Origin of the sequence: Microbacterium sp. NPDC056234, from assembly GCF_042267585.1 — a bacterium.
Classification (GTDB): Bacteria; Actinomycetota; Actinomycetes; order Actinomycetales; family Microbacteriaceae; genus Microbacterium.
This window is the reverse complement of the sequence record NZ_JBHJTE010000002.1, coordinates 448,485-563,827: the sequence shown is the minus strand read 5'-3', so window position 1 is coordinate 563,827 and position 115,343 is coordinate 448,485. Positions and strand designations below refer to the sequence as shown.

Annotated in this window: 106 protein-coding genes, 4 tRNA genes and 1 pseudogene (1 of these 111 only partly in view); 25 read left to right on the top strand and 86 right to left on the bottom strand. The window is 68.4% G+C overall.

What is annotated here, in order from left to right; all coding sequences use genetic code 11:
• The 48 genes from ACFCYE_RS08585 to ACFCYE_RS08350 all read right to left on the bottom strand — a co-directional run.
• On the bottom strand, positions 1–593 hold the 5' portion of the coding sequence (locus ACFCYE_RS08585; RefSeq protein ID WP_376177913.1) for an esterase/lipase family protein. Its footprint begins 73 nt before the window's first position; only the first 593 of its 666 coding nucleotides appear in the window; its start codon is at positions 591–593; the stop codon falls past the left edge of the window.
• 58 nt (positions 594–651) lie between these two features.
• On the bottom strand, positions 652–2,103 hold the full coding sequence (pyk, locus tag ACFCYE_RS08580; protein ID WP_376177911.1) for a pyruvate kinase: 1,452 nt from the start codon (positions 2,101–2,103) through the stop codon (positions 652–654).
• Between the two features lie 54 nt (positions 2,104–2,157).
• Positions 2,158–3,624, bottom strand: coding sequence for a glutamate synthase subunit beta (locus ACFCYE_RS08575; RefSeq protein WP_376177909.1), 1,467 nt, complete (start codon positions 3,622–3,624; stop codon positions 2,158–2,160).
• Entirely contained in the window at positions 3,617–8,137 is a 4,521-nt protein-coding gene (gene gltB, locus ACFCYE_RS08570) for a glutamate synthase large subunit (RefSeq protein ID WP_376178166.1), read from the bottom strand. The genes ACFCYE_RS08575 and gltB overlap by 8 nt, the downstream gene beginning before the upstream one ends.
• Positions 8,138–8,278: 141 nt before the next feature.
• The gene (gene lgt / locus ACFCYE_RS08565; RefSeq protein ID WP_376177907.1) at positions 8,279–9,304 is read right to left on the bottom strand and encodes a prolipoprotein diacylglyceryl transferase; all 1,026 of its coding nucleotides are present in this window, start codon (positions 9,302–9,304) and stop codon (positions 8,279–8,281) included.
• A gap of 10 nt (positions 9,305–9,314) precedes the next feature.
• On the bottom strand, positions 9,315–10,121 hold the full coding sequence (gene trpA, locus ACFCYE_RS08560; protein WP_376177906.1) for a tryptophan synthase subunit alpha: 807 nt from the start codon (positions 10,119–10,121) through the stop codon (positions 9,315–9,317).
• Positions 10,118–11,326, bottom strand: a complete 1,209-nt coding sequence (gene trpB / locus ACFCYE_RS08555) for a tryptophan synthase subunit beta (protein ID WP_376177904.1) — start codon at positions 11,324–11,326, stop codon at positions 10,118–10,120. The genes trpA and trpB overlap by 4 nt, the downstream gene beginning before the upstream one ends.
• Complete coding sequence (gene trpC, locus ACFCYE_RS08550; RefSeq protein WP_376178165.1) at positions 11,327–12,100, bottom strand: indole-3-glycerol phosphate synthase TrpC; 774 nt, start codon at positions 12,098–12,100, stop codon at positions 11,327–11,329.
• A 2-nt stretch (positions 12,101–12,102) separates the two neighbouring features.
• Complete coding sequence (locus tag ACFCYE_RS08545; protein ID WP_376177903.1) at positions 12,103–12,333, bottom strand: HGxxPAAW family protein; 231 nt, start codon at positions 12,331–12,333, stop codon at positions 12,103–12,105.
• A gap of 45 nt (positions 12,334–12,378) precedes the next feature.
• Complete coding sequence (locus tag ACFCYE_RS08540) at positions 12,379–12,966, bottom strand: Trp biosynthesis-associated membrane protein (protein WP_376177901.1); 588 nt, start codon at positions 12,964–12,966, stop codon at positions 12,379–12,381.
• Positions 12,963–13,319: a phosphoribosyl-AMP cyclohydrolase gene (hisI, locus tag ACFCYE_RS08535; protein WP_376177900.1), complete on the bottom strand. Its 357-nt coding sequence runs from the start codon at positions 13,317–13,319 to the stop codon at positions 12,963–12,965. Before hisI ends, ACFCYE_RS08540 begins: the two co-directional genes overlap by 4 nt.
• Positions 13,316–14,077 carry an imidazole glycerol phosphate synthase subunit HisF gene (hisF, locus tag ACFCYE_RS08530; protein ID WP_376177898.1) on the bottom strand — a complete coding sequence of 254 codons (762 nt, stop codon included), beginning with the start codon at positions 14,075–14,077 and terminating at the stop codon, positions 13,316–13,318. The genes hisI and hisF overlap by 4 nt, the downstream gene beginning before the upstream one ends.
• Positions 14,077–14,916 (bottom strand): ATP phosphoribosyltransferase, encoded by an 840-nt coding sequence (gene hisG, locus ACFCYE_RS08525; protein WP_376177897.1) that lies wholly within the window; start codon positions 14,914–14,916, stop codon positions 14,077–14,079. The genes hisF and hisG overlap by 1 nt, the downstream gene beginning before the upstream one ends.
• Before the next feature lie 40 nt (positions 14,917–14,956).
• A complete protein-coding gene (locus tag ACFCYE_RS08520; RefSeq protein WP_376177896.1) occupies positions 14,957–15,220 on the bottom strand; it encodes a phosphoribosyl-ATP diphosphatase in 264 nt (87 codons plus the stop codon).
• Positions 15,217–15,894 carry a ribulose-phosphate 3-epimerase gene (rpe, locus tag ACFCYE_RS08515; RefSeq protein ID WP_376178163.1) on the bottom strand — a complete coding sequence of 226 codons (678 nt, stop codon included), beginning with the start codon at positions 15,892–15,894 and terminating at the stop codon, positions 15,217–15,219. The genes ACFCYE_RS08520 and rpe overlap by 4 nt, the downstream gene beginning before the upstream one ends.
• A gap of 2 nt (positions 15,895–15,896) precedes the next feature.
• Positions 15,897–17,324 carry an RsmB/NOP family class I SAM-dependent RNA methyltransferase gene (locus tag ACFCYE_RS08510; RefSeq protein ID WP_376177894.1) on the bottom strand — a complete coding sequence of 476 codons (1,428 nt, stop codon included), beginning with the start codon at positions 17,322–17,324 and terminating at the stop codon, positions 15,897–15,899.
• Entirely contained in the window at positions 17,321–18,241 is a 921-nt protein-coding gene (fmt, locus tag ACFCYE_RS08505; RefSeq protein ID WP_376177893.1) for a methionyl-tRNA formyltransferase, read from the bottom strand. Before fmt ends, ACFCYE_RS08510 begins: the two co-directional genes overlap by 4 nt.
• Positions 18,242–18,259: 18 nt before the next feature.
• Complete coding sequence (locus ACFCYE_RS08500; protein WP_376177892.1) at positions 18,260–20,209, bottom strand: primosomal protein N'; 1,950 nt, start codon at positions 20,207–20,209, stop codon at positions 18,260–18,262.
• A complete protein-coding gene (metK, locus tag ACFCYE_RS08495) occupies positions 20,209–21,405 on the bottom strand; it encodes a methionine adenosyltransferase (protein WP_376177890.1) in 1,197 nt (398 codons plus the stop codon). Before metK ends, ACFCYE_RS08500 begins: the two co-directional genes overlap by 1 nt.
• 16 nt (positions 21,406–21,421) lie before the next feature.
• Positions 21,422–21,679, bottom strand: a complete 258-nt coding sequence (gene rpoZ / locus ACFCYE_RS08490) for a DNA-directed RNA polymerase subunit omega (RefSeq protein ID WP_120228631.1) — start codon at positions 21,677–21,679, stop codon at positions 21,422–21,424.
• 65 nt (positions 21,680–21,744) lie between these two features.
• A complete protein-coding gene (gmk, locus tag ACFCYE_RS08485; protein ID WP_376177888.1) occupies positions 21,745–22,653 on the bottom strand; it encodes a guanylate kinase in 909 nt (302 codons plus the stop codon).
• Positions 22,646–23,491, bottom strand: coding sequence for an orotidine-5'-phosphate decarboxylase (pyrF, locus tag ACFCYE_RS08480; RefSeq protein WP_376177887.1), 846 nt, complete (start codon positions 23,489–23,491; stop codon positions 22,646–22,648). The genes gmk and pyrF overlap by 8 nt, the downstream gene beginning before the upstream one ends.
• Entirely contained in the window at positions 23,488–26,775 is a 3,288-nt protein-coding gene (carB, locus tag ACFCYE_RS08475) for a carbamoyl-phosphate synthase large subunit (RefSeq protein ID WP_376177885.1), read from the bottom strand. Before carB ends, pyrF begins: the two co-directional genes overlap by 4 nt.
• Positions 26,775–27,917: a glutamine-hydrolyzing carbamoyl-phosphate synthase small subunit gene (carA, locus tag ACFCYE_RS08470; protein WP_376177883.1), complete on the bottom strand. Its 1,143-nt coding sequence runs from the start codon at positions 27,915–27,917 to the stop codon at positions 26,775–26,777. Before carA ends, carB begins: the two co-directional genes overlap by 1 nt.
• Positions 27,914–28,420: a hypothetical protein gene (locus ACFCYE_RS08465; protein ID WP_376177881.1), complete on the bottom strand. Its 507-nt coding sequence runs from the start codon at positions 28,418–28,420 to the stop codon at positions 27,914–27,916. The genes carA and ACFCYE_RS08465 overlap by 4 nt, the downstream gene beginning before the upstream one ends.
• A complete protein-coding gene (locus ACFCYE_RS08460) occupies positions 28,417–29,700 on the bottom strand; it encodes a dihydroorotase (protein WP_376178162.1) in 1,284 nt (427 codons plus the stop codon). Before ACFCYE_RS08460 ends, ACFCYE_RS08465 begins: the two co-directional genes overlap by 4 nt.
• A gap of 14 nt (positions 29,701–29,714) precedes the next feature.
• Entirely contained in the window at positions 29,715–30,680 is a 966-nt protein-coding gene (locus ACFCYE_RS08455) for an aspartate carbamoyltransferase catalytic subunit (RefSeq protein ID WP_376177880.1), read from the bottom strand.
• Positions 30,677–31,207: a bifunctional pyr operon transcriptional regulator/uracil phosphoribosyltransferase PyrR gene (gene pyrR, locus ACFCYE_RS08450; protein ID WP_376177879.1), complete on the bottom strand. Its 531-nt coding sequence runs from the start codon at positions 31,205–31,207 to the stop codon at positions 30,677–30,679. Before pyrR ends, ACFCYE_RS08455 begins: the two co-directional genes overlap by 4 nt.
• Before the next feature lie 107 nt (positions 31,208–31,314).
• Complete coding sequence (locus tag ACFCYE_RS08445; protein ID WP_376177877.1) at positions 31,315–32,892, bottom strand: Rieske 2Fe-2S domain-containing protein; 1,578 nt, start codon at positions 32,890–32,892, stop codon at positions 31,315–31,317.
• Positions 32,893–32,975: 83 nt separating this feature from the next.
• On the bottom strand, positions 32,976–35,066 hold the full coding sequence (locus tag ACFCYE_RS08440; RefSeq protein ID WP_376177876.1) for a molybdopterin oxidoreductase family protein: 2,091 nt from the start codon (positions 35,064–35,066) through the stop codon (positions 32,976–32,978).
• On the bottom strand, positions 35,063–36,667 hold the full coding sequence (locus ACFCYE_RS08435) for an FAD-dependent oxidoreductase (RefSeq protein WP_376177874.1): 1,605 nt from the start codon (positions 36,665–36,667) through the stop codon (positions 35,063–35,065). The genes ACFCYE_RS08440 and ACFCYE_RS08435 overlap by 4 nt, the downstream gene beginning before the upstream one ends.
• A gap of 1 nt (position 36,668) precedes the next feature.
• Positions 36,669–38,057 (bottom strand): MFS transporter, encoded by a 1,389-nt coding sequence (locus ACFCYE_RS08430; RefSeq protein ID WP_376177872.1) that lies wholly within the window; start codon positions 38,055–38,057, stop codon positions 36,669–36,671.
• 137 nt (positions 38,058–38,194) lie between these two features.
• On the bottom strand, positions 38,195–41,455 hold the full coding sequence (locus ACFCYE_RS08425; protein WP_376177871.1) for an SNF2-related protein: 3,261 nt from the start codon (positions 41,453–41,455) through the stop codon (positions 38,195–38,197).
• A gap of 59 nt (positions 41,456–41,514) precedes the next feature.
• The gene (gene nusB / locus ACFCYE_RS08420; RefSeq protein ID WP_376177869.1) at positions 41,515–41,925 is read right to left on the bottom strand and encodes a transcription antitermination factor NusB; all 411 of its coding nucleotides are present in this window, start codon (positions 41,923–41,925) and stop codon (positions 41,515–41,517) included.
• A gap of 3 nt (positions 41,926–41,928) precedes the next feature.
• Positions 41,929–42,489 (bottom strand): elongation factor P, encoded by a 561-nt coding sequence (efp, locus tag ACFCYE_RS08415; RefSeq protein WP_264157830.1) that lies wholly within the window; start codon positions 42,487–42,489, stop codon positions 41,929–41,931.
• A gap of 64 nt (positions 42,490–42,553) precedes the next feature.
• Entirely contained in the window at positions 42,554–42,997 is a 444-nt protein-coding gene (locus tag ACFCYE_RS08410) for a type II 3-dehydroquinate dehydratase (RefSeq protein WP_376178160.1), read from the bottom strand.
• A complete protein-coding gene (locus ACFCYE_RS08405; RefSeq protein ID WP_376177868.1) occupies positions 42,991–43,539 on the bottom strand; it encodes a GNAT family N-acetyltransferase in 549 nt (182 codons plus the stop codon). Before ACFCYE_RS08405 ends, ACFCYE_RS08410 begins: the two co-directional genes overlap by 7 nt.
• Positions 43,536–44,624: a 3-dehydroquinate synthase gene (gene aroB / locus ACFCYE_RS08400; protein ID WP_376177867.1), complete on the bottom strand. Its 1,089-nt coding sequence runs from the start codon at positions 44,622–44,624 to the stop codon at positions 43,536–43,538. Before aroB ends, ACFCYE_RS08405 begins: the two co-directional genes overlap by 4 nt.
• The gene (locus ACFCYE_RS08395; protein ID WP_376177866.1) at positions 44,621–45,124 is read right to left on the bottom strand and encodes a shikimate kinase; all 504 of its coding nucleotides are present in this window, start codon (positions 45,122–45,124) and stop codon (positions 44,621–44,623) included. The genes aroB and ACFCYE_RS08395 overlap by 4 nt, the downstream gene beginning before the upstream one ends.
• 10 nt (positions 45,125–45,134) lie before the next feature.
• Positions 45,135–46,358 (bottom strand): chorismate synthase, encoded by a 1,224-nt coding sequence (aroC, locus tag ACFCYE_RS08390; RefSeq protein WP_376177865.1) that lies wholly within the window; start codon positions 46,356–46,358, stop codon positions 45,135–45,137.
• A 35-nt stretch (positions 46,359–46,393) separates the two neighbouring features.
• Entirely contained in the window at positions 46,394–47,230 is an 837-nt protein-coding gene (locus ACFCYE_RS08385) for a shikimate dehydrogenase (RefSeq protein WP_376177863.1), read from the bottom strand.
• Positions 47,221–48,645, bottom strand: a complete 1,425-nt coding sequence (gene mltG / locus ACFCYE_RS08380) for an endolytic transglycosylase MltG (RefSeq protein WP_376177862.1) — start codon at positions 48,643–48,645, stop codon at positions 47,221–47,223. The genes ACFCYE_RS08385 and mltG overlap by 10 nt, the downstream gene beginning before the upstream one ends.
• 1 nt (position 48,646) lies before the next feature.
• The gene (gene ruvX, locus ACFCYE_RS08375) at positions 48,647–49,120 is read right to left on the bottom strand and encodes a Holliday junction resolvase RuvX (RefSeq protein WP_376177860.1); all 474 of its coding nucleotides are present in this window, start codon (positions 49,118–49,120) and stop codon (positions 48,647–48,649) included.
• Positions 49,117–51,777, bottom strand: a complete 2,661-nt coding sequence (alaS, locus tag ACFCYE_RS08370) for an alanine--tRNA ligase (RefSeq protein WP_376177858.1) — start codon at positions 51,775–51,777, stop codon at positions 49,117–49,119. The genes ruvX and alaS overlap by 4 nt, the downstream gene beginning before the upstream one ends.
• A gap of 64 nt (positions 51,778–51,841) precedes the next feature.
• Positions 51,842–52,030, bottom strand: coding sequence for a hypothetical protein (locus ACFCYE_RS08365; protein ID WP_376177856.1), 189 nt, complete (start codon positions 52,028–52,030; stop codon positions 51,842–51,844).
• A gap of 114 nt (positions 52,031–52,144) precedes the next feature.
• A complete protein-coding gene (gene rpsD / locus ACFCYE_RS08360) occupies positions 52,145–52,774 on the bottom strand; it encodes a 30S ribosomal protein S4 (protein WP_376177854.1) in 630 nt (209 codons plus the stop codon).
• Between the two features lie 169 nt (positions 52,775–52,943).
• Entirely contained in the window at positions 52,944–53,594 is a 651-nt protein-coding gene (locus ACFCYE_RS08355; protein ID WP_376177853.1) for a hypothetical protein, read from the bottom strand.
• Between the two features lie 31 nt (positions 53,595–53,625).
• Positions 53,626–54,969, bottom strand: coding sequence for a replication-associated recombination protein A (locus ACFCYE_RS08350; RefSeq protein WP_376177852.1), 1,344 nt, complete (start codon positions 54,967–54,969; stop codon positions 53,626–53,628).
• Positions 54,970–55,076: 107 nt separating this feature from the next.
• On the opposite strand from ACFCYE_RS08350, the gene ACFCYE_RS08345 reads away from it, so the two are divergent.
• Positions 55,077–55,367 (top strand): hypothetical protein, encoded by a 291-nt coding sequence (locus ACFCYE_RS08345; protein ID WP_376177851.1) that lies wholly within the window; start codon positions 55,077–55,079, stop codon positions 55,365–55,367.
• Between the two features lie 133 nt (positions 55,368–55,500).
• Complete coding sequence (locus ACFCYE_RS08340; RefSeq protein WP_376177850.1) at positions 55,501–56,427, top strand: formate/nitrite transporter family protein; 927 nt, start codon at positions 55,501–55,503, stop codon at positions 56,425–56,427.
• A gap of 54 nt (positions 56,428–56,481) precedes the next feature.
• Here ACFCYE_RS08340 and ACFCYE_RS08335 read toward each other — a convergent pair whose 3' ends face one another.
• The 5 genes from ACFCYE_RS08335 to nirB are packed head-to-tail and all read right to left on the bottom strand — an operon-like array spanning position 56,482 to position 62,457.
• Positions 56,482–57,159: a sirohydrochlorin chelatase gene (locus tag ACFCYE_RS08335; RefSeq protein WP_376177849.1), complete on the bottom strand. Its 678-nt coding sequence runs from the start codon at positions 57,157–57,159 to the stop codon at positions 56,482–56,484.
• 3 nt (positions 57,160–57,162) lie between these two features.
• Positions 57,163–58,290, bottom strand: coding sequence for a uroporphyrinogen-III synthase (locus ACFCYE_RS08330; protein ID WP_376177848.1), 1,128 nt, complete (start codon positions 58,288–58,290; stop codon positions 57,163–57,165).
• Positions 58,287–59,522: a uroporphyrinogen-III C-methyltransferase gene (gene cobA, locus ACFCYE_RS08325; RefSeq protein ID WP_376177847.1), complete on the bottom strand. Its 1,236-nt coding sequence runs from the start codon at positions 59,520–59,522 to the stop codon at positions 58,287–58,289. Before cobA ends, ACFCYE_RS08330 begins: the two co-directional genes overlap by 4 nt.
• On the bottom strand, positions 59,519–59,881 hold the full coding sequence (gene nirD, locus ACFCYE_RS08320; RefSeq protein WP_376177845.1) for a nitrite reductase small subunit NirD: 363 nt from the start codon (positions 59,879–59,881) through the stop codon (positions 59,519–59,521). Before nirD ends, cobA begins: the two co-directional genes overlap by 4 nt.
• Positions 59,878–62,457, bottom strand: a complete 2,580-nt coding sequence (gene nirB / locus ACFCYE_RS08315; RefSeq protein WP_376177844.1) for a nitrite reductase large subunit NirB — start codon at positions 62,455–62,457, stop codon at positions 59,878–59,880. The genes nirD and nirB overlap by 4 nt, the downstream gene beginning before the upstream one ends.
• Positions 62,458–62,671: 214 nt before the next feature.
• On the opposite strand from nirB, the gene ACFCYE_RS08310 reads away from it, so the two are divergent.
• Together ACFCYE_RS08310 and ACFCYE_RS08305 are read left to right on the top strand one after the other, a co-directional pair.
• Positions 62,672–64,012 carry a DUF349 domain-containing protein gene (locus ACFCYE_RS08310; RefSeq protein WP_376177843.1) on the top strand — a complete coding sequence of 447 codons (1,341 nt, stop codon included), beginning with the start codon at positions 62,672–62,674 and terminating at the stop codon, positions 64,010–64,012.
• A 69-nt stretch (positions 64,013–64,081) separates the two neighbouring features.
• On the top strand, positions 64,082–64,642 hold the full coding sequence (locus ACFCYE_RS08305) for a hypothetical protein (protein ID WP_376177841.1): 561 nt from the start codon (positions 64,082–64,084) through the stop codon (positions 64,640–64,642).
• Here ACFCYE_RS08305 and ACFCYE_RS08300 read toward each other — a convergent pair.
• From ACFCYE_RS08300 to ACFCYE_RS08255, 10 genes are all read right to left on the bottom strand, one after another.
• The gene (locus ACFCYE_RS08300) at positions 64,612–66,858 is read right to left on the bottom strand and encodes a RelA/SpoT family protein (protein WP_376177840.1); all 2,247 of its coding nucleotides are present in this window, start codon (positions 66,856–66,858) and stop codon (positions 64,612–64,614) included. The two genes, ACFCYE_RS08305 and ACFCYE_RS08300, sit on opposite strands and share 31 nt — an antisense overlap.
• Before the next feature lie 65 nt (positions 66,859–66,923).
• Positions 66,924–67,913 carry a protein translocase subunit SecF gene (gene secF / locus ACFCYE_RS08295; RefSeq protein ID WP_376177838.1) on the bottom strand — a complete coding sequence of 330 codons (990 nt, stop codon included), beginning with the start codon at positions 67,911–67,913 and terminating at the stop codon, positions 66,924–66,926.
• Positions 67,913–69,646, bottom strand: coding sequence for a protein translocase subunit SecD (gene secD / locus ACFCYE_RS08290; protein WP_376177836.1), 1,734 nt, complete (start codon positions 69,644–69,646; stop codon positions 67,913–67,915). Before secD ends, secF begins: the two co-directional genes overlap by 1 nt.
• Positions 69,647–69,701: 55 nt before the next feature.
• Positions 69,702–70,136: a preprotein translocase subunit YajC gene (gene yajC / locus ACFCYE_RS08285; RefSeq protein WP_376177835.1), complete on the bottom strand. Its 435-nt coding sequence runs from the start codon at positions 70,134–70,136 to the stop codon at positions 69,702–69,704.
• A 69-nt stretch (positions 70,137–70,205) separates the two neighbouring features.
• Positions 70,206–71,234: a Holliday junction branch migration DNA helicase RuvB gene (gene ruvB, locus ACFCYE_RS08280; protein WP_376177833.1), complete on the bottom strand. Its 1,029-nt coding sequence runs from the start codon at positions 71,232–71,234 to the stop codon at positions 70,206–70,208.
• Complete coding sequence (ruvA, locus tag ACFCYE_RS08275) at positions 71,227–71,841, bottom strand: Holliday junction branch migration protein RuvA (protein ID WP_376177831.1); 615 nt, start codon at positions 71,839–71,841, stop codon at positions 71,227–71,229. The genes ruvB and ruvA overlap by 8 nt, the downstream gene beginning before the upstream one ends.
• 27 nt (positions 71,842–71,868) lie before the next feature.
• Positions 71,869–72,435: a crossover junction endodeoxyribonuclease RuvC gene (gene ruvC, locus ACFCYE_RS08270; protein ID WP_376177829.1), complete on the bottom strand. Its 567-nt coding sequence runs from the start codon at positions 72,433–72,435 to the stop codon at positions 71,869–71,871.
• Between the two features lie 58 nt (positions 72,436–72,493).
• Entirely contained in the window at positions 72,494–73,090 is a 597-nt protein-coding gene (locus ACFCYE_RS08265) for a GrpB family protein (RefSeq protein ID WP_376177828.1), read from the bottom strand.
• A gap of 9 nt (positions 73,091–73,099) precedes the next feature.
• Positions 73,100–73,864 carry a YebC/PmpR family DNA-binding transcriptional regulator gene (locus ACFCYE_RS08260; RefSeq protein WP_376177826.1) on the bottom strand — a complete coding sequence of 255 codons (765 nt, stop codon included), beginning with the start codon at positions 73,862–73,864 and terminating at the stop codon, positions 73,100–73,102.
• Between the two features lie 99 nt (positions 73,865–73,963).
• Positions 73,964–74,836, bottom strand: coding sequence for a DUF402 domain-containing protein (locus ACFCYE_RS08255; protein ID WP_376177824.1), 873 nt, complete (start codon positions 74,834–74,836; stop codon positions 73,964–73,966).
• 190 nt (positions 74,837–75,026) lie between these two features.
• Here ACFCYE_RS08255 and ACFCYE_RS08250 point away from each other — a divergent pair, with 190 nt between their 5' ends.
• Entirely contained in the window at positions 75,027–75,890 is an 864-nt protein-coding gene (locus ACFCYE_RS08250) for a phosphotransferase family protein (RefSeq protein ID WP_376177823.1), read from the top strand.
• A 22-nt stretch (positions 75,891–75,912) separates the two neighbouring features.
• Here ACFCYE_RS08250 and pdxT read toward each other — a convergent pair whose 3' ends face one another.
• On the bottom strand, positions 75,913–76,503 hold the full coding sequence (gene pdxT, locus ACFCYE_RS08245) for a pyridoxal 5'-phosphate synthase glutaminase subunit PdxT (protein ID WP_376177821.1): 591 nt from the start codon (positions 76,501–76,503) through the stop codon (positions 75,913–75,915).
• A complete protein-coding gene (gene pdxS, locus ACFCYE_RS08240) occupies positions 76,493–77,386 on the bottom strand; it encodes a pyridoxal 5'-phosphate synthase lyase subunit PdxS (protein WP_376177819.1) in 894 nt (297 codons plus the stop codon). The genes pdxT and pdxS overlap by 11 nt, the downstream gene beginning before the upstream one ends.
• Positions 77,387–77,472: 86 nt before the next feature.
• Between pdxS and ACFCYE_RS08235 the strand changes: the two genes are divergently transcribed.
• Positions 77,473–78,789: an aminotransferase class I/II-fold pyridoxal phosphate-dependent enzyme gene (locus ACFCYE_RS08235; protein WP_376177817.1), complete on the top strand. Its 1,317-nt coding sequence runs from the start codon at positions 77,473–77,475 to the stop codon at positions 78,787–78,789.
• A 29-nt stretch (positions 78,790–78,818) separates the two neighbouring features.
• The gene (gene pdxY / locus ACFCYE_RS08230; RefSeq protein ID WP_376177816.1) at positions 78,819–79,670 is read left to right on the top strand and encodes a pyridoxal kinase PdxY; all 852 of its coding nucleotides are present in this window, start codon (positions 78,819–78,821) and stop codon (positions 79,668–79,670) included.
• 2 nt (positions 79,671–79,672) lie between these two features.
• Here pdxY and ACFCYE_RS08225 read toward each other — a convergent pair whose 3' ends face one another.
• The 3 genes from ACFCYE_RS08225 to thrS are packed head-to-tail and all read right to left on the bottom strand — an operon-like array spanning position 79,673 to position 82,616.
• Positions 79,673–80,080 (bottom strand): hypothetical protein, encoded by a 408-nt coding sequence (locus ACFCYE_RS08225; protein ID WP_376177815.1) that lies wholly within the window; start codon positions 80,078–80,080, stop codon positions 79,673–79,675.
• A gap of 35 nt (positions 80,081–80,115) precedes the next feature.
• Positions 80,116–80,682 (bottom strand): HIT domain-containing protein, encoded by a 567-nt coding sequence (locus tag ACFCYE_RS08220; protein ID WP_376177814.1) that lies wholly within the window; start codon positions 80,680–80,682, stop codon positions 80,116–80,118.
• Complete coding sequence (gene thrS, locus ACFCYE_RS08215; RefSeq protein ID WP_376178158.1) at positions 80,679–82,616, bottom strand: threonine--tRNA ligase; 1,938 nt, start codon at positions 82,614–82,616, stop codon at positions 80,679–80,681. The genes ACFCYE_RS08220 and thrS overlap by 4 nt, the downstream gene beginning before the upstream one ends.
• Before the next feature lie 151 nt (positions 82,617–82,767).
• Between thrS and ACFCYE_RS08210 the strand changes: the two genes are divergently transcribed.
• The 4 genes and pseudogenes from ACFCYE_RS08210 (at position 82,768) to ACFCYE_RS08195 (ending at position 85,168) form a co-directional block, all read left to right on the top strand.
• On the top strand, positions 82,768–83,160 hold the full coding sequence (locus tag ACFCYE_RS08210) for a hypothetical protein (protein ID WP_376177813.1): 393 nt from the start codon (positions 82,768–82,770) through the stop codon (positions 83,158–83,160).
• Positions 83,161–83,203: 43 nt separating this feature from the next.
• A complete protein-coding gene (locus tag ACFCYE_RS08205) occupies positions 83,204–84,556 on the top strand; it encodes a cryptochrome/photolyase family protein (protein ID WP_376177812.1) in 1,353 nt (450 codons plus the stop codon).
• Positions 84,456–84,725: pseudogene (locus tag ACFCYE_RS08200) on the top strand (AAC(3) family N-acetyltransferase); the annotation flags it as partial. The gene ACFCYE_RS08205 and the pseudogene ACFCYE_RS08200, both read left to right, overlap by 101 nt.
• Positions 84,620–85,168, top strand: a complete 549-nt coding sequence (locus ACFCYE_RS08195) for an AAC(3) family N-acetyltransferase (protein ID WP_376177810.1) — start codon at positions 84,620–84,622, stop codon at positions 85,166–85,168. The pseudogene ACFCYE_RS08200 and the gene ACFCYE_RS08195, both read left to right, overlap by 106 nt.
• Here ACFCYE_RS08195 and ACFCYE_RS08190 read toward each other — a convergent pair.
• The 5 genes from ACFCYE_RS08190 to ACFCYE_RS08170 form a co-directional block, all read right to left on the bottom strand.
• Entirely contained in the window at positions 85,086–85,367 is a 282-nt protein-coding gene (locus ACFCYE_RS08190) for a hypothetical protein (RefSeq protein ID WP_376178181.1), read from the bottom strand. The genes ACFCYE_RS08195 and ACFCYE_RS08190 overlap by 83 nt on opposite strands.
• Positions 85,364–85,492 carry a hypothetical protein gene (locus ACFCYE_RS08185; protein ID WP_376177809.1) on the bottom strand — a complete coding sequence of 43 codons (129 nt, stop codon included), beginning with the start codon at positions 85,490–85,492 and terminating at the stop codon, positions 85,364–85,366. The genes ACFCYE_RS08190 and ACFCYE_RS08185 overlap by 4 nt, the downstream gene beginning before the upstream one ends.
• A gap of 214 nt (positions 85,493–85,706) precedes the next feature.
• Positions 85,707–85,778: transfer RNA gene (locus ACFCYE_RS08180), tRNA-Val, on the bottom strand.
• 27 nt (positions 85,779–85,805) lie between these two features.
• Positions 85,806–85,876: transfer RNA gene (locus tag ACFCYE_RS08175), tRNA-Cys, on the bottom strand.
• 54 nt (positions 85,877–85,930) lie between these two features.
• A tRNA-Gly gene (locus ACFCYE_RS08170) sits at positions 85,931–86,003 on the bottom strand.
• Positions 86,004–86,152: 149 nt separating this feature from the next.
• Between ACFCYE_RS08170 and ACFCYE_RS08165 the strand changes: the two genes are divergently transcribed.
• The 4 genes from ACFCYE_RS08165 (at position 86,153) to ACFCYE_RS08150 (ending at position 89,962) form a co-directional block, all read left to right on the top strand.
• Positions 86,153–86,225: transfer RNA gene (locus ACFCYE_RS08165), tRNA-Val, on the top strand.
• 106 nt (positions 86,226–86,331) lie between these two features.
• Complete coding sequence (locus tag ACFCYE_RS08160; RefSeq protein ID WP_376177807.1) at positions 86,332–88,032, top strand: long-chain-fatty-acid--CoA ligase; 1,701 nt, start codon at positions 86,332–86,334, stop codon at positions 88,030–88,032.
• A 77-nt stretch (positions 88,033–88,109) separates the two neighbouring features.
• Positions 88,110–88,595: a DUF1269 domain-containing protein gene (locus ACFCYE_RS08155; protein WP_376177805.1), complete on the top strand. Its 486-nt coding sequence runs from the start codon at positions 88,110–88,112 to the stop codon at positions 88,593–88,595.
• Positions 88,596–88,666: 71 nt separating this feature from the next.
• Positions 88,667–89,962, top strand: a complete 1,296-nt coding sequence (locus tag ACFCYE_RS08150; protein ID WP_376177803.1) for a cytochrome P450 — start codon at positions 88,667–88,669, stop codon at positions 89,960–89,962.
• Position 89,963: 1 nt separating this feature from the next.
• Here ACFCYE_RS08150 and ACFCYE_RS08145 read toward each other — a convergent pair whose 3' ends face one another.
• A complete protein-coding gene (locus tag ACFCYE_RS08145; protein WP_376178157.1) occupies positions 89,964–91,232 on the bottom strand; it encodes an APC family permease in 1,269 nt (422 codons plus the stop codon).
• Between the two features lie 94 nt (positions 91,233–91,326).
• Complete coding sequence (locus ACFCYE_RS08140; RefSeq protein WP_376177801.1) at positions 91,327–92,052, bottom strand: SRPBCC family protein; 726 nt, start codon at positions 92,050–92,052, stop codon at positions 91,327–91,329.
• A gap of 245 nt (positions 92,053–92,297) precedes the next feature.
• Between ACFCYE_RS08140 and ACFCYE_RS08135 the strand changes: the two genes are divergently transcribed.
• Complete coding sequence (locus tag ACFCYE_RS08135; protein ID WP_376177800.1) at positions 92,298–93,455, top strand: DUF1611 domain-containing protein; 1,158 nt, start codon at positions 92,298–92,300, stop codon at positions 93,453–93,455.
• Between the two features lie 9 nt (positions 93,456–93,464).
• Here ACFCYE_RS08135 and ACFCYE_RS08130 read toward each other — a convergent pair whose 3' ends face one another.
• The 3 genes from ACFCYE_RS08130 to zapE form a co-directional block, all read right to left on the bottom strand.
• A complete protein-coding gene (locus tag ACFCYE_RS08130) occupies positions 93,465–93,971 on the bottom strand; it encodes a type II toxin-antitoxin system PemK/MazF family toxin (protein WP_376178156.1) in 507 nt (168 codons plus the stop codon).
• A gap of 59 nt (positions 93,972–94,030) precedes the next feature.
• Positions 94,031–95,269, bottom strand: coding sequence for an ammonium transporter (locus ACFCYE_RS08125; protein ID WP_376177798.1), 1,239 nt, complete (start codon positions 95,267–95,269; stop codon positions 94,031–94,033).
• A gap of 134 nt (positions 95,270–95,403) precedes the next feature.
• Positions 95,404–96,441, bottom strand: a complete 1,038-nt coding sequence (gene zapE, locus ACFCYE_RS08120; RefSeq protein WP_376177797.1) for a cell division protein ZapE — start codon at positions 96,439–96,441, stop codon at positions 95,404–95,406.
• A 130-nt stretch (positions 96,442–96,571) separates the two neighbouring features.
• Between zapE and ACFCYE_RS08115 the strand changes: the two genes are divergently transcribed.
• Both ACFCYE_RS08115 and ACFCYE_RS08110 read left to right on the top strand, forming a co-directional pair.
• Positions 96,572–97,465: a sulfurtransferase gene (locus ACFCYE_RS08115; RefSeq protein ID WP_376177795.1), complete on the top strand. Its 894-nt coding sequence runs from the start codon at positions 96,572–96,574 to the stop codon at positions 97,463–97,465.
• A gap of 19 nt (positions 97,466–97,484) precedes the next feature.
• On the top strand, positions 97,485–97,916 hold the full coding sequence (locus tag ACFCYE_RS08110; protein WP_376177794.1) for a SufE family protein: 432 nt from the start codon (positions 97,485–97,487) through the stop codon (positions 97,914–97,916).
• Here ACFCYE_RS08110 and ACFCYE_RS08105 read toward each other — a convergent pair.
• Positions 97,900–99,069, bottom strand: a complete 1,170-nt coding sequence (locus ACFCYE_RS08105; protein ID WP_376177792.1) for an alpha/beta hydrolase family protein — start codon at positions 99,067–99,069, stop codon at positions 97,900–97,902. The two genes, ACFCYE_RS08110 and ACFCYE_RS08105, sit on opposite strands and share 17 nt — an antisense overlap.
• 25 nt (positions 99,070–99,094) lie before the next feature.
• Here ACFCYE_RS08105 and ACFCYE_RS08100 point away from each other — a divergent pair, with 25 nt between their 5' ends.
• The 5 genes from ACFCYE_RS08100 to ACFCYE_RS08080 all read left to right on the top strand — a co-directional run bounded on the left by ACFCYE_RS08100 (position 99,095) and on the right by ACFCYE_RS08080 (position 105,148).
• Positions 99,095–99,676 carry a DUF3000 domain-containing protein gene (locus ACFCYE_RS08100; RefSeq protein ID WP_376177791.1) on the top strand — a complete coding sequence of 194 codons (582 nt, stop codon included), beginning with the start codon at positions 99,095–99,097 and terminating at the stop codon, positions 99,674–99,676.
• Positions 99,669–100,865 carry a ribonuclease D gene (locus ACFCYE_RS08095; RefSeq protein WP_376177790.1) on the top strand — a complete coding sequence of 399 codons (1,197 nt, stop codon included), beginning with the start codon at positions 99,669–99,671 and terminating at the stop codon, positions 100,863–100,865. The genes ACFCYE_RS08100 and ACFCYE_RS08095 overlap by 8 nt, the downstream gene beginning before the upstream one ends.
• A 72-nt stretch (positions 100,866–100,937) precedes the next feature.
• The gene (locus ACFCYE_RS08090; RefSeq protein ID WP_376177788.1) at positions 100,938–102,143 is read left to right on the top strand and encodes a thiolase family protein; all 1,206 of its coding nucleotides are present in this window, start codon (positions 100,938–100,940) and stop codon (positions 102,141–102,143) included.
• 8 nt (positions 102,144–102,151) lie between these two features.
• Positions 102,152–104,299, top strand: a complete 2,148-nt coding sequence (locus ACFCYE_RS08085) for a 3-hydroxyacyl-CoA dehydrogenase NAD-binding domain-containing protein (protein WP_376178155.1) — start codon at positions 102,152–102,154, stop codon at positions 104,297–104,299.
• A gap of 165 nt (positions 104,300–104,464) precedes the next feature.
• Positions 104,465–105,148 carry an SPFH domain-containing protein gene (locus ACFCYE_RS08080; protein ID WP_376177786.1) on the top strand — a complete coding sequence of 228 codons (684 nt, stop codon included), beginning with the start codon at positions 104,465–104,467 and terminating at the stop codon, positions 105,146–105,148.
• A 44-nt stretch (positions 105,149–105,192) separates the two neighbouring features.
• Here the strand turns inward: ACFCYE_RS08080 and dxs are convergent, their stop codons facing one another.
• The 5 genes from dxs to dut form a co-directional block, all read right to left on the bottom strand.
• Positions 105,193–107,133 carry a 1-deoxy-D-xylulose-5-phosphate synthase gene (gene dxs, locus ACFCYE_RS08075; protein WP_376178153.1) on the bottom strand — a complete coding sequence of 647 codons (1,941 nt, stop codon included), beginning with the start codon at positions 107,131–107,133 and terminating at the stop codon, positions 105,193–105,195.
• 149 nt (positions 107,134–107,282) lie between these two features.
• Positions 107,283–110,117: an aconitate hydratase gene (locus ACFCYE_RS08070; protein ID WP_376177784.1), complete on the bottom strand. Its 2,835-nt coding sequence runs from the start codon at positions 110,115–110,117 to the stop codon at positions 107,283–107,285.
• A gap of 153 nt (positions 110,118–110,270) precedes the next feature.
• Complete coding sequence (locus ACFCYE_RS08065; protein ID WP_376177782.1) at positions 110,271–111,023, bottom strand: DUF3159 domain-containing protein; 753 nt, start codon at positions 111,021–111,023, stop codon at positions 110,271–110,273.
• Complete coding sequence (locus ACFCYE_RS08060) at positions 111,020–111,607, bottom strand: DUF3710 domain-containing protein (RefSeq protein ID WP_376177781.1); 588 nt, start codon at positions 111,605–111,607, stop codon at positions 111,020–111,022. Before ACFCYE_RS08060 ends, ACFCYE_RS08065 begins: the two co-directional genes overlap by 4 nt.
• Complete coding sequence (dut, locus tag ACFCYE_RS08055; RefSeq protein ID WP_376177780.1) at positions 111,604–112,080, bottom strand: dUTP diphosphatase; 477 nt, start codon at positions 112,078–112,080, stop codon at positions 111,604–111,606. Before dut ends, ACFCYE_RS08060 begins: the two co-directional genes overlap by 4 nt.
• Positions 112,081–112,092: 12 nt before the next feature.
• Between dut and ACFCYE_RS08050 the strand changes: the two genes are divergently transcribed.
• Positions 112,093–112,557 carry a DUF3093 domain-containing protein gene (locus ACFCYE_RS08050; RefSeq protein ID WP_376177779.1) on the top strand — a complete coding sequence of 155 codons (465 nt, stop codon included), beginning with the start codon at positions 112,093–112,095 and terminating at the stop codon, positions 112,555–112,557.
• Positions 112,558–112,624: 67 nt separating this feature from the next.
• Here the strand turns inward: ACFCYE_RS08050 and ACFCYE_RS08045 are convergent, their stop codons facing one another.
• Positions 112,625–112,918 (bottom strand): DUF4193 domain-containing protein, encoded by a 294-nt coding sequence (locus ACFCYE_RS08045; RefSeq protein WP_376178151.1) that lies wholly within the window; start codon positions 112,916–112,918, stop codon positions 112,625–112,627.
• 198 nt (positions 112,919–113,116) lie between these two features.
• Between ACFCYE_RS08045 and sepH the strand changes: the two genes are divergently transcribed.
• Positions 113,117–114,157 carry a septation protein SepH gene (gene sepH / locus ACFCYE_RS08040; RefSeq protein ID WP_376177777.1) on the top strand — a complete coding sequence of 347 codons (1,041 nt, stop codon included), beginning with the start codon at positions 113,117–113,119 and terminating at the stop codon, positions 114,155–114,157.
• Between the two features lie 36 nt (positions 114,158–114,193).
• Here the strand turns inward: sepH and ACFCYE_RS08035 are convergent, their stop codons facing one another.
• Positions 114,194–115,315: an alkaline phosphatase family protein gene (locus ACFCYE_RS08035; protein ID WP_376177775.1), complete on the bottom strand. Its 1,122-nt coding sequence runs from the start codon at positions 115,313–115,315 to the stop codon at positions 114,194–114,196.
• Positions 115,316–115,343 lie beyond the last annotated feature (28 nt).

Here is a 115,343-nt window from a genome sequence, read left to right as displayed (position 1 = left end):
AGCGCCACGTTCTTCGCCCCCGGCAGTTCACTGCCCTCGGGGATATGCGGGTCGAAGCGCGGGTAGATCGACACGATCCTCGTGTTCGCCTCCTGCTGGCGAGCGAGCTCGACGATGCCCGGATCGAACGGTGAGAATGCACGCAACGTGCGCCAGGGCATGAGCCGCGCATAGCGTGAGCCCCCGAAGGGCGTGGCGATCGCCAGCATCGAGCGCACCCGCTCCCCCGCAGGACCTGTCATCGCGAGCTTGCCGGCGAGACCGCCCTTGCTATGGGCGACGATGATCACGTCGCGCAGATCGGCATCCTCGAGAAATCCGGTGACGTCCTGCGCGAGCTCGACGATCGGCCGGCGATTGCGATGCAGCGCTGTGACGATGTGCACCGGATGCCCCTGCTGGTGCATCGCCGTGACCAGCGGGCGCATGAACTGCCACGTCTCGTAGACGCCGGGAAGCACGATGATCGGCACGCGCGTTCCCACGGCGAACGACTCCGGATCGGTGTGATCGACGGCGGCTCTCGCCTGCCACGCGATCGCGTACGCGTAGTCGCGGATCCACCATCCCGCCCTGCGCAGAAGGTGATTCATGGGCGGGAGACCGAAGGGAGCGGGATCGAGACGAACCCGCTCCCTTCGGCGACGTGCATCAGGCCCCTGCGGCCTTGTAGATCGGAGCAGCTCCGCCGACGGCATCCCCGACCTTGTGGACGCGGATGTCGTTCGTGGAACCGACGATCCCGGGAGGGGAACCGGAGATCACGACGACCTTGTCGCCCTCGGCGGCGAGGCCGTTCTTGAGCAGATAGTCGTCGACCTGCAGGAACATCATGTCCGTGTGCTCCACGACATCCACCAGATTCGAGCTGATGCCCCAGGTGAGTGCCATACGGCGCCGGATGTCCGGCTCGGGCGTGAACGCGATCATCGGGATGCGCGAGCGCAGCCGCGAAAGTCGCCGGGCGGAGTCGCCCGACTGCGTGAAGACGCACAGGTACTTCGCCTCGACGAACTCGGCGACCTCGAGAGCGGCGAGCGTGATCGCGCCACCCTGGGTCTTCGGCTTGGCAGTGAGCGGCGCGATGCGCTCGAGACCGTGCTCCTCGGTGGAGGCGACGATGCGCGCCATCGTCTCCACGACGACGATCGGGTACTCGCCCACACTCGTCTCGCCGGACAGCATGACCGCGTCAGCACCGTCCAGGACGGCGTTGGCGACGTCGCTCGTCTCGGCGCGAGTCGGCACGGGGCTGGAGATCATCGATTCAAGCATCTGCGTCGCCACGATGACCGGCTTCGCATTGCGGCGAGCCAGCTCGACCGCGCGCTTCTGCACGATCGGAACGGCCTCCAGGGGCAGTTCGACGCCGAGGTCACCGCGGGCGACCATGATGCCGTCGAACGCATCGACGATCTCCTCGAGCGCGTCGACCGCCTGCGGCTTCTCGATCTTGGCGATGACGGGGACGCGCACGCCCTCCTCCGCCATGATCTCGTGAACGCGTACGACATCAGAGGCGTTGCGGACGAACGACAGTGCGATGAGGTCGGCACCGATCTTCAGGCCCCAGCGCAGGTCGGCCTCGTCCTTCTCGCTCAGTGCGGGAACGTTGACCGCGACGCCGGGGAGGTTAATGCCCTTGTTGTTCGACACGGCACCCGCGACGATGACCTTCGTCGTGACGACGGTGCCGTCGGTCTCCACGACCTCGACGCGCACCTTGCCGTCATCGATGAGAAGGAAGTCGCCGGGCTTGACGTCCTGCGGCAGTCCCTTGAACGTCGTACCGCAGATCTCACGGTTTCCGATGATGTCCTCGGTGGTGATCTTGAAGATGTCACCGACCTCGAGCTCGTAGGGGCCCGCCTCGAACTTGCCGAGACGGATCTTCGGGCCCTGCAGATCGACGAGCACGGCCACTGCCTTGCCCGCGTCATCGGCTGCGCGACGGACGTTGGCGTAGTTCGCGTCGTGGACGGAGTAGTCGCCGTGGCTGAGGTTCAGTCGGGCGACGTCCACTCCGGCTTCGATGATGGCCCGCACGTTCTCATAGGAACTCGTGGCGGGGCCGAGGGTGGCGACGATTTTCGCGCGTCTCAAAGAAGTCTCCAGGGTAGAAGAGGAAATAGAACTGGCGACGGTGCCGCAGTCAGCCTACGCGGGCAGCAGGCCGAGCGCGACATCCGTCGGACGCACCGGTGCAGGCAGCACGGTCTCGCCCATCAGGAAGCGGTCCACGCTCGCCGCTGCGGCGCGTCCTTCGGCGATCGCCCACACGATGAGCGACTGCCCGCGACCGGCGTCGCCGGCCACGAACACGCCGGGGATCGTGGATTCGTAGGAATCGTCGCGCCGGAATGCGCCGCGCTCGGTGACCTGCGGGCGAGTCTCCTCGGTGTATCCGTCCTGCTCCGGGCCGGTGAAGCCCATTGCGATCAGGACCAGGTCCGCAGGGATCTCCCGCTCGGTGCCGCTCTTGGGCACTCGACGACCATCGACGTACTCGGTCTCTGCGACCCGCAGTGCGCGCACCTCGCCGGCGTCGTTGGAGAGGAACTCGACGGTCGAGGCGAGGTACACCCGCTCGCCGCCCTCCTCGTGCGCGGACGACACCTCGAAGATCGTCGGCATCATCGGCCAGGGCTGGTGATCCGGGCGCGCATCGCCCGGCTGCTTGCCGATCGCGAGGTTCGTGACGCTGAGCGCGCCCTGGCGGTGTGCCGTTCCGATGCAGTCGGCGCCCGTGTCGCCGCCGCCGATCACGATGACGTGCTTGCCCTCTGCCGTGATCTGGTTCGGGACCTTGTCTCCGGCGACCGCGTGGTTGGACTCGACGAGGTACTCCATCGCGAAGTGCACGCCGTCCAGGTCGCGACCGGGAATCGCCAGGTCACGCGGCACTGTGGCACCTGTTGCGATGACCACCGCGTCGTAGCGGGCACGCAGGTCCGCCCAGCTGATGTCCTTGCCGATCTCGACGCCGGCGCGGAAGCGGGTGCCCTCCTCCTGCATCTGACGAAGACGTGCCTCGACGTGGCTCTTCTCCATCTTGAAATCGGGGATGCCGTAGCGCAGGAGTCCTCCGATGCGGTCGTCCCGCTCGAACACCGCAACCGTGTGACCGGCACGCGTCAGCTGCTGAGCGGCGGCGAGCCCCGCGGGACCCGAGCCGACGACGGCCACGGTCTTGCCGGTCAGACGCTCCGGCGGTTCGGCCTCGACCCAGCCGTGCGAGAACGCCTCATCCACGATCGAGACCTCGATCTGCTTGATCGTGACGGCCGGCTGGTTGATACCGAGCACGCAGGAGCTCTCGCAGGGCGCAGGGCACAGCCGACCGGTGAACTCGGGGAAGTTGTTGGTCGCATGCAGGCGCTCGATCGCCGAGCGGCCCTCGCCGCGCCAGGTGAGGTCGTTCCACTCCGGGATCAGGTTGCCCAGCGGGCATCCGGAATGGCAGAACGGCACGCCGCAATCCATGCAGCGCCCCGCCTGTCGGCGCAGCACCGCCTGATCGCCGGGCTCATAGACCTCTTTCCAGTCCATGATCCGCACCGGGACGGGGCGGCGAGCAGGCAGCTCGCGCTCCGTCACCTTCAGAAAGCCCTTGGGGTCAGCCACCTGTCACCTCCAGGATCCGGTTCCAGATGACGTCGCCGTCCGGGTCGAGCCCGGCCTGCTCCGCCTCCTGGCGCATGTTCTGAACCGCGGCGAAATCGCGCGGCAGCACCTTGACGAATTCGGTCGCCACGGTGTCGAAATCGGCGAGCATCTCCGCCGCCAACGGGGATGCCGTGCGTTCGACGTGCTCGGTGAGAAGGCTCCGCAGCACTTCGAGGTCGGCGCGATCGAGCTGCTCCAGGCGCAGTTCGCCGCTGTCCAGGGACTGCGCGTTGACCTTGTCGGTGCGCAGCGCGTGGATGTAAGCGATGCCGCCGGACATCCCGGCACCCAGGTTGCGCCCTGTCGTGCCGAGGATCACGGCGAGACCGCCCGTCATGTACTCCAGCGCATGGTCACCCACGCCTTCGACGACCGCGGTGGCACCGGAGTTGCGCACCAGGAACCGTTCGCCGACGACGCCGGAGATGAAGATCGTCCCGCTCGTGGCGCCGTAGCCGATGACGTTTCCGGCGATCACGTTCTCCTGCGGCACGATCGTCGCGCCGCGCGGTGGACGGATGGCGATGTCTCCACCCGACAGCCCCTTGCCGACGTAGTCGTTCGCATCCCCCTCGAGACGCAGCGCGATGCCGGCGGGCATGAACGCGCCCAGCGACTGCCCCGCGGTTCCGGTCAGGGTGACATCGATCGTCTCGCGTGCCAGGCCCGCGGCCCCGTAGCGCGACGTGACCTCGTGGCCGAGCATCGTTCCGACGGCGCGTTCCGTGTTGCGGATCGGCAGCTCGATGAGCACGGGAGATCCGTCTTCGAGCGCCTCCTGAGCCATCTCGATGAGCTGGACGTCGAAGTGCTCGTCCAGTTCGTGGTCCTGCTCGCGTCCGCTGCGCCGAGGCTCGGATGCCGGGAACAGCGGCCCTTCGAGGATCGGCGACAGGTCCAGCCCATCGGCCTTCCAATGCTCGATCGCGGCGTTCGCCTCGATGAGGTCGCTGCGTCCGATGATCTCGTCGAGCGACCGGTAGCCGAGTTCGGCGAGGATCTCGCGCACCTCTTCGGCGATGAACTCCATGAAGTTCACAACGAACTCGGGCTTGCCCGTGAAGCGCTCCCGGAGGACAGGATTCTGCGTCGCGACGCCCACAGGGCACGTGTCGAGGTGGCACACGCGCATCATGATGCATCCGCTCACGACCAGCGGTGCCGTGGCGAAGCCGAACTCCTCGGCACCGAGCAGCGCGCCGATGACGACGTCGCGACCCGTCTTGAGCTGACCGTCCACCTGCACCACGACGCGGTCGCGCATGCCGTTGAGCATGAGCGTCTGCTGCGTCTCGGCGAGACCCAGCTCCCAGGGGGTTCCCGCGTGCTTGAGCGAGTTCAGCGGGCTCGCACCCGTGCCGCCGTCGTGTCCGGAGACGAGGATGACGTCGCTGAGCGCCTTGGCGACACCCGCCGACACCGCGCCGATGCCGGACTGGCTGACGAGCTTGGTGTGGATGCGAGCGTCCGGATTGGCGCGCTTGAGGTCGAAGATCAACTGCTTGAGATCCTCGATCGAGTAGATGTCGTGGTGCGGCGGAGGCGAGATGAGTCCCACTCCGGCGGTCGCGTGCCGGGTGCGCGCGACCCACGGGTACACCTTGCCGGGGGGAAGCTGACCGCCCTCACCGGGCTTGGCGCCCTGGGCGAGCTTGATCTGGATGTCATCCGCCTCGGTGAGGTACTGGCTCGTGACTCCGAACCGCCCTGAGGCGACCTGCTTGATCGAGCTCCGACGCTCAGGGTCGACCAGACGATCCGGTTCCTCGCCGCCCTCGCCCGTGTTCGACTTGCCACCGATGCGGTTCATCGCGATGGCCAGCGTCTCGTGCGCCTCGCGGGAGATCGAGCCGTAGCTCATGGCCCCCGTCGAGAACCGCTTGACGATCTCGCTCACCGGCTCGACCTCGTCGAGCGGGACCGGCGTGCGGTGCCCTGTGCGCAGCGAGAAAAGTCCTCGCAGGGTCTTGAGCTCGGCGGCCTGGTCGTCGACGAGCTTGGTGTACTCGCGGAAGATGTCGTACCGGCGGGTGCGGGTCGAGTGCTGCAGCCGGAAGACGGTCTCCGGGTTGAACAGGTGCGGCGAACCGTCGCGGCGCCACTGGTACTCGCCTCCGGTCCACAGCCGTTCGTGCGCACGGGCGGCGGCGTCCTCGGGGTAGGCGTAGTCGTGACGGGCCTGATTCTCGGTGTAGACCTCGTCGATGCCGATGCCGCCGAGCTTGGACTCGGTGCCGGTGAAGTACGCGTCGATGAACTCCTGGCTGAGGCCCACGGCCTCGAACACCTGGGCGCCCGCATAGGAGGAAACCGTGGAGATGCCCATCTTCGACATGATCTTCAGCACGCCTTTGCCGAGCGCGTAGATCAGGTTGCGGACGGCCTTCTCCGGCGAGACGCCGGTGATGAAGCCCGTGCGGACGAGATGCTCGACGGTCTCCATCGCGAGGTACGGATTGACCGCGGACGCGCCGTAGCCGATCAGTGTCGCGACATGGTGCACCTCGCGGACATCGCCGGCTTCGACGATCAGCCCCACCTTCATGCGGTTCTCACGCCGGATGAGGTGGTGATGGATGGCCGAGACCATCAGGAGCGACGGGATCGGGACGAGGTCCTTGTTGGAATCGCGATCCGAGAGGATCACGAACTCGGCACCCTCCTCGATCGCGGCGTCCACCTCGGCGCACATCTCCTCGATGCGGTCGGGGAGCGACTGCGGGCCCGCGTCGAAGTGATACAGGCCGCGGATCGTCGCGGACCGGCGGTCGTTCATGGCCTTGTCGATGTGGCGGATCTTCGCCAGCTCGTCGTTGTCGATGACCGGGAAGTCGAGCGTCACCGTGTGGGCGTGCGCCGGACCCCAGTCGAGCAGGTTGCGCTCCGGCCCGAGCCCGAGCTTCAGGCTGGTGACGACCTCTTCACGGATCGAGTCCAGCGGCGGGTTCGTCACCTGCGCGAACTGCTGCGTGAAGTAGTCGAACAGCAGCCGTGGGCGCTCGCTCAGGACGGCGATCGGCGTGTCGGAGCCCATCGCACCGAGCGGCTCGACACCGTTCTGCCCCATGGGGGTCAGGAGGATGCGCACCTCCTCCTCGGTGTAGCCGAAGGTTCGCTGGCGGCGGGTGATCGATGCCGGCGGGTGCACGATGTGCTCGCGCTCGGGAAGGTCGGCCAGACGCACCGACCCCTCGTCGAGCCATTCCTGCCACGGGTGCAGGGTGGCCAACTGCTGCTTGATCTCGGCGTCCTCGACGATGCGGCCGGCGGCCGTGTCGACGACGAACATCTTCCCCGGCTGCAGACGACCGCGGCGCTTGATGCGCTCCGGTTCGAACTCGAGCACCCCGGTCTCCGAGCCGATGACGACCAGACCGTCGGTGGTCTCGGTCCAGCGTCCAGGACGCAGGCCGTTGCGATCGAGCGTTGCACCGACCAGGGTGCCGTCGGTGAAGATCAGAGCGGCCGGGCCGTCCCACGGCTCCATCTGGTTCGAGTGGTACTCGTAGAACGCGCGCAGGTCCGGCGAGATGTCGGTCTGCTTCTCGTACGCCTCCGGAACCATCATCAGGATGGCGTGCGGGAGGCTGCGCCCCGTGAGAGTGAGCAGTTCGAGGACCTCATCGAAGGAGGCCGAGTCACTGGCGCCGTCGGTGCAGATCGGAAGCAGCGGCCGGATGTCGCCGAGGAGCTCTGACTCGAGCTGCGACTGACGGGCGCGCATCCAGTTGCGGTTCCCGCCGACGGTGTTGATCTCGCCGTTGTGGGCGAGCATCCGCAGCGGCTGCGCGAGCGGCCATGACGGGAAGGTGTTGGTGGAGTAGCGGGAGTGCACGACCGCGAGCTCACTCGCGAAGCGCTCGTCCTGCAGATCGGGATAGAACGGCTCGAGCTGCAGGGTCGTCACCATGCCTTTGTAGCCGAGCGTGCGGCTGGAGAGCGAGACGAAGTAGGCGCCGAGTTCATGTCCGGCGCGCTTGCGCAGACGGTACGCGACACGATCCAGTTCGATGTCGGACAGCGCGGGAGCATCGCCCTTGGCCGGTCGGGCGACGAAGAGCTGCTCGAAGGCGGGGCGCGCCTCGTCGGCCAGCTTGCCGAGGTGCTCGTTGGCGGTCGGGACGACGCGCCAGCCGAGAACGGTGAGGCCCTCTTCGCGGGCGATCTTCTCGACGCCGGCCTTCTGCGTGCGTCGTTCTCCCGCCTGCAGCGGGAGGAAGGCGAGTCCGACGGCGTACTCGCCGACCGGGGGAAGTTCGAACCCCGTCACAGCGCGGAGGAACTCGTCGGGCATCTGGGTCAGGATGCCTGCGCCATCTCCGGTGCCGGCATCTGAGCCGATCGCGCCGCGGTGCTCCAGGTTTCGCAGGGCTTCGAGCGCCTGCTGGATGATGTCATGACCTGGCGTGCCGCGGAGCGTGGCGACCATGGCAAGGCCACAGGCGTCCTTCTCGAACGCCGCGTTGTACATGCCCTGCTTCGGGGGGTAGGCGCCGGAGGCGCCGTAGGGAGGCTGGAAGTACACCAGTTACCGTCCTCAGTTATTCAAGTGACACCGGGGACGACGTCGGCCCGCTCGTTCAGTGCAATGGATCTCCCGCCACGAGGCGGCTTATCGGGCGCCGGCCTCGTTCGTGGGAGCGGTGCTTGTGGCGGTGGCTCCTGCGGTGACCTCTTCGGCCGGAGGCTCGCTCACGTCCACGAAGTCAGAGGGATTGTCTTGCGATTGTACATCAGCGTCGACGTCCTTCCGGCTGTACCCGGGCTGGTACACGGAGGGCTCGCGGCCGGGGTGACGGCGCGTCTGGACGATGAGGATCACGATGCCGACGATGACCCCGATGATGGCCGCCCAGACGTTGCTGCGCAGGCCGAGGATGATCTCGCTCGGGTCGATCCGGATGGATTCCCAGAGGATGCGCCCTGCGCTGTACCAGATCAGGTAGACCGCGAACAGACGACCCCACTGGAAGTACAGGTTGCGTCCGAGCCACAGCAGCACGAGGACGCCGAGCCCGTTCCAGATCACTTCGTACAGGAACGTCGGGTGGAACAGGGTGCCGTCGGCGAGTCCAGGGGGGAAGGCCGGGTTGTCGGACTCGATCTCCAGGCCCCACGGCACGTCCGTCGGGAGGCCGTACAGCTCGTGGTTGAACCAGTTGCCGAACCGGCCGAGGGCCTGCGCCAGCAGCAGGCCGGGTGCCAGCGCATCGGCGAAGCTCCAGAACCGGATCTTGGCCCAGCGGCAGCCGAGCCACGCGCCGATGGCACCGCCGATGAGCGCGCCGTAGATGGCGATCCCGCCCTCCCAGATCGCCCAGATCGAGCCGGGCTGGAAGGGGTTCCACGTGTTGATGCCCTCGCCGAAGTAGTCGTTCGGGTGCGTGAAGACGTGGTAGAACCGGGCGGCGATGATCGCCAACGGCACCGCGATGATGACGATGTCGATCACGATCCACGGCTCCGCGCCGCGCTTGGTGAGGCGGTGATTGGTCATCAGCGTGGCGGCGATGATGCCCGCGATGATGCAGAGCGCGTAGTAGTAGATCGTCACCGGACCGATCGAGAACGTGTTCTCGGGAGGGCTCGGGATGCTGGTGAGCACGCCGGTCAGTGTGCTGGAGAGCGCGAGGGACATGAGTGCGATTCTAGTTTCTCTGGTCGGAGCGAGTGGACAGCGGCGTTCCGGCTGCCAGTGCGCGTGTCGTGGCGGCGAGCCCGCCCAGGCCGCCGTCGCGGAGAGCGCGGACGAGTGCGGTGCCCACGATCGCGCCATCGGCGTACTCGAGGACGCTCGCGATCTGGTCCGCCGTGGAGATCCCGATGCCGACGCAGGCACGATTGTCACCGTGCTCACGCAGGCGCGCGACGAGCGTCCGCGCGGCCTTGTCGAGCTCCGCACGCTCCCCCGTGATCCCCATGGTGGACACCGTGTAGATGAAGCCCGTCGAGGAGTCGGCCACGAGGTCCAGACGCTCATCGGTCGATGTCGGCGCCGCGAGGAAGATGCGGTCCAGGCCCGTGCGCTTGCTCGCGGCGATCCAGTCGGCGGCGGCATCCGGCGTGATGTCCGGGGTGATGAGTCCTGACGCGCCGGCCGCCAGCAGGTCGTCCGCGTAACGGTCGACGCCGTATTGCGCGACCGGGTTCCAGTACGTCATCACGACCACGGGGACGTCGGTGGCAGCCGTGATCGTCCGCAGCGCCGTGAAGAGGTCCTTCGTGCGGTACCCGGCGGCGAGGGCGGCCTGCGTGGCCTCCTGGATCAGGGGGCCGTCCATCACCGGGTCGCTGTACGGCGGGCCGAGTTCGATGACGTCGACGCCGTTCTCAGCGAGTGTGATGGCGGCGCGGATGCTGGTGTCGAGGTCGGGATATCCGACCGGAAGGTAGCCGACGAAGGCACCGCGACCGTCGTCGTTGGCGCGCCGGATGGCGTCTTCGACGCGGCTCATGCGTCAGGCTCCTCGTCGTACAGGTCGAAGTAGCGTGCGGCGGTGTCCATGTCCTTGTCGCCTCGGCCGGACAGGCACACCGCGATCAGGCCGTCCGGCCCCAGCTCGCGGCCGAGACGGATCGCACCGGCCAGGGCGTGCGCGGACTCGATGGCGGGGATGATGCCCTCGGTGCGGCTCAGCAGTCGCAGAGCCTGCATCGCCTCGTCGTCGGTGGCCGGGATGTACTCGGCACGGCCGATGTCCGCGAGCCAGGAGTGCTCTGGCCCCACACCGGGGTAGTCCAGCCCGGCCGAGATGGAGTGCGATTCGATCGTCTGTCCGTCCTCGTCCTGCAGGACGTAGGTGCGGGCCCCGTGCAGGACGCCGGGCCGGCCCCGCTCGATGGACGCCGCGTGCTTGGGCGTGTCCACCCCGTCACCGGCGGCCTCGACGCCGTACAGCTTGACCGCTTCATCGTCCAGGAACGCATCGAACATGCCGATGGCGTTGGATCCGCCGCCGACGCAGGCCACCACGGCATCCGGCAGTCGACCAGCCGTCTCGAGCAGCTGCTCGCGGGCCTCTTCGCCGATGATCTTCTGGAAGTCGCGCACCATGGCGGGGAACGGATGCGGGCCCGCAGCGGTGCCGAAGATGTAGTTGGTGGTCTCCACCGTCGCGACCCAGTCTCGGTACGCGTCGTTGATCGCGTCCTTGAGCGTGCGCGATCCGGTCTTCACCGGGACGACCTCGGCGCCGAGCAGCCGCATACGGGCGACGTTGAGCGCCTGGCGCTCGGTGTCGACCTCGCCCATGTAGATCGTGCAGTCCAGGCCGAACAAGGCGGCGGCGGTCGCCGTCGCGACGCCGTGCTGGCCGGCGCCCGTCTCGGCGATCACGCGGGTCTTGCCGAGCCTGCGGGTGAGCAGAGCCTGCCCGAGGACGTTGTTGATCTTGTGGCTGCCGGTGTGATTCAGGTCTTCGCGCTTGAGGAAGATGCGCGCTCCCCCGGCGTGCTCGGCGAAGCGTGTCACCTCGGTGAGCGCCGACGGGCGACCGGCGTAGCTGCTGAGCAGGTGCGCCAGCTCGGCGCGGAAGTCCGGGTCGGCGATCGCCTGCTCGTAGGCGACGGTGAGTTCGTCGATCGCGGCGATGAGGGACTCGGGCATGTAACGGCCGCCGAAGTCGCCGAAGAACGGTCCTGGCTGATCGCGCAGACTCACTTATCCGACCTCCAGAAAACGGTGCAGCGTGGCGACGGGGTCTCCCGTGACGAGAGCCTCGCCGATGAGCACGACGTCCGCTCCGGCGCCGCGGTAGTGCGCGACATCGTCCGGGGACAGCACGGCGGACTCCGCGATCTTCGTCGTCCCGTCGGGGATCAGGTGCCCGATGCGGCTGAACAGGTCGCGGTCGAGCTCGAGCGTCTTCAGGTCACGCGCGTTCACGCCGATCAGCGGTGCGCCGAGTTCGGCTGCGACGGCGATCTCGTCGGCGGAATGCGTCTCGACGAGAGGTGTCATGCCCAGCTCGGTGATCAGGTCGAACAGCTCGGAGAGCACACGCTGCTCGAGTCCTGCGACGATCAGCAGCGCCAGGTCGGCGCCGGCGGCTCGCGCCTCGAAGACCTGGTACGGCGTCGCGATGAAGTCCTTGCGCAGCACCGGAACGGAGACGCGCTCTGTGACCGCCTCCAGATCCGCCAGGCTGCCGCCGAAACGGCGCTCCTCCGTCAGCACGCTGATCGCGGACGCACCACCCGTCTCGTACAGGGACGCCTGGTGGGCCGGATCAGGAATCTCCGCGAGCGCGCCGCGTGACGGGCTCGCGCGCTTGACCTCGGCGATGATCTTGACGCGGGATGCCGGGGCGAGCGCCTGGCGAGCATCCTTCGCGGACGGGCGAGCCAGGGCGGCCTTCTCGACGTCCGCGAGCGGGCGCGTCAGCGCTCGACGCTCGGCGTCTTCGACAGCGCCGGCCGTGAGGTCGGCGAGCACCATTAGTGCGCCTTCGGCGAGTACTTGGGGCCCTTGACGCCGTATCCGGCCTTCGCGAGGATCCACCCCAGCAGCGCGCCGATGGCGATGACGCCGACCGAGATCCAGACGAACAGCGGCTGCTCGAAGCAGAACGCGACCGTGCCGGCCGCGACGCCGAACAGCATGACCACCACAGCGGTCCAGGCGGCAGGCGAGTGTCCGTGGCCGGGGTCTGCGATGGGGTTGCTCATGGGGATTCCTCCGGGTCGATGGCGGGCGACGTCAGTCTATCGGTCTCAGCGCGTCGGGTCGGTTCCGCGGGACAGCTCGTCCCAGGAATCGATCGCGTCGACGGGACCGGATGCGGCGCGCTCATCCGTGTCGGTGCGGAAGCGTCGGCCGCCGGTCTTCCAGCCGCGCGCCGTCAGGATGACGAAAACCGCGGATGCGGCCAGGATCACCCAGCCGGCCAGCGCGATCGCCGGCCAGGCCGTCGGCTCGACGGCGTCGACGAGGTCGGCGATCGCCGCATCGCCAGCCAGGCCCGTCACCTCGGTGACGGTCGAGGCGACCGATCCGAGCGGATGGCTGAGCAGCACGCCGAGCGTCGACCACGCCAGGAGGACGCCGATGACCGCGCCGAGAGCGGCGAGCACATATCGCAGAATCGGCCCGACGATCGCGAGCACGGCCGCCAGTGCCAGCACGGCGAGACTGAGCGGCGTGAGCAGCGGAAGCGCCTGCGCGCCGGTCACCAGGATCGGCTCGGCGGCATCATGCCGGGCAGCGACCAGCCATGTCTGCGTCGAGGAGAGCACTCCCAGACCGCCTGCGACGAGGAAGCCGAGGACAGCGACGGAGCGTCCACGTCTGGCGAGACTCATGCGTCCTCCGCTGCAACGGGCTCCAGGTCCGTCGTATCGAAGCAGGTGCGTGTTCCGGTGTGGCAGGCTGGGCCGTTCTGGTGCACCTGCAGGAGGATCGCGTCGCCGTCGCAGTCCAGGCGTGCGGCGTGGACCAGCTGGGTGTTCCCGGACGTGTCGCCCTTGCGCCAGTACTCCTGTCGTGAGCGCGACCAATAGGTCGCGCGGCCGCCCGTGAGCGTGCGGCGCAACGCCTCGGCATCCACCCAGGCGAGCATGAGCACCTCGAGGGTGTCCCACTGCTGAACGATCACCGGCGCGAGGCCATCCGCGTTCCAGGCGATCTTCGCGATCCGCGCTTCGATATCGCTCACCGGACCAGCACTCCTTCTGCGCGCAGCGCATCCTTGACGTCGCCGACCGTGAGCGCGCCGGTGTGGAACACGCTCGCGGCGAGGACGGCATCCGCTCCGGCTTTGATGGCCGGTGCGAAATCGGATGCCGTGCCGGCGCCGCCCGAGGCGATCACCGGCACGGAGGCGACTTCGCGCATGAGGCGGACGAGTTCGAGGTCGAAGCCGTCTCGGGTTCCGTCGGCGTCGATCGAGTTGACCAGCAGCTCACCGGCGCCGCGCTCCGTGGCTTCTCGCGCCCACTCGAGCGCGTCCAGCGTCGTCTCTGTACGGCCGCCGTGCGTCGTCACGACGAAACCGGACTCCGTGGCGGGCGAGCGCTTGACATCGAGCGAGAGCACCAGCACCTGGGCGCCGAAGCGGTCGGCGATCTCGCCGAGGAGTTCGGGGCGGGCGATCGCCGCTGAGTTCACACCGATCTTGTCCGCGCCGACGGAGAGCAGTCGGGCCACGTCCTCGACGCTGCGCACTCCCCCGCCGACCGTCAACGGGACGAACACCTGCTCGGCCGTGCGCTGGACCACGTCGTAGGTCGTGGCACGGGCGTCGACCGTGGCGGTGACATCGAGGAATGTGATCTCATCCGCGCCCTGTGCCGCGTAATGCGCCGCCAGCTCGACGGGGTCGCCCATATCGCGCAGGTTCTCGAAGTTCACACCCTTGACGACGCGGCCGGCGGCGACGTCGAGACACGGGATCACGCGACTCGCGAGAGCCATCAGAGCCTCGCGGCGTGGATCGCGGTGACCAGCAGCGCGCGTGCGCCGAGCGCGTAGAGAGCGTCCATCACCTGGTTGACGCCCTTACGAGGGATCATCACCCGCACCGCGACCCAGGTCGGGTCCTTGAGCGGCGAGATGGTCGGTGATTCGCGTCCGGGCGTGATGGCAACCGCCTGATCGACGAGGTCGGCGGGCAGGTCGTAGTCCAGCAGCACGTAACGGCGGGCGACGATGACGCCGCGTAGACGACGGAGCAGCGTCTCAGTGCCCTCGGCATCCCCCGGCCGACTGATCAGCACGGCCTCTGACTCGATGATCACGGGGCCGAAGATCTCCAGGCCCGCCTGGCGGAGGGTCGTGCCCGTCTCCACGACGTCGGCGATCGCGTCGGCGACTCCGAGACGGACCGCGGATTCGACGGCGCCGTCCAGAGGGACCAGCTCGGCCTCGACGCCGTGCTCGCGCAGGAACGCGTCCACGAGCCCGGGGTACGCGGAGGCGACGCGCACGCCCGCGAGGTCCTCGATACCGGCGAACGCCCCGGGGGGCGCCGCGAAACGGAACGTCGAGTGCGCGAAGCCCAGGGCCTGGACCTCACGCGCCTGCTGCGGGACGTCCTTGAGCAGGTCGCGTCCGGTGATGCCGACATCCAGCGCGCCTGAGGCGACGTAGGTGGCGATGTCACGCGGGCGGAGGAAGAAGAACTCGACGTCGTTCTCGGCGTCGACGACGTGCAGGGTCTTGGAGTCGCGTCGGCCGGCGTATCCGGCCTCGGCGAGCATCTCGGCTGCCGTCTCGGACAGCGAGCCCTTGTTGGGAACAGCGATGCGCAGCATGGGGGTCTTTCGGTTCAGGAGATCGGCAGGGCGGAGCGCATCAGAGATGTCGGTAGACGTCTTCGAGGCTCAGGCCCTTCGCGATCATCATGACCTGGACGTGGTAGAGCAGCTGCGAGATCTCCTCCGCAGCGGCGTCGTCGGACTCGTACTCCGAGGCCATCCAGACCTCGGCGGCCTCCTCGACGATCTTCTTGCCGATCGTGTGCACGCCGCCGTCGAGCTCGGCGACCGTGCCCGAACCCTCCGGTCGGGTCTCTGCCTTGAACCGGAGCTCGGCGAACAGCTCGTCGAAAGTCTTCACGAGTCCAGGCTAGCGGCTCGCGCGAGGTCCCTGAGCCCGGTGATGGCGGCCTCGACGTTCTCCGCGCCGTAGACCGCCGAACCGGCGACGAACGTGTCGGCGCCGGCCGCTGCGGCCTGATCGATCGTCGCGGCGGAGATGCCGCCGTCCACCTGGAACCACACGTTCGAGCCTCGGCGCCGTGCTTCGTCCACGAGTGCGCGCAGCTTCGGCATGGTCTCGGGCATGAAGCCCTGGCCTCCGAAACCGGGTTCGACGGTCATGACCAGGACCTGGTCGAACTCGTCGAGGATGTCGTAGAGCCGTTCTCCGGCGGTTCCCGGCTTGATGGCGATGCCGGCCCTGGCTCCGATGCTGCGCAGGCGGCGCGCCAGCGCGATCGGGTCGTGCGCCGCCTCGAGATGGAACGTCACGCTGGCGGCTCCCAGTTCGGCGTACCCCGGTGCCCAGAGATCCGGGTCGCTGATCATCAGGTGCACGTCGAGCGGAACCGGGCTGGTCGCCTGGATGCGTTCGACCATCTGGGGACCGAACGTGAGGTTGGGCACGAAGTGGTTGTCCATCACGTCGACGTGGACGAAGTCGGCTGCAGCGATGCGGGCCAGCTCCGCCTGCATGTTGACGAAGTCGGCCGCCAGGATGCTGGGGTTGATGCGCGGGGCGTCCGGGAGCATGGTCATCGGGATCCCTTCTCGGTGCGCTGCAGCAGCGCGAGGAACATGGCGTCGGTGCCGTGGCGGTGCGGCCACAGTTGGACGCGGCCGGAGCCGTCGGATGCGAGATCGATGGGCGACCGGCTGAGGCCGGCGAGCACCGATCGTGCGTCGAGCTCGACGAGGTCGTCGCGCGCGCGCAGCACCTCCGAGACCACCCCCGTCGTCTCGGCGAGATGCGGCGAGCACGTGACGTACGCGACGACGCCACCGGGGCGCAGAGCATCGGCCGCCGCGATCAGCAGCTCGGTCTGCAGCCCCGTGAGCTCGGCGACGTCGGCAGGCGTCTTGCGCCACCGCGCCTCAGGGCGTCGGCGCAGCGCGCCGAGTCCTGTGCAGGGCGCGTCGACGAGGATCCGGTCGAACTCGCTCGATCGCGAGGAAGCGAGTGCGCGTCCGTCCTGCACGTGCACGGGCACCTCGCCGGGGATCGGCCGAAGTGCGTTGCGGACCAGACCGGCCCTCGCCGGGACGACCTCGTTCGCCTCCAGGTGCGCGCCATGGGCGTTCGCGATCGCGGCGAGCAACGCGGTCTTGCCACCGGGTCCCGCGCAGAGGTCGAGCCAGCGCTCGTCCTCATCGATCGGCGTCGCCGCGGTCAGTGCGAGCGCGACGAGCTGCGAGCCCTCGTCCTGCACCCGGACCGCGCCGGCGGCGTCGCCCAGGTACGCGTGCGGGTCGCCGCCCGGAGCACCGAAAGCGGTCGGTGCGTAGGGGCGCCGTGGCTCAGCGGGCTCCGCGAGACCGGGCAGTGCGGCGAGCGTCACCTCGGGTGAGACGTTGTCGGCCTCCAGCAGCGCCTCGAGCTCATCCGCACGGTCCTCCGCGGCAAGGGCGCGGCGCAGCGCTCGGATCACCCAGACCGGATGCGCGGTGCGCAGCCCCAGCCGCTCGTCGTCCGAGCGAGCCTGCGCGGTGATCCGCTCATCCCACTCCCCCGGCGTGTCGCGTGCGATCCGCCGCAGCACCGCGTTGGCGAACCCGGCGGCGCCGCGGCTGTGCGCGGCGGCGAGGTTCACCGACTCGTTGACGGCGGCGTGCGAGGCGACGCGTGTGGCGAGCAATTGATGCGTGCCGAGGCGGAGCGCGTCGAGTACCGGGGAGTCGATGTCCGCGGCGTCTCGGCCCGCGGCAGAAGAGATGATCGCGTCGTACGTGCCCCGGCGTCGAAGTGTGCCGTAGGTGAGCTCGGTGGCGAGAGCGGCATCCTGCGGAGAGAGTCCTGCCTCGGTGATCGCGCCCGGCAGCAGCAGATTCGCGTAGGCATCCGACTCGGACACCGCGCGGATCACGTCGTACGCGACGCGTCGTGCGCCTTGAACGCTCCGATCAGGGCGGGCGTGTCCACCGGGCCGGGACGGACGTCGCGATGAACGCTGCGGACCGCTCATGAGCCGACCACCGTGCTCTCGCCTTCTCGTCGACCTCGCCACCAATCGGCGGCAGCCATAGCCGGCTTGCCCGCGGGCTGCACTCTGGTCACGGACAACGGGACCGTCGCCGTCCCGATCAGCACGGAGTTCTTCGTGCCGGCGATGGCACCCGGTGCGAGCGGTTCGACGTCATCGGCGGGGCTGGCCTCCAGGATCTTCAACCGCGCACCATCGATGCTCGTGTGGGCGCCCGGCTCGCCGGTGACCCCGCGGAAGCGTGCGTAGACCTCCTCCAGCGGACGGGTGAACTCGAGCAGACCGTCCTCGAGACTCAGCTTCGGAGCGAGGGTGACCGCGCCGACCTGCGGCTGCGCATGCGCCGTGCCGCCGGCGATCGTGTCGACGACCTCGGCGGTGAGCGGAGCACCTGCCGCAGCCAGCGCCTCCAGCGCCGCATCGGCGGTGGCATCCGCCGGGACGTCGAACGCACGGGACGCGTAGACGTCTCCGGCATCCAGCTCCTCGACGAGCTGGAACACGCTGGCGCCCAGCTCCGCGTCGCCGGCGATCAGCGCCCGCTGCACGGGGGCGGCACCGCGCCAGGCCGGAAGCAACGAGAAGTGCAGATTGATCCAGCCGCGTTCCGGCGTCGAGAGCAGCGGTTCCCTGACCAGCCCGCCGTAGGCGACGATGACGCCCAGTTCGGGCTCGAGGGCGGCGATGCGCTCTGTCGCCTCGGCGTCGAGACGGGCCGCCTTGATGATGTTCAGGCCGAGCTCTGCGGCAACGGCGGCGACCGGAGACGGGGTGAGCACCCGCTTGCGTCCCAGGGGCGCATCAGGACGCGTCACGACCGCGACGATCTCGTGACGGTCTGCGAGCAGCCGCAGAGTGGGGACGGCGACGGCGGGTGTGCCGGCGAAGACGAGGCGCATGAAGGTTCTCCGGTGGGATCAGATCTCAGGTTCGAGGATATCGAGCCGCAGTGCGAGTGACGCCCTGGTGGGTCGGCCCCTGCCGCGTCTGCGCTGCACGCCGTCGGCGATCACCTGGGCCCGCAGCGCCGTGGCGACGGCCGCTCCGGCCGCATACTCGAAGCGGATGAGCGCCCGCACGCGGCCGTCATCGTCGGAGAGCGGCACAGGGCCGAGTACGGCCTCCGACGGCAGCCCGAGGACGCGGACGGCCTCGATCGCGGCCCGCACCGACGCCGAAGTGCCCTCGAGCTGCGCGACGCGGACGGTCGGCGGCATATGCAGCGGTGCTCGAGCCTCCAGCTCGCTGCGGGCGTATCCGGAGTGGTTCCACGTCGCCAGGGATATCGCGACGGGTCCCTGGATGCCGACGAGGTGCACAGGTGCGCCCGGCGCCGCCAGCGCGGCGGCATTCGACCACCAGCGCAGGCAGGACTCGCCGATGCGCAGATCCGGTGCCTGCAGCATCCGTGGCCCGTCCAGCAGGACGACGGCTCGATAGCCGCCGTCCGCGAGCGGCTCCGCGCCGCGGGTCGCGACGACGAGGCTGGGCTTGTCGTCGACGCGTTCGATGGGATGCGTGCCGTCCGCGATGATGACACGGATGCCAGGGAACGCTCGGCCGAGCTCGTCGGCGGTCCGCTCGCTCCCCGAGGACGCGAGACGCAGCTTGGTCGACGAGCATTCGGGGCAGGTCCAGGTGCGCGCTGAGCGACCGCACCACCCGCACACGGGCACCGCGCCGCGGGTACGTGCGCCGAGCGGTCCGGCGCATTGCGGACAGCGCGCAGGTCTGCGGCAGTCGGCGCACACCAGCGAAGGCGAGAACCCCGGTCGGGCGACCTGGATCAGGACGGGCCCGTCCGCTGCGGCATCCCTGGCGGAGCGGAACGCACTCGACGGCATGCGCCCGCTCCCCTGCTCGAGCTCCTGGGGCGTGCTCAGCTGCACGCGTGGCAGCACGCGTCTGGCGGCGCGCACGTCCCGCAGCCACCCGAGTTGGACCAGCCGTTCGACATCGCTGGTTCGTGTGTGCCCGGCGAACAGCAGCGCGCTGCCTTCCTGCTCCTGACGCAGCAGCGCGGCGTCCCGCGCGTGCACGTAGGGAGCCAGAGGCTCGGACAGCAGCGGGTCTCCGTCGTCCCAGACGATCACGAGTCCGGCCCGCACCGGTGCATACACGGCCGAGCGGTTGCCGATGACGACGCACGGCGCGTCCTCGAGGGTCCTCAGGAACGCGCGATAGCGATCGGGGTTGGTCTGGCGGGCGTCGTGCCGGACGACAGCATCGGCGGGCAGCAGCGCGTGCAGCGCGGTGAGCGCGCGGTCGAGATCACGGTGATCGGGCACGACGATGATCGTCGAGCGCCCTGCCGCCAGAGTGCGCGCGGCCGCAGCGGCCAGGAGACGCGTCCAACCGGGAACGCCCTCATCGAGAACCGGGATCGCCTCGACAGCGGCACGACCGGAGTCGTCGAGGACGTCCTGCAGCTCCGCGTACCGGTCGATCACGGCCTGCGCTTTCTCCAGCGCCTCCGCGGAGGGCACTGGTGCCGCGGCGTCCGCGGTCCAGGCCTTCTCGACCCGCACCTGGCGCTTCGGGATGACCAGCCGCAGGATGTCGGATGCCGAACCGGCCGCACGGTCGGCCGTGCGTCGGGCCAGCCGATACAGCGCGTCGGTGAGGACGGGAACCGGCGACACGATGCCGTCCACTTCCGAGAGCGGACGGTCGGCGTCGCTCTCGGCGTCGAGCTCCACGATGTAGCCCTCGACGACGCGGCCGGCGGTGCGCAACGGCACTTTCACGCGGACGCCGGGTGCGACCTCACCCAGCTCCTCCGGCAGGGCGTAGTCGAACAGCCGGTCCAGCTGCGGAAGCGGCGACTCCAGGAGCACGCGCGCGATGCGCCGGCTCTCCGCGGCCATCAGAGTCCGGCGGCGCGGCGCAGCTCTTCAGCGCGGTCTGTCCGCTCCCAGGTGAAGCTCGGGAGCTCGCGACCGAAGTGGCCGTATGCGGCGGTCTGCGCATAGATCGGTCGCAACAGGTCGAGCTCTTCGATGATCGCCTGCGGACGCAGATCGAACACGTCCGTGATCGCCTGCGTGATCGCCTCATCGGCGATCCTTCCGGTGCCGAACGTCTCGACGTACAGGCCCACTGGGCGCGCGACGCCGATGGCGTACGCCACCTGCACCTCGATGCGATCCGCGAGGCCAGCGGCGACCGCGTTCTTCGCCACCCAGCGCATCGCATAGGCACCCGAGCGATCGACCTTGGACGGATCCTTGCCGCTGAACGCGCCGCCGCCGTGACGAGCAGCGCCGCCGTAGGTGTCGATGATGATCTTGCGACCGGTGAGTCCGGCATCCCCCTTCGGACCGCCCGTGACGAACGGGCCGGCGGGGTTGATGTAGTACGTGAGATCCGACGGGATGTCGAGGCCGGTCGAGGCGAGCACCGGGTCGATCACATGCTCGCGGACCTGCGCCTGCAGCTCCTCCTGCGAGATGTCGGGGTGGTGCTGGGTCGAGACGACCACCGCGTCCACGGTTTTCGGGGTGAAGCCGTCGTATCCGAGCGTCACCTGCGTCTTGCCGTCAGGGCGCAGGTACGGCAGCAGACCGGAGCGACGCACCTCGGTGAGGCGCTCCGCGATCCGGTGAGCCGTCCACCCTGCCATCGGCATGAGCTGAGGGGTCTCGTTGGTCGCGAAACCGAACATGATGCCCTGATCGCCGGCGCCGAGCGCGTCGCGTTTCTCGGTGGAGCTGCCGTCGCGGTGCTCCTGCGCCTTGTCGACGCCGTGCGCGATGTCGCCGGACTGCTCCCCCACCGACACGCTCACGCCGCACGACGAGCCGTCGAAGCCGGTGTCGCTGGACGTGTAGCCGATGCCGTTGACGACATCCCGCACGATCGTGGGGATGTCGACGTAGGCTTCGGTGCGGATCTCGCCGGCGACATGCACGAGGCCTGTCGTCACGAGAGTCTCCACGGCGACGCGAGAGCCGGGATCCTTGGCGATCAGGCCGTCGAGGATGCTGTCGGAGATCTGATCGCAGATCTTGTCCGGATGTCCCTCGGTGACGGATTCGGACGTGAACAGGCGCAGTGCGGTCATGAAGGCTGTCGCGCTCTTACTCGGCGTGACGGATGCGCAGCTTGTCCTCGTTGATCTCGTGGAGCGCGATCGTGAGCGGCTTGTCCTCGACGGAGGAGTCCACGAGCGGACCCACGTTGTCGAAGAGGTTTCCCTCGTGCAGATCGGAGTAGTAGTCGTTGATCTGGCGCGCACGCTTGGACGCGTAGATGACCAGCTCGTACTTCGACTCGACACGGTCGAGCAGGTTGTCGATGGGCGGGTCGATGATTCCGTTGGTGTGGTGTCCGGCCATGGTGGGACCTCCAGATCAGGCGACGGGATCGTCGCGAAGTCGAAACGGCGGGCGTGCGAGGATGCTCAGCGCGCAGTCGCCTCAGACAATTCTACGACCTCGCGGGCCGCCGAGGAGACATCCTCGTTCACAATCAGGTAATCGAACTCGCTCTGGGCTGCCAGCTCGACTTTCGCGGTGCGCAATCGGCGGGCCCGCTCCTCCTCGTTCTCGGTGCCTCGGCCGACGAGCCGGTGCACGAGTTCATCCCAGGACGGCGGCAGCAGGAAGATCAGCGTCGCGGACGGTTCGGCCGCGCGCACCTGCCGCGCACCCTGCAGATCGATCTCGAGCAGGACGGTCTTGCCCGCCTCGAGGGCGGCGTCGATCGGGGCACGGGGTGTGCCGTATCGGCTCTTGTTGTGCACGACGGCGTACTCGAGGAGCTCGCCGTCCGCGATGAGCCGGTCGAACTCGGCCTCGTCGACGAAGTAGTAGTGCACGCCGTCGATCTCGCCGGGGCGCGGAGCGCGCGTGGTCGCAGACACCGAGAGATGGATCTCGGGGTTCGCTTCACGGATGTGCGCGGCGACGGTGCCCTTCCCGACCGCCGTCGGTCCTGCGAGCACGAGCAGACGGCTGCGACCGCTCCGCGGACGGTGCACGGGGAAGCGCTCGTCGAGCCAGGCCGCGAGAGCCTCGCGTTGCCGGATGCCGAGACCGCCGAGCCGCTTCACCGGCGAGATGTGCAGCTCCTCGAGGATGCGGTCCTTCTTGCCGACCCCGATCGCCGGCAGCGCCAGCAGGAAGTCGGTGACGCGGAAGGAACCGGCCACGGAATCCGGATCGGCCACGGCATCGGCGAGCACCTTCTGCGGGGCGGTGACCCGCGTGGTCAGGTCGCGCTTGAGCGCAGCCCTGGCCCGACGACGCTCCACGGCGCGATGCGCGGCTGCGACGCGGTCGACGTCTGGAACGGCACGCTTCTCACTCACCGAGCACCTCCCGATACCCCTCTGCCGCGCGATCGATGGCCTCGGCGAGTCCGGCAGGACCCGCGGAGAGGATGCTGCGGCTCTCGCTCGCCAGCACCTGGCGCGCCGCAGAGCCGTACCGCGCACGCAGATCGGCGGGGCCTGCACCCTGCGCACCGAAGCCCGGGCCCAGGATGGGCGCCGGCGGTGCGAACGGCTCGAGCCCTGCTTCGGCCCAGTCGACCGTCGCGCCGATGACGAAGCCGTTGCCGCCCCACTCGCCCGCCGGCGCGTCTGCGGCGTTTCGCTGCGACACGGCGGCCACGATCGCTGCGGACACGGTGCGTCCCTCGGCATCCTTCGACCGCTGCACGTCCGCGGCATCCGGATTGCTCGTCGCGGCGAGCACGAACGTGCCCTTGCCATGGCGGGCGGCGAGGGCGAACGTGCCGTCGAGTGCACCGACTCCGAGATACGGGCTGACGGTGAGCGCATCAGCCTCGAGCGGCGATCCTGGCGTGAGCCAGGCCGCGGCATAGGCATCCATGGTCGTGCCGATGTCGCCTCGCTTGGCGTCGGCGATCACGAGCAGACCAGCGGCACGTGCTGCGGAGAGGACGTCCTCGAGAGCGGCGAAACCGGCGGAGCCGAAGCGCTCGAAGAACGACACCTGCGGCTTCACGACACCGGCACGACCGGCCGCCGCCGCCACGGTGCGCAGGCCGAACTCGCGAACGCCCTGTCCGCTCTGCGGCAGTCCCCAGGCATCCAGCAGGGCGGCGTGCGGGTCGATGCCGACGCACAGCGGCCCGTACTGCGCCAGTGCGGCCCTGACGCGCTCCCCGAAGCCGGTGGTCACAGGGCGTTCTTCCGATCGATCGCGTACTCCTGGAGGCTGCGCACCTGGAAGCCCTCGTCGGCGGCATCCATTCCGCTCACGGCCGCGCCGAGCACTGCCATGGTCGTGAACAGCGCCTTGTCCGCGGCGACAGCAGCGGCCCGGATCTCGTAGCCGTCGGCGCGCGCTGCTCCTCCGGACGGAGTGTTCACGACGATGTCGATCTCTCCGTCGTTGATGAGGTCGACGATGTTGCGCTCACCGCTGTCCTGCGTCTCGCTGTACTTCGCCACCACGGTCACCGGGATGCCGTTGCGCGACAGGATCTCCGCGGTTCCCTCGGTCGCGACCAGCGTGAAGCCGAGCTGGCGCAGCCGGTGCGCGGGGAGGATCACGGCGCGCTTGTCAGCGTCGGCGACCGAGATGAACACGGTTCCCGACGTCGGCAGTCCACCGTACGCAGCGGCCTGGCTCTTCGCGAACGCGGTCGGGAAGTCCTTGTCGATGCCCATGACCTCACCGGTCGAGCGCATCTCAGGACCGAGGACCGAGTCGACGGTCTTCCCATCGCGGGTGCGGAACCGCTTGAAGGGAAGCACAGCCTCCTTGACGGCGACGGGTGCATCCAGCGGAACCTGAGAGCCGTCCTGGATCGGCAGCATCCCCTCGCTCTTCAGCTCGGCGATCGTCGCACCGACCATGATCCGGCTCGCGGCCTTCGCCAGCGGGATCCCGAGGGCCTTCGAGACGAACGGCACCGTGCGGCTGGCGCGCGGGTTGGCCTCGATGACGTAAAGCACGCCGGCGCTGATCGCGAACTGCACGTTGAGCAGGCCGCGGACGCCGACGCCCTCGGCGATCGCCAGCGTCGCCTTGCGGACGCGGTCGATGTCGCTGCGCCCGAGCGAGACGGGCGGCAGGGTGCAGCTGGAGTCGCCGGAGTGGATGCCGGCTTCTTCGAGGTGCTCCATGACACCGCCGATGTACAGCTCGTGCCCGTCGTACAGGGCATCCACGTCCAGTTCGATCGCGTCGTCCAGGAAGCGGTCGACCAGCAGGGGCTTGCCCTGTTCGATGACGACCTCGCCGGCGGTGCGCACGAAGTAGTCGCGCAGGCTCGCCGTGTCGTAGACGATCTCCATGCCGCGTCCGCCGAGCACGAAGCTCGGCCGAACCAGCACCGGGTATCCGATCTCCTCGGCGATCGCGACGGCGCCGTCCACGTCGATGGCCGTGCCGTGCCGCGGCGCGACGAGCTCGGCGTTGTCGAGCAGCTGCGAGAACAGTTCGCGCTCCTCGGCGATGTCGATCGCCGCGGGGCTCGTGCCGAGCACGTTGTATCCGGCTGCCTCGATGCCCTTCGCGAGCCCGAGTGGAGTCTGCCCGCCGAGCTGGCACACCACGCCGAGGATCGTCCCGCTGGCGGCCTCGGCATCCAGGACCTCGAGGACGTCCTCGAGGGTGAGCGGCTCGAAGTACAGCCGATCGCTGGTGTCGTAGTCCGTGGAGACGGTCTCCGGGTTGCAGTTGACCATGACGGTCTCGTACCCGGCATCCGAGAGGGCGAACGATGCGTGCACGCACGAGTAGTCGAACTCGACGCCCTGGCCGATGCGGTTCGGGCCGGACCCGATGATGACGACCTTGGTCCGCTCCGACGGCGCGACCTCGGTCTCGAAGTCGTAGCTCGAGTAGTGGTACGGCGTCAGCGCAGGGAACTCGCCCGCGCAGGTGTCGACCGTCTTGTAGACCGGACGGATGCCGAGGCCGTGACGCATGCCTCGGACCTCGGTCTCGGTGATGCCGCGGATCTCGGCGAGCTGTGCGTCCGAGAAGCCGTGCTCCTTGGCGTACCGCAGGGTGTCGGCGTCCAGTTCGGCAGCGGCGCGGACGGTCTCCGCGACCTCGTTGATCAGGACGATCTGGTCGAGGAACCACGGGTCGATCGCGGTCGCGTCGAAGGCCTGCTCGATCGTCGCGCCCTTGCGCAGCGCCTGCTGCAGCGTGACGATGCGGCCGTCCGTCGGCGTCTTCGAGATCTCCAGGAGCTCTTCGACGCTGCGGTCCTCGACGCCCCAGTGGAAGCTGGATCCGCGCTTCTCGAGTGAGCGGAGCGCCTTCTGCAGCGCGGTGGCGTAGTTGCGGCCGATGGCCATCGCCTCGCCCACCGACTTCATCGTGGTCGTCAGCGTCGGGTCGGCGGCTGGGAACTTCTCGAACGCGAACCGAGGGACCTTCACCACGACGTAGTCCAGCGTCGGCTCGAAGCTGGCCGGCGTCACGCCTGTGATGTCGTTGGGGATCTCGTCGAGACGGTAGCCGAGTGCGAGCTTGGCGGCGAGCTTGGCGATCGGGAAGCCGGTCGCCTTCGAGGCCAGGGCGCTGGAGCGCGAGACACGCGGGTTCATCTCGATGACGATGATGCGCCCGTCTTCCGGGTTGACGGCGAACTGGATGTTGCAGCCGCCGGTGTCCACGCCGACGGCGCGGATGATGTCGATGCCGATGTCACGCAGCTTCTGGTACTCGCGGTCGGTCAGCGTGAGCGCCGGTGCGACCGTGATCGAGTCGCCGGTGTGCACGCCGACCGGGTCGACGTTCTCGATCGAGCAGACGACGACCGTGTTGTCGGCCGTGTCGCGCATGAGCTCGAGCTCGTACTCCTTCCAGCCGAGGATCGACTCCTCGAGGAGCACCTCGTTGGTGGGCGAGTCGTGCAGGCCTGCGCCTCCGATGCGGCGCAGGTCCGCCTCGTCGTACGCGAAGCCAGAACCGAGTCCGCCCATCGTGAAGCTCGGGCGGACCACGAGCGGGTAGCCGAGCTTCTCGGCGCCGGCGATGAGCTCGTCCATCGTGTGGCAGATGACGGATGCCGCCACATCGGCGCCCGCCTCGATCACGAGCTCCTTGAAGATCTGGCGGTCCTCGCCCTTCTTGATGGCCTCGACCTTGGCACCGATCAGCTCGACGTCGTACTTCGCGAGGATGCCGCGCTCGTCGAGCGCCATGGCCGCGTTCAGCGCGGTCTGGCCGCCCAGGGTCGGCAGGATCGCATCGGGACGCTCCTTCGCGATGATCGTCTCGATCACCTCGGGGGTGATCGGCTCGATGTAGGTCGCGTCGGCGAAATCGGGGTCGGTCATGATCGTGGCCGGGTTCGAGTTGACGAGGATGACGCGGATGCCCTCTTCGCGCAGCACGCGGCAGGCCTGGGTGCCGGAGTAGTCGAACTCGCAGGCCTGACCGATGACGATCGGACCTGAGCCGATGACGAGTACGGAGTTGATGTCGTCGCGCTTGGGCATTACTTGGCGTCCTTGTTCTCGCGGACGAGGTCCGCGAACCGATCGAAGAGGTAGTTGGCGTCGTGCGGGCCGGCGGCCGCCTCGGGGTGGTACTGCACCGAGAAGGCCGGGATGTCGAGGGCGCGCAGCCCCTCGACGACGTTGTCGTTCAGTCCGACGTGGCTGACCTCGACACGGCCGTAGCCGGCCGGGCTGTCGAACACGCCCTCGATGGGTGCGTCGACGGCGAAGCCATGGTTGTGCGCGGTGATCTCGACACGACCGGTGGTCTTGTCGCGCACCGGCTGGTTGATGCCGCGGTGGCCGAACGGCAGCTTGTAGGTGCCCAGCCCCAGCGCGCGACCGAGCAGCTGGTTGCCGAAGCAGATGCCGAAGAACGGCAGCTTCTCGTCCAGCACGGACCGGAGCAGATCGACGTGACCGTCGGAGGCGGCGGGGTCGCCTGGGCCGTTCGAGTAGAAGACCGCGACCGGATCGATCGAGCGGATCTCCTCGATCGTGGCGGTCTGCGGCAGCACGTGCACCTCGAAGCCGCGGGCGGCGAGGTTGTCGACGGTCGCCTGCTTGACACCGAGGTCGAGCACGGCGAGGTTGCCGATCTTCTCCCCCACGGCCTCCGTCACCGTCGCGGCGTCGACCGACACCTCGGCGGACAGGTTCTGGCCGGCCATCTGAGGCGCCTCCTGCACGATGCGCAGCTGCTCATCGGCATCCAGTGCCGCGGCATCACCCGAGAAGATCCCCCCGCGCATGGAACCGGCGGATCGGATGTGGCGGGTGATCGAACGGGTGTCGATGCCGCTGATGCCGACGATGCCGTCCTTCTCGAGGGTGGCGTCGAGCGAGGTGTCGGCACGCCAGTTGGATACGACGCGCGAAGGGTCGCGGACGATGTACCCGGCCACCCAGATCCGGCGGGACTCCGGATCCTCGTCGTTCATTCCGGTGTTGCCGATGTGCGGCGCGGTCTGCAGGACGATCTGCCCGGCGTAGGACGGGTCGGTCAGCGTCTCCTGGTAGCCGGACATGCCGGTGGCGAAGACGACCTCGCCGAGGGTCGTGCCGCGTGCGCCGTAGGCGCGACCGCGGTGGCGTGTGCCGTCCTCGAGCACGAGGACAGCTTGTTCGGGAAGATGAGTCATGACGTGGCTCCCGTCTTGGGGGCCGCGATGAGCGGCCGCAGTTCGGAGATGAGGTGTGCGGGGTCACCGGTGGTGACCCGGAGGTAGGAGTCGACCGGATGGGCGTCTGCGACGTCCCAGACGATCTTGACGAGACCGTCCGGTTCGACGACCCGGTCGATCGTGACCGTCGCGCGGTCGACGGCCTGCAGCCGGTCCGTGCTGAGGAACACGGTGGGTGCGCCATCAAGACAGAGGGCCACACCGCGGTCGGTCACGGCGATCTCGCCGCGGGCGCGGTACGTGAGCGGCGAGATCGCGAGGCGCTCGAGCGGCTCGTCGTGCTTGGTCGTGGAGACGTACAGCACTTCGTGGCGCGCACGCACCTCGGCGTGCTCCGGTACGCCGAGCGGGGCCGTCAGGCCCGCGTCGCGTCGGAGCCGGCGACGCCAGGCGAAGAACATCGTCAGCAGGATGCCGACGGCGATGAGCCCGGTGAGGAGGAACACGAGTTCCCGGGTCACGCGGTCAGCTCCTCGACCAGTACGCCATCGGCGACGGTCGTCATGCCGCGGTGGATGGTCCACTGCACTCTGCCCGGCAGGTCACGCCCGAGATACGGCGAGTTGACGCTGCGGCCGTGCAGGTCGGCCTCGGTGAACACGCCGGGGATCGACGGGTCGTACAGCGTCACGTTCGCCGGCGCTCCGACCTCGAGCGCACCGAAGCCGTCCAGACGGCCGATCCGGGCCGGGGTCGTGCTCAGGACGCGAGCGACATCCGCCCAGTCGAGCAGTCCTGTTTCGACCATCGACTGGTGCACGACGCGCAGGGCGCTCTCCAGTCCGACCATGCCGTTGGCCGCGGCCTGCCATTCGCAGGCCTTGTTCTCGCTCGGGTGCGGAGCGTGATCGGTCGCGACGATGTCGATCGTGCCGTCGGCCAGTCCTTCACGGACGGCGAGGACGTCCTCCTCGCGGCGCAGCGGCGGGTTGACCTTGTAGCGCGCGTCGTAGCCGCGGACGAGTTCGTCGGTCAGCAGCAGGTGGTGCGGCGTGGCCTCGGCGGTCACGGCGATGCCGCGCTTCTTGGCCCAGCGGATGATGTCGACCGAACCAGCGGTCGAAAGGTGGCAGACGTGCAGACGCGAGCCGACGTGCTCGGCGAGCAGGACGTCGCGGGCGATGATCGACTCCTCGGCGACCGCGGGCCAGCCGGCGAGACCGAGCTCTGCCGACACGGTGCCCTCGTTCATCTGGGCGCCCTCGGTCAGGCGCGGGTCCTGCGCATGCTGCGCGATCACCCCGTCGAAGCTCTTCACGTATTCCAGGGCGCGGCGCATGATCAGCGAGTCCCAGACGCAGAAGCCGTCATCGCTGAACACGCGGACCTTCGCGCGTGACGACGCCATCGCACCGAGCTCGGCGAGTCGCTCGCCCTTCTGGCCGACCGTCACCGCGCCGATCGGCTGGACCGTGGCGTAGCGGGCGGCCTCGCCGAGGGCGAGCTCCTGCTCGACGACACCCGCCGAGTCGGCCACCGGTGACGTGTTGGGCATCGCGAACACCGCGGTGAAGCCGCCGGCCGCGGCGGCGCGCGTGCCGGTCAGCACCGTCTCGGACGCCTCGTGGCCTGGCTCGCGCAGATGCGTGTGCAGGTCGACGAGTCCCGGGAGCGCGACCAGGCCAGCGGCCTGGATCGTCTGCGCCCCTGCGCGGCTGAGCCCGGAGCCGATCTCGGCGATGACACCGTTCTCGATCACGATGTCGGCGCTGTCGCGCCCGAGCAGCTGGACGCCTTCGATGACGAGGGTCTGGCTCACTTCACTTCCCCTCGTTCGTCTTCGCGCTCCCCCGCCAGCAGCAGGTAGAGCACGGCCATTCGTACCGAGACCCCGTTCGTGACCTGTTCCAGCACCGTGGAACGGGCGGAATCGGCGGCCTCGGAAGAGATCTCCAGGCCCCGGTTCATGGGGCCAGGATGCATCACAATGCTACCGTCCGGCAGCCCGGCTGCACGCACGGCGTCGAGCCCCCAGCGACGGGAATACTCCCGCTCACTGGGGAAATACGCCGCGTTCATCCGCTCCAGCTGGATGCGCAGCATCATCACGGCATCCGGACCGTCGGCGAGGGCCTCATCGAGGTCGTATCGGACGCGCACGGGCCAGAGCGAGACGTTCTGCGGAATCAGCGTCGGCGGGGTCACGAGAGTGACCTCGGCGCCGAGCGTCGTGAGCAGCCAGACGTTGGATCGGGCGACGCGCGAATGCAGCACGTCGCCCACGATCACGACCCGGATGCCGGACAGATCGCGGCCGCGGCTGTCGGCGCCGTAGCGGCGCTTGCGGATCGTGAACGCGTCGAGCAGCGCCTGCGTCGGGTGCTCGTGCGTCCCGTCGCCGGCATTGACGACCCCGGCCGTGATCCAGCCGCTCGTCGCCAGCGTCCGCGGAGCACCGGAGGCGCCGTGGCGGATGACGACGGCATCCGCTCCCATCGCCTGCAGGGTCTGGGCGGTGTCCTTCAGGCTCTCGCCCTTGGAGACACTCGAGCCCTTCGCGGCGAAGTTGATGACGTCGGCGGACAGACGCTTGGCCGCGGCCTCGAATGAGATGCGCGTGCGGGTGGAGTCCTCGAAGAAGAGGTTCACGACGGTCTTGCCGCGGAGCGTCGGGAGCTTCTTGACCTCGCGCGACTGCGTGTCGGACATGTCCTCGGCGACGTCGAGGATGCGCAGCGCGGTCGCGCGATCAAGCGTCTGGGTGTCGAGCAGGTGCCTCATGCTTCGATCGTCACCTCTTCGGCGCCGTCGTACTCGAACAGGCGCACGTTGACGCGCTCCTGGCGTGAGGACGGGATGTTCTTGCCGACGAAGTCCGGGCGGATCGGGAGCTCACGGTGCCCGCGGTCGACCAGGATCGCGAGCCGCACGACCGCGGGGCGGCCGATCGACTGAATCGCATCGAGCGCCGCACGGATGCTGCGTCCGGAGAAGAGCACGTCGTCGACGAGGACCACGGTCCTGCCGTCGATGCCACCGGCCGGGATCTCGGTCGGCCGGGGCGAACGGGTCGGGTGCTTGGCGAGGTCGTCCCGGAACAGGGTGACATCGAGCGCGCCGACCGGGACCCGCTGCTGGGCGATGTCGCTGATCAGAGCGCCGAGTCGTTCGGCGAGTGCGACGCCACGAGTGGGAATCCCCAGGAGGACCAGATCGGTCGCCCCGCGATTGGATTCGAGGATCTCGTGCGCGATGCGGGTCAGTGCCCGCGAGATATCGGCTTGCTGCAGCACGGTGCGCGTGCTCATCCGCCGCTCCCTTCTCCGCCTCACAGGACGGTGTTAAAGGTTGCTCGTGATCCCAGTGTATCGGAGCCGGTCATGGCCCGATGACGAGGGCGGGCGCGATGCGGGTTTCAGCCGTCGAGGCGCAGCGCCGCGTCGGTCACGTCATCGATCTTCTGAGCGCGGATCTCGTGACCGGCCGTGGAAAGGCACCGACCGGTCTTCAGATCCCACTTCCAGTCATGCATGCTGCACGTCAGGACGCCGTCCTCGTCGATCTTCCCTGTGCGGGTGAGGTCGGCACGCAGGTGCGGGCACCGGCGCTGCACGACCCAGTCGCCGATCTCGGCATCCTCGGTCTGGTCGGTCTGCTCCTGGTACCAGTTCTCCACGTACTCGATCCGATCGACCGACAGGCATTTGAGGAACGTCGTGAGGAACTCGTTGAACTTGCCGCTGCGTCCGACGGAGAACTGCATCGACAGGAAGATCGAGTTGGACCAGTCGATCTCGTGGTCGCGGAGGTTCGTCGACACCAGGTCGGCGGGGATCGTGTACCAGTAGATGCACTCCTCCCCCGCGTACTCTCGGACCTTCGCCTTCGGGAAGTCCACCACCATGTCCAGTTCGCCGATGCGGAACCGGACGCAGCCGCCGACACCGAGGCGGATCGTGCGGGACTTCTTCAGCAGCGGCTCCCACCACTCCTTGATCGCCTGGAGCATCTCGGCCGGCGGAATGACCTCGGCGCGGGAGGCCTCCTCGTCGCGGATCTCCTGCTGACGCGTGGCACGCTGCGACTCGAGGTAGTCCCACTTCTCATCGAAGATGTGCGCGATCTCGGCATCCGAGTACAGGGTCTGCTCGCTCGAGACCTCGCCACCAGCCACGGTGACCACGGTGCCGGGGACGAACAGCTGCCCGTCGTACTGCGGCGCCAACTCCTTCATGTGCGCGAGGAACTGCTTCTGATCCGTGAAGATCGACTCGCCGTTGCGGCCGAGGCCGTTGAAGTCGAACAGATCATCGCGGAGGAACATCGGCGGCCCCGCCATCGGGAACACGTGCGGTGCGTCGACCTTCTCGATGTAATACATCGCGCGCTTGTTCTGCGCGTCGCGCTTGAGCTGCGCGAAGTTCTGCTTTGCCTCCAGCGGCAGGTCGTAGACCATCGGCCACCAGATCGCCCCGGAGACCTGGGTGAAGTAGGCGTCCGGCTTGCCGAAGTCGAGCAGCTTCTCCAGATCCAGCGGGTGCGAGTCGTTCTGGTTCAGCACCGACCCCGTGCCGTCGTCGACGCTCAGCGACGAATCGCCGATCGGGCCGTCGCTGGGCGCGCGAAGGGGCGTGATCATGATCTTCAGCTCGCCCCGCCGGATGACCTCGCCGGCCGGCGCGTACGTGATGTTCGTGTAGCCGAGAGCGCGGATGTCCTGCTCGAGTTCGTCGGTCGGATACTCCGGGAGCAGGACCTCGATGTCCTTGCGGATGTAGCGCTCGAGCAGCCGAGGGTCGAAGTGATCGCGGTGCCGGTGCGAGATGTAGAGGAAATCGGCCTCACGGCCGAACCTCTCCCAGTCGAGCCCGCGGTTGTCGGGGAAGGGGAACCAGGATCCGAAGAAGGAGGGACCGAGGACGGGGTCGCAGATGATGTTCCCGCCGACCGTCTCGATGAACATCCCGGCATGGCCGAGTCCCGTGATCCGCATACTGATTCCTCCCGAACTGGACCGACCGAGTCTACCCGGCAGGTGCTGGAAGGCGCCCGAGGCCAGGCCGGGGATAACCGGCGTCAGCGGGCAGGACGCACACGCACCACCGACCTCTTGAACTCCGGCATGGCCGAGATCGGATCGGTCGCGGCGACCGTGAGCAGGTTCGCGGAGTGCTCGCCCGGATAGTGGAAGGGCAGGAACACCGTGTCCGGTCGGATGCCGCTGTCGGTGACGACCTGGGCGGTGACCGCTCCCCGCGCATTCGTCAGCACGATCGTGTCGCCGTCGTACATGCCACGATCGGCTGCCGTCGCCGGATGCAGGGTCGCCTCGAGGGCAGGTCGAGCCGCCACCAGCTCCGCAACGCGTCTGGTCTGCGCGCCGGACTGGTAGTGCTCGAGAAGCCTTCCCGTGATCAGCGTCAGTTCGTCCCCCGCAGCCGGACCCTCCGGCAGCGGACGCACCGCAACCGGCACGATGCGTGCCCGTCCGTCGGGATGCTGATACCCCGCGAGCAACGGCCGCGGCGTACCGCTGCTGCCGACCGGATACGGCCAGAAGGCGTCGATGTCGGCATCCAGCATCGCGTGGCTGAGACCCGAATAGTCGGCGATTCCGCCTGCGGAGGCGAGGGCGAGTTCGTCGAACACGAGCGCAGGGTCGAGATCGAAGCGGCCGGGGGCATCCAACCGGCGTGCGAGCTCGGACAGGATCCACAGTTCGCTGCGCACCCCCTCCGGTGCAGGAAGCGCCTGACGGCGTCGGATGACGCGACCCTCCAGGTTCGTCATCGTGCCCTCCTCCTCCGCCCACTGCGTGACGGGCAGCACCACGTCGGCCATCGCCGCCGTCTCGCTCAGGAAGAAGTCGCACACCACGAGCAGATCGAGCTCGCCGAGCCGGTCGCGCACGGCACCTGCATCGGGGGCGGAGATGACGGGGTTCGACCCGTGCACGAGCAGCGCACGGATGCCGTGGTCCTCGCCGATCGACTCGAGCAGCTGGACGGCGGGCAGACCGGGGCCGGGGATCGTCGCCGGATCGACGCCCCAGACCGCGGCGACGTGGGCTCTGGCATCCGGATCGGTGATCTTGCGGTACCCAGGGAGCTGATCGCACTTCTGCCCGTGCTCTCGTCCGCCCTGACCGTTCCCCTGCCCGGTGAGCGTCCCGTAGCCGCTGCCTGCACGCGTCGGCAGACCGAGGATCACGGCGAGGTTGATCGCCGCGGTAGCAGTGTCGGTCCCGTTGGCGTGCTGCTCCACCCCGCGCCCCGTGAGGATGAAGGTGTTGGCGCCGGAAGCCAGGCGACGCGCCACGCGACGCAGAGTCTCCACCGGCACCCCCGTGATCTGCTGCACTCTCGCCGGCCACCACGCCGCGACGCTCCGGCGGAGCGCGTCGAATCCCTGCGTCCAGCGTTCGACGGCCGCGGCGTCGTGCAGCCTCTCGGAGATGACGATGTGCGTGAGTCCGAGCAGCAGCTCCAGATCGGTGCCGGGCGCCGGGGCGAGGTGCAGGCCTTGTCCGTCATCGGTCAGTCGCGCCGTCGAACTCCGTCGCGGGTCGACCACGATGAGCCCTCCGGCGTCGCGGACCGCCGCCAGGTGCGACAGGAACGGCGGCATCGTGTCGGCGACGTTCGAGCCCAGCATCAGCACGGTGCGGGCCTCGTCGAGATCGGTCAGCGGGAAGGGCAGTCCCCTGTCGATGCCGAACGCACGGTTGGCCGCCGCGGCCGCCGATGACATGCAGAACCGGCCGTTGTAGTCGATCCGCGACGTCCGCAGCGCGATGCGGGCGAACTTGCCGAGCTGGTACGCCTTCTCGTTCGTCAGTCCACCCCCGCCGAAGACACCGATGCAATCGCGCCCCGATGCGGTCTGAAGGCGAACGATGCGTCCCGCGATCAGATCCAGTGCGTCGGCCCAGGATGCTTCGGTCAGAGCCCCGTCATCACCCCTGACGAGTGGCTGGGTGAGCCGATCGGGAGAGTCGAGGAGGGTGGATGAGGTCCAGCCCTTCTTGCACAGTCCCCCGCGATTGGTCGGGAACTCCCGCCCCGAGACGGTCATCGACGGATCGGACGCGGCGGCATCCGCTCCGCGCGGGGTGAGGGTCATCGCGCACTGGAGTGCGCAGTACGGACAGTGGGTGCTGGTGCTCATGCGCGTGCGACCTCCGTGAGGGCGAATCGTTCGATCAGCTCCGCCAGCCGTGGTTTGCATCCGCCGCATCCGGTGCCTGCCCTGGTGTCGCGACCGAGGCATGCCACGGTGTCGTTGCCGTCGGCGATCGAATCGGTGACGCGCTGAACGTTCACCCCGTTGCACGAGCAGACCGTGGAGGTCGGGGCGAACGCATCCGCTGCTGCGCCGACCGCATCCGCGCCGTCCAATCGCAGCAGCAGCGACCGGTCCGAGGGCAGCTCGCCCTGCCGGTCGTACAGCAGCGTCAGCTCGGCGGCCGTGCGAGGCATCCCGATGCAGGCGAACGCGTCCAGCACGCCGTCGACGGTCACGATCTTGACGTACCGGCCGTGCTGCGGATCCGCCCACTGCGCGACGTGGCGATGCGGCTGCGATTCCGCCACAGGCGCGTCCCAGATGTCGATGTCGACCTCGCCGACGGCCACCACGTCGATGTCCTCGTCCTTCAGCATGACCACGGCGTCCTTCTCGCTCGGCGCCGGTTCGGTGTGCACCGCACCAGTCGCATCCGCGCGGAGACGACCTGCCAGCCACGCCGCTTGGCGCCAGCCCGGCCCGATGAGCCCCGTCGGCGCTCCGGGCAGACGAGCGAGAGCTTCGTTCTCCGGCGTTCGCGCGACGACATGCGCGCAGTCGCCGATCGCGTACACGTCGTCGTCGGACCAGGAGCGCAGTTGTTCGTCGACGATGATGCCGGCTGCCGTGCGGATCCCGGCGAGAGTCGCCAGTTCCGTGCGAGCGCCGACACCGCACGAGAGCACGAGCAGATCTCCTCGGACGTAGTTGCCGTCTGCGGTGACGACGGCATCGAACGCGCGCGTGCCTTCGTCGGCCGTGTGGAACGCGACCGCCTCGGCGCGGCTGTGCGCGAACACCGTGATGCCCCTGGCCTTCAACGCCCTGGCCAGCACCGTGCCGGCACCCCGGTCGAGGCTGCGGGGCATCGGTGTGGGTCCGTGATGCAGCACGCTCACCTCGGCACCCGCGTCGGCGGCCAGCAGCGCGAACTCGAGGCCGAGCACGCCGGCGCCGAGTACGATGATCCGCGCCTTCGCCTCGACCGCCCGTCGCACGCGTTCGGCATCGGCGAGGTCGCGCAGCACCGTGACGCCGGACGGGAGTCCAGGGTCCGTTCCGACCGCTGCGGTCCCGGCACGCACCACCGAGTCCGCGTCGTAGCGCGGCCGCTCCAGTCCCGCAAGGGTCGGCACGTTCGCTCTGGCCCCGGTGGCGAGCACCAGCCGGTCGTAGCCGATCTGTTCGCCGGTCTCCAGCTCGACCACCTTGGCGTCGCGGTCCACTCCGATCACGCGCGTCCCCAGTGCGATGCGCGCGCCGGCGGCCACGCTGTCATCAGGGTCGTGCAGGACGATGCCGTCGAGATCGGCCCGTGCCGCAGCCAGTTCCGCGATCAGGACCCGGTTGTACGGGGCGTGCTGCTCCGCCCCGACGACCGTCAGGTCGATGGCCCCGTCGCGGACAGCCGGAAGGAGGTCCTCGCACAGCCGTGCGCCGACGGGACCGAATCCGATCACGACGACGCGCAACGGGTTCGGCACGTCAGATCCGCCGTCCGTCGAGCGCGGCGCGCGGCAGGCCGTAGACGAGCAGCGTGATGACCAGCAGCCCGAGGTACACGATGCCGAAACCGATGAAGGCCGACTCGTATCCGCCGGAGGCGAGCTGGGATGCGTTGAGAACCTGCGGGACCATGAATCCGCCGTACGCGCCGATACCCGAGATGATGCCGAGCGCTGCGGCGGCGCGGCGCTGCACGGCCGCGGCGTCCCCCTCCTTGCGAGCGACCGCGCGTGCGGTGAAGACGATCGGGATCATCCGATAGGTCGATCCGTTGCCGACGCCCGTCGCGGCGAACAGCAGCAGGAAGCCCAGCAGGAACAGCCAGAACTGCCCGAGCGCCAGGACGCCGAGGATGCCGAAGGCGCCCATCGCCATGACGGCGAACGCGGCGATCGTGATCCGTGCGCCGCCGAACCGGTCCGCGAGGCGCCCGCCGAGCGGGCGGAAGAGCGACCCGACGAGCGCGCCCAGGAAGGCCAGTGAGACGCCGGCCGCGCCGATGTGCAGGGCGGAGAACTCCGGGAACTGATCGGCGATGAGCTTCGGAAAGACGCTGGCGAAGCCGATGAACGACCCGAACGTACCGATGTAGAGCACGGCCAGCAGCCACATGTGTCCCTCGCGCAGCGCCGCGGCGGAACCCGCGAAATCGGCCTTCGCGGACGACAGGTTGTCCATGTACCGCCATGCGCCCCACGCCGCGACGAGGATGAACGGCACCCACATCCACCCGGCCAACGGCAGACCGAGACCGATGCCGGCGGTCAGCGACACGACGATCGGGACGAGGAACTGCGCGACGGAAGTGCCGAGGTTGCCGCCTGCGGCGTTCAGCCCGAGCGCCCAGCCCTTCTCGCGCTGCGGGAAGAAGTAGGTGATGTTCGCCATCGAACTGGCGAAGTTCCCGCCGCCGAAGCCGGCCAGCCCCGCGATCACCAGCATCATCCAGAACGGGGTCTCCGGGTTGCCGACCGCGACCCCGAGCAGGACCGCCGGGATGAGCAGCAGCAGCGCGGATACGATCGTCCAGTTGCGGCCGCCGAAGCGCGGCACCATGAAGGTGTACGGGAAGCGGAGCGTCGCACCGACGAGACTCGGCAACGAGATCAACCAGAAGGTCTCGGCGCTCGTGAAGGCGAATCCGGCGGCCGGCAGCAGCACCACGACGATGCTCCACAACTGCCAGACGATGAATCCGAGGAATTCGGCGTAGATCGACCAGCCCAGGTTGCGACGGGCGACGCGTCGCCCGTCGGCCTGCCAGAATTCGGTGTTCTCGGGATCGAAACCGTCGATCCATCGGCCAGGTCGGTGGGTGAGGACGACAGTCGTGTCGGACTGTGACGATGCGACGGCTGGTGTGCTCATGCCACCGAACATAGAAGCGCGGTGTTTCGACCGAACACGTCGCGCATTACCGCATGGTCACTTCTGCGTCACGCCCATGCGTCCGTGCGGTGAGGATGCCGTCACACGACGGAAACATCCGCAAAGGGGGCGCCCGCTCAGTCCTCGAACAGCCCGCGGATGTCGTCGGCCGTGAGCGTCTGGGCGAACAGCTGCTCGTCGTCCATCACGGCCGTGAACAGCCGCGCCTTGCGCTGCTGGAGGGCGAGGACCTTCTCTTCGACGGTCCCGGTCGCGATCATCCGATAGACGAAGACCTGCTCGGTCTGGCCGATCCGGTGCGTGCGGTCGACGGCCTGCGCCTCGGCTGCCGGGTTCCACCACGGATCCAGCAGGAAGACGTAGTCGGCCTCGGTGAGGGTCAGACCGAACCCGCCCGCTTTCAGGCTGATGAGGAACACGGGCTGCTCGCCGGCGCGGAAGCCGTCGATCACCGCGCGACGATTGCGTGTCGACCCGTCCAGGTATGCGTATGGGACGCCTGCCTCATCCAACCGTTCGGCGGCGAGCGAGAGGAACGAGGTGAACTGGCTGAAGACCAGTGCCCGGTGCCCCTCGGCCTGCAGCTCCTGCACGCGTTCCAGCAGCACATCGAGTTTGGCTGCGCCGATCCTGGCGTCCTCGCCGTCGATGAGCGCCGGCGCCAGGCTCAGCATCCGCAGCATCGTCAGCGAGCGGAACACGATGAAGCGGTTCCGGTCGAGATCCTGCAGCAGCCCGAGCACCTTCTGCCGCTCGCGCTGGAGGACGGTGTCGTACAGCGCCCTGTGGGCAGGCAGGAGATCGACGTGGAGCAGCTGCTCCTGTTTGGGCGGCAGGTCGGCCGCGACGAGATCCTTGGTGCGGCGGAGCATGAGCGGTCGGATGCGGCGCCGCAGACGTTCCAGGCGTCTCTGTCGGTACGGCCCGCCCTCCTCGTTCTCCGGGACCTTGCCCTGCTCGATCGGCTGGATGTACTCCTGGCGGAACTTCCGTGCCGACGGGAACAGACCGGGCGCGGCCAGTCGCAGCAGAGCCCAGAGCTCCCGGAGGCTGTTCTCCATCGGCGTGCCGGTGACGGCGAACGTGACATCCGCACGGAGCGCGGCGATCGCGCGATGCTGCAGCGTCGCCGGGTTCTTGACGAACTGCGCCTCGTCCAGGATCAGCGCCGCCCACTCGACGGCGTGGAACTCGTCCTGGTCGAGCCGCGCGACCGTGTACGAGGTCACGATCAGATCCGCCTCGGCCGCGACGTCCACCACGCTGCGGCCGTGCTTGGCACTCGTGCCGTCGATGATGCGCACGTCGAGCCGCGGAGCGAAGTGAGCAGCCTCATCCTGCCAGGTGGCGAGCACCGACGTCGGAGCGACGACCAGCAGCGGCCGATGCTCCCCAGATTCTCGGATGTGGAGGATCAGGGTGAGCAGCTGGATGGTCTTGCCCAGCCCCATGTCATCGGCGAGGATGCCGCCGAGCCGGTGGCGCCACAGGAATGCGAGCCAGTCGAAGCCGGCCTTCTGATACGGGCGCAGCTGCGCGCGAAGAGCGGCAGGAACGTCCGTGGGCGGGACGTGCTCCGCGTTGCGCAGGCCCTCTACGGTGGCACGCCAGCTGACCGCTGGCTGCGCCTCGTCGGCGAGGTCTTCGAATTCCTCCCACAGCGCGACCTGATGGCGGCTGATCTTCGGACCGGCTTCCCACTCCGCGAGCTCAGCCGCTTCGTCCAGCAGATCGCGCAACCGCTGCAGCGCGGGGTGCGCGAGCGAGAAGTAGCTGCCGTCGACCAGCAGCAGCTTGTTGCGCCTCATCGCAAGGGCCGTGAACAACGGCTGGAACGGAATGGTGCGCCCGTCGATGGTGACCAGGATGCCGAGATCGAACCAGTCGGTCGACGTGGTCTCGACCGTCGACACCGTGATCAGCGGGTCGCCCGTGAGCTCGCGATAGGCCTGCGGCGTGCCGCTGGTCTCGATGACGACGCCGATGGCTTCCCATCGGCCGACGACGCCGGAGATGAACTCCGCCGCATCCGTGTCGCGCAGGGTGCCGTGCGGTGCGAACGCGACCTCGAGGATCTGCTCCCAGACTTCGCGCATCGCGCGCAGGATCTCGCCCTCCCGCGCCGGGTCGCGCACCGCAGCGGCACTCGGTTCGACGCCATAGCTGCCGAAGCCCGGATACTCCCAGTGCAGCGTGTACTCGACGACGTGGCCGGCTCGGTGCACGACGGCGACGGTGGCCTGCGGTTCACCGGGCTCCGGCAGCGCGAGGCCAGGAGCGGCCCGTGCGCCGGCCTGCCGGACCAGCTGGGGGTACGCCTCGGCGAGGAACGCATCGCGTTCGGCGGCCGGGATCGCGAACTCGGCGGGCCCTGCCAGCAGCGCGTGCGCGATCGGCGCAAGAGCGACGGGAGCAAGCGTCACCTGGATGCGTGCGCCCTGCACCTCCCACGAATAGACGCCTGAGCGCCCGAGCGGACGCACGGCAGTCGCCGGATACGGGCTGGCATCGATCTCGACGTGCGGTGTCAGGGTCAGTCCGTCGTCCTCCGCCGCACTGATCGTGGCGCTCACCTCGGCGTGCTCCGCGAAGCGGATGTCGGTGTGCTTCTGCATCGGCACGACGGCGATCCCGATCGCGCGGGCAGAACTCAGGTGGTCCCACAGCAGACGCGAGACCACGAGATCGAGCAGGATCCATTCGCCGGCGGTGCCTGACAGCAGGGATTCGCGCGCGATGCTGAGCAGGTCTCCGAACCAGCGCACCTGGTCGGGGGCGAAACGGCCGGAGGAGCGTCGGATCGCATCCCAGCCGATGTCGCCCTGGATCCAGTTGCCGGTGGAGTCGCTGCGCATGAGCGGACGGACGGCGAGCAGCACGTCGTCGTCCGGGTGCTGGGCGAGATCGCGCGGATGCGCGGTCGTGACCGGGCGCGGAGCCCATTGATGCGCGCCCTGCGCGGCGCGTCGTCGTACCTCCACCCCGAGCGCGAGCCGGGTCGGATCGGCCGTCTCAGCGGTCGCAGCCAGCAGAGACCGCCACGCGGGTGCCTGAGAACGCCCGGCCGACGACCGCGCCGCCGTCCGCGGACCGTGCTTCTCGTTGCTCGCGAGAAGCACCGCCACGACGTGCTTGCACTTCGATCGCACCGGGCACGCGCAACGGCTCGTGATGATCGAGTCGTCCTCGGCGAACTCGATCGCGCAGCTGTACGGACGGCCCCCGGACCCCGAGACCTGCCCGTTGACGCGCCGGCGTTCGGTGTTCCAGATCGCGTACAGCACTTTGCCGTCGCGAGCGTAGCCGAATCCGCGCTCGAAACTGCCGCGGTCGGTGTGCGCGAGGATGTCCTCTTCGGGGACGTACGGCGCGGTCATGTCCGTCATCCTCTCCCCGGCATCGGACACCGGCCGGGTTCGTGCGGATTCCGCGTGCGTCAGCTCGCGCGCGCCACCCTGGCGAGGACTCCGTGGACAAAGGCGCCGGAGTCATCCGTGGAGAACTCCTTGGCGAGCTCCACGGCCTCGTCGATCGCGACGGCCGTCGGCACCTGATCGTTGTACAGGATCTCCCATACGGCGATGCGCAGCAGAGCGCGGTCGACAGCGGGCATCCGCTCGATCTTCCAGTCCCGACTGTGCGTCGTGATCTGCTCGTCGATCTCGTCCTGGTGATCGACAATGCCGTCAGCGATCTCGCGCGCGTACAGCCAGCTGGCCTCGCGGGCGGGCTCGCTCGCCGCGCGCTTGGCCTCGGCCGCGAGCGTCACACCGATCGCGTCGCCGCGGACATCGGAAGAGAACAGGATGTCGAGTGCGCGCTTGCGCGCCTTCGTACGTGCGCCCACGCCTTACTTCTCGCGGCCCAGGTACTCACCCGTGCGGGTGTCTACCTTGATCTTGGTACCGGTCTCGACGAACAGCGGGACCTGCATCTCGTAGCCGGTCTCGACAGTGGCGGGCTTGGTGCCGGCCGACGAGCGGTCGCCCTGCAGACCCGGCTCGGTGTAGGTGACTTCGAGCGTGACGGATGCCGGCAGGTCGATGTACAGCGGGTTGCCGTTGTTCGTGGCGATCGTGACCTGCTGGTTCTCCAGCAGGAAGTTCTTCGCGTCGCCCACGGTCGCCGCTCCGACCGTGATCTGGTCGTAGTCCGCCACATCCATGAAGACGAAGCCGTCACCGTCGGTGTAGAGGTAGGTGAAGTCGCGGCGATCGACGTTCTCGAGCTCGATCTTGGTGCCGGCGTTGTAGGTCTTGTCGACGACCTTTCCGGTCATCACATTCTTCAGCTTGGTGCGCACGAACGCGCCGCCCTTGCCCGGCTTGACGTGCTGGAACTCGACCACGCTCCAGAGCTGGCCATCGATGTTGATGACGACGCCGTTCTTGATGTCTGCGGTGGATGCCATGAGGAGCGGGTTCCGTTTCGTGTCGAGGTGTGCGCGGCCGCGCGGACGCGGCCGACAGTCGATTCTACGGGATCAGGGCCGTCAGCCGCCGCACGGCGGTCGCATAGCCCTGGACGCCCTCGCCGATGACCCGGACGGCCGCCACGTCCTCGAGGTACGAGAAGTGCCGGAACTCCTCCCGCGCATGGACGTCGGAGATGTGCACCTCCGCGAACGGCAGGGACACTCCCGTCAGCGCGTCACGCAGAGACACCGAGGTGTGAGTCAGCCCACCCGGGTTGATCACGACGCCGACGCAGTCCTCGCGGGCAGCATGGATCGCGTCGATGAGCACGCCCTCGTGGTTGCTCTGGATCGCCCGAACGTCGAACCCGACGGATGCCGCGGCCTCCACCGCGATGCGCTCCGCGTCCGCGAGAGTCGCCGTCCCGTACACCTCCGGCTCGCGCGTTCCGAGCAGATTCAGATTCGGGCCGTTGACGAGCAGCAGGCGGCGCTTGGTCACGATCGAACCCTACCGGTGTCTTCGAGCGAGCGCGCCATCTCGACCTCCTGGCCGATCGGACCGGTGAACCGGAAGCCGGTCAGCGCGAAGCCCGCGCGGAGGTACGCGTTCTGAGCGCGGTCGTTATCGGCATGCACGTCGAGCGTGAGGGCGGCATCGCCGAGCGCGCTCGCCCAGTCCGATGCCGCGACGAGCAGGCTGTCGATGACGCCCTGCCCTCGGTGCGACGGTCGCACGTACACGCCGACGACATCGCTGCGCGGCTGCTCCAGCGGTCGTCCATGGTGGTCCGTGTCCCCCACGGCGCGACGGATCACCGACACCGACCCCACCCAGTCCTGTCCATCGATGGCCACGAACTGCGCGCTGTCCCGCGTATCGGCGGCGCGGGTCGTGCGTTCCTGCCAGAAGCCATCCGGACGAGCGGTGGCGTTCTCGAGCGTGTCCAGAAAGGCGATCGGCGCCGCGGCATCCGTCAGCGCCTGCAGACGGAGCGCACGCACCTCGCGCCACTCGTCCGCGCGGACGCGTCGGACCAATGTCACTCGCCGACCTCCTGGTATGCCGCGAACAGCAGCGACTCGTCCGGCGCCTGCAGCACCGTCGGCTTCGCGATGTCGTCCAGGACGATGAATCGCAGCATCCCGCCCCGCGACTTCTTGTCGCGCTGCATCGACGCGAGCAGCTGCGGCCATGCACCCGCTCGATAGCTCGTCGGCAGCCCGAGGGACTCCAGGATCGCGCGGTGGCGTTCTGCCGCGGCATCCGGCAGGCGTCCGGCGAGCCGGGACAGTTCGGCGGCGAAGAGCATGCCGACCGAGATCGCCGCGCCGTGGCGCCAGCGGTACCGCTCGGCGTGCTCGATCGCGTGGCCCAGGGTGTGGCCGTAATTGAGGATCTCGCGCTGCCCTGCCTCGCGGAAGTCCTCCGATACGACGCGCGCCTTCATGTCGATCGCCAGTTCGATGGTCCGGCGGAACTCGTCGGTCGTCGTGTCGACCGCGCGGGCCGGGTCCGCCTCGACGATGTCGAGGATCTCGGGAGCCCAGATGAACCCGGCCTTGACGACCTCGGCATAGCCTGCCGTCGCCTCGTGCGCGCTGAGGCTGCTGAGTTCATCGAGGTCACCGATCACGGCACGCGGTGCCCAGAACGCGCCCACGAGGTTCTTGCCCTCCGCTGTGTTGACACCTGTCTTGCCGCCCACTGACGCGTCGACGAGTCCGAGCACCGTCGTCGGGACCTGAACGACCTGGATGCCGCGCAGCCAGGTCGCGGCGACGAAGCCTGCGACGTCGGTGACCGCTCCCCCGCCGTATCCGATGACCGCGTCGGTCCGGGTGAAGTCGGCCTGGCCCATGATCTGCCAGCAGAAGGCGGCGACCTCGATGCGCTTGCCCTGCTCGGCATCCGGGATCTCCGCGAGCAGCACTTCCCGGGGGCCGTCTGCCGTATCGGCGAGCAGACGATCGCGAAGCTCCGCCGCGCGGGCGCCGAGCGTGGGCGGATGCACGATCAGGACCTTGCGCACGGCCGGATCGAGGGCCGACGACACCCGGTCGACGATTCCGCGGCCGACGGTGATGTCGTACCCGCTCTGTCCCGTGACGTTGATGGTCGTGATGCTCATGACAGTCCTCTCCGCCAGTCGGCGATCTCTCGCGCGATGCGCGTCATCGGTCGGCGCGACGTGTCGAACACGATCGTCGCCACCTGTTCGTACAGCTCGCGCCGCTGCTCCAGGATGCGCTCCCACCGATCCAGCGGATCCTCGTCGGTGCCCACGAGCAGCGGACGGGATGACCCGTGGATCCGCTCCGCGACGGCCTCGCGGTTCACCGTGAGGAACACGACCGGATCGTCCAGGAGGAGCGCCCTGGTCCCGGCATCCGTCACTGCACCGCCGCCGAGGGAGACGACGCCGCCGTCGAGGATCGCGTCGGCGACAGCCGCGCGCTCCAGCTCTCGGAAGTGCGCCTCGCCGTGCTCGGCGAAGAGGTCGGTGATGGGGCCGTGGGCGGCCGTGATGCGCTTGTCGGTGTCGCTGAACGGCACCCCGAGGTGCTTCGCCACGCGGCGACCGACGCTCGTCTTGCCCGCGCCCATCGGACCGACGAGGACGAGCGTCATCGGTCGGTCCTCAGACATCGCCGACAGCGAGGCCCGCTTCCGAGGCCGCTGCGGTGCGCAGGTCGGCGGGGATGGCATCCAGGTAGCCCTGCAGGTTACGACGCGTCTCGCCGACGCTGTCGCCGCCGAACTTCTCCAGCACCGCGCCGGCCAGCTCGATCGCGACCATGGCCTCGGCCACGACGCCGGCGGCCGGCACGGCGCAGACGTCGGAGCGCTGGTGGTGCGCTGTGGCCTCCTCGCCGGTGGCGACATCGATCGTGCGCAGCGCACGCGGGACCGTCGCGATCGGCTTCATGCCGGCGCGGACGCGCAGCACGGTGCCGGTCGACATCCCGCCCTCGGTGCCGCCTGCCTTGTCCGAAGAGCGGGTGATGCCGGCATCCGCGGCGAAGAGCTCGTCGTGCGCGGCCGAGCCGCGGCGGCGCGTCGTCTCGAAGCCGTCGCCGACCTCGACGCCCTTGATCGCCTGGATGCTCATCAGCGCCTGCGCGAGCCGTGCGTCCAGGCGACGGTCCCACTGCACGTGCGAGCCGAGCCCCGGGGGCAGGCCGTATGCGAGCACCTCGACGATGCCGCCGAGCGTGTCGCCCTCCTTCTTGGCGTCGTCGACCTCGGCGACCATGCGCGCGGAGGTGGCCGGGTGGAAGCAGCGCAGCGGATCGGCATCCAGCGCGTCCACGTCGTCCGCGGTCGGCAGTGCGGCGTCGGCCGGCACCTGGACCGGCCCGATGGACAATGTGTGGCTGACGAGACGGATGCCGAGCTCGCCGAGGAATGCACGGGCCACAGCTCCCAGAGCGACGCGAGCCGCTGTCTCGCGGGCGCTGGCCCGTTCGAGGATCGGGCGCGCCTCGTCGAAGTCGTACTTCTGCATGCCGACGAGATCGGCGTGGCCGGGGCGCGGACGCGTGAGCGGGGCGCCGCGACCACGGGATTTGTCCGTGAGCTCGACGGGCTCGGGGCTCATCACCTCAGTCCACTTCGGCCACTCGGTGTTGCCGATGCGCAGTGCGATCGGGCTGCCCAGCGTCTTGCCGTGGCGGATGCCGGAGGACAGCGTCAGCTCGTCCTGCTCGAACTTCATCCGCGAGCCGCGGCCGTAGCCGAGCTTGCGCCGCGCGAGATCCGCCTGGATCTGGTCGGGCGAGATGGGGACACCGGAGGGCAGTCCCTCCATGACGGCGATGAGTTCGGGACCGTGCGATTCGCCGGCCGTGAGCACGCGGAGCATTGCTCCAGTCTCCCATGGCCGAGGACCGTGTGACGTCAGGCGTCGAGGGCGGCCCGCATCGCGGCGATGACGGCATCCTCGTCGTCCAGCGGCTGCGACGGGTCACCGTCGCGGAAGATCCGGATCTGCCGGACTGCCTGGTGCAGCAGCATCCCGAGGCCGGAGATGGTCGGGGCACCGGACCAGCTCGCGGCGAGGGCCGACGGCCATGGCGCGTAGGCGGCGTCGAAGAGGACCCCACCGTGTTCGGCCAGCGGCGCCGAGATCGTCGGGTCCAGCACGGTCCCGCTCGGCAACGTGGCGACCGTGAGATCGACGGGCGCCGCAGCGGCGTCGAACGGGTGCACGTCGACGTGGACGCCGAGCTCGGCGCCGAGCTCGACCACGGGCCGCGCGCGCTCCGGCCGACGCGCGCGCACGTCGGCCCGGCGCGCGCCGAGATCACTCGCCGCGACCAGAGCGGATGCCGCGGTCGCTCCGCCGCCCAGCAACCGCACGGTGCCGACGTCACGGACACCGTTCTCGGCGAGAGCGTCGACGATACCGCCGACATCGGTGTTGTACCCGCGCGGTTCGTCGCCCAGCAGCAGCGTGTTGACGGCACCCGTCATCGCGGCGTGACGATCATGGACCGATGCCGCGCGGAATGCCGCCTCTTTCAGAGGCATGGTCAGCGACAGACCGCGCCAGGAACGATCCAGCGACTGCAGCGCATCAGTGAACCGAGCCGCGTCGACCTGCCGTCTGCCGTACTCCCAATCAAGGTTCAGCGCCCGATACGCGGCCGCGTGCAGAGCCGGCGACTTGGAGTGCGCGATCGGGTCACCCCAGACGGCGAGGCGTGAACCACGGGGCATGGCGTTCAGTAGCATCCGCCGTCCGGGTTGGCCTCGCACCACTGCTGGTACTGCCGCTCCGCCTGCTGCTGCTCCTCGTATGTCGCCGAGAACACGGTCTCGCCGGTGTCCAGGTTGACCGTGACGAAGTAGAACCACGGACCGTCGGCCGGGTGCATCGCCGCGTCGATGGCGGCCGCGCTCGGCGCCGAGATAGGTCCCGCCGGAAGTCCGGCGTGCTGGTAGGTGTTCCAGGGGTTCTGATCGCCGACGACGTCCTTCCACGGCCACTCGGAAACGGGACCGTCGTGCGTCAGACCGTACCCGTACTGCGCGGTCGAATCCATCTGAAGCAGTCCGTGCGTCTCCTGGTTGCCCTCGTCCAGACGGTTCTCGATGACCCGAGAGACCTTGGCGAAATCAGCCGTGCGGCCCTCGCGCTGGATGATCGACGCGACGGTGAGGATGCGCTGCGCTTCGGCGTCGGGAACTCCGGCCGCCACCAGGGAGTCGCGTGTCCGATCGACCATCTTCTGGATGACGTCGGTGGCTGTGACCCCCGGATCGAACGTGTAGACGGCGGGAAACAGCCACCCTTCCAGCGTGTTGGCGGCGACACCGTACGCCGCGGGGTCCGCCACGGCAGCCTGAACATCCTCCAGCGGCAGCTGGAGGGTTTCGGCGATCGTCGGCACGATCACCTTGAGCGTTGCACCCTCTGCGAACCCGACGGAGTTCTCCATGCGGTTCTCGGGGTTCTCGATCGCATCGAGCGCCGCTGCCGCGGTCATGCGCTCCTGCAGCCGGTAGACGCCGGGCTGGAAGTTCGGGTTCAGCCCATCCTCGATGAGCATGTCGTAGAAGACGTCCTCGGTCTTGGTGACACCGCCCTCGTACAGCGCCTGGGAGATCGGCTGGCCGGTGAAGCCCTCTTCGATCGTGACGAGGACCTCACCGGTGGCCTCGCCCTCCGCGTAGTCCTTGGGCTCGCCCCAGCCCATGGCGTCGCTGATCCTGTCGCCGTAGGTGTTCCACACCCACACTCCCCCTGCGGTGGCGGCACCGAGCAGGACGAGCACGATGATCAGTGCGACGAGGCAGCCGGTGCGACGCTTGCCCTTCGGCTTCGCGTGGTGGTCATCGTCGTTCGGCGCGAACAGGTCCTCGAGGGTTCCTCCGCCCGCCGCCGCGCTGCGGGAAGACTCCGATCCCTCTGCGGGGGCCGCGGGTGCCGATGTCTCGGTCGCCGGCGTCTGGTCGCTCGCGGCCGGTGCTGCGACGGGGCGCGCTTCAGCGGGCGTCGTCGACACGCCGACGGCTCCGGTGTCGCCGGTGCGCTGCGCCGCCTCGCGGGCGGCTCTGCGGGATCCGGGCGGTGGTGCCGCCTGGTCGAGCGTCGGATGCTCGGTCGACGGATCCGGGAGGTTGTCGAACAGATCTCCCTGGGGCATGTCAGTGGGTCTCCTCATCGAGATCGACGGATGCTCCTGCGGGGGTTCCGGAGCTCTTCTCCATGTCGATCGCCTGCTGCAGCAGGACCACTGCCGCAACCTGATCCACAATGCTACGAGAGTTCTTCTGGGATCTGCCCGAAGCGCGCAGCGCGTGGTGAGCGGACACCGTGCTCAGGCGTTCGTCGATGAGCCGCACCGGAATGCCGGTGCGGCGCGCGATCGCGGTCGCGAACTCACGCGCATCCGTCGTCGAGGCGGTGTCGCCCCCGCGCATGTTGACGGGAAGGCCGACGACGAATTCGAGCGGCGTGTACTCCTCCGCGAGCTCGGCGAGCCGCTCGATCGAAGCGTCGTCGCGCTTCACCGTCTCCACGGGAACGGCGAGCAGGCCGTCGGGGTCGCAGCGAGCGACCCCGACCCTGGCCTTGCCGACGTCGATGCCGAGCCGGATGCCGCGACGGAAACCGCTCACGCGCCGCGCAGCTCCGCGACGATGCCGTCGAGGGCAGCCGGCAGCGCCGAGGCATCCGCTCCGCCGCCCTGGGCGACGTCATCGCGACCGCCACCGCCACCGCCGAGAGCGCCTGCGGCGATCTTGGCCAGCGCACCGGCCTTGGCACCGGCGGAACGGGCGGCATCATTCGTGGCGACCACGACGATCGGCCGGCCGGCCACCACGCCGCCGAGGGCGACGACCGCGGCATCCGCACCGAGGCGGTCGCGCACGCTGAGTGCGACACCGCGGATGTCGTCGGCGGATCCCACCTCGCCCAGCGACTGGGCTGCGATGCGGTAGGCGCCGACGCGCTCGGCGGACTCCGCGATCGCCGGGACGCGTCCCTCGCGCTCCTTGGCCTCGAACTGCGCGATGCGCTTCTCGGCGACCTTGAGGTTCGCCGCGATCTCGGCGATGCGCTCGGCGAGCTGATCGCGGGGCGTCTTCAGCGTCGACGTCAGCTGCGAGACCAACGTGCGCTCGGCGGCGAGCTCGCGGAACGCATCCTGCCCGACCAATGCCTCGATGCGACGGTTGGACGCGCCGACCGACGACTCGCCGGTGATGCTGACCAGACCGATCTCGGCGCTCGTGGACACATGCGTTCCGGCGCAGAGCTCACGCGACCAGGGGCCGCCGATGTCGACCATGCGCACGACATCGCCGTACTTCTCGCCGAACAGCGCCATGGCGCCGGCCGCTTTGGCTTCATCGAGCGTCAGCACGCGCGTGGTGACCTCGAGAGCGTCGTGGACGGCGCGGTTCGTGATCTCCTCGATCTCCGAGCGGGTGTCCGCCGAGAGCGCCTGATTCCAGGAGAAGTCGAAGCGAAGGTACCCGGCTCGGTTGAGCGACCCGGCCTGGGTCGCGTCCTGGCCCAGCGTGTCGCGCAGCGCGGCGTGCACCAGGTGCGTCGCGGAGTGAGCCTGGCGCGCGGCACGGCGGTTGGCCGCGTCGACGACGGTCGTTGCGCGATCGTCGACTGCGACAGTGCCCGTGGTGACCTCGACCGTGTGACTGATGAGGCCGGGAACCGGCTTCTGCACGTCAAGGACCTCGAGCGAGAACCCCGGGCCGGTGATGGTGCCCTTGTCGGCGACCTGACCACCGGACTCGGCGTACAGCGTCGTCTCGGCGAGGATCACTTCGGCGACCTGGCCTTCGGTCGCGCTCGTCACGGGCGCACCGTCGACGAGGATGCCGAGGACGGTCGATTCGGTCTCGAGTTCGGAGTAGCCGTCGAATCCGGTCTCACCGAGTCCGCGCAGCTCGCGGTACACCGAGACGTCGGCGAGTTGACGCTTGCGGCTCTTGGCATCCGCCTTCGCGCGGGTCCGCTGCTCGCGCATGAGCTCGTCGAAGGCGTTGCGGTCGACGTCGAGGCCGGCTTCCTCGGCGACCTCGAGCGTGAGGTCGATCGGGAAGCCGTAGGTGTCGTGCAGCAGGAACGCCTCGGAACCGGCGAGAGTCGCGCCCCCGGACTTCTTCGTCTCGTTCAGTGCGAGATCGAGGATCGTCGAACCCGAAGCGAGCGTGCGCAGGAACGTCTCCTCCTCCGCGATGGCTGCGGCGGAGAGACGGTCCCATTCGGTCTCGAGCACCGGGTAGGAACTCTTCATGGCGTCGCGTGACGCGGCGAAGAGCTCCAGGAAGGTGGGGGCATCCACGCCGAGAAGGCGCATCGAACGGACGGTCCTGCGCATCAGGCGCCGCAGGATGTAGCCGCGACCCTCGTTCGACGGGCGCACGCCGTCGGAGAGCAGCATCAGAGAGGAGCGCACGTGGTCCGCGATGACCCGGAACCGCACGTCGTCCTCGTGCACCTTGCCGTACGGACGGCCGGAGATCTCGACGGCGCGGTCAAGCACGGGACGCACCTGGTCCGTCTCGTACATGTTCTCGACGCCCTGCTTGAGGAAGGCGACGCGCTCGAGGCCCATACCGGTGTCGATGTTCCGCTGCGGCAACGCGCCGGCGATATCGAAATCGACTTTCGATCGAACGCTGCTGAGGAGATCCTGCATGAACACGAGGTTCCAGATCTCCAAGAAGCGGGAATCGTCGACGGCAGGTCCGCCGTCCTTCCCATAACGGGGTCCACGGTCGAAGAAGATCTCCGAGTCCGGTCCTCCGGGTCCGGGCTGACCGGTGTGCCAGTAGTTGTCCGCGGCTCCGAGGCGCTGAATGCGCTCGGGCTTCAGACCGATGATGTCCCGCCAGATCGACTCTGCCTCGTCATCGGTCTCGTAGACCGTGACCCACAGATCCTTCTCTTCGAACCCGAGGCCGCCGTCTGCTTCGGACGAGGTCAGCAGCTCCCACGCATAACGGATCGCGCCTTCTTTGAAGTAGTCGCCGAATGACCAGTTGCCCATCATCTGGAAGAAGGTGCCGTGTCGCGCCGTGCGGCCGACCTCCTCGATGTCGTTGGTGCGGATGCACTTCTGCACATCGGCGATGCGCGGGTGCGGAGCCGGAACGACACCGGTGAGGTAGGGAATGAACGGAACCATGCCGGCGACTGTGAACAGCAGCGTCGGGTCGTCGGAGACGAGCGACGCGGACGGGACGATGGTGTGGTCGTTCTTCTCGAAGAAGGAGAGATAGCGCTGCGCGATGTCCGCAGTGTTCATAGGAGTACGGCTGTCCTCGTGTGGGATGGGAAACGACACCGCAGGCGCGGCGTCGATGCGGAGATCAGTTCTCGTCGGACTGGGCGAGACGCGCCTCCTCGGCGCGGTAGGCATCGCCGAGGATCGCGGTGAACCCGGTGATGCGGGCATCCACCTCGGCGAGCATGTCCTGACCTCGCGGGTCCTTGCTCATGAAGTGTGCAGCGATGAATCCGCTGATCACTCCGATCAGAAACCACAGCAGCTTCTTCATGTCGATGTCCTTGCCCTCAGTCCGCCCAGGCGCGGTTGTTCCATCGTATGCGGAAACGACGAGAGGCGTCGGGAATCCCCGACGCCTCTCTGTGCTGTTTCGCGGTGACGCGGATCAGCGAGCTGCGTAGTACTCGACGACGAGCTGCACTTCACAGGTCACGGGGACCTCGGCGCGCTTCGGACGACGGACCAGGCGTGCCTGCAGCTTGTCGAGCTCGACCTCGAGGTAGCCCGGAACCGGGGGGAGCACCTCGGCGTGACCGCCGGCTGCTGCCACCTGGAAGGGCTCGGTGCCCTCGCTCTTGGCCTTGACGTGGATGAGCTGGCCCGGCTTCACACGGAACGACGGGCGGTCGACGAGCTGGCCGTCGACGAGGATGTGACGGTGCACGACGAGCTGGCGGGCCTGCGCGGTCGTACGGGCGAAGCCCGAACGCAGCACGAGGGCGTCCAGACGCATCTCGAGCAGCTCGACCAGGTTCTCACCGGTCAGGCCGTCGTGACGACGTGCCTCGTTGAACGTGTTGCGCATCTGCTTCTCGCGGATGCCGTACTGCTCGCGCAGACGCTGCTTCTCACGCAGACGGACGGCGTAGTCGCTGTCGGCCTTGCGCTTGGTGCGGCCGTGCTCACCCGGAGCGTAGGGACGCTTCTCGAGGTAGCGGGCGGCCTTCGGGGTGAGTGCCACGCCGAGGGCGCGGGACAGACGGACCTTGCGGCGGTCCTGGGACTTCGTGACCACGAAGTTCTTCCTTCCGATGACGTGGACGTGTCTTTCACGTCTCACGGGCGTATCTCCTGTGCTCTGCCTTCGCGCGCACGCCGGGGCGCGGAGAAGGTGCGAGTGAACACGGGGATGCCCGAAAACACGGTTTCGAGCCGGTCAAGTCTAACAGACCGGCCGTGACACCTCAGCCCACCGGCTCCAGCGACGAAAGTAAGCGGACGATACCCGGTCCGTGCTTCTCGTCCATCTCCGACTGCAGGGTACCGTCCTCGTCGAAGACCACCTGCATGGTGACCTCGCCAGCCATCGGGTCGACGACCCAGACCAGGACATCGTCGCGGACGGCCGACTCGGCCTCGTGGATCGCCTGCAGCTCGGACTCGTCGACGGCGTTCAGATCCGCGGGTGCCGGGACAGGCGCTGTTTCGTCAGCGACCGGTTCGACGGATCGCACCGGGCCAGGGACGATCTCGGTCGCTGTGAAGGTGTTCGTCTCCGCGTCATACGTGCCGGTGACGGCGAACTCGCCCCAGCGCGCGCCGGACAGCTCTTCGTGATGACCCGACCAATCCGACCACTCCCAGTTCTCCACGCGCGGTCCGTCACACGCCGGCGGCAACGGCTGCATCACGAATCCGAGACAGAGCTCTGCACCGGAGCCGTCGTCGATGACGGTGACGGGATGGCCCGTGGTCAGAACGGTCGCGTCCTCGGCGGCGGGCTCGGCTCTCTTCGTCGACGCCGTCTCGGCAGTGCATCCGGCCGCGAACGCGGCGGCCACACAGAGCATCGCGAGAGGAGCCATGCGTACCGGCGCGAACCATGACGTGGTCATGCCTCTCAGCGTAGCCTCCGGCTGCGGCGTCTCAGCGATCGCCGAGGATGCGTCGGATGCGCTCCAGGCGCGCTGCGATGTCGCGTTCGGCCCCGAGCGTCTTCGGGCTGTAGTAACGACGCCCCTCGAGCTCATCGGGAAGGTACTGCTGAGGCACGATTCCGTACTCGTTGTCGTGCGGGTAGCGATAGCCCTTGCCGTGGCCGAGTCGCTTGGCGCCCGGATAATGCGCGTCACGCAGGTGCAGCGGCACGCGCCCGAACCCGCCGGCACGGACATCGGCGATCGCGGCATCGATTCCTGCGTACGCGGCATTCGACTTCGCTGTCGTCGCGAGATAGACGGTGGCCTCGGCGAGCGGGATGCGCCCCTCCGGCATCCCGATGAAGGCCACCGCGTCGGCCGCGGCCGTCGCGATCACGAGGCCCTGCGGATCGGCCAGGCCGATGTCCTCGGCCGCCGAGATCACCAGGCGCCGTGCGATGAAGCGCGGGTCCTCCCCCGCCTCGATCATGCGAGCGAGATAGTGCAGGGCCGCATCCGGGTCCGATCCGCGGATCGACTTGATGAACGCGCTGATGACGTCGTAGTGCTCGTCGCCCTGGCGGTCGTAGCGCAGCAGGGCGCGGTCGACGGCCTGGGCGACGTCGTCATCGCTGACCGTCGGGATGCCGTCGTCGCCGTCCTCGTCCGATTCGCCCGAGAGGGCGACAGCTGCCGCGGCTTCAAGGCCCGTGAGCGCCCTTCTGGCGTCACCGGAGGCGAGCCGGATCAGTGCGGCACGGGCAGGACCGCTCAGCGCGACCGCGCCGTGCAGACCACGCGCGTCGCCGATCGCCCGATCGACGAGTTCGCCGATGTCGTCGTCGGTGAGCGGCTGCAGCGTCAGCAGCAGAGACCGCGACAGCAGCGGTGAGATGACCGAGAACGATGGATTCTCGGTCGTCGCCGCGATGAGGATGACCCAGCCGTTCTCGACTCCGGGAAGCAGCGCGTCCTGCTGCGCCTTGGTGAAGCGGTGGATCTCGTCCAGGAACAGGATCGTCGTCTGCCCGTAGAGATCGCGCTGCGTCACCGCCTCCTGCATGACCTCTCTCACGTCCTTCACACCGGCCGTGATGGCGGACAATTCGACGAACCGACGGCCCGATGAGCGCGCGATGGCCTGTGCGAGGGTCGTCTTGCCTGTTCCGGGCGGCCCCCACAGGATGATCGATACGGCGCCGGGCGACGTCGCGTCAGGGTCGGCCAGGGCAAGGATCGGCGAGCCGGCGCGCAGCAGATGCTTCTGCCCCGCGACTTCATCGAGCGAGACCGGACGCATCCGCACCGCAAGCGGGGTCTGCCCCGACATCAGGGGCGCGGACGAGTTCATGTGTCCAGGCTAATGCGGGCGGCGGACACGCGCCGCCCGCGCGACGCGGCACTGCCACTCCCGGCGGTAGGCTCGCAGATGCTGCCACGACGAAGAAGGGGACACCGATGCCCGGACGCAAGAGCGCCCAGCGCGCCGAGCAGGAGCGCGCCAGGCTGTATGCCGCCCGCACCGCCTGGCACGAAGGACAGATCCGCCGCCGCGTGCGCGACAACACGATCGTCGGCATCGCCGGAGCGCTGATCGTCGTCGGCGCCATGGTGAGCCAGTTCGCACACGCGCAGGTGACGGCTCCCGAGCCCACGCCGACGCCCGGCCCGACCGAGACGACCGCGCCGCCGCTGGACCCCCTGCTGCCCGACACGACTCCGACCCCCACCGCACCGCCTGCCGAATGAGCCTCACCGCCGGCATCCGACGATGTGAGAAGTTCGCTCCACAGTCGTAACCTTTCCGGTCGGCCGCCGAAACGCGCCTCCGTCACGCTGGATCCAGCCTCACCAGAGTGCTCCCGTCCCCCGTGGAGGTCCCGTGTCGTACATCAAACCTGCCGAGCTCGTCACCCGCATGGTGGACGCCGGCGCCTACAAGATGCAGCTGTCCACACGCGACACGCTGATCCGCGCCTTCATGGGCGCGGCGTTCCTGACCATGGGCGCGGCGTTCGCCGTGACCGTCTCCACGAACACCGGTCAGCCCCTGCTCGGCGCCCTGCTCTTCCCGATCGGATTCGTCATCCTCTATCTGTTCGGCTACGACCTGCTGACCGGGGTGTTCACGCTCGGTCCGCTGGCCGTCATCGACAGACGCCCCGGCGCCACGATCGGAGCGATGCTGCGCAACTGGGGACTCGTCTTCCTGGGGAACTTCGGCGGCGCATTCATGGTCGCGATCCTCATGGCCGTCTACTTCACCTACGGATTCTCGACCGAACCGAGCGCTGTGGGCCAGGCGATCAGCGACATCGGTCACGGCCGAACCGTCGGCTACGCCGACCATGGCGCCGCCGGAATGCTGACCCTGTTCATCCGTGGGGTCCTGTGCAACTGGCTCGTCTCCACCGGCGTCGTGCTTTCGATGGTCTCGGACAACGTCATCGGCAAGATCGTCGCGATGTGGTTGCCGATCTCGCTGTTCTTCTACATGGGCTTCGAGCACTCGATCGTGAACATGTTCCTGTTCCCGTCGGGTCTGCTGCTGGGGGCCGACTTCACGCTGTGGGACTACCTCATCTGGAACGAGATCCCGACCGTGTTCGGCAACCTCGTCGGCGGCCTGGTCTTCGTCGGTCTTCCGCTGTACTTCACGCACGGCCGGCCGAAGGCGCGCAGGACGCGTACGGCCAAGCGCCGGGCACGAGTCGCCGTGTCCGCTCCGGCATCACCGGGCTCGCCCTTGGCATCGGATGAGGACTCCCTGACATCCGAGCTCGAACGGGAGCCGGCACGGGTCTCCTGACCCGACGCATGCGGAAGGGCGAGGCGATCAGATCGCCTCGCCTTTCCGCGCGTGTCAGGCCGCGTGGAATCGATCGATGATGACGTCGGCCATCCGAGGGTCGACGCCCAACGGCGCCGAGACGACATCCGCGCCGGCCGCCTGCACGAGACCGGCGAAGTACCCGGGGGCGAGTACGTGGCTCGCGGCGATGACGCGGCGAGCCCCGGAATCCCGTGCGGTCTGCACGGCCTGAGGGATGCGCGGCTCGATCGCCGACGCGTACCCGATCGTCACGGGTGCGGGGATCAGCGCGGCCAGCTGCGCTGCCGCGGTTTCGACGTCGGCCACGGCGGCCGGGTTGCTGGAACCGGCCGCGGCCAGCACGACGGCATCGCCCTCGAGCCAGGTGCCGCCGATCGATGCCCGCAGTCGCGTGGCGAGGACCTGTGCGACGAGGGGGTGCGTCCCGAGCGGGTCGGCCTGGCGGACTCCCGGATGCCGACGCACCGCCTTCGCGATGTCGACCGCGGTGTGGAAACCGACCGACAGCAGCAGCGGCACGACGACGACCTCGTCCGCCAGGATCTCCTGATCCACGACCGTGGTGATGTCCGGCTCCTGCACATCGACGAAGGCCTGAACGACTCTCGTCTGCGGCAGGCGGTCCCGGACGAGGGCGACCAGCTCTTCGATGGTGCGGCGACCGTCGGCGGAGTCCGTGCCGTGAGAGCAGGCGATCAGAGTACCCATGCGTCAATCCTCCAGGACGGCGAGGCGATAACCGCGCTTGATGACCGTCTTCACGGCATCCGGGCAGCCGAGGGCCTCCCGCAGCCGTGCGATCGCCATCTCGACCGCGTGCGCGTTCTCGCCGCCGCGCGGCAGCACATGGCCCAGTTCCTCACGGGACAGCACGCGTCCACCGGCGTCGAACAGCGCACCGAGCACGTTGGCCGACGCGCGCGACAGTGGGATGAACCGACCGTCGACCAGCGCCCCACCGCTTCGCACTTCGATGGTCCCGGCCATCGTCTCCCGGCGCGGCGAGAGGCCGCTCGCGTAGTGATCCACGACGCATCGCACGAGCGATCCGAGACGTCCGCGGACGGCGAGCGTCGTGCGCAGGTCGGCCGCGTCGAGCGGCGTCGCGGTGACCGGCCCGACAGAGGCCAGCAGGAGCCGCCCCGATGCGGCCCGCTCGCGGATCGCGTCGAGGCGCCGCCCGCGCTCCGCGGCCCTGATCCACTCCGCTGCCCCTGGAGCCGACGTGAACAGAACCGCATCCACCTCGCCCGTCGCCGCCTGCATCGCGGAACGGCTCACGATCTTGGGGTCCGGCGGCGGCCCCCAGCGGTACACCGTGATGTTCACGACATCGGCTCCGTGTGCGGTCATGAGCTCGTCGAGGCCGTCCGAACCCGCGCCGTGATGCTGGATCGCGACCCGTCTGCCCGCGACACCGTTCCGGGTGAGGTACTCCCCCACCTCTGCCGCGGTCTCGCTCTCGGCGACCCAGTCGGCTGCGAAGCCCGCCTGCTGGATCGCTCCGTGGGCCTTCGGTCCTCTGGCGACGAACTGAGTGACGCGGAACGCCTCCGTGAGATCGTCGGCGAGACCGTTCTCGTGCGCGGCATCCATCCACCCGCGGAACCCGACGCCGGTCGTGACGATCACGATGTCGGGAGGATGGGCGATGAGCTCACGGGTGCGTCGGAGCAGCAGCTCGTCGTCGGCGTTGGGCAGGATCGTGAGTGCGGGCGCGCGATAGACCTGAGCTCCGCGGCGCTCGAGGGCCGTGGCGAGGTCGCCGGCTCGCCGATCGGCGGCGATCACCATCGTGCAGCCGGTCAGCACCGCGTCCAGCGGGGGTCGTTCGGTCACGCCGGGGTTGCCCCGATCCGCTCCGGCGTCGGCATGAGCAGATTCGCCCTGGCGACATCGCCGATCACGATGACAGCCGGGTTGCGCAGACCGATCGACGCCGCGTCCTGAAGCGCACGGCCGAGGGTCGTGCGTGTGGTCCGCTGCTGCGGCGTGTGCCCGCTCTCGACGAAGGCCACAGGGCGATCCGCCGGGATGCCGTGGCGCAGCGCCGCGTCGACGATCCCGCCGAGGGCCGCGACGCCCATCAGCACGACCGTTGTCACCGAGTCATCCGCCATCGCCTCCAGCGTACTGGCCATGATGGCGCCCTGACCGTTCACCACGTGGAAGGCCGAAGCGGTGCCGCGGTGGGTGACCGGGATCCCGGCTGCCTGCGGGACGGCGATCGCGCTGGAGGGTGCGGGAACGACGTCGACGGCGATGCCTGCGGCGAGACACGCCTGCATCTCCTCCCCGCCTCGGCCGAACACGAACGGATCGCCGCCCTTGAGCCGCACGACCCGCCGGCCCGCCGCCGCGTGCTCGACGATGAGGCGACTGATCTCTTCCTGCGGCACGGGGTGGCTGCCTGGCCGCTTGCCCACGTCGATCACCTGGACGTCGGGGTCGAGACCCTGCAGGACCTCCGCCGTCGGGCCCAGTCGGTCCGCGACGATGACATCCGCCTCCGCGATCAGGCGCCGTGCGCGCACCGTCATGAGATCCGCGGGACCAGGGCCGCCGCCGACGAGATCGACACGACCGGCGCCGCCGTGCCGACGACGTCTCATCGGCAGTCGTCCGTTCGCGAGCAGATCGCCGATCGCGTCGCGCACGGTCGCGGAGCGTCGTGGATCGGCACCCACCGCGCTCGTGACGGCGACGGTGATGTCACCGGCATCGACCTGCGCGGTGAGGCGGGCCGAGCCGTGCCCGCCGTCGCCGGCGTTGATGCACAGCACACGGCGGCGGTCGCAACGCGCCGCGATCTCGCGGTCGACGCGCTGGTCGCCGGTGGCGGCATGGACGAGCCAGGCGCCGCGCAGATCCGCCGGCCGGAATCGTCCCTGCCGCCACGGGACGCCATGGGCATCGACGAGCGCAGCGGTCTCCGGTGCGAGCTGCGAGGCGACGACGCGCACGAGTGCACCCTCGGCGACGAACCGCCGCAGGCGACGCGCGGTGACGGCGCCGCCGCCGACGAGCAGGACGTCGCGGCCGGTGAGGGTGATGCCGAGCAGGAGCGTCATCGCAGCTCCTCGGCATCGATGAGGACAGCGCCGTCGGCGACGATGACGGGCCAGACGCGGAGCGGGATCGCCTCTTTGCCCTGCGCATCAAGGCAATCGCCGGTGCGCAGATCGAACACCTGCTTGTGCATCGGCGACGCGACGGTCGGCGCATCGCCGCGGGTTCCGACGATCCCACGGGACATGACGTTCGCCCCGCTGTACGGGTCCAGGTTGGCGACCGCGTGCACCGTGCCGTCCGCGAGCAGGAACAGGGCGATCTGCGTCGTCCCGAACAGTGCGGCTCTGCCGCGTTCGACCTCGAGGTCGTCGATCCCGCAGACGCGGATCACGGTCTGCTGATCTGCTGCGATGGTCATCGGCGCACCTCCAGAGTGGTTCCTGCGATCAGCACGCCGCCTTCGGCGCGCTCCTGCGCCGTCGCCGGGCGCACCTGGCCGCGTTCGGGGACGTAGGCGAGCGACGGGTCCGGCGTGTCCGATGCGTTCACGAAGGATTCGAATCGGCGCAGCTTCTCCGGGTCGCGCAGCGTCGCCGCCCACTCGTCCTCGTAGCGATCGACGTGCGCCGCCATCGCGGCATCCAGATCAGCGCAGATGCCGAGACTGTCGTCGAAGATGACCTGCTTGAGCCCGTCCAGGCCGCCCTCGAGCTCCTCGCACCATCCGGCCGTGCGCTGCAGCCGATCGGCGGTGCGGATGTAGTACATGAAGAACCGGTCGATGGCGCGGATGAGACCCTCGTCGTCGAGATCGGACGCCAGAAGCTCCGCATGACGGGGAGAGAATCCGCCGTTGCCTCCGACGTACATGTTCCAGCCGGTCTCGGTGGCGATGACGCCGACGTCCTTGCCCCGCGCTTCGGCGCACTCGCGGGCGCAGCCGGAGACGCCGACCTTGAGCTTGTGCGGCGAACGCAGGCCGCGGTAGCGGAGCTCGAGACGCACGGCCATGCCGACGGAGTCCAGCACGCCGTACCGACACCAGGTGGAGCCGACGCACGACTTCACGGTGCGCAGCGCCTTGCCGTACGCCTGACCGGACTCGAACCCGGAATCCACCAGGCGCTGCCAGATCTCGGGGAGCTGCTCGAGTCGAGCACCGAACATGTCGATGCGCTGGCCACCGGTGATCTTGGTGTAGAGGCCGTAGTCGTCTGCGATCCGCCCGATGGCGATCAGGCCCTGCGGCGTCACCTCACCACCCGGCATCCTCGGGACGACCGAGTAGGTGCCGTCCTTCTGCATGTTGGCCATGACGTGGTCGTTGGTGTCCTGCAGCGCGGCGTTCTCGCCGGCGAGCACGTGATCTCCCACGAGCACCGCGAGGATGCTGGCGAGAGCCGGCTTGCAGACGTCGCAGCCGCGGCCGCGACCGAATCGGGCGATGACCGTGCTGAAGGTCGTGAGTCCCGAGACCCGCACGGCATCGAAGAGCTGTCGGCGCGACATGTCGAAGTGCTCGCACAGCGCGTTGGATGCCGTCTGGCCGAGCTTGGCCAGCTCCTGCCCGACGAGCTTCTTGACCGTGAAGATGCACGAGCCGCACGTGGCCCCGGCCTTGGTGCAGGCCTTGACCGCACCGGCATCCGTACATCCCTCCTCGTGCACGGCCTGCCGGATGCGCCCGGCCGACACGTTGGAGCACGAGCACACGACCGCGGTGTCGGGAAGTTCACCGGTCGGGGCCTCGACCCCGCCCTCCGGCATCAGGTACGCGGCGGGGTCGGCGCCCAGCGGCGCGCCGACGAGAGGTCGGAGCGAGCCGTAGGCGGAGGCGTCTCCGACGAGGATGCCCCCGAGCAGCGTCTTCGCGTCGTCGGAGAGCACGAGCTTCTTGTAGACGCCGGCGACCGGGTCCGCGTAGACCACATCGAGCGCGTTCGGTGTGGTGGCCATGGCATCGCCGAAACTGGCGACATCGACACCGGAGAGCTTGAGCTTGGCGGATTCGTCATAGCCGGGGAAGGTCGCGTCACCGCCCAGCAGCCGGGTCGCGGCGACCTCGGCCATCGCGTAGCCGGGAGCGACGAGCCCGACCGAGCGGCCCTCGTAGTTCGCGACCTCGCCGATCGCGAGGATGTTCTCATCGGCCGTGCGGCAGCGATCGTCGATCAGGACGCCGCCGGTGGGATGGACGGCGAGCTGAGCGAGACGCGCGAGTTCATCCCGCGGTCGCACGCCGACCGTGAAGACGACGATGTCGGCCGCATGCATGCTGCCGTCCTGGAACTGCAGCTGCGTGACCGACCCTGACGCGTCCGGGTCCAGGCGGGTGGTGCGGCTCTGGGTGCGGACGGCGATGCCGCGCGCTTCGATCAGCCGTCGCAGCATCGTCCCGCCGGCGAGGTCGAGCTGCGCGGACATCAGTCGGTCGGACGACTGCACGACCGTGCAGTCGACGTCGAGCCCCTGCAACGCACCAGCGGCCTCCAGTCCCAGCAGCCCGCCGCCGATCACAGCGCCGCGCAGGGGGCGGCCGAGTTCGGTGGTGCGCCGCTCGACGAAAGCGCGCATCTGCGCGACGTCGTCGAGGGTGCGATAGACGAAGCATCCGGACAGGTCCGAGCCATCGACGGCCACGCGTGCGGCGTACGAGCCGGTCGCGAGGACCAGGGTCCCGTAGGCGTAATCGAGACCTGAGCGCGTCCTGACCGTGCGCTTTCGACGATCGATGCCGGTGACGCGATCCCCGCCGATGAAGTGCACCCGCTCGTCGTCGAGCACCTGCGGGTCGAGTGCGAGGTCCTCCGGCGTGGCCCCCGAGAAGAACGACGTCAGACCGACCCGGTCGTACGGTGCTCGTCCCTCATCGCCGATGACGGTGACGCGCACCTTCTCCTCGGTGCGCGTGAGCAGGCTCTCCACGAAGCGGTGCGCCACCATGCCTGCGCCCACCACGAGCACATCGGACGATGCTGCCAGTCGGTCTCTCACGGTGCCTCCTCTGTTCGGTGCTCCCGAAGGTAGATCGGCGGTGTTTCACGCAACGTCCGACCCCCGTTACGCGCATCGAACGATCCGCTCACAAATCGGTAACGAACATGTGAGCAGGACCGGGCTCGCCGGAAGCTGAGCGGTGGCGCCGCGCATACTAGGCTGATCACCGTCCCTTCCACCTCCCGCGGGATGACCGCGCAAGGAGCACATCGTGTCTGCCACCGAATCGCCGAAGCCGACTCCGCCCGTCCCCGCCCCGCCGCGGGTGCCGGGGCCGCCGCGCGTCCCCGTCGCCCCCGCCGCTCCAGTGGCGCCGACGGTCGCCGGCGCCGCCGACTGGGGCCGCGTCACGGAAGACGGCACCGTCGAGGTTCGCGAAGGCGATGCCTGGCGCGTCGTCGGCCAGTATCCGGATGCCTCGGGCGACGAGGCGATCGCCTACTTCGTCCGCAAGTTCGAAGACCTCGCTTTCAAGGTGACGACGCTCGAGCAGCGTCTTGCCGCCGGCGGTGCCGCTGCCGGTGAGCTGACCGCCCAGGCTTCGCACCTGATGGCCGAAGTGACGGATGCCGCGGCCGTCGGTGATCTCGCCGGCCTGCGCGAGCGTCTGGACGCGCTGACCGCATCTCTCGCGGAGGCCAGCGCTCAGGAGGCCGAGCAGGCCAAGGAGCTGCTGGACCAGGCGATCGCCGAGCGCAGCGTGCTCGTCGAACGCATCGAGACCATCGCCGCCGGAGACCTGTCGAAGGCGCATTGGAAGCAGGTCACCGCCGAGGTCACCGAGCTGTTCGACGCATGGCAGGCGCAGCAGCAGAACGGTCCACGTCTGCCCAAGTCCGTCTCGCAGCAGCTGTGGAAGCGATTCCGCGATGCTCGCGCGACGATCGATCGTCAGCGCCGCGCGTTCTACGCCGATCTCGACGAGACCCACAAGGCTGCACGCGACGTCAAGACCCGCCTCGTGGAGCGCGCTGAAGCACTCGCTCCGCGCGGTGTCGACGGCATCCCGTCCTATCGCGCGCTGCTGGACGAGTGGAAGGCCGCCGGTCGCGCCGGCCGCAAGGTCGACGACGCCCTGTGGGCGCGCTTCAAGGCTGCCGGCGACGCACTGTACGCGGCGCGTGCCGAGCAGAGCGCCGCGGAAGAGGCCGACTCGGCTCCGAAGATCGAGGCGCGCACAGCGCTTCTCGATCAGGCCAAGGCCGTCGCCGACGAGCCGAACATCAAGCGTGCTCGTGCGCTGCTGACCAACATCCAGCGGCAGTGGGACGACGTGGGACGCATCTTCCCGCGTGACAAGGAACGTGCACTCGACGACAAGCTGCGCGTCATCGAGCAGGCGCTGAAGGCTCGCGAGGACGTGGACTGGAAGAAGAACAACCCCGAGACGAAGGCTCGAGCCAACGACATGAGCCAGCAGCTGCTGGACGCGATCGAGAAGCTCGAGACCGAGAAGGCCGCCGCAGAGAAGTCGGGCGACAAGAAGGCAGCTGCTGAAGCCGCGGCCGCGCTCGAGGCGCGGCGCGCCTGGCTCAACGCGCTCGGCGGCTGAGCCCGCCCGTTATCCACAGAAGCCGTCCTCCTGTCCATCCGGAGGGCGGCTTCCGTGCACACTGGGCGCATGCATCCCGAGCTGCTGTATCGACCAGGCCTGTCTCTCTCGGCGGCCGAGTTGCAGGCGATGCGCCTGGACGGGCTGGTGTTCGAGGTGGGCGACGCATTCCTCCCGGCTGACATCCCCGAGACTGCGGACGCGCGGATGCTTTCGCTCGCGCCCCACGTGCGCGCTGAGCACGTCGTCTCCGGCACGACCGCGGCCTGGATCCATGGTGCCGGCGACGGACGGCCGGCCCGATGCCATGTCCGCCCGCATGTGCAGCGCCGGCTGCGTGCACCGTCGGACCCGGACGTCGTGCTCCACGACGGGGTGGTGCCGCCGACAGAGATCCAGGTCTTCGCCGGCATGCGGGTGCTCACCGTACCGGCGACGCTCGTGGATCTTGCCAGATCCGATCGGGAGGCCGACGCGCGCACGTGGCTGCTCGCGCTTCTCGCGCTTCAGCCGACGCAGGTCTCCCCCGCCATCGACCTGCTGCGCGCACGCGAACGCCTGCCCGGTAAACGGCGGGCCATCGCGATGCTCGAGTCCTGCTACGACGAAGTGACTCGATACACGTCGTAGACGGCGTCGATGCGGCGCACGGCGTTGAGGACCCGATCGAGGTGCACGGCGTCGCCCATCTCGAAGACGAACCGGCTGAGGGCGAGGCGTTCGTCCGTGGTCGTGACCGTGGCCGACAGGATGTTCACGTGATGCTCGCTGAGCACGCGCGTGACATCCGAGAGCAGACCCGACCGGTCGAGCGCCTCGACCTGGATCTGGACGCGGAACACGCTCTTCGACGTCGGCCCCCATTCGACGTCGACGAAACGCTGTTCGTCGGCGCTGAGCGCCCTGACGTTCACGCAGTCCGTGCGGTGCACCGATACCCCGCTGCCACGGGTCACGAAGCCGACGATCGCGTCGCCGGGGACGGGGGTGCAGCACTTCGCGAGTTTGACGAGGATGTCCGATGCGCCGCGCACGAGCACCCCGGAGTCACCGGCACGCGGTTCGCGGGATGGGACCACCGGAATCGTGATGGCTCCGGTGCTGGTCTCCTCGGCGGCGACGAGGGCAGTGACCTTCTCGATCACCGACTGCGTGGAGACGTGCCCTTCGCCCACGGCTGCGTACAGAGCCGACACATCCTCGTAGTGCAGCTGACGAGCCAGCTCCGAGAACGACTCCTGGCTCATCAGGCGCTGCAGCGGAAGATTCTGTCGGCGCATCGCGCGGGCGATGGCCTCCTTGCCCTGCTCGATCGCCTCCTCGCGACGCTCCTTCGTGAACCAACCACGGATCTTGTTGCGGGCGCGAGTGCTCTTGACGAATCCGAGCCAGTCCTGGCTGGGACCTGCATCAGGGTTCTTGGAGGTGAAGACCTCGACGACGTCGCCGCTGGTGAGCACGGACTCCAGCGGGACAAGTCGCCCGTTCACCTTCGCGCCCATCGTGCGATGGCCGATCTCGGTATGAACGGCGTAGGCGAAGTCCACGGGCGTCGCGCCGGCCGGCAACCCGATCACGCGCCCCTTCGGTGTGAAGACGTAGACCTCTTTGGCGCCGATCTCGAAACGCAGCGAATCCAGGAACTCACCCGGATCGGCCGTCTCGGCCTGCCAGTCGGAGATGTGCGCGAGCCAGGCCATATCGGTGTCGGAGGCGCGGAGTTCGGCCTTGCCGCCGTTCATCCGCTCTTTGTACATCCAGTGGGCCGCGACGCCGAACTCGGCCTGCTGGTGCATCTCATGCGTGCGGATCTGGATCTCGACCGTGCGACCGCTCGGCCCGATCACCGTCGTGTGCAGCGACTGGTAGAGGTTGAACTTGGGCGTCGCGATGTAGTCCTTGAAGCGGCCGGGCAGGGGTGTCCATCGCGCGTGGATCGCGCCGAGCACCGCGTAGCAGTCGCGTACGGAGCCCACCAGGACGCGGATGCCGATCAGGTCGTAGATGTCGTCGAACTCGCGGCCCCGGATGACCATCTTCTGGTACACCGAGTACAGCTGTTTGGGCCGGCCGACGACCTTTCCGCGGATGCGGAGGTCGCGCAGGTCCTCATCGATCGCCTCGATGACCTGGCCGAGGTATTTCTCGCGCTGCGGGGTGCGCTGCGCGATCAGGCTGTTGATCTCGGCGTAGATCTTGGGGTGCAGCACGGCGAAGGAGAGATCCTCGAGCTCGCTCTTGATCGCCTGGATACCGAGGCGATGCGCCAGCGGCGCGTAGATCTCGAGCGTCTCCTTGGCCTTCTTCGCCGCCTTCTCCGGCGGGACGAAGCCCCACGTGCGCGCATTGTGGAGGCGGTCGGCGAGCTTGATGAGCAGCACGCGGATGTCCTTCGACATCGCCACGATCATCTTGCGGACGGTCTCGGCCTGCGCGCTTTCGCCGTACTTGACCTTGTCGAGCTTCGTGACGCCGTCGACGAGCATCGCGACCTCGTCGCCGAACTCGGCGGTCAGCTCGCTCAGGGCATAGCCGGTGTCTTCGACCGTGTCGTGCAGCAGCGCGGCGGCGATGGCACGGGGACCGAGCCCGAGCTCGGCGAGGATCTGAGCGACGGCGAGCGGGTGCGTGATGTACGGCTCACCGCTCTGGCGCTTCTGCCCGGTGTGCTTCTCCTTGGCGACCGCGTATGCGCGATCGATGATCGCGAGATCGCCCTTGGGGTGGTTCGCCCGGACGGTGCGGTTGAGCATGTCCAGGTCGTCGACGCGGGGCGCGCGCGAGAAGATGCGGGGTACGAGTCGTCTGAGACTTGATCCCTGCGTCTGCGTGTTCGCCTCCGCCATCGTCTTACCTCCCGGGCTCTGCAATCTTACGCGCCTGAGCGGGGCCCCAGCCCCATCGAGGCGCGTCAGACACTTGCGGCGGCGCGTTCACGCGTCTCGCGGATGCGCGCATCGCGCTCGGTGATCGCGGGCTCCTTCTCGCGGAACAGCGAGTACAGGGGCGCTGCGACGAACAGCGTCGAGTACGTCGCCACCAGGATGCCGATGAAGATCGACAGCGAGATGTCCGTGAGCGTCTCGGCGCCGAGCCAGAAAGCACCGATGAACAGGATCGCTCCGACCGGCAGCGCCGCGACGATGGACGTGTTGATCGATCGCACCAGCGTCTGGTTCACCGCGAGGTTGACGGACTCCCCGAACAGCCGGGCGGACTTCTCGCCGTCCTCGGTCGTGTTCTCTCTGATCTTGTCGAACACGACGGTGGTGTCGTACAGCGAATACGCGAGGATCGTCAGGAAGCCGATCACAGCCGCGGGCGAGATCTCGAAGCCGGCCACGGAGTAGATGCCGACCGTGATGATGAGCACGTCGACGAGACCGAGGATGGCGGCGGCGGACATCTTCCAGGTGCGGAAGTAGATCGCGAGGATCAGGAAGGTCAGCGCCAGGAAGATCACGAGCCCCCACAGCGATTGGCGGGTGACGTTCTCGCCCCAGGCCGGGCCGATGAACGAGGACGTGACCTCGCTTCGTTCGACCTCGTAGGCATCGGCGAGTGCGGCGGCGACCTGCTGCGTCTCGGTGGCGCTCATCTGCGACGTCTGGACCCGAACGTCGGTCTCACCGATGACGGCCACCTTCGTCGTCGCATCGGGTACGACCTCGTGCACGGCATCGGTTGCGAGACCCTGGTCGGTCGACGATGGCGCCGCCACGGTGAACTGCGAGCCGCCGGTGAACTCGATGGAGAACTGGGGCGGGCGGATGAACAGCACGAGGATCGAGCCGACCACCAGCGCGATGGCGATCCAGAACCACAGGCGGCGCTTCGCCACGAAGGGGAACGAGGTCCTGCCCGTGTAGAGGTTGTTGCCGAACTCATTCATGGAGAACATCAGTGCTCGCCCTCGTTTCCGGTCGTGCTGGTCGATTCGGAGGATGCCAGCGCCTCGGCGCGCTTGCGTTCCGCGATCGTCTGACGACGGTCGGCTTCGGCCCGCGAACGCGCGTTCTTGGCTCCGCGGCCGGCGCTGGCGGTCTCGACCTCCCGGTACTGGGTGCGGGTGTGGTAGACCGCGCCCAGGCTCTCCGGGTCGAGTCCGGACAGCTTGTGCCCTTCCCCGAAGAACTTGGTGCGGACGAGCAGCTGCATCACCGGGTGCGTGAAGATCACGAAGATGAACACGTCGATGAGGGTCGTGAGACCGAGGGTGAAGGCGAAGCCCTTCACGGTGGCATCCGCGAGGATGTAGAGCACGACGGCGGCGAGGACGTTGATCGACTTCGAGATGTAGATGGTGCGCTTGGCGCGACCCCAGCCGTCCTCGACAGCGGACGTGACGGACTTGCCGTCGCGGAGCTCGTCTCGGATGCGCTCGAAGTAGACGATGAACGAGTCGGCCGTGAACCCGATCGACACGATCAGGCCGGCGACGCCGGCGAGCGACAGCCGGTAGCCGATGCGCCACGCGAGGATGCAGATGATGATGTACGTCAGCACGGCCATGACCGCGATCGATGCGATGATCACCCAGCCGAGAGCGCGATAGCTGAACAGCGAGTACAGCGCGACCAGTGCCAGTCCGATGAGACCCGCGATCAGGCCGATCTGCAGCTGCTGCGTACCGAGGGTCGCGGAGACCGTGTCGGTGCTCTCGACCGTGAAGCTCAACGGCAGCGCACCGTACTTGAGCTGGTCGGCGAGGACCTGGGCGGTGTCCTGTGTGAAGCTGCCCGAGATGCTCGGATTGCCGTCCAGGATGACGCCGTTCATCTGAGGAGCCGAGATGACCTTGCCGTCGAGAACGAACGCGAACTGGTCACGCGGGCTCAGCCCGTCGATCTTGTTCTGATAGAGGCGCTGGCTGATGTCACCGAACACACCGGCGCCGTCGTCGTCGAGATCGAGCTGGACGATCCACGCTCCGGAGCGGGGATCGCGACCGCTGGTCGCATCGTCGATGGACGTGCCGTCGAGCTCCTGCGGGCCGAGGATGTATTTCGTCGTCCCGAGGTCGTCGCACGTGATGAGCGGCTGATCGGATGGCGCGTTGGACGGGTTGTTCTGCGGGTTGGTGCAGTCGTAAGCCAGGAACTCCTGCTGCAGCTTCTCGGTCACCCACGACAGGTCGCTGGAATCCGTCGGCTCGGTGCTGGGCACCGCGTTGGCCGATGGGTCGGGGGTCGGGTACGGCGTGGTGTTGCCGTCATCACCTGTGAACTCGGTGGCCGCGCCCGTCGTGTAGATGACGGGACGCAGTTCGAGCTGCGCCGCGGCACGGATGCGCTCGAGGGTCTCCTCATCCGCCTCGCCAGGGATCTGGACCACGATGTTGCGGCCGCCCTCGGTGGTGATGTCCGCCTCGGCGACACCGGAGGCATCCACGCGCTGGCGGATGATGTCCGATGCCTGCGCGAGCTGCTCCTGCGTCGGATCGGATCCGTCCTCCGTCACGGCACTGAGGATGATCTGGGTGCCGCCCTGGAGGTCGAGCGCCAGCTCCGGCGTCCACGAGCTCTGCTTGAAGCCGTAGACGCCGAGCGCATTGATGCCGAACAGGGCGGCCGTCACCAGGAGCAGGCCGAGAAGGACCCGCCATGCATGACGGGTCGGAGTGGAGGATGCCACGTGGTCGCGCTTTCTGAGAAGTCAGACGGGGATGATGAGCGTACTCGCTGCGATGCTACTTGGCGTCGGTGTCGCCCTCGAGACGCGCACGCGTCTGCTCGGGGGTCTCGACACCGTAGGACGCGTCATCGACGATTGCGGCATCCGCCGAGTCGCGCGTGTCGACGTCGACGACGTCAGCGGCATCCTCGTCGGCCTCGAGCTCGTCGTCGACGTCCTCCGTGGGCTCCACGATGCGCAGGATCGCCTGGCTGTGCACCTCGACGACGGCGCCGGGGGCGAGTTCGATCTGAGCGGGCTGGTCGAGGTTCTCGGGATCGAACGAGACGACGGTGCCGTAAAGACCGCCCTGCAGGAGCACCTTGGCTCCGGGGATCGTCTTCTCAGCCTTCTCCGCCTGCTCGGCCTTCATCTGCTTGTTGCGCTTGCGAGTGTTGATCACCATGAAGATGAGGAGAACCGCAAGAAGACCGAACAGCATGATTTCCATCAGGAGGAACCTTTCCAGGGCGCACGCGCCAGAGCGTGCAAAAGAGGGGTCGGGGGAAGCCTTCAGCGATTATAGGTCATCGAACAATGCGGCCCCGTCCGGATGGACGACGCCGAGATGCTCGTAGGCCTCCGGCATCGCGACACGACCGCGCGGCGTCCGCCCGAGGAAGCCGATCCGCACGAGATACGGTTCGACCACGCTCTCAACGGTTTCGGCTTCTTCGCCCACGGCGACCGCGAGCGTGCTGAGTCCGACGGGTCCTCCACGGAACCGCCTGACCAGCGTGTCCAGCACGGCGCGGTCGAGTCGGTCGAGGCCGATCGGGTCGACGTCGTAGAGCTCGAGAGCTGCTCGGACGTCGGCGACCGAAGCGGTATTCCCGGCGCCGTGGACCAGCGCATAGTCGCGCACGCGGCGCAGCAGCCGGTTAGCGATACGGGGTGTCCCGCGAGACCGACGGGCGATCTCGGCGCGGGCATCCTGGGGGAGCTTCACATCCAGGACGAGCGCAGAGCGCGCGATGACCCGCTCGAGGTCGGATTCGTCGTAGAACTCGAGATGGCCGGTGAAGCCGAAGCGGTCACGCAGCGGATTGGGCAGAAGCCCGGATCGGGTGGTCGCGCCGACGAGCGTGAAGGGGGCCAGATCCAGCGGGATGCTGGTGGCACCTGCGCCCTTTCCGACCATGATGTCGATGCGGAAGTCCTCCATCGCGAGGTACAGCATCTCCTCGGCCGACCGTGCCATCCGATGGATCTCGTCGATGAAGAGCACCTCCCCGGGGACGAGACTGGAGAGCAGCGCCGCGAGGTCACCCGCATGCTGGATCGCCGGCCCGCTGCTGAGCCGCAGCGGTCGCTGGCTCTCGTGCGCGACGATCATCGCGAGCGTCGTCTTGCCGAGTCCTGGCGGGCCGGCGAGAAGGATGTGGTCGGCCGGCCGCTGCTGGATCCGAGCGGCCTCGAGCAGCAGTTGCAGCTGCCCCCGGACCTTGGGCTGGCCGACGAATTCGTCGAGGCTGGCCGGACGCAACGCACCCTCGATCGCGAGCTCGACCTCGTCCTGGGGCTCTGCTGCGTCGCGGGCGTCAGCCACGGCTTCCTCCCTGCGCCGGTCCGAGCAGGGCGAGCGTGCGTCGCAGCAGCGCCGACACCGACGAGCGTTCTGCCTCGCTCGCCTGCTCGAGCGTCTGCGCGGCGGCCTCGACCGCCACCTTCTCCGACCAGCCGAGTCCGACCAGCGCAGCCGTCACCTGATCGGCGACATCGGGCGCGACGGAACCGACTCGTGCGGCCGGAGCCGGCGCGTGCACCTTGCCGGCGAGCTGCAGGACGATGAGCTTCGCCGTCTTCGGCCCGACGCCCGACACGCGTCGGAAGGGGGCGTCATCCTCTGCCGTCACCGCCTCGGCGATCTGATCGACCGTGAGGTGCGACAGCACGCCGAGCGCGGATTTCGGACCGACGCCGGTCACGCCCAGCAGCAGGCCGAAGATCTCGAGCTCGTCGCGCTCGGCGAAACCGAACAGGCTCAGGGCGTCCTCGCGCACGATGAGACTCGTGTGCAGCTGGAGCCGCTCCCCCACGCGTGCCGTGTGCGCGACGTCCGCAGGCACGGCGACGGAGAAGCCGACTCCTCCGACCTCGATGACGACCTGATCGGACGTGGCGTGCAGGACGACGCCGTGCAGAGAGGAGATCATCTGTCCAGCCTAGAAGACGGATCGTAGTTATGTTCGAGCGACACGCTCGGCCTCTGCCCAGGCACGCTGCGCGGGCGTCAGGCTGCCGCCGACGCGGCCGACGCCGGCGTCGCGACGCCACGCATGGCAGAGGGCGATCGCCAGGGCATCCGCCGCGTCGGCAGGCTGCGGCGGCGCGTCCAGGCGGAGGATGCGCGCGATCATCGATTGGACCTGCCTCTTGTCCGCCGAGCCGTACCCGGTCACGGCAGCCTTGACCTCGCTCGGCGTGTGCGTCTCCGCGGGCAGTCCGGCCTCAGCGGCGACGAGCAGAGCGACCCCGCTGGCCTGAGCCGTTCCCATGACCGAGTGGCTGTTGTGCTGCGCGAACACACGCTCGACGGCCACGGCATCCGGGCCGTATGCCGCCACGACCTCGCGGATTCCCGCAGCGACGGCTGCCAGTCGCTCACCGACCGGTGCATCCACAGGCGTGCGCACGACACCGACGTGCACGAGGCTCGCTCGCCGCGATCGACCGACGTCGACCACACCGATGCCGCAGCGGGTGAGGCCGGGGTCGATCCCGAGCACGCGAATCGTCGAGGTCGTCACTCCTCCAGGCTAGGCGTGGCAGGGTGCGCCGCGTCGGCGGCGCGCCCGGCCGACCGCCTCAGCGCCCGTTCCACCCCATCGCCGACTGCGCGCGATCCATGAAGGCGGACTTCGCTCGGGTGTAGTCGTCGTAGTCGGGCGCGTCCGCGAAACCCGCGGCCAGGTCGCGCTTGGTCGCCTCGTAGCTCGCGCGCGCATCCGGATCGGTGCGCAGCCAGTCGCGGAAAGACCTCACGAAGTCCGCGAACGGCGAGTCCTCTCGCCGCACGTGCAGGATGACGCCGTCGATCGAATCGGAGCCGGCGGACGTATCAGCGAACAGGAGCAACTTCTCGTGACCGTCGCTCGTGCAACCCGGTCGGGGGATGTCGGCGTGGACGCCGGGCGAGTCGGGACGGGAGCCGACCGCACGAACGAATCCGGCGCTCTTCAGGGCCGTCTCGAGTCGAGTCGGATCCGGAAGCTGCGTCACGAGCAGTTGAAGATCGAGGAACGGCTTCGCCGCGAGGCCCGGGACCGCGGTCGAGCCGATGTGATCGATTCGAGCGTCCATCGGCACCTCGGTCGCAACGAGGCCGGCGCGCACGCGCGACGTCCAGTCGGCGGCGAGGCTCGGCCAGTCCTCGTCGTACGGGACGATCAGCGGCGCCGCCACGTCCGGCGCCTACTCCTCGTCGTCGTTCTCGAGTTCGGCCTGGACCTCGGCGGTCAGGTCGAAATTGCTGAAGACGTTCTGCACGTCTTCGCTGTCCTCGAGCGCGTCGATCAGGCGGAAGACCTTGCGCGCGGTGTCCGCGTCGATCTCGACCTTGAGGTTCGGCACGAACTCGACGTCGGCGGACTCGTACTCGATGCCGGCATCGACCAGCGCGGAGCGCACGCTGACCAGGTCTGTGGCCTCCGTGACGATCTCGAAGCCCTCGGCATGCGGCTCGATCTCCTCGGCGCCCGCTTCGAGCGCGGCCATCATGACGTCATCCTCGGTCGTGCCCTCGGACTTCACGACGATGACGCCCTTGCGGCTGAAGTTGTAGGCGACGCTGCCGGGGTCGGCGAGGGTGCCCCCATTGCGCGTGAGAGCCGTGCGCACCTCGGCGGCCGCGCGGTTCTTGTTGTCCGTCAGACACTCGATCATGAGGGCGACGCCGTTGGGTCCGTAGCCTTCGTACATGATCGAGGTGTACTCGACGGCTTCGCCGCCGATGCCCGCGCCGCGCTTGATCGCGCGGTCGATGTTGTCCTTCGGGACGGAGGTCTTCTTCGCCTTGAGCACCGCGTCGAACAGGGTCGGGTTGCCCTGGAGGTCAGCACCGCCCAGCTTGGCGGCGACCTCGATGTTCTTGATGAGCTTGGCCCACGACTTCGCGCGCTTCGCGTCGATCGCAGCCTTCTTGTGCTTCGTGGTGGCCCACTTGGAATGCCCGGACATATGACTCCCGCTCGTCTCTCGCGCCCTCGTCTGCAACCGTTCGGGGCGAGGGCGCCGTTTATTCTACGCGGTTCCGCAGCGCGGTCCCGTGACCACGGATCAGCCGTGGATGCTGGTGGCCCCGGATCTCTGCCGTGCTTCGCGGATCGCCGCCGTGTCTGGCAGCTCGACGGGCTCATCCATGGCGGCATCGGGTGCCCATCGCTCCCATCCCTCATCCAACGGCCAGGAACCGTCTTCGATGAACTGCCGGCAGGCGTGGTCGGCCAGCGCACGAACGGCGTCCGCCTGCTCAGCGGTGAATCGCCCCTGCTCCACGGCCGCATCGAGCTCGTCGGCATCCTTCAGCCAGATGTCCTCCGACCCTGGGTGGGTGGCATCCACCCACACGTCCAGCACGAGATCGCGCGTGATGATCGACGGCGGCTCCCCCGCCGTGCGCCGATGCGGCAGTTCCAGATTCACGTAGGCCCCACTGGGGGTGCCGTCGGCGTCGCGGAAGAACCAGACCGACCACGGCTGCCCGGTCGGCGCGACGCGGACGATGCCCTGGCCGCGCCAGGTGGATTCGCGGATGACCCACGGCACGGTGAACCGCTCTTCCAAAGGCACGTCACGCGACCTGCGCCCATCCGCCGGCACCGACTCGAGCCGGGCCGAACCGGAGGGGATCCACACCACGAGTCCGCGACTGTCATCGCGGATCACTCGCGCGGTCTCGACGAATCGTCGGTAGCGCCAGAGGATCACGTCCGCCGGTGCGAACACCGGCGCGGCATCGCCCGCCGCCACCGCATCGTCGAGAAGGGATCCGACGTGCGCGTCGTCGTGCTCATCCGCCAGCAGCGCGACCGCCTCGTCCACACTCATCTCGCGCCCCGAGACGGGCAGCCACCCCTCACCACGGCGTCCGATGAGCGTGGCGTTCCCGCCGCTGGAGCTGACATCCATGGATCCGATCGGGAGGCGCATGCGCAAACGCTACCGTCCCTCGGAACCGACTCACGCGGCGAACCGCGACAGGCTGCCGAGAACCGCTCGGGCGAATGCTACGTTCGACCCCGACACGGAGGCCGCGGCGGGGAGGGATGCATCGATGCGCATGGGAGCGGACCGGCAGCGGCCTGCGTGGGCGTCCCTGCCAGGGGAACTCAGGTCACGCGTGATCGAGGCCATGGGCGGCCGGTACGTGTCCGATGAGCCGTCGCACGGCGGGTTCAGCGCCGGCTATGCGGGACTGGTCCGCACCACGTCGGGTCGTACGTTCGTGAAGGCGGTCGCTGCCGGCGGGCACGCCGATTCGATGCAGTTCCTCCGGCGCGAGATCGCGGTCCTCGAGCTGCTCCCCGACGGCGCCGGCCCTGCGTTGCACGCTCGTATCGACGACGACTCCGGCGTGGCCGCGCTGCTGGAGCCGATCGACGGCACTCAGCCCGGCGCCCCCTGGTCCGATGCGGATCTGGGGGCTGTCGCGAGCCGTCTGCGATCGCTTGCGCACACCACGGCACCGTCATCCCTGCGCGCGGCCGGCGACAGCCTGATCCCCGCCTTCACGCGCTGGCCCGAGATCTCCGCGAGTTCCACGCTGCTCGCAGGGCTTCCCCCGGGAATCCGCGAACGGATGCCGAGGCTGCTGGATCTCGGAACCGCGTTCGCCGACGCCATCGCCGGTGATGCGCTCATGCACGGCGACCTGCGCGCCGACAACCTGCTGATCGACGTCGACGGCGCGCGTCTCGTGGATTGGCCGCATGCCGCCCGCGCCGCCCCGTGGACGGATCTGCCGATCTTCCTGCCCAGCGTCGAGGCTGCGGGCGGACCCTCGTGCGGGCGCGCATGGACGGTGTTCGAGGGGCACGGTGCTCCGGCGCCGGAATCGATGCTGCCGGTCATCGCCGGCGTCGCGTCGTTCTTCTGGTTCCAGCAGTCGCTCCCCGAGATACCTCAGCTGCCGGGCCTGCGCGCATTCCAGCGCGCACAGGCCGTTCCCGCCCTGCGCTGGCTCAGCACGCTGCTGTCGAACTGACCGACCGCGCAGGAGGCAGATCTCAGCGCGTTTCCACGTGCGCCAGGAAGCGCCGGTGGAACCGGTCCTCCCCTGCCACCTCCGGATGGAACGACGTTCCGATGAGGCGTCCCTGCTCGACTGCGACCACACCGCCGTCCGGCAGCGTGCCGATCGCCGTCGCGCGGGCGCCGACGCTCTCGATCAGCGGCGCGCGGATGAACGTGGCATGCACCGGAGCATCGAACCCGTCGATGTCGAGCGAGGTCTCGAACGACTCCGTCTGGCGGCCGAAGGCGTTACGACGCACCACGACATCGAGACCGCCGAAGCTCTGCTGCCCCTCGGCACCGTCGAGCACCCGATCGGCGAGGAGGATCAGCCCCGCACAGGTTCCGAACACCGGCAGTCCGTCGGCGATCGCCGCCCTCAACGGCTCGGCGAGCCCGAAGGCGCGCGCCAGCTTGTCGATCACGGTCGACTCACCACCGGGCAGGACGAGACCGTCGACCGCCGCGAGCTCCTCCGGACGTCGCACGAGTGAAACGTCGGCCCCCAGGCCCTCCAGAACGCGAGCGTGCTCGCGCACGTCGCCCTGAAGGGCGAGGACACCGACCCGTGGACTACCAGCCACGTTCGGCCAGGCGGTGCGGGGCCGGCAGATCCGTGACGTTGATGCCGACCATCGCCTCGCCGAGACCGCGCGAGACCTCGGCGATGACCTTGGCGTCGTCGAAGAAGGTGGTCGCCTTCACGATCGCCTTCGCGCGCTCCGCCGGGTTGCCGGACTTGAAGATGCCGGAGCCGACGAACACGCCGTCCGCCCCCAACTGCATCATCATCGCGGCATCCGCGGGGGTGGCGACGCCGCCGGCGACGAACAGGACGACAGGGAGCTTGCCGGTCTCGGCGATCTCGGCGACCAGGTCGTACGGAGCCTGCAGCTCCTTCGCGGCGACGAAGAGCTCGTCCTTCGGCAGCGCCGTGAGAGCCGCGATCTCGCCGCGAATCCTGCGAATGTGCTTCATGGCCTCCGAGACGTCGCCGGTGCCGGCCTCGCCCTTGGAGCGGATCATCGCGGCGCCCTCGTTGATCCGGCGAAGTGCCTCGCCCAGGTTCGTGGCACCGCACACGAACGGCACCGTGAAGCCGAACTTGTCGATGTGGTTCACGTAGTCGGCCGGTGAGAGCACCTCGGACTCGTCGATGTAGTCGACACCGAGCTCCTGCAGGACCCGCGCCTCGACGAAGTGGCCGATGCGTGCCTTGGCCATCACCGGGATCGAGACGGCGTCGATGATGCTGTCGATCATGTCGGGGTCGCTCATGCGAGAGACCCCGCCCTGGGCCCGGATGTCGGCGGGGACGCGCTCGAGGGCCATGACGGCGACCGCACCGGCATCTTCGGCGATCTTGGCCTGGTCCGCCGTGACGACGTCCATGATCACGCCGCCCTTCAGCATCTCTGCGAGGCCGCGCTTGACGCGCCCGGTTCCGGTGGCGACTGGCTGGGACATCGGGTTTCCCTTCAACGAGGTCAATGATCCTTTTGATCTATGCCAAAAGATAGCACTGTCGCAGGACGAACTAGACTCGTATGTCGATGGGTGACACGAACGAACAGATCACCGGCGCGACGGCTGCCGAGATCGCTGCCAGCGTGCGCGGGCTGCGCGACCGCGGACTGCTCCGCGCCGGCGACGTGCTGCCACCCGTTCGGGAACTCGCCGAGCGGCTCGGCGTCAACCGCAACACCGCCGTCGCGGCCTATCGCCAGCTCGTCCAGGCCGGGCTCGTGCAGACTCGCGGCCGCGCGGGCACCGTCATCGCCGGGCATGCACCGGCGGCGCAGGACGGTTACGCCGCGGACACGGTGCTGCGAGACGTCGGCACCGGCAATCCGGACCCCGCGCTCATCCCGGACCCCTCCCCCGTGCTGGCCGGCTTCGGCGGGCGTCCGGTGCTGTACGGCGAACCCGTGATCGATCCCGGCCTGGAGGCCTGGGCACGCGAGTGGATGTCGTCCGCGCTGCCGACCGCCGATTTCCGCATCACCATCACGAGCGGAGCCGTGGATGCCGTGGAGCGGCTGCTCGCTCAGGCGCTGGCCCGCGACGACGCGGTGGCGCTCGAGGACCCGTGCTTCCTCGCCAGCATCCATACCGTGCGGCTCGGCGGCTACCGGGCGATTCCGGTGCCGGTGGACGAGGAGGGCATGACCGTCGCCGGTCTCCGCGCCGCGCTGGATGCCGGAGTGCGGGCCGTGATCTGCACGCCCCGCGCCCAGAACCCGACGGGTGCACGGCTGACACCCGAACGCGCTGCACAGCTGCGCGCCGTCCTGGCCGACTACCCCTACGTCCTGCTCATCGAGGACGATCACTTCTCGATGCTGTCACCGCATCCGTACGAGTCGCTCATCACGGCCGATCACCGTCGTTTCGCCCTGATCCGCAGCGTCTCGAAGTTCCTGGGGCCCGACATGTGCCTTGCGGTCGCCGCCACGGACCCCGAGACGGCGGCGCGGCTCGCGGAACGCCTGAGCCCTGGCACGACCTGGGTCAGCCATCTGCTGCAGCGGCTCGTACTCGGGCTGGTCACGGACGATGCCGTCCAGGCCCAGATCGCCGCAGCCGGCAGGCACTACGCGCAGCGCAACGGCGCGTTCGCCGACCGGCTGCGCGAGCACGGGCTGCACGCGACGCAGGGCGACGGGATGAACCTCTGGGTCGAACTGCCCGACGCGGCCACTGTGGTCTCTGAGCGCATGATGCGTCGTGGATGGCTCGTCCGTACCGGAGACGCCTTCCGGCTCACCGACCGCGCCACCCCGTCGCGCCACCTGCGCCTGACCGTCCATGACCTCTCCGACGACGAAGGCGATGCGCTGCTCGCCGATCTCGTCGCCGCCACCCGCTGAACGTCCCACTCGTCGAGAAAGAGCAAACAATGAAGATCCTGTCGATCCAGTCCGCTGTCGCGTACGGCCACGTCGGCAACTCCGCAGCAGTGTTCCCCCTGCAGCGCATCGGCGTCGACGTGCTCCCGGTGTACACCGTGAACTTCTCCAACCACACCGGGTACGGGGCCTGGCGCGGTCCTCTCATCGACCCGTCGGACGTCCGCGACGTCATCACCGGTGTCGAGGAACGCGGCGCGTTCGCGAAGGTCGACGCGGTGCTGTCGGGCTATCAGGGCGGCGAAGGCATCGGCGAGGTCATCATCGACGCCGTCGCGCGGGTCAAGGCCGCGAACCCTGCGGCGCTGTACGCCTGCGACCCGGTGATGGGCAACGCGAAGAGCGGATGCTTCGTCGCGCCGGCGATCCCCGAGCTCCTGCGCGAGAAGGTCGTTCCGGTCGCGGACATCATCACGCCGAACCAGTTCGAACTCGGATTCCTCACCGGGACGGAGCCGGACTCCCTGGAGTCGACGCTGTCCTCCGTGGACGCGGCGCGGGCTATGGGGCCTTCCGTCGTGCTGGTGACCAGCGTCGAACGTCCCGACCGCGAGGAGGGCACGATCGAGATGCTCGCCGTCGACGACGAGGGCGCGTGGATCGTGCAGACGCCCTATCTGCCGATGAAGGCGAACGGCTCTGGCGATGTCACGGCGGCGCTCTTCACCGCGCAGTACGTCGAGACCGGCAGCGCGCAGACGGCGTTGGAGCGCACCGCATCCAGCGTCTACGACCTGCTGAAGCTCACCCTGGAGTCAGGTGAGCGCGAGCTGCAGCTGATCGAAGCGCAGGAGTTCTACGCGAACCCTCGCATGCAGTTCACCGCGCGCCAGGTGCGCTGAGCTCACGCCGACGGGCGGTCGAGCGCCGATCGCAGGCTGTGCTCGATCTCGTCGACCGAGCCCGCCATCGTGGCGAGCTCGCCGGCGTCGAGGGCGACCTCGACCGCGCCGTCATCCCATCGCGCGAGCATCACGGGCAGCGTCAGCTCGCTCACGACGACGGCGACCTGCCGATCGAGCTCGTTGCGGTGCACGACCGAGATCGGCACGGGGAAGCGCGCGACCATCCGGTCCCAGGCGGCCTTGCGCCGCACGGGTGAGTGCGTGATGTCGCACAGCGCGCACTCGGTGCGTCCGAGAAGGTGTCCGACGACGTATCGCACCTCGCCGACGAGGCCACCGTCAGCGTTGTACACGCCGGTGAAGGCGGTGATCCGCCGCCGTTCGCCCCGAGTGTGCACATCCGACATGCCGCCACCCTATGCGACGGCGCGTCCACCTCGGATCACGGCGACGGCCAGGCTCCCGCCACGGCGTGACGGACCTCGCCGAGCAGCTGCGGGAGGGCCTTCGTCTTCGCGATGATCGGGAAGAAGTTCGCGTCCGACGACCAGCGAGGCACGATGTGCTGATGCAGGTGCGCGTCGACGCCGGCGCCGGCCACCGCACCCTGATTCATTCCGAGGTTGAAGCCGTCGCAGTTGGAGACGGAGCGCAGGACGCGCATCCCGGTCTGCGTGAGTGCGCCGATCTCGGCGACCTCCTCCGGCGTCGCCTGGTCGTACGTGGCGATGTGCCGGTACGGGCAGACGAGCAGGTGCCCGGAGTTGTACGGGAACAGGTTCAGCAGCACGTACGACGTGCGACCGCGGGCGACGATCAGGCGCTCCTCGTCGGCGTGCTTGGGCGCCTCGCAGAACGGGCACTCCTCGCGCAGCGGTTCGGGTCCCGCCTCGATGTACGCCATCCGGTGCGGGGTCCACAGCCGCTGGAACTCGTCGGGGACGCCGGCGAGGTGCGCGGCGTCCTCAGGGAACACCGCCGGTCCTGCGCCGCCATCCTGGCCGGTCACGCCAGATCCCCCGCCTTCAGCACGAGCGCGTGCGCCTCGATCGCCTGACGGATCCTGGCCACGGCATCCGCCACAGGTACACCGTTCTCCTGGGTGCCGTCGCGGAAGCGGAATGAGACGGTGCCCGCGGCGCTGTCCTGCTCACCGGCGATGAGGATCAGCGGCACCTTCGACGTGGTGTGGTTGCGGATCTTCTTCTGCATGCGGTCGTCGGAGTGGTCCACGTCGGCCCTGACGCCGGCATCGCGCAGCTGCGCCACGACGTCCTCGAGGTATCCGGCGTACTGTTCGGCGACGGGTACGCCGACGACCTGCACAGGTGCGAGCCAGAGCGGGAAGTCTCCCGCGTAGTGCTCGAGGAGGATCGCGAAGAAGCGCTCGACCGAGCCGAGCAGCGCACGGTGGATCATCACCGGTCGGTGCTTCTGCCCGTCGGGACCGGTGTATTCGAGCTCGAAGCGCTCCGGCTGATTGAAGTCCAACTGGATGGTCGACATCTGCCAGGTGCGACCGATCGCATCGCGTGCCTGCACCGAGATCTTCGGACCGTAGAAGGCCGCACCACCGGGGTCGGAGACCAGTTCGAGACCGGATGCTTCGGCGACCTCGCGCAGCGTGTCGATCGCATCGGTCCACTGGGCGGGCTCACCCAGGAACTTCGGGTTGCCCTCTTCGTTCGTGGAGAGCTCGAGGTAGAAGTCGTTCAGACCGTAGTCGCGCAGCAGCTCGAGGACGAGGTTGAGGTTGGTGGTGAGCTCTTCCTTGACCTGGTCCTGGGCGACGTAGATGTGCGCGTCGTCCTGAGTCAGACCGCGCACGCGCGTCAAGCCGGACAGCGTTCCGCTCTTCTCATAGCGGTACACGGTGCCGAACTCCGCCAGGCGCAGCGGCAGCTCGCGGTACGAGCGACCGCGCGACCGGTAGATCAGGTTGTGGAACGGGCAGTTCATGGGCTTCAGGTAGTAGTCCTGGCCCTGGCGAGTGACGTTGCCGTCCTCGTCGCGCAGCTCATCGAGGTGCATCGGGGGGAACATGCCGTCCGCATAGGTCTGCAGGTGCCCCGACGTCTGGAACAGATCCTTCTTCGTGATGTGCGGGCTGTTGACGACGTCGTAGCCGTTGCGCAGCAGGTGCCGACGCAGATTCTCTTCGATCTCGTAGCGGATGATGCCGCCCTTGGGGTGGAACACCGCCAGGCCGGAGCCGATCTCGTCGGGGAACGAGAACAGGTCCATCTCCGCGCCGAGCTTGCGGTGATCGCGACGCTCGGCCTCGGCGAGGCGCTCCTGGTACGCGCGCAGCTCGTCCTTGGACGGCCATGCCGTGCCGTAGATCCGCTGCAGCTGCGGGTTCTTCTCGCTGCCGCGCCAGTAGGCGGCGGCTACACGGGTCAGGTCCCAGCCGTTGCCGACCATGCGGGTGCTCGGGACGTGGGGACCGCGGCAGAGGTCCTTCCAGGCGACATCGCCGTCACGCGTGACGTTGTCGTAGATGGTGAGCTCGCCGGCGCCCACCTCGACGGAGGCGCCCTCTGCGGCATCCGCACCGGAGCCAGGCCCGCCTGCGAGTTCGACGAGTTCGAGCTTGAAGGGCTCGTTCGCGAGCTCGGCGCGCGCCTCGTCTGCGGAGACGACACGACGGGTGAAGCGCTGGCCCTCGCGGACGATGCGCTGCATCTCCTTCGAGATCGCCTTGAGGTCCTCCGGGGTGAACGGGGTCTCGACGCCGAAGTCGTAGTAGAAGCCGTCGGTGATGAACGGACCGATGCCGAGGTTCGCCTCGGGGCGCAGACGCTGCACCGCCTGAGCGAGCACGTGCGCAGTGGAGTGACGCAGGATGTTCAGCCCATCAGGGCTGTCGATCGTGATCGGCTCGACCGTGTCGCCGTCCGTCACGACGGCGGCGAGATCCTTGAGCTCGCCGTTGACGCGCATGGCGACGACGTTTCGATCGGTGAACAGGGCGAAGCCGTCATTCGGCCGGGCGTTCTCAGGCACAGAAGATCTCCATTTGGTCGATACCCAGGTTACTCGAACCTGCATCGCTCCGACCGCCGTCGAAGACCCTCCCCTGTAGCGTGAGCGCATGAGAGCACTCGCCCGCTGGGCCCTCGCCATCGCCCTTGCGGCCATCGGTGTGATGCACTTCACGCAGACGCGCGGTTTCCGCGTCGTGGTGCCGGACTGGGCGGTGCGGATCAGTCGGCTCGACAAGAACGCGATCGTGCGCGCATCTGGCACCGTCGAGGCGGTACTCTCCGCCGCTCTGATCGCGCTGCCTCGCGCGAGACGAGAGGCAGGGTGGGCGACAGCAGCGTTCTTCGTGGCGGTCCTCCCGGGGAACGTCCACCAGTGGCGCACGGGACGCTCCACCCCGGGACTCGATACGGATGCACGACGGTTCGGGCGTCTCTTCCTGCAGCCTCTGCTGGTGCTCTGGGCGCTCTGGGCCACGGATGGACACCGGGTTCGACGCTGACGTGCGCTGAGTCATCGTCCGAGGCGTGAGTGACAATGGGGCCATGCCCTCACCGTCACTCGTCTGGTTCCGCGACGACCTTCGGATCGCGGACAACCCCGCGCTGCACGCCGCCGTCGAGCGTGGCGAACCGGTGGTGGCCGTGTTCATCCTCGACGAGGAGTCGGCGGGCTTCCGCCCCCTCGGAGCGGCGTCCCGGTGGTGGCTGCACCACTCGCTCTCATCGCTGACCGACAGGTTGCACGAGTTCGGCGTCTCGCTCGTCCTGCGCCGAGGAGCCGCGGACCGCGTGATCCGGCAGCTCGTCGGCGAGGCGCGAGCAGGCGCGGTGTTCTGGAACCGCCGATACGGAGGCCCGGAGCGCGCCGTCGACGCGGGGATCAAGGCCGCTCTGCGCGAAGAAGGCGTCGCGGCCGAGTCCTTCGCCGGATCGCTGCTGCACGAACCATGGACAGTCACTACCGGGAGCGGCACGCACTATTCCGTCTTCACGCCGTTCTGGCGCGCCTGCCTCGCCCTTCCGGTGCCTCGCTCCCCTCTGCCTGAACCGCAGGAGATCTCGGGGACCGCGGACGCTCCGGAGACGGACGCTCTCGACGACTGGGCACTGCTGCCTACGGCGCCCGACTGGGCAGGCGGCCTGCGCGAGACATGGGAGCCGGGTGAGCCGGCGGCACGAGGACGCCTCGCAGAGTTCCTCGAGAACGATCTCCCCGCCTACGACAGAGCGCGCGACGAGCCGTCCGCCGGCGCGACGTCGCGTCTCTCGCCGTATCTGCGCTGGGGAGAGGTGAGCCCGTTCACGGTCTGGCACGACGCGGTCGCCGCGGACGGCGCCGGACGCTTCCTGTCCGAACTCGGTTGGCGCGAGTTCGCCTGGCACACGCTCTATCACTTCCCCGACCTCGCCACGCAGAACCTTCGTCCGGAGTTCGATGCGTTCCCCTGGCCACCGCTGGATCCGTCGCGGCTCGACGCGTGGGAGAACGGCGAGACCGGCGTGCCGCTGGTGGATGCCGGGATGCGCGAGCTCTGGCACACCGGTTACATGCACAACCGTGTCCGGATGGTGACGGCATCGTTCCTCGTGAAGAACCTCCTCATCGACTGGCGGCTGGGCGAGGAATGGTTCTGGGACACGCTCGTCGACGCGGACAGCGCGAACAACGCGTTCAACTGGCAGTGGGTGGCGGGATCGGGCGCGGACGCCGCACCGTATTTCCGCGTCTTCAACCCGGAGCTGCAGGCCAGGAAATTCGATCCGCAGGGCCGCTACATCTCGCGCTGGGCGACGGATGCCCCCGCCGAACCGATCGTCGACCTCGGCGAGACGCGGAAGGCTGCGCTCACTGCATACGAGGCCGTCAAGCGAGCACCGCGCACACGCTCCCGCTGAAACGAGCTCGAGATCGAAGGACGCTCCGGCGAAGTGGGAGCATCCCCCGGTTCCCGAATCCTGGTGGCAGATCATCCGCGACGAGATGCCGGCGTTCGAACCGGCTGTCAGCCCGAGCCGAGGCATGGGCGCGATCGCCGAGCAGGTGCGGACCTGGCCCGGTGCAGAGCGCGCAGCGCACATCCGCAGACATCGTTCGCCGCCGTCGGCGGGCGGGCGTGTGACGTCGTCGCGCGGCATCCATTCGGTTGCGCTCTCGGAACCGAGTCGCCGCTGGGAGCTCTGGAGGCGATGGATGCCGTGGTGCTCCTGCTCGGCGTCGGATACGACAGCTGCACCTGCTTCCATCTCGCGGAGTATCGTCAGGACGATCCGCCTGGGGAGCGGGTCGCAGCGGCTGTCTGTGATGATTCCGGCTCACGGGTATGGAAGACATGGACGGATGTCGCGCTCGACGATGAGGATTTCGAGGACATCGGTGCCGATCTCGAGGCGAACGGTGCCGTGTCCGTCGGACGCGTCGGGGCGGCTACGAGTCACCTTTTCTCGATGCGGGATGCCGTGGCTCACGCGACGACGTGGATGACCGATCATCGCCCTCGTCCAACGTGAGCATGTGCTCGTGCCGCCGACGTCGCCACGCGATCAACAGCAGACCGATGCCCAGCACGCACAGCCCCGCGTTCACGACGAGGTAGGCACCCCCATCCGTGCTGCCGGACTGGATCACCGACCAGGAGGCGACGGAGCCGAGGAGCGCCACGCACAGCGACAGGACGCCGCCACGGATCAGCGCGGTGTGCTCCGTCATCGGGACGGGCGGTTGTCCTGATTTGCACGGCCTTTGGCCAGCACGGCCTGCACTGTCGCCAGAACTGCTCCGACGATGCCGCAGCCGAGCAGCAGGTATCCGATCATCAAGCCTTCGACGGCCATGTCATTCCCCCTCGTGGATGTACACATCCAGCCTTGCCGACATACCGAGCGATGTCTGTAGGCCGAAAGGGGGACGAGATCATCGGGCCGACGCCGGAGGAGACAGGCAGTGCCGGCCAGGCCGAGCCGATCCCGACGGTGGGAGGTGCGGTGACCCCTGCGATGCGCCGGCCGAAACGAAGAAAACCCCCGGAAATCCGGGGTTTTCAGTGTGTGCGCGATACTGGGATCGAACCAGTGACCTCTTCCGTGTCAGGGAAGCGCGCTACCGCTGCGCCAATCGCGCCCGTTGGGGCTATTCAGTTAGGCAGAGAGGTGGCGACGGGATTCGAACCCGTGTAAACGGCTTTGCAGGCCGGTGCCTAGCCTCTCGGCCACGCCACCAGGAGGTGGATTCGAACCCACATGCCGAAACTCCCGAAGGAGTCCCTGCACTCGAGCGGATGACGAGACTCGAACTCGCGACCCCAACCTTGGCAAGGTTGTGCGCTACCAACTGCGCTACATCCGCGTTGTGTTCCGGCTGACCGGGCACTTGTAAAACAATAGCCGACGTTCCGCGCGACGCCAAACCGAGCCGGGATCTCGGGTGTGTCTCGAAAGTGGTCAAAAGAGGCTCACAGCGTCCGGTAGTATCGGTTGTCGACCCCAGAGGGTCTTGGGCGATTGGCGCAGTTGGTAGCGCGCTTCCTTCACACGGAAGAGGTCGTCGGTTCGAGTCCGGCATCGCCCACAGTAGATAACCCCGAGGACCGCGGTCCTCGGGGTTCTCCTTTGCCCGAAGCACGTCCCAGCGCAAGGCCCTGACAGCGCGGCGAGGTTCTCGGCAGGATGGAACCATGACGGACCACCCACTTGAGTCCCGGCCCTGGCTCCACGCCTATGCGGACGGCGTCCCCGCCGAGATCGCGGAGCCGACGCAGACGTTGTCCGAGATGATGACGGCAAGCGCGAAGGTCTTCGGCAGCCGGCCGGCGCTCGACTTCTTCGGTGCTGTCACGAGCTACCGCGCCCTCGGCGAGCAGATCGAACGCGCTGCGGAGGGCCTGCGCCGGCTCGGAGTCGTCAAGGGCGACCGTATCGCCCTCGTACTGCCCAACTGTCCGCAGCACGTCGTGGCCTTCTATGCGGCCCTTCGCCTCGGCGCGGTCGTCGTCGAGCACAACCCGCTTTACACCCCGCGGGAGCTGAGGCATCAGTTCGAGGACCATGGTGCGCGGGTCGCGATCGTGTGGGACAGAGCTGTCGACGTGGTCGCAGGCTTCCCGTCCGACGTCAGAGTCGAGCACGTCGTGAGCGTCGACATCACCGCGGCGATGCCGTTCTCGAAACGCGTCGCACTTCGCCTTCCTCTGGCCAAGGCCCGCGCCGCGCGAGCGAAACTGACCGGTGCGCCGAAGACACGGCACTTCACCTCCTGGAAGAAGCTCGTGACACACCGGCGGCTCTCTCGGCGCGTCGCGGGACCGGCTCTGGACGACACGGCGCTGCTGCAGTACACGAGCGGCACGACGGGCCTCCCCAAGGGCGCCATCCTGAGTCATTCGAATCTTCGAGCCAATGCCATGCAGGGGCGTGCGTGGGTGCCGGGGCTCATCGACGGTGAGGAGACGTTCTACGCGGTGCTTCCGCTGTTCCATGCTTACGGCATGACGCTGTGCCTGACCTTCGCGATGAGCATCGGTGCGCGGCTCGTCCTGTTCCCGGCGTTCGACCTCGGCCTGGTCACCCAGGCGGCTCGCTCCACCCCGCCGACCTTCCTCCCTGCCGTACCGCCGATCTACGATGCGCTGGCCCGCGCGGCCGGTCGCGGAACGATCGATCTCTCGTCCGTGAGGTACGCGATCTCGGGCGCGATGAGTCTTCCGCCGGCAACCGTGCAGCGCTGGGAGGAGGCGACCGGAGGCCTGCTCGTCGAGGGGTACGGCATGACGGAGAGCTCACCGGTCGCCCTCGGAAATCCCATGGGACGCACTTGTCGTCCCGGGACCGTCGGCGTGCCCTTCCCCAGTACGGAGATCCGCATCGTCGACCCCGACGATGCGGGCATCGACATGCCCCTCGGAGAGCGTGGCGAACTCCTCATCCGAGGACCGCAGGTGTTCCAGGGGTATTGGGGTCGACCGGGCGACACGGCGGATGCTCTGCTGGCTGACGGCTGGCTCCGAACCGGCGATGTCGCCGAGGTGTCGGCCGACGGATTCGTGACCATCGTGGACCGTTTGAAGGAACTCATCATCACGGGCGGGTTCAACGTGTCGCCCAGCGAGGTCGAGGATGCTCTCAACGCCCACCCCGACATCAGCGCGGCCGCTGTCGTTGGCCTGCCGCGATCCAGCGGAGGTGAGGAAGTCGCGGCGGCCGTCGTGCTGCGCCGGGGCGCCGCGCTGGATGTGGACGCGCTGCGAGATTTCTGCCGCACGAGGCTCACGCCGTACAAGGTCCCTCGCCGCATCATCGCCGTCGACGACCTCCCCCGATCGCTGATCGGCAAGGTGCTTCGCCGACAGGTGAGGGATTCGATGCTCGACCGGCCGTAGCACGCTGGGGACCCGCCCGAACGCCCGAACGCCCGACATAATGGTTGCGAGAGCACACACCCAACGAAGGGACCATCGTGACCACATTCACCGCGTGGAAGTTCGAGACCATCGACGGCGCCGAGAAGGCGACCACCGTCCTGCGTGATGCCTCGAGCGAGGGGCTGATCCGCATCGAGGACTATGCCGTCATCGAATGGGAGCAGGGCGCCGATCGCCCGAACGTCAAGTACGAGAACCGCGATGAACTGCGAAGCGCCGGTTGGGGCGCCCTGCTCGGTGTGCTGGTCGGCGCGCTGTTCTTCCTGCCGCTCATCGGCGCCGCCGCCGGCGCGGCGATCGGTGTCCTCGCCAAGAAGATGGATGCCGTCGGCATCACCAAAGATCAGCTCGACACGATCGGCAAGGCGGTCGTGCCAGGCACTTCAGCGCTGTTCGTCGTCAACCACGACAGCGACCGCGATCGCCTCGCCGAGCGCTTCCACGGGCTGGGGGGAACCCTCATCGGCAGCAACCTGGTCTCCGCGGAGGAAGAAGAGATCCGCCGCGCGTTCGAGGACTGAGCCTTCTAGCACAACCACTGGTCCGGCGCCTCCCCCTCGGTCTGTGGCAGGCGCCGTGTCACGCTGACGGCATGACGAATCCTTTCCGCGATGACGCCCCCTCCCTCCTGCTGCGCGGCTACGACTTCGCAGAACGTATCTGGGAGAGGGTCGCCCCCGGTTCACGATCGGCCCCGATGCGCCTCCTCGGAGATGACGCATTGCTCGTGCGCGGATCCGAAGGCGTTCGACTGTTCTACGACGAGACTCTGATCGCCCGGCATGGCGCCATGCCTGCGGTCGTGCAGGAGACCCTTTTCGGGCACGCGTCGGTACACAGCCTGGACGGTGAGCAGCACCGTCATCGCAAGGCAGCCTTCGTGGCCGCCGCCTACGAGGACGCACAGGTCGCTCGACTGACGCCGCTGCTGGAACTCGAATGGCGTTCCGAGCTGTCCGCCTGGCTCGACGGAGGACGGCGCACGGCCTACGACGCGGCAGTCGGCGCCTTCGGCAGGGCCTCGATGACCTGGGCTGGCCTGCCGGGGACGGCGGCGGCGAAGACGCGCTGGGCGCACCGGCTCGCTCAGATCGTGGACGGGTTCGGCGCCCCCTACTCCCCCGCCTACGCAATGGCCCTCGCGAACCGATGGTGGTCCGACCGCCATTCCCAGCGTCTGATCGAGGCGGTTCGCAGCGGATCTCTCCACCCTGCCGAGGACGAGGCCCTGGCGATCTGGGCGCACCACCGGGATGCGGATGGACACCAGTTGCCGGCGCGTGTCGCGGGGGTCGAGCTGCAGAACAGCATCCGCCCGATGGTCGCCGTCGCCCGCTTCGTGGCCTTCGCCGGGCGTCGACTGCACGAGCAGCCGCACTGGCGCAGACGCATCGCCGACGAGGTGTCGGCGCGAGGGTCTCTGGTCGGAGGCCCGATCGCCGTCGCGTTCGCACAGGAGGTGCGCCGCACAGCACCCTTCGTGCCGATGCTCCCCGGACGCGCGATCGCCGACATCGACATCGACGGCCTGCATGTTCCCGCAGGAGGGCGGGTCGTCCTCGACATCCTCGGCACCGACCTCGACGAGGCCTCCTGGACCGACGCATCACGATTCGCACCCGACCGGTTCATCGAGCGGCCCGATTACGAATCGCTCACCGCATTCGTTCCGCACGGGGGCGGTTCCGTCGCGGCCGGACACCGCTGCCCGGGAGAGAAGCTCGCCGTCGCCGGACTCGCCGCAGCCGTCTCGGCCCTGAGCGACCCCCGCGTGACGATCCAGAGCACCGGGCTCGGCGTCAACCGTCGACGACTGCCCACCATGCCTACGTCAGGGGTGCGCGTGCGGGGTACGGGAGACGCCGCACGCTGCCCCGTGCACCGTTGAGTCAGGACCGGGTGCGGGCGCGGTGTGACGCGCCCCACCGAGCGCCCAGGAACAGGATCGCGCCGACGGCGAGCAGGCCTGCGCCGAGCGCCCACACGATCGGGCGCTGCTGGGTGAGCAGCAGGACGCACGAGCCGATGCCGAGCACCGGGACGAAGGTCCAGACGCGGAAGTGGTCATGTTCGACACGGTCCCGCCGGAGCACCAGCACCGACACATTCGCGCTCAGGAAGACGAACAGCAGGAGCAGCACCACCGTCTCCGCCAGAGTCGCCAGGTCGCCGATCAGCGTGAGGAGCATGGCGACCGCCGTCGTCGCGATGATCGCGACCCAGGGCGTGCGTCGTGTCGGGAGCACACGAGCGAGCACGCCCGGAAGAAGTCGCTGCTCCGCCATCCCGTAGGCGAGTCGACTCGCCATGATCATCGTGAGCAACGCACCGTTCGCGACCGCGACCAAGGCGATGAGGCTGAAGAGCCACGAAGGGATGCTGACCCCGGTCGCCTCGACGACGGCGAGGAGCGGTCCGCTGGACTCCTGGAGCTCTTCCGGCGGCAGGGCGGCCGCGCTCGCGAGACCGACGAGCACGTACACGACCCCGGCGGTGAGAAGCGCGCCGAACAGTGCTCGCGGGTACGTGCGTGTAGGCGCTTTGACCTCCTCGATGACGTTCGCCGAGGTCTCGAAGCCCACGAACGAGTAGTACGCGACGATCGCGCCGGAAAGGACGGCGAGCCCTGTGGCGGTTCCCTCAGGGACCTCCATCACGCGAGTGACGTCGCCACCGCCACCGCCGACGAACATCGCCACGACCACGACGACGATCACCAGACCACTCACCTCGATGACCGTCATGACGATGTTCGCACCGAGCGACTCCTTGATCCCACGCATGTTGAGAGCGGCGATCGCCGCCAGGAACAGGATCGCCACCAGGACGGTCGGCAGATCGACGAAGGTCCGCAGGTAGTCGCCGGCGAACGCGAGCGCGAGACCCGCGGCACTCGTCACCCCGGCGGCGAGCATGCTGAATCCGACGAGGAACGACACGGTCCTGTTGTGGAAGGCGCGCTCCGCGAAGACCGCTGCGCCGCCGGCCCGCGGATACTTCGTGACGAGTTCGGCATACGATCCCGCGGTGAGCAGCGCGAGCAGCAGCGCCACGGCCAGCGGCGCCCAGAGCATCCCACCCACGTCCTGCGACAGGACCCCCATGAGCGCGTAGACACCGGCGCCGAGCACATCGCCGAGGATGAAGGCGAACAGCATCGGACCGGTGATCGCCCGCCGGAGGCCGGTGGTGCCGCGCTCGTCGCGCTCGTCGCCCGCGTCGTGTTCTGGCGTCGGTTCTCCGGCGGCGCCGTCAGTCATCGCGATGATCCGGGGCGTCGGCCTCCGGCATCCCGGGTCCTGGTCCCGGACGCACATCTGCGTCCGGCGCGATGTCCACGCGCGTGACGCCGTCCGCTTCCGAGACGACGACGCGCGGCTCGGCGTCCGCCTCGGTCGCATTCGGCGCGCTCGTCAGCTGATCGCGTCTCTTCTCCTCGTGCGTCATGTCGTCGCTCATCTCGGTGCCTTCCCGTTCGTCGTGATCGTTGCGTCGCCGGCCGCCTGCCCCGCCCTCGGCCAGATAGGCGAGCCGGTGCAGGGTCTCCGCATTGCGCCATCGCAGGAGCGCGCTGGACACCGTCGACGGCAGGAGCGTGGCGGGGCCGCGCACAGGGCGCTCCTGAATGCGTACGACGCATCCCCCGCCCCGGGGCCGGGCCTCGATGAGCACCTCGGCCTCGCCGATCGGCCACCCGCGCGCTCGCAGCACCGCACGCCGAGGCGGATCCCACTCGAGGCAGACCGTCGTGTCGTCGATCAGGAACGGCCACGCGCCGAAGGAGTGATGAAGACGCGCCTGTTCGCCCGGCCAGTCTGCCTCGACATCCCGCATGCGCGATGCCCCGACGACCCACGACGGGTAGACCCAGCCATCGGCCAGCACGGCGAACACCTCGTCGACCGTGCACTGCAGCAGGCGGACATTGCGCGCACGCCGTCCGATCCGCGAAGACTCCGCCGGTTCATCGCCGCCCATCGGCATCCCCTTCCCTCCCGGGTGACGCTACGGGCCGCGACCGGGCTTTCCCAGGGGGTTGCCCTTTCAGGGGCGGCCCGGTATCCGGCCGGCGCGCTCTCCCGCCCCGGGGTCCTCCCAGGCGGCGGTGCTACTGTCGGAGCGTCGGCATCTCGCCGGCATCAGGGAAGACTTCTTGTCGACCAACGGGCCCACTCGGTCATTTCGTTCTCCGTCGCCTCCTCTGTGTGAGCACGAGGAGACCCATGTCCACCCCGCCCCTTTCCTCTTCGATCGACCCGTCGTCGCACGGCTGGGCCGAGCCCCTCTCGCTTCCCGTGGGCACGACCGCCGTCGTGTACTGCGAAGGGCAGTTCGGCGAGCAGGACGGCAAGACCGCCAACGGACTCGTCCGCCATTCGGAGAAGTACGACATCCTGAGCGTCATCGACAGCCGTTACGCCGGCACGGACGCCGGCACGGTCCTCGACGGCGTCCACAACGGGATCCCGGTGCTCGGCACGCTCGCTCAGGCCATCGCCCACGCCGGCCGCGTCCCCGACTATCTGATCTGCGGACTCGCACCTGCGGACGGGCTGCTCTCCCCTGCCCAGCGCGTCGTTCTCCTGGACGGCATCGCCCGCGGGATGCACATCATCAACGGCCTGCACGAATTCCTCAATGACGATGCCGAGTTCGCAGCCGCGAGTCTGGTCGCCGGGGTCACGATCACCGACGTGCGTCGTCCGCGTGACAAGAAGGACCTGCACCTGTTCGACGGCCGCATCTTCGACGTCACGTGTCCGCGCATCGCGATCCTCGGCACCGACGGCGCCATCGGCAAGCGGACCACGTCGACCCTGCTCGTGCAGGCGCTCAACGAGCACGGCATCCGCGCGGTCATGGTCGGCACCGGCCAGACCACGATCATCCAGGGCGGACGCTACGGTGTCGCCCTGGACGCGCTCGTTCCGCAGTTCTGCTCCGGCGAGGTCGAGAATCAGGTCGTCCTCGCGTTCGAAGGCGAGGACCCTGACGTGATCATCGTCGAGGGCCAGGGCGCGCTCAGCCATCCTGCGTACCTGACCTCCGCGCACATCCTCCGCGGCAGTCGTCCAGCCGGCGTCATCGTCCAGCACGCTCCCGGTCGACGGATGCTCGGCGACTTCCCGATGGTCGCCATGCCCACCGTCGCCTCGGAGGTCGCACTGATCGAGGCATTCGCGGACACACGAGTGATCGGCGTGACCGTGAACCACGAGAACCTGACCGACGCGGGAATCGACTCTGCGATCGACGAGATCGAACTCGACCTCGGCATCCCGGCCACCGATCCGCTGACGCGTCCTCAGTACGAGCTGGTCGACATGGTCCTGCAGGCGTTCCCCCACCTTGCAGAGCGCCGGGCGGCAGCCCAGCGCTGACCCTGCGGGTCAGCTCGCGCGCCACCCGTACCGGTGCACGAGCGCCTGCGCGACGCGATCATAGCGGGCACGCTGGAGGATCGCCGCTTCGCGACGCATCCCCGCCTCATGCACGCTGTACAGCTCCTCGATGTCGACCCAGGACTCGCGCCCTGCGCGATCCCACTCCCCCGCGCCGATCGACAGGTAGTCCCGGTGTCCGTCGTGCGGTTTGCTCGTCATCCGCACGGCGTACACCCGCGTGTCCGACTGGCGCCCGATGACGAGCACGGGGCGATCCTTGCCTCGTCCGTCGTTCTCCTCGTACGGCACCCATGTCCAGATGATCTCGCCGGCATCCGGCGATCCGTCCCGAGCCGGTGCGTATTCGACCCGCAGCCGGTCGAGGCGGAGCGGATCGATGCGGATGGTCTCGCTCCCCCGCCCCTGCCCCGGAGAGGACTCCGCAACAGACGTACGTCCCGGCTCCCTCTCGGAAGTCCGGGACGTACGACCGGTCAGCGCGGTGACCAGCATTCCGGCGATCTGGGCGAAGAGGCTCCTGCTCGAACTCACCCCGTCACCCTATCGGCGCTTCATGCGTCGACGAGCGCGTAGCCCTCCTCGCCGTGCACGACCGAGTCGACCCCGGCGATCTCATCCTCGTTCGTGATGCGGAAGCCGATCGTCTTCTCGATCGCGAACCCGATGATCAGGGCCACGACGAAGGAGTAGATGAGAACACCGAGCGCCGCGATCACCTGGACGGCGAGCAGGCGAGCATCGCCGCCCACGAACAGGCCCTGGTCGGTCGCGAAGAAGCCGAGGTAGACCGTACCGAGCAGGCCGCCGACGAGGTGGATGCCGACGACGTCGAGCGAGTCGTCGAAACCGAGGCGGAACTTCAACTCGACGGCGAGGGCGCACAGGATGCCGGACAGGGCGCCCAGCAGCAGCGCCCAACCGGGAGTGAGATTCGCACACGCCGGCGTGATGGCGACGAGTCCGGCGACAGCGCCTGATGCGGCGCCGACGGAGGTCGCCTTGCCCTCCTTGAAGCGCTCGATGAGGATCCAGCCGAGGATCGCTGCAGCGGTGGCGCCGAGCGTGTTGATGCCGATCAGCCCCACACCGCCCATGTCCTCTGACAGCCACTCCGCACCCGCGTTGAACCCGAACCACCCGAACCACAGCAGTGCGGCGCCGAGCAGGGTCAGCGGCACATTGTGCGGCTTGAGGATGCCCTTCTGGAATCCGATGCGCTTGCCCAGCACGAGTGCCAGCGCCAGCGCAGCGGCACCCGCGTTGATGTGCACGGCCGTGCCGCCCGCGTAGTCGATGACGGCGATACCGCTGTCCTCCCCGAACAGCCATGCGCCGAGATTCATCACCCAGCCGCCGCCCCAGACCCACGCCGCGATCGGGAAGTAACCGACCGTCGCGAACACGCCGGCGAAGATCAGCCAGCTGCCGAACTTCGCGCGGTCGGCGATCGCGCCCGAGATCAGCGCGATCGTGATGATCGCGAACGTCGCGCCATACGCGACGCCGAGCAGCGCCACGTTGGAGCCCTCACCCGCCGCGAGGGAGGCGAGACCGAAGTCGGCCAACGGGTTGCCGGCGAACGCGGTCGGGGACTCGACGGCGCTCATCGAGAAACCGAAGAGAATCCACAGCACGGCGACGAGGCCGATCGAGCCGAAGCTCATCATCATCATGCTGACGACGCTCTTGGCCTTCACGAGCCCGCCATAGAAGAACGCGACGCCTGGCGTCATCAGCAGAACCAGCGCTGTCGCGGTGATCGCCCACGAGATGTTGCCGGGAGCATCCATAGGAAAACCTCACATCCGAAGTAATTGAGAGCTTCAGTGTGGCGAGGCTCGATTTCGGAAAGGCGCGTGGTTTGTTTCTCGCCGGTTACACCCGGCCCTGGACTGTGAACATCACGTTACGACGAGCTTCGTGCTCACGCAGAATGCGTCAGCGCGTTCAGTCGAGAGGTGGCGCGCAGGTACTTCTTGCGATACCCACCGGCCAGCATCTCCTCGGAGAACGCCGCATCCAGCGCTCGGCCCGTCGCGGCGATCGGCACCTGCGCGTCGTAGACGCGATCGACGAACGCCACGAAGCGCAGGGCCTCGGACTGATCCGTGAGCTCGCGCACACCGCGAAGTCCGACGAGATCGATCCCGTCGATCAGTCGGATGTACCGCGACGGGTGCACCCTGGCGAGGTGCCGGATGAGGTCATCGAACTCGTCATCGGATGCCGTACCCGCCGCCGCCGCGGCATCCACACGCGCGGCGTACGCCGCCTCATCCAGTACGACCGCGTGCCCGTCGATGGCGCGCTGGCGGAAGTCGACGCCATCGATGCGGATGGTCTGGAAGCTGTCCGACATCTGATGGATCTCGCGGAGGAAGTCCTGTGCGGCGAAACGTCCTTCGCCGAGCGCATTCGGCGGCGTGTTCGACGTCGCGGCGAGCCGCGTCCCCGACGTGACGAGCTCGCCGAGCAGGCGGGTCATCACCATCGTGTCGCCGGGATCGTCCAGTTCGAACTCATCGATGCAGATCAGATCAGCGCCTCGGAGGAGGTCGACGGTGTTCTTGTAGCCGAGTGCGCCGACCAGCGCCGTGTATTCGATGAACGAGCCGAAGTACTTCCGGCGCGCCGGCATCGCGTGGTATATCGAAGCGAGCAGGTGCGTCTTGCCGACGCCGAAACCGCCGTCCAGGTAGACGCCGGGCTTCAGCTCGGGCTCCTTGGGCGCGCGGCGGAAGAGACCGCCGCGCTTGGCCGCGGTGCCGCGCCCGGCGAATCGCTGCAGCAGCTCCTTTGCGGACTCCTGCGACGGGTAGGCCGAGTCGGCGCGGTAGCTCTCGAAGGTCGCGTCGTCGAACTGCGGCGGCGGGACGAGTCCGGCGAGCATCTCCGGTCCCGTGACGACGGGCTGCCGGTCGGTGAGGCGCACGGTGCCGGCGCGGGGCGTCGATTCGGTCATGGGGTCCTGTGTCGCAGTCTTACGGATCGGGCGCCGGGCGCACCGAATGGATCTATCGTCGAAGGGGACGGCACAACACTACGCCGTCCACCACCAGAGCCTTCGCTCGCACACCACCGAGGAGCGCCCAGTGACCATCGACTTCGACACGACGTCAGAGAAGTTCGCCGAGTACGCGGAACCCGGTCGACTCGTCACGACGGCATGGCTCGCCGAACGATCGGGTACCGACGGGCTCGTCGTGGTGGAGTCCGATGAGGATGTGCTCCTCTACGAGACGGGTCACATCCCCGGAGCGGTCAAGGTCGACTGGCACACAGAGCTGAACGACCCCGTCGTCCGTGACTATCTGGATGGCGAGGGCTTCGCGCGGCTGATGAGCCGCAAGGGCATCTCACGTGACGACACGATCGTCATCTACGGCGACAAGAACAACTGGTGGGCTGCGTACGCCCTGTGGGTCTTCTCGCTGTTCGGGCACGAGGACGTGCGCCTGCTCGACGGCGGCCGTGATCGCTGGATCGCCGAGGGCCGGGAGCTGACCACCGAGCCGTCTGCCCGGGCGGCGACCGAGTATCCCGTCGTCGAGCGGGACGACACGATCCTGCGCGCCTACAAGGATGATGTTCTCGCGCACATCGGCAAGCCGCTCATCGACGTCCGCTCCCCGGAGGAGTACAGCGGGGAGCGCACGAGCGCCCCCGCGTACCCCGAAGAGGGCGCGCTGCGCGCCGGTCACATCCCGACCGCTCAGAGCGTGCCCTGGGGTCGCGCAGTGGCTGAGGACGGCGGGTTCAAGAGCCGTGCCGAGCTCGACGCGATCTACCGGGGCGACGCCGGGCTTCAGGACGGCGACGAGGTCGTCGCCTACTGCCGGATCGGAGAGCGCTCCAGCCACACCTGGTTCGTCCTCAAGCACCTGCTCGGTTTCGAGAACGTGCGCAACTACGACGGCTCCTGGACCGAGTGGGGCAGCGCCGTCCGCGTGCCGATCGCTACAGGCACGGAGCCCGGATCGCTCTGACCGTGGGACAATGGCACGGATGAGCATCACGCGCGTTCCCGACACTCTCGCGGAGATCCGCGACGACTTCCTCGCACTCGAGGAGTCGGAGCGGCTGCAGCTTCTGCTGGAGTTCTCCGGCGAACTTCCGCCCGTATCCGCGGAGGTCGCCGCGCATCCCGAGATGACCGAGCGCGTGGCCGAGTGCCAGTCCCCCGTCTACATCTTTCTGGAGGTCGCGGAAAACGTCGTCACGATGCACGCGACCGCGCCGCCGGAAGCACCGACCACCCGCGGATTCGCGAGCATCCTGGCGCAGGGGATCTCTGGACTCAGCCCGGATGAGGTGCTCGCGATCCCGGACGACTACCCGCAGTCGATCGGCCTGACTCGCGCGGTCTCTCCGCTGCGGATCGCCGGGATGACGGGGATGCTGCTGCGCGCCAAGAACCAGGTCAGGCAGAAGCGCTGAAGTCCTGCGCGGCTGCCCACTCGGTGATCGCGCGCGTCCAGCCGGTCTGGTCGTAGTTCCACAGCTTGGCGTGGCGGGCTCCCGAGAAGTGAGGCATCGTCACGATGTCGGGTCGGGACGCGGCCAGGGAATGCGAAGCATCAGCGGGGACGAACCCGTCGTCGTCGCTGTGCAGGATGAGGATCGGCACGTCGAGTTCCGCTGCCCTGGCGAGCATGTCCAGGCGATCGAACGGGATGGCCTCGTCCGCACCGCCCCAGCGTGCGGTGACCGGGGACGAGAGGATGCTCATCGCGAGCTCGGGCAGCGGGTCGCGCACACCCTGCTCGCGCGCCTGGAAGCGGAGCACCGAGCGCCAGTCCACGACGGGCGACTCCAGGACGAGCCCGACGATCGCGGAGCGCTGGCCGGACGACACAGCGGTCTGCAGCGCGATCGCGCCGCCCATCGACCATCCCATCAGCAGCACGCGACGTGCGCCGTGGCGCAGCGCGTACGAGATCGCACTGTCGATGTCGCGCCACTCGGACGCCCCGAGCGCGTACGCGCCACCTCGTGTGCGCGGAGCCTCGCCATCGTTTCGGTAGGAGACGACGAGATTCGCCATCCCCAGCGAGTGGAACACCGGCACGGCCCGCAGGCACTCGGCGCGATTGCCCCCACGTCCGTGGATCTGGATGACCCAGGTGTCGGATGCCGGGGCTCCTGGCGCCGCGGGGAACAGCCAGGCGGGGCACGGCCCGCTCGGCGACCCGATCAGCACGTTCTCCCAGCGCAGGTGCAGTTCTCGAGGCGAGCTGTAGTACCAGCCGCTGAACGCCGCCGCCCGATCGATCCGCGCGCCGGGGTCGATCTGCGTCAGCAGCTTGCGCCGGACGCGCGAGGTGTCCGCGCTCAGCACGGCGCCGAGTTTGACGTACCCGTGGGTCCCTGTCGTGAAGAGTCCGTAACGACCGGGGAGCTCGGTGTCGAGCGTTCGGCTGAGCTCGATCGTCTGCGCACCGGTGTCGACCGCGAGGATCTCGGTGTCCATGCCGCGTTTCTCGGGCGTCACGACGCGCCGTGCGACCGCGAGCACGACAAGGCCCGCGGCTGTGACCGCAGCGAGCAGTGTGAGGACGAGGGCCGTGACGGCGTGCCTGATACTCTTCATCGCCTCCTGACTCTAGCCTGTCACCGTGGACGCACATTCCGAGGCCGGAGCGCGCTTCGAGCACGCCGCAGCCGAACTGCGCGAGACGCCATTCCGCTCGGACATCACCGTGCGTGAGATCCCGTCTCCGCAGGGGCTGGCGCCCTTCGCGATCGCGTTCGCGGCCGACGTCCGTCCGGACGACCACGGCGACTCGATCTACGGCACGGCGCGCTTCGTCCTGCTGCACGATCCGCAGGCTCCCGATTCCTGGTCGGGGCAGTGGCGCATCGTGGCGTTCGCCCAGGCGCCGCTGGAGCCTGAGATCGGTACGGACCCCCTCCTCGCGGACGTCACCTGGTCCTGGCTGGTGGACGCCCTCGAGTCGCGCGATGCCGTCTATCACTCGGCGTCCGGGACCGCGACGAAAACGCTGTCCAAGGGATTCGGAGGCCTCGCGGCAGAAGGAGATGGTGCGCAGATCGAGCTTCGCGCGTCGTGGACGCCGGAGGGCACCTTGCGTCCGCATGTGGAAGCATGGGCAGAGCTGGTGGGGATGCTCGCCGGGCTTCCGCCCGGTTCAGAGGACATCGCCGTGTTCGGTGCTCGAAAGGCGGCCCGTGACTGAGTATTCCGTGATCGATGATCGGGATGAGTTCGAACGCGCGTGTGCGCTCCTCGCGGCCGGCCACGGCCCGGTTGCCGTCGATGTCGAGCGTGCATCCGGCTTCCGGTACTCGCAACGCGCGTATCTGGTGCAGGTGTTCCGGCGCGGCGCCGGCGTCTTCCTCTTCGATCCGCCGGCGATCGGCGACTTCGCGGCGCTGCAGGAGGCGATCGGTGACGAGGAATGGGTCCTCCATGCCGCCAGCCAGGACCTCCCCTCGTTGCGCGAACTGCATCTCGAGCCGGCATCGCTCTTCGACACCGAGCTGGGTTCGAGGCTGCTGGGGCATGACCACGTCGGGCTCGCCGCCGTCGTGGAGGAGACCATCGGCATCACACTGAAGAAGGAGCACTCCGCGGCGGACTGGTCGACCAGGCCGCTTCCGGATGCCTGGCTCGACTACGCGGCACTCGACGTGCTGCATCTGGTCGACGTCCGCGACGTCCTCGCCGCGGAAGTCGTCGAGCAGGACAAGGTCGGCATCGCGGCCGAAGAGTTCGCCGCCACCCTCACCCGGCTCCCGAAGCCACCGCGGTCCGAACCGTGGCGCCGCCTGAGCGGTCTCCACCGCGTGCGCGGTGCGCGCAACCTGGCCGTCGCACGGGCCCTCTGGGAGGCGCGCGAGGAGTACGCGCAGCAGCAGGACGTCTCCCCCGGTCGGCTCATCCCGGATCGCTCCCTCGTGGCGGCTGTGCTCGCCGCGCCATCCAGCAAGCATGCCCTGGCGTCGCTGTCTGACTTCACCGGCCGGGCCAGCCGCACGCAGTTGGATCGTTGGTGGAGCGCGATCGAACAGGGCCGCGCCGCGAGCGACCTGCCCAAGGAGCGGGTGCCCAGCGACGCGCTCCCCCCGCCGCGTGCGTGGAGCGATCGCAACCCCGAGGCGGATGTCCGACTCAAGGCCGCCCGTCCGCTGATAGAGGCGCGCGCTGTCGAGTTGAACATGCCGACGGAGAACCTCCTGACCCCCGACCATCTGCGTCGTGTCACCTGGGAGCCGCCGGTTCCCGCGACCGCCGAAACCATCGGCGCGGCCCTCGAGGAGTTCGGCGCACGTCGCTGGCAGATTGAGGAGACTGCACAGAGGATCGCGGATGCCTTTGTAGAAGCCGCGCAACCGGTCGAAGCGCCCGAGGAGCCGGGTTCGTAGATTCGACCCAACCGATTCCGCACACTTCGGTGCCGCTCCTAGTCTGAAGACATCCCAAACCCAGGAGGCAGAGTGGCCGAGATCTCGGACGTCTTCTTCGTCGATGGAATGCGCACGCCGTTCGGGCGCGCCGGCGAAAAAGGCATGTACTGGAACACCCGCGCAGACGACCTCGCCGTCAAGGCGACGATCGGACTGATGGAGCGCAACGGCTCCGTCCCGGCCGACCGCATCGATGACGTGGCGATCGCCGCCACATCCCAGACCGGAGACCAGGGTCTCACCCTCGGTCGCTCTGTCGCGATCCTCGCCGGTCTCCCGCAGACGGTCCCCGGCCTCGCGGTGGAGCGCATGTGCGCAGGTGCCATGACCAGCGTGACCACCATGGCCGCGTCCATCGGCATCGGCATGTACGACCTCGCCCTCGCCGGCGGTGTCGAGCACATGGGTCACCACCCGATCGGCGGCAACGCCGATCCCAACCCGCGTTTCGTCGCCGAGAAGATGGTCGACCCCGGTGCGCTCAACATGGGCGTCACCGCCGAGCGCATCTTCGACCGCTTCCCGCACCTGACCAAGGAGCGCTCCGACAGGTTCGGAATGCTGAGCCAGCAGAAGGTGCAGGCCGCATACGACGCGGGCAAGATCCAGCCCGACCTCGTGCCCGTCGCGATCAAGGACGGCGAGGGCGCCTGGGGTCTCGCGTCCGAGGACGAAGGCCGTCGGCCCCAGACCACGATGGCGGATCTCGCCTCGTTGAAGACGCCGTTCCGTCCGCACGGACGCGTGACGGCCGGCACGTCCTCTCCGCTGACCGACGGCGCCACGATGTCGCTGCTCGCCGGCGGGGCAGCGGTCAAGGAGCTCGGGCTGCGCCCGAAGATGAAGCTCGTCTCGTTCGCCTTCGCCGGCGTCCAGCCCGAGATCATGGGCATCGGTCCGATCCCTTCCACCGAGAAGGCGCTGAGAAAGGCCGGGCTCACCATCTCGGACATCGGGCTGTTCGAGCTGAACGAGGCGTTCGCGATCCAGGTGATCTCACTGCTCGATCACTTCGGTATCGCCGACGACGATCCTCGGGTCAACCAGTGGGGCGGTGCGATCGCACTCGGGCACCCGCTCGCGGCATCCGGAGTCCGCCTCATGATCCAGCTCGCGGCGCAGTTCGCCGAACGACCGGACGTCCGCTACGGCCTGACCGCCATGTGCGTCGGCCTCGGCCAGGGCGGCTCGGTCATCTGGGAGAACCCGTTCTACGACGGCAAGAAGCGGAAGTGAGCGCATCCATGACGAACTACGACGAGATCGACTTCGCCCCGATCCTTGCGCTCACGGATGACGAGGTCGTCACGCACTCCCCCGTGCGCGACATCCGCCTCAGCTCCGGCAAGGTGCTCGCCCTCATCACGCTCGACAACGGACGCGACCACACCCGGCCGAACACGCTGGGTCCCGCCACCCTGACCGAGCTCGGCGAGACGCTCGCGGGTCTCAAAACCCGCGCGGCATCCGGCGAGATCCACGCGGTCGGCATCACCGGCAAGCAGTACATCCTGGCCGCCGGCGCCGACCTGTCAGACATCAGCATGGTCGGGTCGAAGGACAACGCGCGCCTCATCGCCCAGCTCGGCCACAAGGTCCTCGGTTCACTGAGCGAGCTCGGCGTACCGTCCTTCGCGTTCGTGAACGGCCTCGCCCTCGGCGGTGGACTGGAGATCGCGCTGAACAGCACGTATCGCACGGTCGACGCGTCGGCCGCGGCCGTCGCGCTTCCCGAGGTGTTCCTCGGGATCATCCCCGGATGGGGCGGCGCCTACCTGCTGCCGAATCTGATCGGAATCGAGAACGCGCTCGAGGTGGTCATCTCGAACCCGCTCAAGCAGAACCGGATGCTCAAGCCCCAGCAGGCGTTCGACTACGGGATCTTCGATGCGATCTTCCCCGCCGCCAACTACCTGGAGAACTCGCTGGCCTGGGCGGATGCCGTCCTCACCGGCGCGACCAGGGTGGAGCGCAGGAACGAGCCCGGAAAGATCGAGCGTCTCACCAAGTGGCCGATCGCCGTCAAGATGGCACGCGGCATGCTGGAATCCAAGATCGGCACCGTCCCGCGTTCCCCGTATGCCGCGCTCGAGCTGCTCGACAAAGCCCGCAGCGGCACGAAGGCCGAAGGCTTCGCCCGTGAGGACGAGGCACTGGCCGAGCTCGTGACGGGCGACCAGTTCGCGGCGTCCATGTACGCGTTCGACCTGGTGCAGAAGCGCGCGAAGCGCCCCGTCGGCGCCCCCGACAAGGCGCTCGCGAAGAAGGTCACGAAGGTCGGCATCATCGGCGCCGGCCTCATGGCGAGCCAGTTCGCGCTGCTGTTCGTCCGCAAGCTGCAGGTGCCGGTGCTCATCACCGACATCGACCAGGCCAGGGTCGACAAGGGCGTGGCGTACATCCACGAGGAGATCGGCAAGCTCGAGGCCAAGGGCCGCCTGGATGCCGACACGGCGAACAAGCTGCGGGGCCTCATCCACGGCACGGTCGACAAGACCGAGTACGCGGACGCGGACTTCGTGATCGAGGCCGTCTTCGAGGAGGTCGGCGTCAAGCAGCAGGTGTTCGCCGAGATCGAGGGCATCGTGGCGGAGGACGCGATCCTCGCGACGAACACGTCTTCGCTGTCGGTCGAGGAGATCGGCGCGAAGCTCGCGCACCCCGAGCGCCTGGTGGGGTTCCACTTCTTCAACCCGGTGGCGGTCATGCCGCTGATCGAGGTCGTGAAGACACCCGTGACGAACGAGCAGACCCTGTCGACCGCTTTCGTCGTCGCCAAGAGCCTCGGCAAGAACGCGGTCCTCACCGCGGACGCGCCAGGGTTCGTCGTGAACCGTCTTCTGGCCAAGGTCATGGGCGAGGCTGCGCGCGCCGTGTACGAGGGCACTCCGGTGCACGAGGTCGAGAAGGCCTTCGCACCGCTCGGCCTGCCGATGGGCCCGTTCCAGCTGATCGACCTGGTCGGCTGGAAGGTCGCCGCTCACGTGCAGGACACGATGGTGCACGCCTTCCCCGATCGCTTCTACGCCAACGATAACTTCCACGCGCTGGCAGAGCTCGATCAGGTCGTCGAGAAGGACAAGGGCGGTCGCGTGACCGGCTGGACGAAGGTGGCGGAGAAGACGCTCAAGGGCGCGGTCGGATCGACGCCCGCGTCCGCCGCGACGATCCTCGAACGCGTGCAGGACGGGCTCGCGCAGGAGATCCGCATCATGCTCGATGAGAAGATCGTCCCCGAGGTCGAGGACATCGATCTGTGCCTCATCCTCGGTGCAGGCTGGCCGTTCATCGACGGCGGCGCTTCGCCCTACCTGGATCGCGAAGGCTCGTCCGAGCGGGTGTTCGGCGGCACGTTCCACACGCCGCCGATCCGCGGCATCGCGCACCGCTGATCGCTCGACGTCCGAAGGCGGGATGGTCCTCGTGATCGTCCCGCCTTCGGCGTTCTCGCCCTCAGTGCGGCGGATCCGCGAACGGCGGGCGAAGGCTCGGTGAACATCTCGCTCTGCAGGGTCTGTTCGGCGTCCGAACGTCCGCGGATCCGTGAAAGTGGAGCCATGGACACGTTCCTCTCGTTCTTCAGCGTTCCCGGCATGAACAGCCTTCTGAAGACGGGCACTGCCGTCCTCACCGTGCTGCTGGTGGTTCCGGCGCTGCTGAAGCTCTTCCTGGTGACCATCGACGAGGGCTTCGCCGCGATCCGCACCCGCAACGGCAAGCCCATCGTCCGCAAGCCCAAGGGCATGCCCGGTGCCGCCGGAGAGGTCGTCGTGCTCTCTCCCGGCACCCATGGGGCGTTCCCGATGTTCTACTGGTACAAGCTCATCGATGTCCGCTGTCGCGCCACCGATCTGCCCGCCAGACAGCTCACCGGCGCGGCCGGACATCAGCATCTCGTGCACGCTTCGTTCGAATGGCGTCCGGTCGCCACCGGACGCGAGCTGCGGGTGTTCGAACTCGACGTCGTCAATGTGACCGAGCGCACGGCGAACATCGTGGGCTCCGCCATGCGCGACGTCGTCCGCGGGATCCCCGGCGACGTGCTGCCCGAGAACGCGGAGCTCGGTCAGCAGGTGCTCGCCGCGTGCGCTTCGACCGCGCTGCGCGACTGCGGCGTCGAGGTGGTGCGGGTCATGATCACCGGCGACGCTCTGACCGATGGCTATCTCATGTCGCAGGCGCTGCGCGCAGGAGACAGGGATGCCGAGGCCGCGGTCGCCGCACTGCACGCGCTGAACTGAGGGCAGCCGCCCATGACCGCGGCGTCCCGCCGGGGCACCTGCTCTCAGCGCTTCTCGTGCAACGGCAGGTCGATCGCGCCGGTCTCCCCTGCATTGCGTGCCATGGGGATCCGCGTGCCGAGAACCTGGGACACCACATCCTGGGCGATCTTGGACGCGGTCAGACCCGCGTCCGCAAGGATCTGGTCGCGGGACGCATGATCGATGAACTCATCCGGAAGGCCGAGCTCATCCACAGCCGTGTCGATCCCGGCCTCGCGCAGCACCTGACGTACTCGAGTACCGATTCCACCGACGCGGATGCCGTCCTCGAGCGTGATCACAAGCCGGTGCCGACGCGCCAGCTCGACCACCGACGGTTGGACCGGGATCGCCCACCGAGGGTCGATCACCGTCGCCCCGATCCCCTGGGCGCGCAATCGCTCGGCGACATCCACGGCCAGCGCGGCGAAAGGCCCGATGCCGACCAGGAGCACGTCCTCGGATTCGCCGCGCGACAGCACGTCGACCCCGTCGCCCAGCCGCTCCACCGCGGGAAGGTCGGCTGAGACATCGCCCTTCGGGAACCGGATCACGGTCGGCGCGTCATCCACCAGCACCGCTTCATCCAGCGCCTCGCGCAACCGAGCACCGTCTCGCGGAGCCGCGATACGGATGTGCGGCACGATCTGCAGCATCGCCAGATCCCACATGCCGTGGTGGCTGGGGCCGTCAGGACCGGTGACGCCCGCACGATCCAGCACGAACGTGACTCCGGCCTTGTGCAGCCCGACGTCCATCAGAACCTGGTCGAACGCACGATTGATGAACGTCGCGTAGAGCGCGACGACGGGGTGCAGGCCGCCGTATGCCAGCCCTGCCGCAGCGGTGACGGCGTGCTGTTCGGCGATCCCCACGTCGTAGACGCGCTCGGGGAAGCGCTCGGCGAACGGAGCCAGCCCCGTCGGACGCAGCATCGCCGCCGTCATGGCGATCACCTTCGGGTCGCGCTCACCCGCGGCGACGAGAGCTTCCGAGAACACGTCGGTCCACCCGGTGCCGCTGCTCGACAGCGACTCGCCGGTCGTGGGGTCGATGCGGTTCACGGCGTGGAACTGGTCGGCCTCGTCATCACGAGCCGGCTGATACCCGCGGCCCTTCTCGGTGATGGCGTGCACGATCACGGGAGCGCCATAGGACTTCGCCAGCTCGAGCGTCTCGATCAGGGCATCCAGATCGTGCCCGTCGACCGGGCCCAGATACTTGATGTCGAGGTTCGAGTACAGCGCAGCGTTGTTCGTGAAGCGCGAGAGGAAACCGTGCGTCCCGCCGCGGACGCCGCGGAAGACGGCTCGCCCGAAGGCGCCGAACGAGCGGAAGAGCCGATCCGACTTGCGGTGCAGGTCCTTGTAGGCGGCCGCGGTGCGGACCCGGTTCAGGTAGCGCGACATCCCGCCGATCGTCGGCGCGTACGAGCGCCCGTTGTCGTTGACGACGATCACAAGATTGCGGTCGTTGTCATCGGTGATGTTGTTCAACGCCTCCCAGGTCATCCCACCGGTCAGCGCGCCGTCACCGACGACGGCGACGACGTGCCGGTCGGCGCGGCCGGTCGCCGTCAGCGCCCGTGAGACGCCGTCCGCCCAGCTCAACGAGCTCGACGCGTGCGAGGACTCCACGACATCGTGCGGGCTCTCACCGCGCTGCGGGTAACCGGCCAGACCGCCGCGCACCCTCAGCTGCGAGAAGTCCTGGCGACCGGTGAGCAGCTTGTGGACGTACGACTGATGGCCGGTGTCGAAGATGATCGGGTCGTCGGGTGAGCGGAACACGCGGTGCAACGCGATGGTGAGCTCGACGACCCCCAGGTTCGGGCCGAGATGTCCTCCGGTGCGCGACACGTTCTCGACCAGGAACTGCCGGATCTCCTCCGCCAATTCGGACAGCTCCGCCGAGCTGAGACGGTTCAGGTCCCGTGGGCCCGTGATGCCGGGAAGAATGGGCATCTTCACCTCCTGGTCGCGTGCACGGAATCCGCCCGCACCGGCGGACTGTGTGATCATTCGATCCTACCGCCGCAGGCCGGGAATCCCCCGTGCCGGACGACGGAGGGTCCGGATGCCGAAGCATCCGGACCCTCCGATCAGTGCGGGTCTCAGACCAGCGAACGCAGCACGTACTGCAGGATGCCGCCGTTGCGGTAGTAGTCCGCTTCACCGGGGGTGTCGATGCGGACGACCGCGTCGAACTCGACCGTCTGCTTGCCCTCGGGCGAGTTCTCGCTCGGCGCTGCCGTGACGTGGACCGTCTTCGGGGTCACGCCGTTGTTCAGCTCCTCCAGACCCGAGATCGAGACGATCTCGGTGCCGTCGAGACCCAGCGACTCCCAGCTCTCGCCGGCGGGGAACTGCAGCGGCACGACGCCCATGCCGATGAGGTTCGAGCGGTGGATGCGCTCGAAGCTCTCGGTGATGACCGCCTTGACGCCCAGCAGGCTCGTTCCCTTGGCCGCCCAGTCGCGCGACGAACCCGATCCGTACTCCTTGCCACCGAAGATCACCAGCGGGGTGCCGGCCTCCTGGTAGTTCTGGCTGGCGTCGTAGATGAACGACTGCGGGGCGTCCGGCTGCGTGAAGTCGCGGGTGTACCCGCCCTCCACCTCTGCGCCGTCGTTGACGGCGCGCACCAGCTGGTTCTTCAGACGGATGTTCGCGAACGTGCCGCGGATCATGACCTCGTGGTTGCCACGGCGCGAGCCGTAGGAGTTGAAGTCCTTCTGCGCGACGCCGTGCTCGGTGAGGTACTGCGCGGCGGGCGTGCCGGCTTTGATGTTTCCGGCGGGGCTGATGTGGTCAGTCGTGACCGAGTCGCCCAGCGTCGCCAGGACGCGTGCACCGGAGATGTCGGCGACCGGAGTCAGCTCCATCGTCATGCCCTCGAAGTACGGGGGCTTGCGCACGTACGTCGACTGGTCGTCCCACTCGAACACGGGGCCCGTCGGCGTCGGAAGGCTCGTCCATCGCTCGTCACCGTCGAAGACGGTGGCGTACTGCTTGATGAACTGCTCGCGCGAGATCGACGAGTCCACGATCTCCTGCACCTCGTCCGGTGTCGGCCAGATGTCCTTCAGGAAGACGTCCTGGCCGTCCGAACCCTTGCCGAGCGCGTCGTTCTCGAAGTCGAAGTGCATCGATCCGGCCAGCGCGTAGGCGATGACCAGCGGAGGCGACGCGAGGTAGTTCATCTTCACGTCGGGGCTGATTCGACCCTCGAAGTTGCGGTTGCCCGAGAGCACGGCGGTGACGGCGAGGTCGTTGTCATTGATCGCGGCCGAGACCTCTTCGATCAGCGGACCGGAGTTGCCGATGCAGATCGTGCAGCCGTAGCCCACCGTGTAGAAACCGAGACCTTCGAGGTCCTTGTCGAGACCGGACTTCTCGTAGTAGTCGGTGACGACCTTGGATCCGGGGCCGAGCGTGGTCTTGACCCACGGCTTCTGCTTCAGGCCCTTCTCCAGCGCCTTGCGTGCCACGAGGCCGGCGGCGATCATCACCGACGGGTTCGAGGTGTTCGTGCAGGACGTGATCGCCGCGAGCGTGACGGCACCGTTGTCGAGGATGTACTTCTCCCCCGCCGGCGTCGTGACGGGGACCGGCTTGGAGGCGTGCACCGGAGCGCCGCTGTTGATGTGCACCGGACGGGTCGTCGTGTCCTCTTCGCCGGGAACCGACCCGGGATCGGATGCCGGGAACGAGTGCTTCGAGTCGAGGTCGACGATCGAGTCCGACGTCGACGCCGCAGCGTAGTTGACGATGTCCTTCTCGAACTGGGACTTGGCCTCTGACAGCAGGATGCGGTCCTGAGGACGCTTCGGGCCGGCGATCGACGGGACGACGGTGCCGAGGTCGAGTTCCATGTATTCGCTGAAGACCGGCTCGCTGGCCGGGTCATGCCAGAGCCGCTGCTCCTTGGCGTACGCCTCGACGAGGGCGACGGTCTGCTCGTCGCGGCCGGTCAGACGCAGGTACTCGGTCGTCACGTCGTCGATCGGGAAGATCGCAGCGGTCGAGCCGAACTCGGGCGACATGTTGCCGATCGTCGCGCGGTTGGCCAGCGGTACGGATGCGACGCCCGCACCGTAGAACTCGACGAACTTGCCGACCACACCGTGCTTGCGCAGCATGTCGGTGATCGTCAGGACGACGTCGGTCGCCGTCACGCCGGCCGGGATCTCACCGGTCAGCTTGAAGCCGACGACCCGAGGGATCAGCATCGATACGGGCTGTCCGAGCATCGCGGCCTCGGCCTCGATGCCGCCGACGCCCCAGCCCAGCACGCCGAGGCCGTTGACCATGGTCGTGTGCGAGTCGGTGCCGACGCAGGTGTCGGGGTATGCGCGCAGGACGCCGTGGACGTCGCGGTCGTAGATGACCTTGGCCAAGTGCTCGATGTTGACCTGGTGGACGATGCCGGTACCGGGCGGGACGACCTTGAAGTCCTGGAAGGCCGTCTGGCCCCACCGCAGGAACTGGTAGCGCTCGCCGTTGCGCTCGTACTCGATCTCGACGTTGCGCTCGAGCGCGTTCTCGCTGCCGAACAGGTCGGCGATGACCGAGTGGTCGATGACCATCTCGGCGGGCGAGAGCGGGTTGATCTTGTTGGCGTCGCCGCCGAGCGCCGTGACGGCCTCACGCATGGTGGCGAGGTCGACGATGCACGGGACGCCCGTGAAGTCCTGCATGACCACGCGCGCCGGCGTGAACTGGATCTCCGTGTTCGGCTCGGCCGCGGCATCCCACGAACCGAGAGCCTCGATCTGCGCCTTGGTGACGTTCGCGCCATCCTCGGTGCGGAGCAGGTTCTCCAGGAGGACCTTGAGGCTGAACGGGAGCTTCTCGTAACCGGGAACGGTGTCGATGCGGAAGATCTCGTAGTCGGTGCTGCCGACTGTCAGGGTGCTCTGGGCACCGAAGCTGTTCACCGTGGACACGAATACGTCTCCTTCTACTCGGATGGAGGCAACAGGCGCCTCCATCTTGCTCGCCAGCGAGCCCGGACGGCTAGCAAGGCGGACCTAACCAGTCTGCCCCGCTTGCGTCGCCCGCGAAAGCCTGCAATTTATCTTGATGTCAAGATAAATCTATCACGAGTCCGCAGCGTCGACACGCGGTTCGGTGCGCGGGTACAGCGCGCGCACGACGAGCCAGGTCACGGCGATCATCGGAGCGAACAGCGGCAGCCCCATGATCAGTTTCAAGGTTCCGAGCGCCGTCACATCGCCGGCGAAATACAGCGGCAGCTGCACCGCGAGGCGTGCGAAGAACAGTGCCGACCACGCGATCGCGAGCCAGAAGAACGCCCGCTTCTTGCGGCGATCCCGACGCCACGCCGTGCCTTCGCCCAGGAGGAATCCGGCGGCGAGGCCGATCAGCGACCACCCGACGAGCGCCGAGATCAGCAGCGCGGTGCCGTACAGCGAGTTCGTGAGGAATCCGGGGACGAAGTTGTCCTCGCCTCGCCCGGTGAACAGCGCAAGACCGGCCGCGGCGCCGGCGGCCACCAGGCCGCCGATCGCCGCAGACGGCGGTGATTTCTGGACCAGTCGCACGACCGTGAAGACGGCAGCGAGCCCGACCGACACCCCGAGCGACAGGATCAGCGGATCAGGACTGATCGTGAAGAGGACGACGAACGCCAGGCTCGGCAGCACCGACTCCAGGATGCCGCGCCAGCCGCCGATCGCCGACCAGACGACGCGTTGCGTGGTGGATGCCTCATCGGGGTCGAGGCCGGCTTTCCTGGCCGCTCCCCCCAACGCCGCCCCGAGCACATCGGACACGCGCGGCTCTGGACCCTCGGCGTGATCTCCGTCGGCGGGAGGGCGCTGATCGCTCACGCTGCGCCGGGCGTCGACGGCATCTTCAGCGGGATGAGATCGCGCGGGGGCATCGGAGCGCCGCCGCGGACGACCACCAGCGAGCGGAACAGGTCCTCGACCTTGGCCGCGGCATCCAGATCCGACGCCGCCGCACCGCCGATGACACCGCGCAGGAACCACCGAGGCCCGTCGACTCCGACGAACCGGGCAAGACGCAGACCCGAACCTTCCGCAGCGGTGGCGGGGACCTCGGCGAGCAGCTCCTTGCCGAGCGGGCCGTCGCGCTCTTCGACGCGTCCGCCCTGCGAGCGGACCTGATCCTTGAGCTGCACGCGCGTCTCGTCCCAGAGCCCGCCGGAGCGCGGGGCCGCGAACGGCTGCACCTGCAACGAGGAATCGGCGTAATCGAGGCCGACGGCCACGATGCGCTTGGTCTGCTCCTCGACCTCGAGGCGGAGGTTCAGTCCGTCGCGCGGAAGGATCTTGATCCCGCCGAGGTCGATGTACGGGCGTACCGGATTCACCTCGGACTCGTCGAACGGGCCGTCGACGGCGCGTCCTGCCGGCGCTGACTTGCCGGGCTGCTCGTTCTGGTCTGTCATGACTTCTCCCCTGAGACGGTGTCGGCGCTCGCTCCGGCTGCCTGGTAGCCCGTCGACCCGAAGCCTCCATCGCCGCGGACGCTCTCGGGGAGCTGCTCGACGGGGATGAACTGCGCGCGGGTGACCGGCATGATGATCAGCTGGGCGATGCGATCGCCGACCGCCACATCGTACGCGCTGCGGATGTCGGTGTTGATCAGGCTCACCTTGATCTCGCCACGGTATCCGGCATCGACCGTACCGGGCGCATTCACGATCGAGATGCCGTGCTTGGCCGCCAGACCGCTGCGCGGGACGACGAAGGCCGCGTAGCCCTCGGGCAGCGCGATCCGCACTCCGGTCGCCACCAGCGCGCGCTCCCCTGGCTCGAGATGCACGGCTTCGGCCGCCACGAGGTCGGCGCCGGCGTCGCCGGGATGCGCATAATGCGGGACGACGGAGGCGATAATGGGAAGGTCGATGGAATCGCTCACCCCAAGAGGCTAATGCAGAACACGATCCCCGCCACCCGCCCGCGCTATCGGGAGCGCCTTGCACCGAGCCTCTGGCTGCTGGTGTCGGCAGCGGTCCTCGCGCCGATGGTCGCGCTCACGCTCGTGCCGCTGAACTCCACGTTGGGCCTCATCATCGGCATCATCGTCGCGGTCGCAGTGATCGGACTCCTCGTCGCCGCCTCACCGGTCGTGTCGGTGGAGGCGGGAACCCTCTCGGCCGGGCGCGCGCATATCGACGTCCGCTGGCTCGGCGACCCCGTCGCGCTCACCGGCGAAGAAGCGAAGCAGGCGCGCGGCCCCGGGCTCGCCGCATCCGGTTGGCATCTCATCCGCGGGGGGATCGACGGGATGGTCGTCGTGCCGAACACCGACCCTGACGACCCGGTTACGCAGTGGTCCATCTCGACGCGCACCCCCGACCGGCTCGCCGCGGCCATCCGCCGCGCACGGGGCTGAGAACCCGGCGCAGAACGACGACGCGCCCCGGACCTGTTCGGTCGGGGGCGCGTACGGGATGCTGCGGTCAGGCCGAGCATTCCTTGCAGATGGGTCCATGCGGACCCTCGTGATCGAGCTGCGAGCGGTGCTTCACCAGGAAGCAGTTCATGCAGGTGAACTCGTCCTGCTGCGCGGGCAGCACGACGACGTCGAGTTCGAGGTCGGACAGGTCGGCCCCAGGTAGGTCGAAGCTCGACGGGTTGTCCGAGTCCTCGTCACCGGTTGAGCCGGACAGCTTGTCCGGCACACGCTCCTTGAGGGCTTCGATCGACTCGGAGTCGTCTTCGCTCTTTCGAGGGGCGTCGTAGTCGGTTGCCATGCGGTAGATCTCCACTTTCATGGTGCTAGTGGGCGGGGCGCCGTCGGGTAATCGGCGGGCATAGTTTGCACGACCGGAGCGGAATACGCAAATGCGGTTCGTGGCACCCGATCAAACTCACGGCACGCCCAGGGTATTCCCGGCATCCGGAGCGCCCGCGTGACACCATGATCTGACACCCATCAGAGGGGCATTCGCATGGAAAACGTCACGATCGTGGGCACCGAGGCCGGTGTTCTCGTCCTCGCCACCGAGAACGGTCAGCGCTTCGCGCTGCCCATCGACGATCTTCTGCGCGCCGAGATCCGACGCGCTCGCGCACAATCGACCCCCGCGGCCCCCCGACTCGCCGCGAGTCCTCGTGAGATCCAGGCCCACATCCGCTCCGGGATGTCCGCCGCCGAGGTCGCCGAGCTTCTCGGCATCGCACGCTCCGACGTCGAGCGCTTCGAAGGCCCCGTGCTCGCCGAGCGCGAGCACGTCGTCGGTCAGGCTCTGGCCGTGCCCGTGCTGATCGGCAGTGAGGTCGAGCCGGACGCGCAGCCCACGTTCGGCACGGCGATCCGCACCAAGCTCGCCGAGGTCGGCGCCGAGTCGGAGCGCTGGGTGAGCTGGAAAGAGGAATCCGGCTGGATCATCAAGCTGGAGTTCACCGCGAACGACGTCGATCACGATGCACGCTGGAGCTTCGATCCTCGGCGCAGCACACTCGCCCCCCTCAACGCCGACGCCACGCAGCTGTCGCGTCAGGGCTCACTGCCCGAAGGACTGATCCCGCGTCTGCGCGCCGTCGAGAGCGATCGGCAGGCCTCGCCGTACAAGGACGAGACCCGGTTCGACTCCGGAGCGTTCGGGCCGCGTGGCGGCGCGGATCCCGAGGATGAGCCCGCCGAGCCGGCTTCGGCCGACCGCGCACCCAGTGCAGCGCAGAACGCGGCCATCAAGCGCGCGCCGGAGGAATCCAGCACGAGCCCGGAGACGGCCGATCTGCTCGAGGCGCTGCGTCGACGACGAGGACAGCGGGAGAGCGCCCCGCTCGTGGTCGAAGAACACGATGATGTCACGCCCCCGAGCCCGATCGCGCTGTTCGATGCGCAGGAACCATCGCGCGAGACCCGCACGACCGACTCCGAGCCGGATCAGGAGCCGCCGGGCGGCGATTCCTCGTCCAGGAAGCGCCGCCGCAACGCGATGCCCTCGTGGGATGAGATCGTGTTCGGCGCGCGAACCGACGAATAGTCGCGTACGGGCGAACAGACGCGCAGGGACGCTCGTTCAGCGCGCCAGTGCACCGAGCCTGATCATGGGGACCTGCCGCTCCTCCGGAGTGAGTGAACCATGCTGGCCGATCATTCCTCGACCGCGCTGATCCTGCGCGGTGCCGTCGTAGAGCGCGCGGTTGCCCCGCGCCGCGACGACGAGGTCTCCGATGCGGGATGCCGCGGCATCCGTCACGCGCGGACCGAACAGTCCCGCGGCGATCGCCTCGGAGCGCGTCGCGACGTCGGCGATGCCGTCGGTGTCCGCCCGCCACAGTTCCGCCGCACGGTCGTGATCGACGTCATCCTCCAGGTACAGGTGCAGCATCCGCGGCTCCCCGCCGAAGTGGCGCACCTGCCCCATCCCCTGACTCGTCTCGTCGAAGACGCTCTGCCGATGCGGCGGAACATCCACCATCCCGTGATCCGCAGTCACCACGACGCCGACACCGTCCGGAACCGCCCGCGACAACGCCGCATCCACGTCTTCCAGTGCCGCGATCCACTCGGGGGAATCGACCCCGTGCTTGTGCCCTGCCTTGTCGACGTCCGCGAGGTAGCAGTAGACGATCGCCCCCTCGTGCCGCGCGGCGAGGTCGTACGCCGCTTCGACGCGTTCCGCCGCAGACGCGACCGCGACGAACTCGGCGCCCCGCAGCGTCGCATGCGTGAAGCCGCTGTGCGCGTACGCCGCGACGCCGAGCGCGAATGCCGGGTGTCCGGCATCCGTCGCACGCTCGAAGATCGTCGGGCTGGCCTGCCAGGTGCGAGGATCGATGCCCGCGGCCTCCCACTCGGTGAGCTGATTGACCAGGCGATCACGGGCACGATCGAGCACCTGGTACCCCACCAGCCCGTGCTCACCGGGGCAGGCGCTCGTGAGGATGCTCGTCAGAGCTGCGGCCGTCGTCGACGGAAAGACCGACGTCGCGACATCCCGCTTCGCCATGTGCCCGGTCAGGAATCGGGCGTGCCCGGCATGGGTACGCAGGCCGATCGCTCCGAGACCGTCGACGACGACGAGTACGCCGGAGCGGATGCGCGTGCCGCCCTCGCCGCGTACGGCGGCGAACAGGTCGTCCGCCACCCCGACGATGCTCCGGGCTGCAGCGGACTCGGACGGTAGCATGAGAGACATATCCGAGCCAGTCTTTCACAGCCCTGTG

Bases quoted from the DNA above. Each gene is read 5' to 3' on its own strand.
- gltB (WP_376178166.1), bottom strand. From the start codon at position 8,137: ATGTACAACGCGGCGTTCGAGAAGGACGCCTGTGGCCTTGCCATGGTC.
- lgt (WP_376177907.1), bottom strand. From the start codon at position 9,304: ATGTCCCTCGCGCTCTCCAGCACACTGACCGGCGTGCTCACCAGCATC.
- trpA (WP_376177906.1), bottom strand. From the start codon at position 10,121: ATGAGCCGCGTCGAAGACGCCATCCGGCGCGCCAACGACGACGGTCGC.
- ACFCYE_RS08545 (WP_376177903.1), bottom strand. From the start codon at position 12,333: ATGAGCAACCCCATCGCAGACCCCGGCCACGGACACTCGCCTGCCGCC.
- ACFCYE_RS08540 (WP_376177901.1), bottom strand. From the start codon at position 12,966: ATGAGTCTCGCCAGACGTGGACGCTCCGTCGCTGTCCTCGGCTTCCTC.
- hisF (WP_376177898.1), bottom strand. From the start codon at position 14,077: ATGGCTCTCGCGAGTCGCGTGATCCCGTGTCTCGACGTCGCCGCCGGC.
- hisG (WP_376177897.1), bottom strand. From the start codon at position 14,916: ATGCTGCGCATCGCTGTTCCCAACAAGGGCTCGCTGTCCGAGACGGCA.
- rpe (WP_376178163.1), bottom strand. From the start codon at position 15,894: ATGCTCCCGGACGCCCCGCGCATCAACCCCAGCATCCTGGCGGCCGAC.
- ACFCYE_RS08510 (WP_376177894.1), bottom strand. From the start codon at position 17,324: ATGAGCGGTCCGCAGCGTTCATCGCGACGTCCGTCCCGGCCCGGTGGA.
- fmt (WP_376177893.1), bottom strand. From the start codon at position 18,241: ATGCGCCTCGTCTTCGCCGGCACACCCGCCGTCGCCGTCCCCACTCTG.
- ACFCYE_RS08500 (WP_376177892.1), bottom strand. From the start codon at position 20,209: ATGGCCGCGGAGAGCCGGCGCATCGCGCGCGTGCTCCTGGAGTCGCCG.
- metK (WP_376177890.1), bottom strand. From the start codon at position 21,405: ATGACCGCACTGCGCCTGTTCACGTCCGAATCCGTCACCGAGGGACAT.
- rpoZ (WP_120228631.1), bottom strand. From the start codon at position 21,679: ATGGCCGGACACCACACCAACGGAATCATCGACCCGCCCATCGACAAC.
- carB (WP_376177885.1), bottom strand. From the start codon at position 26,775: ATGCCCAAGCGCGACGACATCAACTCCGTACTCGTCATCGGCTCAGGT.
- carA (WP_376177883.1), bottom strand. From the start codon at position 27,917: ATGACTCATCTTCCCGAACAAGCTGTCCTCGTGCTCGAGGACGGCACA.
- ACFCYE_RS08455 (WP_376177880.1), bottom strand. From the start codon at position 30,680: ATGAGGCACCTGCTCGACACCCAGACGCTTGATCGCGCGACCGCGCTG.
- pyrR (WP_376177879.1), bottom strand. From the start codon at position 31,207: ATGAGCACGCGCACCGTGCTGCAGCAAGCCGATATCTCGCGGGCACTG.
- ACFCYE_RS08445 (WP_376177877.1), bottom strand. From the start codon at position 32,892: ATGCGGATCACGGGACTCGGCCATGCCGGGATGTTCATCGAGACGGTC.
- ACFCYE_RS08440 (WP_376177876.1), bottom strand. From the start codon at position 35,066: ATGAGCACCAGCACCCACTGTCCGTACTGCGCACTCCAGTGCGCGATG.
- ACFCYE_RS08430 (WP_376177872.1), bottom strand. From the start codon at position 38,057: ATGAGCACACCAGCCGTCGCATCGTCACAGTCCGACACGACTGTCGTC.
- ACFCYE_RS08425 (WP_376177871.1), bottom strand. From the start codon at position 41,455: ATGACCGCGCCGTACGTCCCCGAAGAGGACATCCTCGCGCACACCGAC.
- efp (WP_264157830.1), bottom strand. From the start codon at position 42,489: ATGGCATCCACCGCAGACATCAAGAACGGCGTCGTCATCAACATCGAT.
- aroB (WP_376177867.1), bottom strand. From the start codon at position 44,624: ATGAGCATCACGACCATCAACGTCACGGGACAGAGCGGGTACGACATC.
- ACFCYE_RS08395 (WP_376177866.1), bottom strand. From the start codon at position 45,124: ATGACGCTCGTCCTCGTCGGTCCGATGGGCGCGGGCAAGACGAGCGTC.
- aroC (WP_376177865.1), bottom strand. From the start codon at position 46,358: ATGCTCCGCGTGCTCACGGCCGGCGAATCGCACGGTCCCGAACTCATC.
- ACFCYE_RS08385 (WP_376177863.1), bottom strand. From the start codon at position 47,230: ATGCTACTGAACGCCATGCCCCGTGGTTCACGCCTCGCCGTCTGGGGT.
- mltG (WP_376177862.1), bottom strand. From the start codon at position 48,645: ATGCCCCAGGGAGATCTGTTCGACAACCTCCCGGATCCGTCGACCGAG.
- alaS (WP_376177858.1), bottom strand. From the start codon at position 51,777: ATGAACACTGCGGACATCGCGCAGCGCTATCTCTCCTTCTTCGAGAAG.
- ACFCYE_RS08365 (WP_376177856.1), bottom strand. From the start codon at position 52,030: ATGAAGAAGCTGCTGTGGTTTCTGATCGGAGTGATCAGCGGATTCATC.
- ACFCYE_RS08355 (WP_376177853.1), bottom strand. From the start codon at position 53,594: ATGACCACGTCATGGTTCGCGCCGGTACGCATGGCTCCTCTCGCGATG.
- ACFCYE_RS08350 (WP_376177852.1), bottom strand. From the start codon at position 54,969: ATGAACTCGTCCGCGCCCCTGATGTCGGGGCAGACCCCGCTTGCGGTG.
- ACFCYE_RS08345 (WP_376177851.1), top strand. From the start codon at position 55,077: ATGCCCGGACGCAAGAGCGCCCAGCGCGCCGAGCAGGAGCGCGCCAGG.
- ACFCYE_RS08335 (WP_376177849.1), bottom strand. From the start codon at position 57,159: ATGGGTACTCTGATCGCCTGCTCTCACGGCACGGACTCCGCCGACGGT.
- cobA (WP_376177847.1), bottom strand. From the start codon at position 59,522: ATGACGCTCCTGCTCGGCATCACCCTCACCGGCCGCGACGTCCTGCTC.
- nirD (WP_376177845.1), bottom strand. From the start codon at position 59,881: ATGACCATCGCAGCAGATCAGCAGACCGTGATCCGCGTCTGCGGGATC.
- ACFCYE_RS08305 (WP_376177841.1), top strand. From the start codon at position 64,082: ATGCATCCCGAGCTGCTGTATCGACCAGGCCTGTCTCTCTCGGCGGCC.
- ACFCYE_RS08300 (WP_376177840.1), bottom strand. From the start codon at position 66,858: ATGGCGGAGGCGAACACGCAGACGCAGGGATCAAGTCTCAGACGACTC.
- secF (WP_376177838.1), bottom strand. From the start codon at position 67,913: ATGTTCTCCATGAATGAGTTCGGCAACAACCTCTACACGGGCAGGACC.
- yajC (WP_376177835.1), bottom strand. From the start codon at position 70,136: ATGGAAATCATGCTGTTCGGTCTTCTTGCGGTTCTCCTCATCTTCATG.
- ruvA (WP_376177831.1), bottom strand. From the start codon at position 71,841: ATGATCTCCTCTCTGCACGGCGTCGTCCTGCACGCCACGTCCGATCAG.
- ACFCYE_RS08260 (WP_376177826.1), bottom strand. From the start codon at position 73,864: ATGTCCGGGCATTCCAAGTGGGCCACCACGAAGCACAAGAAGGCTGCG.
- ACFCYE_RS08255 (WP_376177824.1), bottom strand. From the start codon at position 74,836: ATGCGCCTCCCGATCGGATCCATGGATGTCAGCTCCAGCGGCGGGAAC.
- pdxS (WP_376177819.1), bottom strand. From the start codon at position 77,386: ATGTCCCAGCCAGTCGCCACCGGAACCGGGCGCGTCAAGCGCGGCCTC.
- ACFCYE_RS08235 (WP_376177817.1), top strand. From the start codon at position 77,473: ATGGGTGACACGAACGAACAGATCACCGGCGCGACGGCTGCCGAGATC.
- pdxY (WP_376177816.1), top strand. From the start codon at position 78,819: ATGAAGATCCTGTCGATCCAGTCCGCTGTCGCGTACGGCCACGTCGGC.
- ACFCYE_RS08225 (WP_376177815.1), bottom strand. From the start codon at position 80,080: ATGTCGGATGTGCACACTCGGGGCGAACGGCGGCGGATCACCGCCTTC.
- thrS (WP_376178158.1), bottom strand. From the start codon at position 82,616: ATGCGCGTCAACGGCGAGCTCAAGGATCTCGCCGCCGTCGTGACGGAC.
- ACFCYE_RS08210 (WP_376177813.1), top strand. From the start codon at position 82,768: ATGAGAGCACTCGCCCGCTGGGCCCTCGCCATCGCCCTTGCGGCCATC.
- ACFCYE_RS08205 (WP_376177812.1), top strand. From the start codon at position 83,204: ATGCCCTCACCGTCACTCGTCTGGTTCCGCGACGACCTTCGGATCGCG.
- ACFCYE_RS08190 (WP_376178181.1), bottom strand. From the start codon at position 85,367: ATGACGGAGCACACCGCGCTGATCCGTGGCGGCGTCCTGTCGCTGTGC.
- ACFCYE_RS08185 (WP_376177809.1), bottom strand. From the start codon at position 85,492: ATGGCCGTCGAAGGCTTGATGATCGGATACCTGCTGCTCGGCTGCGGC.
- ACFCYE_RS08160 (WP_376177807.1), top strand. From the start codon at position 86,332: ATGACGGACCACCCACTTGAGTCCCGGCCCTGGCTCCACGCCTATGCG.
- ACFCYE_RS08150 (WP_376177803.1), top strand. From the start codon at position 88,667: ATGACGAATCCTTTCCGCGATGACGCCCCCTCCCTCCTGCTGCGCGGC.
- ACFCYE_RS08145 (WP_376178157.1), bottom strand. From the start codon at position 91,232: ATGCTGTTCGCCTTCATCCTCGGCGATGTGCTCGGCGCCGGTGTCTAC.
- ACFCYE_RS08140 (WP_376177801.1), bottom strand. From the start codon at position 92,052: ATGGGCGGCGATGAACCGGCGGAGTCTTCGCGGATCGGACGGCGTGCG.
- ACFCYE_RS08135 (WP_376177800.1), top strand. From the start codon at position 92,298: ATGTCCACCCCGCCCCTTTCCTCTTCGATCGACCCGTCGTCGCACGGC.
- ACFCYE_RS08130 (WP_376178156.1), bottom strand. From the start codon at position 93,971: ATGCTGGTCACCGCGCTGACCGGTCGTACGTCCCGGACTTCCGAGAGG.
- ACFCYE_RS08125 (WP_376177798.1), bottom strand. From the start codon at position 95,269: ATGGATGCTCCCGGCAACATCTCGTGGGCGATCACCGCGACAGCGCTG.
- zapE (WP_376177797.1), bottom strand. From the start codon at position 96,441: ATGACCGAATCGACGCCCCGCGCCGGCACCGTGCGCCTCACCGACCGG.
- ACFCYE_RS08110 (WP_376177794.1), top strand. From the start codon at position 97,485: ATGAGCATCACGCGCGTTCCCGACACTCTCGCGGAGATCCGCGACGAC.
- ACFCYE_RS08105 (WP_376177792.1), bottom strand. From the start codon at position 99,069: ATGAAGAGTATCAGGCACGCCGTCACGGCCCTCGTCCTCACACTGCTC.
- ACFCYE_RS08085 (WP_376178155.1), top strand. From the start codon at position 102,152: ATGACGAACTACGACGAGATCGACTTCGCCCCGATCCTTGCGCTCACG.
- ACFCYE_RS08080 (WP_376177786.1), top strand. From the start codon at position 104,465: ATGGACACGTTCCTCTCGTTCTTCAGCGTTCCCGGCATGAACAGCCTT.
- dxs (WP_376178153.1), bottom strand. From the start codon at position 107,133: ATGCCCATTCTTCCCGGCATCACGGGCCCACGGGACCTGAACCGTCTC.
- ACFCYE_RS08060 (WP_376177781.1), bottom strand. From the start codon at position 111,607: ATGACAGACCAGAACGAGCAGCCCGGCAAGTCAGCGCCGGCAGGACGC.
- ACFCYE_RS08050 (WP_376177779.1), top strand. From the start codon at position 112,093: ATGCAGAACACGATCCCCGCCACCCGCCCGCGCTATCGGGAGCGCCTT.
- ACFCYE_RS08045 (WP_376178151.1), bottom strand. From the start codon at position 112,918: ATGGCAACCGACTACGACGCCCCTCGAAAGAGCGAAGACGACTCCGAG.
- sepH (WP_376177777.1), top strand. From the start codon at position 113,117: ATGGAAAACGTCACGATCGTGGGCACCGAGGCCGGTGTTCTCGTCCTC.
- ACFCYE_RS08035 (WP_376177775.1), bottom strand. From the start codon at position 115,315: ATGTCTCTCATGCTACCGTCCGAGTCCGCTGCAGCCCGGAGCATCGTC.